This window comes from Rhodopseudomonas palustris (assembly GCF_007005445.1).
In the GTDB taxonomy this organism is placed as follows: domain Bacteria; phylum Pseudomonadota; class Alphaproteobacteria; order Rhizobiales; family Xanthobacteraceae; genus Rhodopseudomonas; species Rhodopseudomonas palustris_G.
The window spans coordinates 2,621,334-2,733,574 of record NZ_CP041387.1 but is presented as its reverse complement, the minus strand read 5'-3'; the positions used below and the strand labels follow the sequence as shown (position 1 = coordinate 2,733,574).

Sequence of the window (112,241 nt, the reverse complement as noted above, 5' to 3'; positions counted from 1 at the left end):
GTGCCCGGGATGTAGTAGAAGCCGGCGCCGTACAGCGAGCAGACCTTCACGTATTCGACCGCCTTGGCCTTCAGCGGAAGATCGGCCGCCTGTGCGCCAGCGGTGGCGACGAGGAGCGCCGCACCACCGAGCATAAGGCTCTTCGCAAAATTCATCGTAAACCTCCAAGTTTGCCTTCGAAGGGCATGCCGGACCGGCGCCTTGCGCCGGGAAACGGCCCGCCCGTGAACCCGACTGCCCTTTGCCGCAGGCGCTGGACAGCTTGAGCCGGGACGACTTCGAGGTTGCCCCCCTCCGTCAGGGAACTAGATACATAACAAAAATAGCTAACGAAAGGATCGAACACCGCCAGTGCGCGTCATCGGACAGACCTGTGGTATTGAAGCAACAGGCCGTCATGATTCTGTCATGACGGAATTCCGTCATCCGGACTTTGTCGGCAGCGATCCGGCTCTCGGTCGGCGGCGGCGATGGGCTTGAATTGGCTGAATTTTCAGGCCAACGGCCGATGCCGGCGAGACGGATGCGACGAACAGGAGTACGGCTGAGACGGCAATTGTCGGCTTTGGTCTCGGCTCGAGTGTGCATACATAGCTGAGGTTGGGCTGCGCCGCGATTTCGGGTTCGTCCGAGTCGACAAACAACAAAAGACGTTTCGGGGATGATTCGGAGGCGCGGAATGCGGCATCGGAGGAGTGAGCAGCACCACAGCGAGCCGGCTGCACAGACGTCGTCGTCGGCGCCGTCGCCCCAGCCGGTGCCGGTGGAGGAGCCGTTCGGTCCTCCGCAAACCTGCGCGCACCGGGATTTCGGGTTGTCCTACCAGGTGATCTGGGATTTCGTGTCGATCAGCAACAATCTTGAGGACATGCGGCGGGCGTGGGCCAAGCTGTTCGGGATCAGCGGCTCGCAATGGCTGATCCTGATGGCGATCGCCGATCTCGATCAGGGTAAGGGCGTGTCGGTCGGCGACGTCTCGCAGAAGATCCACGCGGTCTCGACCTTCGTCACAACCCAGACCAAGATTCTCGAGCGAATGGGATTGCTCAATCGGGTACCCTCGACGGAGGACGCGCGGGTGGTGCTGATGTCGCTGTCGGACGAGGCCAGGGGCAAGATCGAGCGCCTGTCGCCGCGGTGGGAAGCTCTGCACGAATACATCTTCCGCGACTTTGATGCCGAAGCGCTGAACGATGTCAAAGCCAAGCTCGAGATGTTGAAGCACCGGACCAAGCTGGCGATGCAGAGGGTGACCGACCAGACCTGAAGGTCGGGGCCGCCGTATCGCCGCATCCACGTCGCCCAGGTGTGGCAGAACGTATGGAAGCCGACCCACGACAGGCGATGCGGTGGAATTCGCCGATCGGCCACCTCACCCCGGCAGCCTATGCCGCCACCTTCACCGCAACGGACGATCGGCTCCGCAACCCCGACCAGCTTCGCCGATCGCCCGTTGCTCGACATACGCCGACCGGCGTACAAACCGCCGAGGCTCTAACTGTAGCTGGATGAAAGTTCGGCGGCAGGTCAACAGACCTGCGGAGATTTGCCGGCTTTGATTTGTGTTTATTCATGACCGCTCCGTTCGACCTCACGGCAAGAGTTACATGCGATTGGCATAGCCTCGGCGCGGCAGGGGGCGACGCTCCATCAACCTACCCAACAATAATGGCGCCGCCCTGTTCCTGGCAGTGCGAGACCCGGGTTTGATGGTGTCGCGTTCGGTTCTTTTGTCGCTAGGACATCGGTGCGCTTGCGCGTATGATGGTCTTTGTCACCGCCCTCACGTTTGGCATTTACCGGTGATGAGAACGCCGGTCGCGCTCCCGCCCTAGATGGGAGTGCTCATGTGCAGCCGCTGCATCAAACTGGACGATTTAGTGGCCAGGCTGAAGAGCTTGGGAAACCCTTCGATGGATATGCACATCGATGCGTTGGTGCGCGTGACCATTCGGGACATCGAGCTGCAGAAGCAGAAGTTGCACTGCGAGCAGAGCGATGCCGTCTTGAAGCCGAACTGACAACGCCATGAGTCGTCCGGGAGCCCACGATGTCCGGCGATAATGATGACGACCTGACCAACAGATTGCTGGAGTCGGAAGATTTGAGGGATACTCGCGACTATCTGTCGCGAGGCCGCCTGCTGGCAAACCTGAACGACGCCGAACTCGGGGACAGATGGGTGGGGACCTTCAGAGCCTGGCTTACAGGCGAGGCCGGGTTGGCGCTACGCAACATGAACGATGCCGCAGCCGAGCTAAGACTACGCTCCCTCGCCCTCCCTTACGATCGCGTTGCACGCGAGATGGATTCGATCCAGCGAGCCTTCATTCAAATCGCGCCGGATGCGAGCCCAGTCACCGTGAACTTGGAGATCGAGGAATTCCTCCGGGTCCGCGGAAAGCTGATGGGGTAATCTTACTTGCTGTGCTTGGCTTCGCCGCTCGCCTGCGCGGCTATCGTCCTGGCAGCAGCTCGCCGCAGCAGGTAATCGATTGACACGGCTTCGAGATAGTGGTCACGTCCAGACCAGCAAAGACACCTCTGCGCAGCAAAGGTGTGCTCGTGCGACGCTGCGGATGCTGGCGTCGCAGCTCTCCCGAAATGTGCAGAATAGCTCCCGGGCCTCTGTAGTGGCATGCCGGAGTGTTTGCAGTTCGCGGCTATTCAGGAGGAATGATTGCAGGTACTCGTCCGCGACAACAATGTCGATCAAGCGCTGCGTGTCCTCAAAAAGAAGATGCAACGCGAAGGCGTCTTCCGAGAGATGAAGCAGCGACGGTCATACGAGAAGCCGTCCGAGCGTAAGACCCGTGAAAGATCCGAAGCGGTTCGCCGCGCCCGCAAATTGGCGCGAAAGAAGGCGATCCGCGAGGGATTGCTGCCCGCTCCGCCGAAGAAGAAGATTGTGGAACGAAAGCCGCCGCTGCCGGAGATCAAAGAGCGCGTCGACTAGACGGCTAGCATCAAGTCGCATGACGTCTTCGGCAGGGTGAAGTCGCCAGAGCGGGCCCGAAGTGTGAGACGTCTCCCCTGGAGGCGGCCTCACGCCTTTGGCGGGATTTCTTTTGCTTCTTCTTCCGCCAACAGCATCAGGATCACCCGCCGCTTGTCGAGATTCGTTTCGGCCCGCAGAAGTTCCCGATAACGTCGGATGTTCTCATTCTTTATGAATTTTTCCATCTCTCCGCCGCGCCAAGCATTCCTCTCGACGCTATCCGAAACGCCCAGTTCGATGTCGATCAGATGATCTTCTCTCCAGGAATTTCAGGCGTGTCGGAAGAGCGGCAAACCGGCGCGGTTATTTAGACGGGATGGTCTTCACCGCAGCGCACTGTTCGCATTTGTAAACAAAGGACCCTGGGTTCCTGGCCGTCTTGGGGGTGGCGCCGATGTATTGCATCGGCTTCCCACAAAAGGGGCACGTGAGCGGGTCGTAGGGGAAATCCGACATACGACCAGCTTTCTCTAAGGTTCTTTAGCCCTAGCACTGGTCAAGGCCGCCACCTAACGAATTGGGCAACGGGCAGCTTCAACTTTGGACGCGCGAGAATTGGCGCTACGTGGCGATCTCGAAATCGCTCGTAACCGAGAGAGAGCTAACAGAGATCAAATTCCACGGATTTTCCGCGCCATGACCAGCGGAGTTCGTTGAAAGTTCTGTACGATAGCGCCGGATTCCTGATCTAAAGCTCAACAAAATCAGCGCTTCTTGACCCCCAAACGGGGTGCGGCCAGCCTTGGGGGAGGCTGGCCGCGCACGATCCGGTCTGGGACGGGGAGGGGTGGGGATTCGACCGGGTCGCGTTTCTCCTGTTGTCTTGGTGGCGCTCAGCGCTGCTTGGCGCTGGCGGTGGCGACGGCACGACCGTCGCCGAGTGCGACCCAGGCATTGGGATCGCTCTGCGACTGCCGCTTGACGAAGCGGTAGCCGGTGTCGGTCCAGGCGACGACTTCCTCGTTCTGGTTGTCGAGGATGAACTCGCCCTTGTCGGTCTTCACCGTCAGCACCGCGTGGCCTTCGTTCTTCTTGTCGCGCACCACGGTGATCAGCAGCGCTTCGCGCGGCCAGCCGGCGTCGATCAGCATCTTGCGCTTCAAGAGTACGTAGTCTTCGCAATCGCCGTAACCGTCGGCCGGAAGCGACCACTTTTCGATCACGCCCCAATGATCCATGTCGGTCAGCGGCTTGATATTGTCGTTGACCCAGCGGTTGACCTTCAAAAGATCCTGCCAGGCGGTCTGCGTCAGCACGATGTCGCGTGCCTGGCTGCGGCCCCCGCGGCAATCCTGCGGATTGTCCGAGCAGAACTCGATCCATCCGATCGGTGCGCGCGTCTCGTCGCCGATGCTCGCGTAACGAACTCTGTTGTCGGCTTGCGCCGTCGCGGTCAGTGCGACGACGGCGGCGATCACCGCCAGCCCCCGAAATCCCCTGTTGCCCGACATTGTGGCCCCCGTTTCTTGTTGGGACCATCATTTGCACAAGCAATTTGCAGGGCCGCTAAATCGACCAAGTAAAGTCGATGCGAATACTCGGAAAACTAGCCGCGAATTCGATCTATACTTGAATCGAATTTGCATAAAATGCGAGATATCGGCAATTGATTCAAATTTGAGCTGTTAACCCGCGCAGCGCTGCGGCACGCGCGGTTGCTAACCGCTTCGCAGCGCGCGTTAACTGCGTTCCGCGCAGTGCGTCGGGTCGACGTTGCAGGATGGCAGGTGGGAAGTGGTGCGAAAATGCGGCGCTAGGCGGCTTTGCAGCGGGCGTCGTCGTTCACCGCGCGGTAACGCTGTCTTCGAGCGTTTCTTCGAGCTGCTCGTGGATGAACTCCAGCGCGAAGCCGTCGTCGAGGTGACGGACGACGCGCGACGCGACCCGTCCGAGCAGGACTTGCGCGTGCAGCGGCGGGCGATGCTCCGCGGCGATCGCGGCGCCGGAGCGCGACATGTCGATGATACGGCAGCTCATCCGGCTGCCGTCGTCGAGCGTCAGGATGGCGATCGGGTTGCGCGGCACGATGCGATCGTGGCGGCGATCTTCCGGCAGGTTGAGGATGTCGCGATTGGCCAGCCAGGTCAGTTGCGCGGCGAGCTTGTCGCGCTTGCGCGGGGTGGCCGCGAGGGTCATCGCAAAGCCGTTGTCGATGATCCGTGTGATCTTGCCTTCGACGCGGCCGACATGATCGAGATAGGCGATCACGCGGTCGCCGACGTTGCCGATTCCGGGCGCCAGCATCGCCAGTCCGCCGGGCGACATGTTGATCACCTGGCAGGGAAATTCGCGGCGATCGGGCAGCATGTAGCGTCCGAGCAGGTGGACCTTCACCCGCTGGAAGCGACGACGCTCGAGCGTCGCCGGCTGGCTGTTGGGGCTCTGCAACAACAAGATTGGGTTCCGATGGCCGGTCGCGCTGGCGTAGCTTTCAACCTAAGGCGCGTACAGTTAACGGGCCGTTAGCACTCCGCTGCCGACGGTCGATCGTCAGTGGCCGCCGCGGAACCGGCGCGGCTCTCCGAGTTCCCGGGCCGACCGGCGGGCTGCCTGCGCAACTAACAACTCGTCCGCGCGGCGGCGGGGTGGATCGTCGTGCGCCGCCATATCGTATGTTCGCCGCGTAGTTGTACGCAGTGGACTTTGCATCGGGCTCGAACGATTAAAGTTCCGGGGAGCCGCAATTGCAGCGGCGATTTTTCAAGAGCCGATTGACAGCCCGTGGCGCTGTTTCGGCGGATTCCCGGGGCGGGAACCATGGCGATCAGCCAATCGGCCAATGAATTGCTCGCTGCGTTGCCGGCAGCCGACTTCGATCTGCTGCGTCCGCATCTCTATACGATCGATCTGAAGTTCGGTCAGGTTCTGGTCGAGGCGGGTGCGCCGCTCGCGCAACTGGTATTTCCTCACGGCGGCATCGTCTCCAGCGTGGTCGGCCTGACCAAGGCAGACGTGATCGAGGTCGCATCGATCGGCCGGAACGGCGTCATCGGCAGCGAGGCGGTGCACCAGAACGTGGCGGCGACCGGCGCGGTGGTGCGCTATCCCACGTCGGCATCGGCGATCGACGTGATGCATTTCCGCTACGCGGTCGATCACAGCGCGGTGCTGCGGGGCCTGATGCTGCGTTATCAATGGAGCCGTTCGGTCGAGGCCGAGCAGATCGCAGCCTGCAACGCCGCGCATTCGGCCGAAGCCAGGCTGTGCCGTCGCTTGCTGCAATCGCGCGATATGGCTGGTAGCGACTGCATGCAACTCGGTCAGGACCTGATGGCGCGGATGCTCGGGGTCAAGCGCAACACCATCTCGCTGATCGCTCACGCGCTGCAGCAGCAGGGGTTGATCCGCTACAGCCGTGGCCGGCTCGCCATCACCGATCCCGACGGCCTGATGCAGAGGGCCTGCGGGTGCTACAGGGCGACCCGCGGCGGGTTTGCGGCCGTCGCGGTCGACCGTCAGCCCAGCATGGTGGTCCCGCGGCTCGGCTCCGACTACGCCGCGTCTCAGTCGTTGCCTTCGTAGACCGTCAATCCGCGCACCACCTGAAACTTGTGCAGCTTGCGTGGCGGCAACCGCCGCGGCTGCTGGCCGACGGTCCGCCACGAGTTCAGCCGCAGGTTCGACAGCGGGCCGATCAGCCGGCCGCCCAGCGGCGCCAGCAGCCCGGTCATGCTCAGCGGGCTGTGCGCGCGTTGCGCGAACGGCAGCAGCAGCAGTTCCAGTGCGACCGGGGTCGCGTTCGGCGCGGTGGCGGTGATGCCTGCGACCACGGCGATGGTGTCTCCCGACACGATGTCCAGCACCTGTTGCACCGCGCGGCGCTGCTCCAGCACGAACAGCGTCGTCAGCTTCTGGCCCTTCAGATCCTGGCCGAGCAGGGCGTTGAGCCGGGTGCCGGCGAACCGAAACGGATAGCCGGGCAAATCGCACGACACCACGAACATCTCGCCGAGCTGACTGCGCAGGGCATCTGGTTCAATTGCACTGCGGTCCGGGGCGGGGGCGCCGTCGCGTTGCTTGTCCCAATAGGCGAACAGCGCCTGGCTCGACGGATGCTTCATGGACGACCTTGGTTCGCGGTCGTCGCGTGCGGACGCGATTGGGACATGACTGTCCCGAATTCGCCCGGCGCGACGCTCCAGAGTGTTGTGCAGGAGCCCTGGTGCAGCGTCCATGCCGGTCCGCGCGAACAGCGGCGTCATACCCGGCTTTGCGTCGTTAAGGTTAAATTAACTATGGCGTTGCGCGCGGGGGAACCGCCGCTAGGCTGGCGGCATTGCAGTGCTGGCGACTCCAGACCGTCAGCGCTGGTGGGATACAGGGTGGCTGAAAAACAGGTCGGCCGACGCATCGGACAGATGGTCTGCGATGCGAACGGCACCGGCACGGACCGGGGGAGGGCTTTCTCAGGGCCCTCCCTTTTCCGTTTCGCAGCTCTCGCGACACGATCAGGCGGAGCGCGCCGGTGGCCTGGCACTGATCGGCCTCGGGCTGTCGATTCTGGTCAACCACTTGTCGGTGGCGTGAGGGGCGGGCGCCTTGCGAGCCAGTTTTCCGCTGTTGCGAAAAGTGCTCTAAGGGATCCGGCTCGCCGGTCCCGTCTCGTATCAGGTCGTCTGCTTTGCAAGCTCCGTTCGAATCCAACACCGCTCCGCCGCAGCCGCCGCGCGAGCCGATCCTGACGCTGCCTGCCGCCGTGACCGGTTACGTCGCGCTGCTCGCGGTGATCCATCTGCGCACGCTGGTGTCGCCGGACTTCGAGTATTGGACGATCGAGGTGTTCGGCTTCATCCCGATGCGCTACGACCAAACCCTGCTGGATTCACCTTTTCCGGGCGGAACCGGCGCCAAGCTCTGGACCTTCGTCAGCTATTCGCTGCTTCACGCCAATCTCAGCCACCTGCTGTTCAACGTGCTGTGGCTGCTGCCGTTCGGCAGCGCGCTGGCGCGCCGATTCGGGGCCGCCCGGTTCTTCGTGTTCATGGCCGTGACCGGGGCAGCCGGTGCATTCGCGCATCTTCTCACCCACCCCCACGAAATCGCACCGATGATCGGAGCTTCCGCTTCAGTATCGGGCGCGATGGCGGCGGCGATCCGATTTGCCTTCGTTCGCGGTAGCTTCCTGTCGCTGCGGCGAGGCGATGCCGATGCCGCGGCGCGGGTGCCGGCGCAGCCGTTGATGCGGGCGCTGCGCGATCCGCGGGTGCTGGCGTTCCTCGGCATCTGGTTCGGCATCAACATCATCTTCGGGATCGGCTCGATCGCGATCGGCAATGAGGGCGCCAGCGTCGCCTGGCAGGCGCATATCGGCGGCTTCTTCGCCGGGCTGCTGCTGTTCTCGTTGTTCGACCCGGTGCCGCGCACGCCGGAATCCGTGCCGCTCTGACGCGCTGCGATCAGTTGTTCGCAGTTGCGAGTGGCTTGCATCTAGCTTTGAATTGCCGCAATCTTCCGGTGTGATTGCACCCGGCGCCGCGTGCGCCGGCTTGGAACGGGTGTTCGCGCTGTTTCAGCGTCGGTCTTGTCCGAACATCCGACTGTCTCGCTGCTGCTGATTCCGTTGCTGATGTCACAACCAGAGCCGCCGGGCTCGGCAAGGCGGCGTTACGGGAGGCCACCCATGACCGTGCGTGCGATTCTCGAATCCAAAGGCCGCTACATTCATAGCGTCGAGGCCGATGCCCGGCTCGCGTCTGCGATCAAGACCCTGGCGGAGCGCCGGATCGGCGCGGTGCTGGTGATGCACGGTACGCGGCTCGAAGGCATCTTGTCGGAGCGCGACATCGTTCGTGTGCTCGCCGACCGCGGCCCGGCTGCGCTGGATCAGCCGGTCGGCGCGGTGATGACCCGCGACGTCTTCACCTGCCGTCAGGACGACAACGTCGGCGAGATCATGGAGCGGATGACAGCCGGCAAATTCCGGCATCTGCCGGTGATGGAGCACGACCGCGTGGTCGGCCTGATCTCGATCGGCGACATCGTCAAATCGCGGCTGTCCGAATACGAGCACGAGCAGCAGGCGCTGCACGACTACATCAAGTCGGCCTGAGGCTGGTAACAGCAACCAGGATCAGGCGCCGGCACCGTCGAGAAACAGCGCCCAGGCCTTGTCGAAATAAGCATTCTGGGCGCGGGGCGACGCATAAGTCGTCCCGCCCAGCATCGCATCGATCATCGGCCCCACGGCGATGCTGTTGAGGAGCTGGCTGGCGAGAAAGCGCGTATCGCCGCGGGCGAGGGTGCCGGCCTTCTGGGCCTCGCCAATCAGCGACAGCAATCGGTCCATGATCGGATCGTCGGTCCGGCTCGCCACGGCCTGACCGACCACGATCGCCTCGCTGAAAGCGATGCGCTTGAACGCGATCAGCGTGGGATCGACGTTGGTGGCGAGCAGCCAGCGTGCCGCCGCGCGAAGTTGTGTCAGCGCATCCCCGGTCTGGCTCGCCATCGTGGTCTGGAAGTGCGCCAGCGTCTGCACGCGGGCGTGCTCGACCACCCCTTCGAACAACGCCAGCTTCGACGGGAAGCGCCGATACACGGTGTCCTTGCCGACGCCGCACGCGGCCACGACCTGTTCGACCGAGGTCGCGGCGAAGCCCTGCTGCGCGAACAGCCGCGACGCCGTCTCGATGATGTGAAGCGACTTGGCTTCTACATCGCTCTTGCGCGGGCGGCCGCCTTTGGAAGTGGTCGTCGAAGTCGGCATTGAGATCCTTGATCGTCGATACGACGAGGCGAGTCTTTCGAGCAATTCCAATCCCAGATTTGCGATCACTTGGCAATCGATCTGGACAGGACGGTCCCGTCCCGTTTATTTCCCGACCGCCTCGAAGCGAGGTATCTGGGGGAGAGCGGATGGGAAACGAGAACAAGATTGTCGCCGGCGTCGCGATTGCGCTGTCGCTGAGTGGCGGCTCCGAAGCGCTGGCGCAGACGGCGCGCGAAGCCGCGGTGGCACTGCCGCCGGTCACCGTGCAGCCCGCCGAGCGTCGCGCCGCGCGACGCGCGCAGCCAGCTCCCGCGGCTCAGCGCGCCGTGCCGGCACGCACTCCGGCGCGCGAACAGGCGACCCCGGCGGCGCGCGCGGTCGACGCCAGCAACACCTCGGATCGCTACGTCGCCCGCACCTCCGCAACAGCGACCAAGACCGACACGCCGGTGCTGGAGACGCCGCAGTCGATCTCGACCGTCACGCGCCGGCAGATGGACGATCAGAACGTTCAGACCGTTGCCAATGCGCTGCGCTACAGCGCCGGCGTGCTGTCGGATGCCGACACCAATTCGCGCTTCGACAGCGTGTTCATCCGCGGCTTCGGCGCGTTCGGCACCGCGACCAACTACGTCAGTTTCCTCGATGGCTTGAAGCTGCCGCGCGGCCAGGCGTTCGCCAACACCGCGATCGATCCGTTCCTGCTCGACCGCGTCGAGGTGCTGAAGGGACCGTCGGCGGTGCTGTACGGGCAGACCAGCCCGGGTGGTCTGGTCAATCAGATCAGCCGGATGCCGAGCGCAGTGCCGTACAACGAGGTCCGCGTCGAGGGCGGCACTTACGGCCGCATCCAGTCCGGCGTCACCAGCCAGGGCGCGCTCGATAAGGACGGCCATTGGCTGTACAGACTGAGTGCGATCGGCCGGACGTCCGGCACGCGCTACGACAATGTCGACGAGCAGCGCTTTGCGGTCGCGCCGGCCCTGACCTGGGCGCCCGACATGGACACGCGGTTCACCGTTCAGAGCTATTATCAGAAGGATCCGAAGGGCGGCTACTTCAACTCGCTGTATCCGACCTCGCTGGCGCCGCTGCAATACCGGCCGTACCTGAACTCCAAGCTCAATGTCGGCGACCCCGGCTTCGACTCGTTCGAGCGCGAGCAGTACGGCATCGGCTATCAGTTCGACAGGCGTCTCAACGAGGTCGTCAGCGTCAAGTCGAGCCTGCGCTATTCGCACGTCGACATCGACTTCAAGTCGTTGCAGATGAACGCGCCGCTCACCGCCATCGGCACGATCCCGCGCTGGGCGATCCGCTCGATCGAGGACGTCGGCGGCCTGTCGACCGACAACCGCGTGCAGTTCGACTTTGCCACCGGCGCGCTGCAGCACAAGATCATCACCGGCGTCGACTATCAGAATACGCTCAGCAACTGGACCTACCAGCTCGGCGGTGCGACCGCGCTCAATGTCGTCAATCCATTGTATAATCAGCCGGTCGGCTCGCTCGCCTCGCTGATCGACAGCGGTCAGAAGCTGTCGCAGACCGGGCTGTACGCGCAGGATCAGATCAGCCTGGGCGGATGGCGCGCCACGCTCGGTGTCCGTCATGATTGGGCCGAGCAGAGCACCGAAAGCCGGCTCGCCGGATCGCGCTCCAATCAGTCGGACGACAAGACTACCTATCGGGCGGGGCTGCTGTATCTGTTCGACAGCGGTGTTGCGCCTTACGTCAGCTACTCGACCTCGTTCGAACCGGTGACCGGCGTCGGCGCGGACGGGCAACCGTTCATCCCGACCACGGCCGAGCAATACGAGGGGGGCATCAAGTATCAGCCGACCTTTCTGCCGATGCTGTTCACGGCGTCCGTGTTCGACATCCGCCAGCAGAACGTCCTGACGCCGTCGACCGTGCCGGGCTTCAACGTGCAGCAGGGCGAGGTCCGTTCCAAGGGAGTCGAATTGGAAGCGCGCGGCAACGTCACCGATAGTCTCGAGCTGATCGGCGCCGTGACGTTCCTCGACACAAGGGTGGCGCGATCGTCGAACGCGCTGATCGTCGGCAATCGACCGCAGGCGGTTCCGGACTTCTTCGGCTCGATGTGGGCGAACTACACGTTCCAGTCCGGCCCGGTCACCGGCCTGACTTTCGGCGGCGGCATCCGCCATGTCGGCGCCAGCTATGGCGACGATGCCAACACGCTGCGGGCGCCGGCCTACACGGTGGTGGATGCGGCATTGAAATACGATCTTGTGAACCTGGCGCCGAGCCTGAAGGGCACGACTCTGACGCTCAACGTCAACAACCTGTTCGACAGGGAGTACTATTCGAGCTGCTCGTCGGGGTTCTACTGCCAGTTCGGCAATCGCCGCACGGTGCTGGCGGGGATCAGGTACCGGTGGTGAGGATCGACGCCAAGAAGGCGCGCCGCCGATGACGCGGCGCGCCGTTCGAGCTTGGGTCTGGGTGCATCGCTGGAGCAGCCTTGTCTGCACGCTGTTCGCGCTGCTGCTGTGCCTGACCGGCCTGCCGCTGATCTTCAAGGACGAGCTTGGTCCTGATCTGAAGCTCGCGGCGACGACCGCGCCACCGGGCAGTGCATCGGTGGACTCGATGGTTGCGCGCGCTCTCGCGGCGCGGCCTGGCGAGGTGGTGCCGTATCTTTTCTACGATCGGGAGCATCCGATCCTGAAGGTGCCGACCGCAGCCTCGATGACGGACGATCCGGCCTCGTTTCACTATCAGGTGTTCGACACCCGCACCGGGCAGCAGATCGAGATCCCGCAGCCCAATGAGGGCTTTTTGTATGTGATGACGCGGCTGCATCTCGACCTGTTCAGCGGAGTGCCGGGCACGCTGTTTCTTGGATTCATGGGCCTGTTGCTGGTCGTTGCGATCGTATCCGGCGTGGTGCTGTACGGTCCGTTCACGCGCCGCCTTGCGTTCGGCGTGGTGCGGACCGACGGCAGCCGCTGGCGCACCTGGCTCGACTTGCACAATCTGCTCGGCATCGTGACGCTGGCCTGGTTCGGTGTCGTCAGCTTCACCGGCGTCATCAACACGCTGGCAGCCCCGATCGAACTCGCCTGGCAGGCCAACCAGCTCGTCGAGATGGCGGCACAGGCCAAGCCGGCCGAGATCGAGGGACAGCGTGCGTCGACCGACGCGGTGCTGCGCGACGTCCGCGCCGCGGTGCCCGGCATGAACGTGATGACGGTGGCGTTTCCCGGCACGCCGTTCGCTACCCCGTCGCACGTCGCGATCTTTCTCACCGGCAACACGCCGATCACCAGCCGTATCCTCAAACCGGCGCTCGCCGACGCGTCGACCGGGCAGGTGGTCTCGGTCCGCGACATGCCGTGGTATGCGACCGCGCTGTTCATGTCGCAGCCGCTGCATTTCGGCGACTATGGCGGGCTGCCGCTGAAAATCATCTGGGCGCTGCTCGACGCCGCGACCATCGTCGTGCTGATCAGCGGTCTGTATCTGTGGTGGGCGAAGCGTCCGCGCCGCGGCGGTGCTGTGGAAGCCGAAAGCTCCGCATCATGAGTGCGCTGCGACGACAATGGCTGTGGCCGATCGCGTTGGCGGCTTCGACCCTGATCGGACTGCTGGCGGCGCTGATCGGAGAGGGCGGCGTTTGGCGCAGCTTGTGTTGGGTGGCGCTTGGTTTGCCGTTGGCGACCATCGCAGTCTGTCTGTTGCGCCTCCGCAACCTCCCGCCGTCGGCGCGGCAGGATCCGATCGACCGCCTCTGATGATCGCGCCGGGCGGCGGTGGTCAGGTCTCCACCGGCACCGTCGCCTTGGGCTGCGGCGTGACTTCTTCGATGGTCTCGCGGATCGAATCGATCGCGCGTTCGGCGGCGCGGGCGCCGTGGGCGATGATCTCGTCGGCGCGGTGGAAGTCGAACCAGCCGATCCGGCCGACCCTCGGGGAGATCAACAGGTCGGGCGGGTCGCCGGCGAGCCGCGCCCGAGTGATGCGGTCCTGCATGATGTTGAAGGCGTCGGTCATCACCTTGGAGATGCCGGGGCGTTCCGGATTGCCGAACAGTTCCTGTTTGACGAACCGCTCCGGAGAGAAGAACCGGGTGAAGCCGCGCTTCTGCACCGGCGGCTCCTCGGGTTCCGGTGCGACGACAGCGGCTGCCGCCGCGCCGTGCGAGAAGATCGTGGTGCCGTGGCCGAACACGTCGCTGGAGACGTTGGCGGCGATCACGATCTCGGCGCCGAGCGCGCGTGCCGCCGACACCGGCACCGGATTGACCAGCGCTCCATCGACCAGCCAGCGGTCGCCGATCAGCACCGGCGAGAAGATGCCGGGCAGGGCGTAGGACGCCCGCACCGCGTCGACGATCCGGCCGTGGGTCAGCCAGATCTCGTGGCCTGTCGCGACCTCGGTGGCGACGCTGGCGAATTTCTGCGTCAGATCCTGGATCAGGATCGGCCCGAGCGTGGCGTCGAGCTGCGCCGCGAGCTTGCTGCCGCCGATCAGGCCGGAGCCGTTGAGCCGGATATCGAGATAGCCGAAAATGTTGCGCGGTTGCAGCCGGCGCGCCCATTCCTCCAGCGTGTCGAGATGACCTGCGACATAGGCGCCGCCGACCACTGCGCCGATCGAGGTGCCGACCACCACGTCGGGCGTGATGCCGTTCGCCAGCAGCGTGCGCAGGATGCCGATATGTGCGAAGCCGCGCGCCGCGCCGCCGCCGAGCGCCAGCCCGATCACCGGCCGGCGGATGCTGTCGAGGCCGACCTTGTCCGGTGCCGGCGCGTTGCCTTGCCCACGTCCGATCAGGTTTTCCAGCATGGTTGCCTCCTCGACTCGTCGCCCGGTGTGGACCAGGCCGCCCCGGCTCGCGACTCGCGTTGCCGGATCGTGTCATATCGCTTCAAATGCATGAATAATGCTTGAGGCAGCCGGGACTAGGGGAAAATCGTGACGCAATCACGAACAGCACGCATGTACCGCTGGGGTGGCGGCCGCTGCGACAGGGCGCGGGACCGGCTTGAATTTGCCGCGTTTTCGGTGAAAACCATCGCCATGATCTTCAGGGGTAATATCGTCGGGGGGCGGCGCCGGATTGTCGCACAGTGGGCGTTGGTCGCAGTGTGCGCGCTGGCGCTGACGCAACCGGCTGCGGCGCAGTTTTTCAGCGATCGGCCGCCGCCCGTTCCGCCGGCCTCTGTGCCGGAGCCGCCGGCCGGCGCAGCGATCAGTTTGGCGCCGCAATCCGGCGCGGCTGCGGCCCCGAGCCTGCCGGCGCCGCTGACCCAGCCCCCCGTCGGTGCAGTGGCGCCACCGTCGATGTCGCCGTTGCCGCCGCTCGCCGCGCCGGCGCCGCCCCAAGGTGTCCTCGCCTTGACGGCGCGCTACGGCAAGGACCAGCCGGTGATCAACAGCGGTCTGATATGGCGGGTGTACTCGGATCGCCCCGACGACAGCGGTGCCATCAAGCTCATCCGGGAGGATCACGGCGCTACTCCGAGCATTCCGCTGCCGCCCGGCAACTACGTCGTGCATGTCGCGCTCGGTCTGGTCAGCGCGGTGCGGCCGGTGACGGTCAAGGCCGATACCGAGCGCGAGAATTTCGTGCTCCCTGCCGGCGGCCTGCGGATCGAAGGCAAGGTCGGCAGTTCGCGAATTCCCGCCAACCAGATTTCCTTCTCGATCTACAAGGGCAGCCAGTTCGACAACGCGCAGCGGGCGCCGCTGTTGCCGGGGGTCGCCGCCGGTGACGTCGCTCTGGTGCCGGAAGGCACTTACTACATCGTCTCCAATTACGGCGACGCCAATTCGGTGGTGCGATCCGACATTCGCGTCCAGACCGGCAAACTCACCGACGTCACGATCACGCACCGCGCCGCGGTGATCACCCTCAAGCTGGTCAGCGAGAAGGGCGGCGAAGCGCTCGCCAACACCTCGTGGTCGGTGCTGACGCCGGGCGGCGACGTCATCAAGGAATCGATCGGCGCATTCCCGCGTGTCGTGCTGTCCGAGGGCGAGTATCGCGCCATCGCCAAGAATGAAGGCAAGGTGTTCGAGCGCGGGTTCAATGTGGTCAATGGCGTCGACGGCGAAGTCGAAGTGCTGGCGCGCTGAATCACGTATCGGCGCGGCTTCGCATTGATCGCTTCGCGCGATTTCCGCGCCGTCACAATGGTGAACGCGAAGTAACCATCGCGCGACTTAAAACCTTCATATTCAGTGGTTTGTCGCCCCGCTGGGCGATACGTTTACATCGTCTTAATCGGGAATAGTTCGACTGCGCGCCGCACTTCTCATGCGCGGGGCGCTTCTCGTGTCGGCTACCGTCACTCAACTTTCCGAAAATTCGACCAGTCAGCTTGCTGCAGACTTAACCGTGCTGCAGCGCAAGTGGCACGCGGCGATTCAGCCCGGACAGTCGCTGCCGAGCTACGAAGAGGTAATGCTGGGGAGTTTGGGGCGGCTGGCTGATCATCTGGTGCTGCTGGAGATCGACGGCGAGACGCCGGAGGTGTCGCGCACCGGCCGCTACGCCCAGCAATGGCTCGGCGACGAGCGCTGGGATATTCCGCTGGATGCGCTGTCGCCGGATTGCGGCACCGCGCTGGCGCAGGCCGCCTCGGGCGCGCTGCAGAACAAAGGGCCGCATCTCGGTACCGCGCATTGCGTCCGCGACGGCATCGTGCAGCGCTACACCCTGCTGGCGCTGCCGACCGCCTCGCGCTGGGGCGGTACCCTGGTCGGCGTCTACGTCAATGAAGAGCGCCATCGCTACAACCTGCTCGACGCGATCTTCTCCTCGACCGACGACGGCATTGTCGCCCTGACGGCGATCCGCGGCCCCGACCGCCGGCCGTTCGACTTTCAGATCGTCCATGTCAACCAGGGCGCCTCGCAATTGCTGCGGCATTCGGTGGCCGAGCTGCACTGGAGCCGGCTGTCGGTCGGACATCATCTGCTGTGCACACCAGACGTCGCCGGGCGGCTGATCGAGCTGGTCGATTCCGATGCGAGCATCACCTTCGCGGTCGACAGCGGCGACCGCAATCTCAGCCTCAGCGCCACCGCGTTCGGCGACGTGATCTCGGTGACGATCTCCGACGTCACCTCGCTGAAAAAGCGCGAGGAGTCGTTCCGGCTGCTGTTCGACGGCAACCCGATGCCGATGTGGGTGTTCGACGCCCAGACCTTCGAATTCCTCAGCGTCAACGACGCCGCGGTGGCGCATTACGGCTATCCGCGCGACCAGTTCCTGCGGATGTCGCTGCGCGAGATCTGGCCGCGCGAGGAGTGGATCGCGCACGGCCAGACCCTGCTGGAGATGCGCGACAGCTATCAGTCCGAGGGCAATTGGCGTCACATCAAGGCCGACGGCTCCGAGATTCACGTGCTGACCTTCGGCCGCCGCGTGGTGTTCGACGGCCGCGACGGCTTCCTGGTGGCGGTGGTCGACGTCACCGAGCGCCGCAAGGCGGAGGCCAAGATCGCCCACATGGCGCATCACGACGGGCTTACCAATCTGCCGAACCGCGCGCTGTATCAGCAGCGGCTGGAGCAGGCGCTGGCGCAGGCCCGCGGCAGCGGCACGATGGTCGCGGTGATGTGCGTCGACCTCGATCTGTTCAAGAACGTCAACGACTCGTTCGGCCATCCGATGGGCGACCGCCTGCTGCAATGCGTCGCCGAACGGCTGCGGCAGCAGATCGGGGACGGCGATCTGGTGGCGCGGCTCGGCGGCGACGAATTCGCCATCGTGCTGACCTCGCTGGCGACGCCGAACGAAGCCAGCAATCTGGCGGCGCGGCTGATCGAGATCCTGAGCGCGCCCTACGACATGGACGGGCTCGAAGTGGTGATCGGCGCCTCGATCGGCATCGCCCTGGCGCCGTCCGACGGCGACGAGTGCGAGGCGCTGTCGCGCAACGCCGACATGGCGCTGTACCGCGCCAAGGCGGCCGGCGGCGGCTGCCACCATTTCTTCGAGAAGGAGATGGACCGCCAGGCCCAGATCCGCCGCGACATGGAGCTCGATCTGCGGCAGGCGTTCGCGCGCGGCGAGTTCGAACTGCACTATCAGCCGCTGATCGATCTGGCAGAGGACCGGATCGGCGGCTTCGAGACGCTGCTGCGTTGGCGTCATCCCGAGCGTGGCATGATCTCGCCGTCCGACTTCATTCCGGTGGCCGAGGACATTGGCCTGATCGTCGGTCTCGGCGAATGGGTGCTGCGGCAGGCGTGTCTGGAAGCCGCATCCTGGCCGTCGGACGTCAAGGTCGCGGTCAATCTGTCGCCGGTGCAATTCCGCAGCCGCAATCTGGTGCAGGTGGTGATCTCGGCGTTGGCGCAGTCGAGCCTGGTGCCGCACCGGCTCGAACTGGAAATCACCGAGTCGCTGTTTCTGGCCGACAGCGATGCCAATCTGGCGACGCTGCATCAGCTCCGCAGCCTCGGGGTGCGGATCTCGATGGACGATTTCGGCACCGGCTACTCCTCGCTCAGTTACTTACGCAGCTTCCCGTTCGACAAGATCAAGATCGACCGTTCGTTCGTGAAGGATCTCACTGAGCGGCCGGATTGCCTCGCGATCGTCCGCGCCATCGCCGGGCTCGGCCGCAGCCTCGACATCACGACGCTGGCGGAAGGCGTGGAGAGCGTCGAACAGCTCGACGCGCTCCGCGCCGAGGGCTGCCACGAGGTGCAGGGATTCCTGTTCAGCCCGGCCCGGCCGGCCTCGGAGATTTGCGGGCTGCTGACGCGGTTCGGGCGGCAGGCGTCGCAGGCGGCGTGACCAAAGCCCGACCAATGTCCGGGGGCTGAGTTTCCGACTCAGTGCTAAGCTGCCGCAGGGCCACTAACAACTTCGGTCCTGGAGCGCGCGCCATGTGCATCGCCTGCAATCCTGCATTCCAGTTCGCATTCCGCTCACTGTCGCTGCCGTCGCGCCGCACGGTGCTGAAGGGGGCGGCCGCGTTGAGCGCGAGCGTCCCGTTCGTGGCCGAAGCGGTGGTATCCAAATCGGCGAAAGCCGATGGTGGTATCAACGCGCGACTGGCGAGCGCGCTCGGTGGCGAGCAGATCGCCGGCGCCGCGGCACCGATGACGATCTTCACCGCCAGGAAGTTCATCACCATGGAGCGCGGCGCGCCGGAGGCGACCGCAGTCGCCGTCGCGGGCAAGCGGATCGTTGCGGTCGGCTCGCTCGATCAGGTCAGGGAGGCGCTCGGTGACCGCCCCTTTACGGTGGACGAGACCTTCGCGGCCAAGATCGTGACGCCGGGGCTGATCGATCAGCATCTGCACCCGGTGCTCGGCGCGCTGACGCTGGCGGTCGAGGTGATCGCGCCGGAGGATTGGGTGCTGCCCGGCGGCACCCACAAGGCTGCCGCCAGCGCCGACGCTTACCAGGCGCGGCTGAGGGCGGCCGACACCAGGCTGACCAAGCCAGACGCCTGGCTGCTGACCTGGGGTTATCACGCGTTGTGGCACGGCAAGCTCGACCGCGCCGCGCTCGACGCCATCAACCCGACCCGGCCGATCGCGGTGTGGCATCGTTCCTGCCACGAATTCTATCTGAACACCCCGGCGCTGGCGGCGCTCGGCATCACCGAAGCCATGACGCTGAACCAGGGGCAGGCGAGCGAGCAGTCGAACTGGCGCGAGGGGCATTTCTGGGAGGGCGGCCTCAATCTGGTGATGACGCCGATGATGAAGGTGCTGGCGACGCCGGAGCGGCTGGCCTTCGGGCTGAAGCAGATGGTGAGCTATCTGCACGCCAACGGCGTCACCGCCTATATGGAGCCGGGCGCGCTCTACACCCCGGACATGTGGAAGCTGTACGAGCAGATCCTCGGTGCCCCCGACACCCCGATGTACTCCACCTTCATCGCCGACGGCCGCGGCATCGTCGACCGCGTCGGGCTCGACGGCGCGCTCGATGCGGTCGAAGCGCAGATCGCGGTGGCGCCCGAAGCGCCGGGCCGCAAGCTGATGTTCTTCCCCGGCCAGATCAAGCTGTTCGCCGACGGCGCCATCATCTCGCAGTTGATGCAGATGAAGGACGGCTATCTCGACGGTCATCAGGGCGAGTGGATCATTCCGCCGGACGAACTCGAGCGCCGCGCCCGGCTGTTCTGGAATGCGGGCTATCAGATCCATACCCACGTCAACGGCGATCTCGGCCTGGAGAAGCTGCTCGACATCCTGGAGAAGCTGAACACCGAGCATCCGCGCGCCGATCATCGCAGCGTGATCGTGCACTTCGCTAACTCGACCGAAGATCAGGTCGCACGGATCAAACGGCTCGGAGCACTGGTCAGCGCCAATCCGTACTATACCACCGGCTTTGCGGACAAATACAGCGCGGTGGGGTTGGGGCCGGAGCGGGCGGACGCGATGGTGCGGGCCAAATCGGTGCTCGATCAGGGCGTGCCGCTGTCCTATCACTCCGATCTGCCGATGGCACCGAGCGCGCCGCTGTATCTGGCGTGGTGCGGCGTCAACCGGATCACCTCGTCCGGCCGCGTAGCAGGTCCGGAGCAGCGCGTCTCGGTCGATGCGGCGCTGCGCGCGATCACCATCGAGGCGGCGTATTCCTGGCGCCACGAGGACCAGCTCGGCAGCATCGCGCCGGGCAAGATCGCCAACTTCACGGTGCTCGAGCAGGATCCTTATGCGGTGCCGCCGGAGCGGCTCAAGGATGTGCCGATCTGGGGGACGGTGTTCGAAGGGCAGGTGTTCCCGGTCGGCCGCGCTTAGCGCGCGGGACGGCTGCGGTGCGCCGTGCGCGGACCGCAGCCGGAAGCTCGAACGCGCCTAGAACCGCGTGACGATCGCGCTCAGTTCCGGCCGCGGCCGGTCTTCGATATCTTTCGGCCGGGTGCCGATGTGGATGAAGCCGGCGAGCTTCTCGTCGCCGCGCAGGCCGAGACCGCTCAGCACGTCTGGATCGAACGCGATCCAGCCGGTCAGCCAGTTGGCGCCGTAGCCGAGCGCGGTCGCGGCCGAGACGATGTTCATGCAGCTCGCGCCGGCCGACAATTCCTGTTCCCACACCGGCACCTTGGGATGCGGCTTGGGCGACGACACCACCGCGATCACCAGCGGCGCTTCGCACAGCCGTGCCTTTTCGGCGGCGATCTCGGCGGCGGTCGCTTCGGGATGCTTGCGCGCGAACACGTCGGCGATCACTTCGCCGGCTCGGACGCGGGCGTCGCCTTCGAACACGATGAACCGCCACGGCGCGATCTTGCCGTGGTCCGGCACGCGGGCGCCAATCGTCAGAATGGTCTCCAGCTCGTCGGGCGAGGGGCCGGGGCCGGTCATCTCGCGCGGCTTCACCGAGCGGCGGGTCTTGAAGAATTCGATCGGGTCGGAAATGGCTGCTCTCCATCTGCTCCAGCGCCGCCCGCGGCAGCGATCCGCGGGCGCATGCTTCGCCGGCAATCTATCGCATGTCGGCGCAAGGTTCGATCAGAACCGTACCAAACGCGGCGGGTGCGCGATCGACCTTCGGCATAGGAAAACCTTGCCGGCATCGGCAATTGTCGCCGACTCACGGCCGGCGTGGGGCTCCGATCGCATTGATCAGCAACGCTTCTTCGTGGCGCGAAGTTTGCAAACCCACCACCGCTCGGACCAATTTGGAGTGGGGGCGCATCATGAATATCACCGACCGACACGGCCACGTGCTGACGCCGTACATGCACGTGACCAAGGCGGATTCGGAGAAGTCCACCAACAAGAACGGGCTCGCTTTCGAAGGCGACGTCTACAGCTTCGCGGACCTGATGAAGGCGCATCCGGAAGCGGTGCGTAAAGTCACCTCCGCCGAGGTCGACGAGATCGCGCGCGTCTGGCTGCAGCAGCAGGAGACGGCGCCGCGCGGCGGCTCCGACAACGAGCCGGACGACGTCTACGCCACCGTCAAGGTCGGCAATCAGGTGGTGGCGAAGCTGTACAATGGCGGCATCGCCGAGATGAGCAACGCCACCGCGTCCGCGGTCAGCGGTCTCGACGAGCCGTCCCTGGTTGGCCCGGCGCTGGCGCAATGGCGGGCGGAGACCTACGCTAGGCTGCTCGGCGGCAAGGTCGAGATCGCCGATACCGCCAAGGCGCAAAGCGAATGGACGCCGCGCTCCGGCACCGCGCCGCAATACAGCCGCGCCGAACTCGATGCGGCGATCGCCGCGATGCAGAAGGGCGTCGCTCAATCCCCCGGCGTCGACCGTAGCGTGTGAACTGGTCCCGACTTGCGCGAGGACGTCGGGACGCATCGCGATTACGATGCGATCGACGCACAAACCGTTTGAGGTCGCCATGGACATAGCTCCGATCAAGTCACAGCGCGATTATCGCCGTGCCCTCAAGCAGATCGAGGAGCTGATGAATGCGCGGCGGAATACGCCGGAGGGCGATCGGCTGGACGTGCTGGTGACCTTGGTGGAAGCTTGGGAGCGCAAGCACTACCTGCTCGATCTGCCCGATCCGGTCGAAGCGATCCGCTATCACATGGAGCAGAACGATCTGCAGCCCCGCGACCTGATCCCGTTCATCGGCAGTCGCAATCGGGTGCACGAGGTGCTCAATCGCAAGCGCGATCTGACCTTGCCGATGATCCGGAAATTGCATCAGGGGCTCGGCATCCCAGCCGAGTCCCTGATCAAGAGCGTAGGCGAGCCGGCCTGACGCCGCCGCGCGCCGGTTACTCGGCCGCGACCGCGGGTGTCATCCCGCGCATCCGCCGCACGTCCGGCGGGGTCGCCTCGTCCACCAGCGCGGCGATTGCCTCGTCGGTGGGCATCACCTTCTGGCCGTCGCTGCCGAGGCGGCGGACCGAGACCGAGTGGGTCTCGGCTTCCTTCTTGCCGACCACCAGCAGGGCAGGCACCTTGGCGAGCGAATGCTCGCGCACCTTGAAGTTGATCTTCTCGTTGCGCAGATCGATGTCGGCGCGCAGGCCGGCCTTGCGCAGCGCCGCCAGTACCTTCTTGGCGTATTCATCGCCTTCGGACGTAATCGTGGTCACCACGACCTGCACCGGCGCCAGCCACAGCGGGAAGTTGCCGGCGTAGTGCTCGATCAGGATGCCGGTGAAGCGCTCCATCGAGCCGCAGATCGCGCGGTGCACCATCACCGGCGCCTTCTTGGCGCCGTCGGCGTCGATGTAGAACGCGCCGAACCGTTCCGGCAGGTTGAAGTCGACCTGGGTGGTGCCGCATTGCCAGTCGCGGCCGATCGCGTCGCGCAGCACGTACTCGAACTTCGGCCCGTAGAACGCGCCTTCGCCCGGATTGATCTCGGTCTTGATGCGGTTGCCGCCCTTGGCCTTGATCTCGCTCAGCACCGTGGCCATCACCCGCTCGGCGTGATCCCACATCTCGTCGGTGCCGACACGCTTGTCGGGGCGGGTCGAGAGCTTGACCGTCAGTTCGCCTTCGAAGCCGAAGTCCGAATAGGTCGACAGGATCAGATCGTTGATCTTGATGCACTCCTCGGCGAGCTGCGCCTCGGTGCAGAACACGTGCGCGTCGTCCTGGGTGAAGCCGCGCACCCGCATCAGCCCGTGCATGGCGCCTGATGGCTCGTAGCGATGCACAACGCCGAACTCGGCCATCCGCAACGGCAGGTCGCGGTAGCTTTTCAGGCCGTGCTTGAAGATCTGGACGTGGCCCGGGCAGTTCATCGGCTTCAGCGCGAACCAGCGCTTATCCTCGGCGTCCTCGCCGGCCGACTGCGCCGCGAACATATTCTCGCGGTACCATTCCCAGTGCCCCGAGGTCTCCCACAGCACCTTGTCGAGGATCTGCGGCGCGTTGACCTCGTCGTAGTCGCCGGCGAGACGGCGGCGCATATAGCCGACCAGCGACTGGAACAGGCTCCAGCCCTTGGCGTGCCAGAACACCACGCCCGGACCTTCTTCCTGGAAGTGGAACAGGTCGAGTTCACGGCCGAGCTTGCGATGGTCGCGCTTCTCGGCTTCCTCGATCTGATGCAGGTAGGCGTCGAGATCTTCCTGCTTGGCCCAGGCGGTGCCGTAGATCCGGGTCAGCATCGGGTTGTTGCTGTCGCCCCGCCAATACGCACCGGCCACCTTCATCAGCTTGAAGGCGGTGCCGATCTTGCCGGTCGAGGTCATGTGCGGACCGCGGCACAGATCGAACCACTCGCCCTGCTTGTAGATCTTGATGGTCTGGTCTTCAGGGATGGCGTCGACCAGCTCGACCTTGAACGCCTCGCCGTTGTCGGCGAACACCTTCTTGGCTTCGTCGCGGGTCCAGACTTCCTTGGTGAACGGTTTGTCGCGCGCGATGATCTCGCGCATCTTCTTCTCGATCGCCGCGAAGTCTTCCGGCGTGAACGGCTCGTTGCGGAAGAAGTCGTAGTAGAAGCCGTTCTCGATCACCGGGCCGATCGTGACCTGGGTGCCCGGCCACAGACTCTGCACCGCTTCGGCGAGCACGTGGGCGCAATCATGCCGGATCAGTTCCAGCGCGCGGCCGTCGTCGCGGGCGACGAAGTCGATGGCGGTGTTGTCTTCGATCGGATCGGCGAGGTCGGTCAGCGTGCCGTTCAGCGCCATCGCGACGGTGCGCTTGGCGAGCGAGGGCGAAATGCCCTTGGCGATGTCGAGCCCGGTGGTGCCGCGCGGATATTCGCGGGTCTTGCCGTCGGGGAAGGTGATGGTGATCTGGTCCATGGGGGCTACCGGCTTGAGGTTGGAGAGGGTGTACTGGAAGCCGGAGGTGGACGCGGAAGGCTTGTCGCCCGAAGTCTTGTCGGTCATCGGAAGGCTCCTCTGGCTCACTCCTGCGTACGAGCGCAGGTAAGCGGAAAGGGGCTGTATAGCAGGGGAATCGGACGATTCAAGGAAGCCGAACCCTGCGGCGGCGCGCATTTCGCCCTGCTGGTGTCGCAGCGCATGCCCGGTCCTGCAGAATTTTAATGCATCTGCATGGAAACGCTGCTAGCCTTCCGAGGTGTCCCGCTCGTTCGCCCCCACCGCGCTGATGCTCGGCAATTTCGTCACCGGAACCTCGGTTCTGGCACCGGCCGGGATGTTGCCGGATCTGGCGGCCGGGCTCGGGGTGACGATCCGCGACGCCGGGCTGCTGATCACCTTCGGGGCGATCGTGCTGTGCATCGGGTCGCCGCTCACAGCGTGGTTGACCAGCCGGATCGACCGCCGGCTGCTGCTGACGACGACGCTGGCGGTGTTGGTGCTCGGGAATCTCGCCTCCGCCTTTGCGCCGAACTATGCGGTGCTGCTGGTGCTGCGGCTGGCGATGCTGTCGGTCGGCGCGCTGTACACGCCGCAGGCCGCCGGCGCGGTGGCGCTGATTGTGCCGCCGGAAAGGCGCGGCGGCACCATGGCCTATGTGTTTCTCGGCTGGTCGCTGGCGGTGGCGCTCGGCGTGCCGCTGGTCACTTTCGCGGCCGATCATGCCGGCTGGCGCGGCGCCTATCTCACCGTCGGCGGCATCGGGCTGATCAGCTTCATCCTGTTGTGGCTGCGGCTGCCGGGCGGGCTGAGCGCGGCACCGGTGGGTCTGCGCACCTGGGCGGCCGTGGGACGCAACCGCCGCATCCTGACGCTGCTCGGGGTATCGTCGCTGCAAACCTCCGGGCAGTTCGTGGTGTTCACCTTCTTCGGCCCGCTGCTCACCGGGCTGACCGGCGCCGGGCCGCGCGAGATCGCGCTGGTGTTTGCGATCTACGGCGTCTGCGGCTTCGCCGGCAACGTCATTGCCAGCCGCATCGTCGACGGCTGGGGCGCGTATCGCACCTCCGCGCTGTTCACCTCGCTGATGCTGGCCGGTATTCTCGGCTGGACGTTCGGGGCCGGGCATTTCGCGGTGATGGCCGCTGCGGTGGCGGTGTGGGGTCTCGGCTTTGCGGCGTCGAACTCGATGCAGCAGGTTCGGCTGGTCACGGCCGATCCGACGCTCGCCGGCGCGACGGTGTCGCTGAATACGTCGGTGCTGTATGTCGGCCAGGCGATCGGCTCGGCGATCGGCGGCGCGCTGTTCGCGGCCGGGCTGCTGCACGTCAACGGCTACGTCTCGACCGCGGTGCTGGGTCTGGCGCTGTGCATGGTGGTGGCCGCGACCCGCGACCGCAGCGCTTGAACGCGCCGCAGCCGCATCGCGTCGCGCTCCAACGCCTCACAGAGTTGATCGTGCCCAGCAGCAGGCGTGCGCCGATCAGCATCGGCGCGTGGGTCGGCGAGATGTGCGGCGGGATCAGCACCGCGATCGCGGTGAAGACGAGGCAGGTGTGCAGCGCCAGCCGGCGGCGCAGCGACAAGGCGGGGGTAGGCGAGGCATCGATCGAACGGACGGCCATGGGAGTCTCCAGGCTGATCCGCGATCGGCGGCGTCATCAGCGCACGCCGACCGCGATGGATCGGGACGTGCGTTGATTGACGTTGAACGCTTACGGCCGGCGCTGCCGGCGGCAGACCACGGGGCGTGCGCCCCGTCGGAAGTATCAGCCGAGCCGCATCGACAGCTCGACATCGGCGGCGAACGGCACCGACAGATAACCGTTCGCCGAATCGCGCACCCGAGCCAGATAGTCCGGGCAGTGATCGGCGTTGTCGGCGACGATCAGCGCGCCGGGCGACAGCCGGCTTTCGAGCAGGTCGAGAATATCCGCATACAGCGCTTTGGCACCGTCGAGCAGCACGAGATCGATGCGGTCGGGTAGATCCTTGCTGAGCGTCTGCAGCGCATCGCCTTCGCGGAATTCGACCAGATCGGCGAGATCGCCGGCTTCGAGATTGGCCTCGGCGCGGACCAGCTTGGCGTGCTCGAACTCGGTGGTGATCAGCCGGCCGCCGCCATTGTCGCGCAGCGCCGCGGCCAGATGCAGCGTCGAAATGCCGAACGAGGTGCCGAACTCGACGATGCTCCGGGCGCGGCAGCCTCGCGCCAGCATGTAGAGCAGCACGCCGGTCTCAGGCGACACCGCGAGGGCGTAGTCTTTCAGCCGGCCGTACAGCGTCGCGTAGTCGGTCTTGCTGCGTATCAACTGCATCGTGTCGGGTGCAAGCTGGTCGGGCTGCGGCTGCGCGGCGTCGGCTTCGTCGAACAAACGCGTCAGCAGCGGGGCCAGCGGTGAGGTGGTGAGGGTGGTCATTGCGAACTCCAAAGGGAGTGATCAGCGCGATGTTGCGCGTCCACAGAAATACGAATAAATATTCGCATTCGCTAATCGCATTCCCAGAGGCCCACATGGCCGAACGCCGAAGTGGCTCAATTTCCTCGCGAAAACAGCCGCAGCAGGCGCGCTCGACCGAGCTGGTCGCGGCCATTCTGGAAGCGGCTGTTCAGGTTTTGGCGAAGGAGGGCGCGCAGCGCTTCACCACCGCGCGGGTCGCCGACAAAGCCGGGGTCAGTGTCGGCTCGCTGTATCAGTACTTCCCCAACAAGGCCGCGATCCTGTTTCGGCTGCAGAGCGACGAGTGGCGGCAGACCACGGAGATGCTGCGCGACATCCTCGAGGATCGCCGCGATCCGCCACCGCAGCGGCTGCGCCGGCTGGTGCATGCCTTCATCCAATCCGAATGCGACGAAGCCGAAGTGCGCGGCGCGCTCGACGATGCCGCGCCGCTGTATCGCGACGCGCCCGAAGCCCGCGCCGCGCGCAAGGCGATGGACGGCACCATGGCGGCGTTTCTGCGCGAGGCGGCGCCGCGGAGTTCGGACGCGGCGCGGGCGCGGGCGGCGGAGCTGATCAGCCGCACCATCGCTGCGCTCGGCAAGGACTTCTCCAGCCGCCCGCGCACGGCGGCCGAGATCACCGCCTATGCGGACGCGGTAGGCGATATGCTGTGCGCCTATCTGAAAACCCTGCGGCGAGGTTGAGATGAGGTCGAGGCAGATGATGGTGCGCATATTGGTCGCCGGCGCAGTCGCGGCGTCGCTCGGCGGCTGTGCGGCGCTTCCGGCGCCGGCGTGTCTGCCGCCGTCGCAGCCGATGCTGAGCGCGGAGCTGGCGTTCGGCCGCAACATCGGCGACCGGCTCGGCGTCAGCGACGTGGAGTTCGCGCGGTTCGTGGCCGAGGAGATCACGCCGCGGTTTCCGGACGGGCTCACCGTGGTCGACAGCGTCGGGCAGTGGCACGACATCGCGCGCGGCCGGCTGGTGCGCGAGAGGGGCAAGCTGGTGAGTATCGTGTTCGCCAAGAATCCCGCGCAGCGCGCGGCGCTGGGCGAGATCGTCGAACTCTACAAGCGTCGCTTCAGGCAGCACGTGGTGATGGTGGCGGTGCGGCCGAGTTGCGTCAGCTTCTGATCGCCGCGGAGGTGCCGCGCTCGGTGATCTGATAATGCGTCGACTTGGAATCGCTCGACGCTCGCTTCAGCCAGCCGAGTTCGACGAGATCGTCGTAAGGCTTCCGCTCACGGGCGCCGAACACCTGGCGGCGGCCGCCCGCACTGCGGATCTCACGGATCAGTTTGAAGTCGTCGGCGGTGGCCATCGTCGTCTCCCGACCGGGCGGCGCGACGCCCGCGATGCCGCTCGCTCAGAGTGTGTTGTGGCTCAGGGGCTGTTGCCGTTCGGATTCTCTTGCCGCTCGGATCAGAGCGTCTTTCGGGTCCGCTTCTTCGGCGCGGCCGGAGCCTCGCCGGTCGCGGCCTGTTCGGCCTCGTGAGCGAGCCGCAGCGCGCGCAGCCGTTCCATGTTCTTGCGGAGTGCGATGCCCTCGCGTTCGACCTCGGCCATCCGCTGCGCGCCTTCCTGCTGTTCCATCAGCTTGCGGCGCGCGCGTTCGACGCTGGTCGGGGAGGGGGTATTGGTCTTCTTGTCAGTCATATCCGCCTCGTTTCGGTACGCGCGGCAAAACCCGCTCGACCTCGAGGATCGAACGGGCCCATCTGCCGTTTCAGTACATCCGTGAAACGGAGACGCTGGATCAAGCCAGCGCGAGATTTTCGGCGCTGCTCTTGCCGCGCATCTTGTCGACCTTGACCTCGAACGACACCTGCTGGCCCTCGGCGAGGCCGGACAGGCCGGCGCGTTCAACAGCGCTGATGTGCACGAACACGTCGTTGCCGCCGTCGCTCGGCGCGATGAAGCCAAAACCCTTTTGGCCATTGAACCACTTTACGGTACCTGTCGTCATCTTCATTCTCCAAAGAACATCGTCCGCGCCAACACGGCGCGTGACGTTTCAACTAATCGATGAACTTTGGGAAGGAGCCCGCGGGCGCATTCAGAAAGGCACAGCGGCTAATCGAATGACCACACCGTATAGCATCCGCTTCGATCATACAAGGACTATATTGTCGCGCGCCGCGCGCAGGGGCTGCAACCGTACCGATAGAGACAACCGCAGCGTCTTCGCTTATCGGTTAGTTCCATCCCGCACTCCGCACGCCACCTCGCCATGCCAAGCTCGATGCTGTCCCACGATCTGATATTGACCTGGAGTATCGTCGCCCTCGCCACGGCCGGCGTGATCATTCGTCCGCTGCGCTGGCCCGAGGCGGTGTGGGCGGTGGCCGGTGCAGGCGCGCTGGTCGTTCTCGGCCTGCTGTCGTGGCAGGATGCGCTCGCCGGGGTGCGCAACGGCATCGACGTGTATCTGTTCTTGATCGGCATGATGCTGATCGCCGAGCTGGCGCACCGCGAGGGGCTGTTCGATTACCTCGCCGCCTACGCAGTCGAACATGCCCGCGGCTCGCCGCAGCGCTTGTTTCTCCTGGTCTATGTGGTCGGCGTGCTGGTCACCGTGCTGTTGTCCAACGATGCCACCGCGATCGTGCTGACGCCGGCGGTGTACGTCGCCACCCGCGCCGCCGGCACCGCCCCGCTGCCGTATCTGTTTGTTTGCGCCTTCATCGCCAATGCGGCGAGCTTCGTGCTGCCGATCTCCAATCCGGCCAATCTCGTGGTGTTCGGCGAACACATGCCGCATCTCGGCGGCTGGCTGCAGCAATTTGCGCTGCCGTCTTTGGCGGCGATCGTCGTCACCTATCTGATGCTGCGGCTGGCGCTCGGCCGGGCCCTCGCCGAGCAGACGCTGCAGACCCGCGTGGCGACACCGCATCTGTCGTGGGGCGGCAAGCTCGCCGCGGTCGGGATCGGGGCGATCGCGATCGTGCTGCTGACTGCTTCGGCGCTGAACGTGCCGCTCGGCCTGCCGACCTTCGTGTGCGGTCTCGTCACCACCGCGGTGGTGCTGGTGCTGGCGCGGCAGTCGCCGGTTCCGGTGTTGAAAGGCGTGTCGTGGAGCGTGGTGCCGCTGGTCGCCGGGCTGTTCGTGATGGTCGAGGCGCTGAGCCGCACCGGCGTGATCGGTGCACTCGGCGCGCTGCTGCGTGGCGCCGTGGCCGACGCACCGCGACTGGCGTCGTGGACCGCCGGCCTTGTCACCGCGATCGCCTGCAACATCGGCAACAATCTGCCGGTCGGGCTGGTGGCCGGCTCGGTCGCAGCCGACAATCACCTGCCGCGCGAAACCATCGCGGCGCTGCTGATCGGCGTCGATCTGGGACCGAATTTCTCGGTCACCGGCTCGCTCGCCACCATCCTGTGGCTGGTGGTGCTGCGGCGGAACCAGATCGAAGTCACCGCCTGGCGGTTCCTCAAGCTCGGCCTGGTGGTGACGCCGCTGCCGCTGATCGCTGCGCTCGCCGCGGCGGTGTGGTGAGGTACGTCTCGCCATCGTACGTCACCGGAGGTCGCGACAATGTCGCGCGCGCCTGTTCCAGCACGACGGCGTGATCGCGACTGGCGAGCGCGGTGGTGCCGTCTATATTCCCGGCAACCTTCCTCCACAGATTCCCATCCACGTGAGACGTTTGGTGCTGATACTGCTGCTACTCCTCGTCGTGCCGGTCGCCGTGTCGGCCGGCCGCTATTGGATGGGCGATCGTAGCGTCGACTGGCAGAGCGCGGATCGTTCCAGCGCTGGGCTGTTGCCGCCAGCGGCGCAGCATCCGGACGCGCTGGTGCGGGTTTTCGCTGCGCGCACCGTGCGCTGGCGCGGCATCTTCGCGGTGCATAGTTGGATCGTCGTCAAGCCGGAGGGCGCCTCGCGCTACACCCGTTACGACTACACCGCCTGGGGTGCGCCGATCCGCGTCAACGGCTTCGTCGCCGACGGCCGTTGGTTCGGCGACGAGCCGCAACTGATCGCTGCGGCCGACGGCGCGGCGGCGGCGGCGATGATCCCGTAGATCGAGGCTGCGGTGAAAGGCTATAGGCTCGCCGCCTATGGCGACTATCGCGCCTGGCCCGGACCGAACTCCAACACCTTCGTGGCTGCGGTGATGGCCGCGGTCCCTGAGCTGCGCACCACGCTGCCGCCGACCGCGATTGGCAAAGACTATCCATGGGACGGCGGCTGGATCGCCTGGACCCCGTCCGGCACCGGCGTGCGCGCCACGCTCGGCGGTTACCTCGGGCTGACGCTGGGCTGGATCGAAGGCGTCGAAATCAATCTGCTCGGCGCAGTGCTCGGCCTCGATCTGCGCCGGCCGGCGATCAAGCTGCCGGGGCTGGGGCGGATCGGGTTCAGTCCTTTGTGACGTCGGAATGCGCGCCGCATCCGCAGGTCTCGGCGGCGGTGGCTGCGACATCCGGTGGCGGGGCGTTGACGCCGCGCCAGCGAGCGTAGCGCCATGGTAGATACCAGCGGGCGCGGGGCGGCGGGACTTGCGGAACCAGGTCGATCCCCGAGGTGCCGAACGGCTGGCAGCGCAGCAGCCGCGCCAGCGTCATCCATCCGCCGGCCCACAGCCCAAACCGGCCGATCGCCTCGTCCCCATACATCGAACAGCTTGGGTAGTGCCGGCAATTGTAGCCGACCAGCGGCGACAGCGTGTGGCGATACAGCCAGATCAGCCCGCGGCCGGCATTGCGCGGCAACCGCAGCACGGGATCGATCCAGTTAGTTAGGTCGGTTGGTAATTGCATCAGCAGGTGCCGTTTCGATGAGCGGCGCTCTGCCCGGTTCCTTTGCGGGGAACTGCAGCTCGCCGACATTTGCGCAACACTTCACCAAAACTCGCAGCGTGTTGAGCGCGACGCAGCAAAACGCGGTGGTGTTTGCGGTTGATCAAAGTTAGCTTTTTCACAACGATTAGGTAACAGAGACGTGACAGATTCGGATTGGAACTTGTCACGCTGTTGCTGCCCGAGACGAAGGACGTAAGGTTGGAACGCGCGGTTCTCTCCTGTTTGACCGGTTCGGCGCTGTGGCGGGTCGCGGCGCTCGGCATCGTTCTACTCGGGTTCGCGGCCGACAGCAGCATTCCCCTCACCGCCGGGGCCGGTAGCCTTGAGGCGCGGCGGCAGCCGATGAAGTTCGGCTGGGTCGCCTGCGATCCGGATTGCGGCGGCTGGATCAGCGCGGTCGGTATCGTCACCGTCGACACGCCGAAGGCGTTCGACGACTTCGCCCGGGACCGCCAGCTTCGTGGCGCCACCGTGGTGCTGGATTCCAGCGGCGGTTCGGTCAACGACGCGATCGCGCTCGGCCGGCGCTGGCGCTCGCTCGGTCTGGCCACCACGGTCGGGATCAGCGTGTCGGCAGCCTCGCAGCTTGGCAACCGGCCGCGGATCGAGCCCGCTGCGTATTGCGAATCGATGTGCGCGTTTCTGCTGTTGTCCGGCCAGACCCGCTACGTGCCGGAAGGCGCCCGCGTCCGGGTGCATCAGATCTGGATGGGCGACCGCGCCGAGGATGCTCGCGCCGCCAGCTATACGGCCCAGGATATGTCGATCGTCGAGCGCGACATCGGCCGGCTGGCGAAGTTCACCTTCGACATGGGCGGCACCGGCGATCTGTTGTCGATCGCGCTCAGCGTGCCGCCGTGGGAGGATCTGCACGAGCTGACGCGGCAGGAACTGCGCGACAGCAACCTGATCACCACCCAGTTGCTCGCCGATCTGTTGCCCGGGCTCGGGAGCGCACCGGCGAAGGCGGTCGCCTCGGCCGCGCCGAAGCCGGCGCAGGACCGCTTTACCCCGCAGCCGGCGGCCGCCACCAAGACCGCCGAGGCACTCCCGACCGGCGGCACCGCCGCGGCGCAGCCGGGGCACTGAGTCAGGAAACGTCATTCCGGGGCGCTCGCGAGAGCGAGCGAACCCGGAATCGCCAGATTGTTGTGCGCTGTTTTTCACAACGGCGAGATTCCGGGTTCGCGAGCTTCGCCCGCGCCCCGGAATGACTCGGTGAGTGGGAGGGCTTACGCCGTTGCCTTCGCGGTTTCGCGCTGCGCTTCGATCTGCCCGATCGCGTCGACCACCGCGTCGAAGGTCAGCAGCGTCGATGCGTGGCGGGCCTTGTAGTCGCGCACCGGCTCGAGCATCGCGATGTCGGCCCATTTGCCGTCGGGCGGGGCGCCGTTCTCTTTCAGCATCTTGCGCACGGTCTCGCGCAACGCTTTGAGTTCGCTGGCGGTCGAGCCGACCACGTGGGTCGCCATGATCGACGACGAGGCTTGGCCGAGCGCGCAGGCTTTGACGATGTGGGCGAAGTCGGTGACGGTGTCGCCGTCCATCTTGAGGTCGATCGTCACGGTCGAGCCGCACAGTTTGGAATGCGCGGTGGCGCTGGCGTCGGGATGCTCCAGCCGCCCGATCCGCGGAATATTGCCGGCCAGTTCGATGATGCGGTTGTTGTAGATGTCGTTGAGCATGCGGCGAATTCCGTGCGGGCGCTGTGGTCACTGGTCGCCCGGGGCGGCGACCTTGGCGGTTCCGGCTTGTCGTCTTATATAGGAAGGGTGGGTTTCGAAATGAAGCCTCGCGGTGCGGCCGGTTGGGCCGCGCCGAGGTCGCGAGCCGAAGCCGGTCAAGCACTTGGCCGGCCGGGCTCGCCGAAGGGATCAAGACGACCGGCTGTAGTCCGCCCGTCTGCCCGGTGACACATCCGGCCCGATAAGGCCGGTCGAACGGAGTGAAGATGGACGCCAAAATCAAGCCGATCCGCGGCACCAAGCCGGCCGACGCCCGCAGCGAATTCCAGCCCGCCGAACTCGACCCGTCGGATTTCCTGGAAGTGGCGGTGCAGCCCGATCAACCGCGCCCGTCGCGCGCCGAGGCCGAGGCCGCGGTCAAGACGCTGCTGTCCTATATCGGCGAGAACACCGAGCGCGAGGGTCTGCTCGACACCCCGCGCCGGGTGGTCGAAGCCTATGACGAATTGTTCCAGGGCTATCACCAGTGCCCGAAGGAAGTGCTGGAACGCACCTTCGGCGAGACCGCCGGCTACGACGACTTCGTGCTGGTCCGCAACATCAGCTTCACCTCGCATTGCGAGCACCACGTGATGCCGTTCTACGGCAAGGCGCACATCGCCTATACGCCGGTCGAGCGCGTGGTCGGGCTGTCGAAGCTGGCGCGGCTGGTCGACATCTTCGCCCGGCGGCTGCAGACCCAGGAGCATCTCACCGCGCAGATCGCCGCCGCGATCGACGAGGTGATGAAGCCGCGCGGCGTCGCGGTGCTGATCGAGGCCGAGCACACCTGCATGTCGGTGCGCGGCATCGCCAAGAAGGGCGCCACCACCTTCACCAGCCGCTACACCGGCGTGTTCCGCGACAATCCGGCGGAGCAGGCGCGGTTCATGTCGATGGTCAGGGATCGCGGCTAACTCCCGCGTCCCGTAAGGCATTTCAATCGTGTCCAGCGAATCGCGTTCAGCTTCTTCACCCGTTGCGCCCGACGACATCGAGGAAGGCGTTGTGCTGCGTCCGAAATTCGACGCGCACGGGCTCGTCACGGTCGTCGCCACCGACGCGCGGACCGGCGACGTGCTGATGGTCGCGTTCATGAACGACGAAGCGCTCGACCGCACCATCCAGACCGGCGAGGCCTGGTACTACAGCCGCTCGCGCAAGCGGCTGTGGAAGAAGGGCGAGACCTCCGGCCATGTCCAGAAGGTGCTGGAGATGCGGGTCGACTGCGATCAGGACGCGGTGTGGATCAAGGTCGACCAGGCCGGCGGCGCCGCCTGCCACACCGGCCGGCACTCCTGCTTCTATCGCCGCATCGACCGCGGCGGCGACGGCGCGCCGGTGCTGATCGAAATCGACGCCGACCGCAAGTTCGACCCGGACAAGGTCTACGGCAAGTAGCCGAGCGGATCAGGCGAGCCGGTTGGCGATCTCGCGCTGCTGCTGCACCAGGTCCGGACCGGCCTTTGCGCCGGTCGGATCGGCGATGCTGTCGATGTAGTCCAGCGCGGCGGAGCGCAATTCGCCGTCCTTCAGGCTGATCACGCCCGACAGCGTCTGAATATTCATCGAGCGGATGTTGTAGCTGGTCCAGGCGCTCTGCTGCTGCTTGCTGCCCGGGCCGCCGGAGCCCTTTTCCTTGTTGTAGAGCTCGAGCGCGGCGTTGGCCGCCTTCAGCGAATTGAGCCCTGCGATCGCTTTCAGTTCCTTGGCCAGATCGGGATTGTCCTCGAAGAACTTCTCGATCTTCTCCTTCCACGGCCCTTCGGCGGTGACCTTGCCGAATTTGTCGACCTGCAGCCGGACGGCGTCGTCGAGGTTGACGTTCATTTTCTTGAACGCGTCGGTGAGCTTGGCGGTCAAGGCATCGGTGCGCTGCTGCAGCATCTCGTCGAACGACAGGGTGAGGTTGGCGGTGGCCGCCTTGTCGGCATTGGCCTTGTCGAGGATCGCCTTGGCGCGCTCGGACAATTGCACCGTATCGGCGGTCGCGGCTGAAGCCTGGGGCGTCGGCGCTGCGGAGCGATCGGCGTTCGAACCGGCCGGCCCGATCTGAGGCAGACTCGTCGGCTGAGCCCGGTTCGATGCCGCGGCGGATGAGTTGGCGATCGCGGTCATGGCAGCCTCGCTCGTCTTCACCGGGAAGATTCTCCAGATGACCACCGCAGATGGAACCAACTGCCCGTTAAGACAACGTTAAGAGCAGCGGTTTGCGCGAACAGCCCGCCTCCGGCCGGGCGCTTAACCACTCGTTAACCATACTCGCCCAGGGTGACCTACGGTGGAAAGGGCGCTTCCGCGCGCAAGCGCGCCGGGGGCGGAGCAGGGGCGATGGCGGCTGAGGTGTCAAATCCGGCGGTGATGATCGTCGATCCGGCGCGGACCAAGGTCGCCGGCGCGATCAAGCAGGCTGCCGGCCAGACCGGCACCAGCTTCCAGTATCTGCTCGCCACCGCCAAGATGGAGTCGGACTTCAACCCGAGCGCCCAGGCCACCACCTCGTCGGCGCAGGGCCTGTTCCAGTTCATCGAGCAGACCTGGCTCGGCACCGTGAAGGAGGCCGGCGCGCAGTTCGGCTACGGCCAGTATGCCGATGCCATCACCCGCTCGGCGTCGGGCAGCTATTCGGTCAGCGATCCGTCGGCGCGCACCGCGATCATGAATCTGCGCAACGATCCGGTGGTGTCGTCGGCAATGGCTGGCGTGCTGACCCAGTCGAACAGCTTCAAGCTGACCGGCGAGATCGGCCGCCGCCCATCGGATGCCGAACTCTACATGGCGCATTTCATGGGCGTGGCCGGCGCCGCCAAGCTGATCAACACGGCGAGCGACACGCCGAATGTCGCCGGCGCCGCGTTGTTCCCGTCGGCCGCCGCCGCCAACCAGTCGATCTTCTACGACCGCTCCGGCAATGCCCGCAGCGTCTCCGAGGTGTATTCCAATCTCGCCTCGCGCTACGAGGCGGCCGCCAGCTCGCCCGCGACGCAGAGCGCGATCGCTTCGGTCGCCGGTCTGCCGGTGACGCTGGCCTCGGCCGCACCGCCGCCCGCACCGGTCGACAACGCTGCGTATCTGGCGAGCTTCCCGGACGTCCGCAACGTCGCCCCCGCCCAGGCCGGCGACGCCGCGCGCACCGCCACCGCGCAGCGCGGCAGCGAGCCGATGTTCCGCTCGCTGTTCCTCGGCGGCGATCGGGCCGAGCCGGTGTCGCCGGCGGTGCAGTCGCTGTGGAGCTCGCCGTCGCCAACCACGTTGCCGTCGCAAGCCGCGATGCCGTCGCAGCCCGCGATGCCGGAGCTGTCGCGCACCCCCGAAGTCCGCCCCCCGAGCCCGCTCGACCTGTTCAGCGACCGTAGCGGCGCGTTCGCGAGCTGAGCGCGGTTTCAGCCGCTCCGCTTGCGGCGGCTGCGCTGGTTCTTGACCGAGTTGAGAAACGCCTTGTCGGCCTCGATGCGCTTTTCGAGGAAACTGATGACGGCTTTGATCCGGGCGACGTGCAGCAGGTCTTCGTGCACCGACAGCCAGATATCGCGCGTGGTGAACAGCTCGGGCATCACCGGCAGGAGCTCGGGATGGCCGGACGCCACGTAGGACGGCAGCATCGCGATGCCTTGCCCGGCCGAGACGGCGATCGACTGCGCCACCAGGCTGGTGCTGCGGAAGATCGTGTGCGGCGGCCGCAGCACGTCGGACAGCCAGCGGTTTTCCTGGCTGTAGATGTGATCCTCGATGAAATCGATGAAGGCGTGGGTCTCCAGCTCCTTCACCGTCGCCGGCGGGCTCCGCCCGGCGAAATACGCGTCTGTCGCGTACAGCGAGATCCTGAACTCGCCGACCTTCTTGATCGACAGCCGCTTGCCGTGCGGCCGGAAGAAGCTGACGAAGATGTCGGCCTCGCGCCGGCTGAGATCGAGCAGGCGGGTATCGGTGATCAGTTCGACCTGAATCGACGGATAGATCTTGTTGAAGTCGACGATGCAGCGGGTGAGATAGAAGCTGCCGATCCCTTCCATCGCCGCGATCCGCACCGCGCCGCCGGCATCGGCGGTGTCGGTGCCGATCGCCTCGACGATCGAGTTCGCCTGGCTCTCCATGCCCTCGGCATATTGCAGCAGCCGCATTCCGATCTCGGTCAGCGTGAAGCCGGACTTGCTGCGCTTGAACAGCGTCGAATTCAGGCTGCGTTCCAGCTCGCGGACGCGGCGACTGACGGTGGTGTGGTCGACCTTCAGCTTGGCGGCGGCGCGGACCAGGCTGCGCTGCCGCGCCACCTCGAGAAAATAGACGACATCGTTCCAGTCGTACCTGATGGTGCGCTGTGTCTTCGCCACGCCCGCTGCCGTCCCCGCGGCGCGGCCGGCGCCGATGCGCCGGCCTTCCGTTTGTGTCCGGACAGCCACCGAACGGGACTACGCCGCGACGATCGGAGCGTACGTCTCCACCAGCCGGTTTGCAAACATGTCCACCTTCGGGATCATCAGCTTCTGCCGGCACACCGCGAGGTCGATGTGCTTGGGCATCACCGCGCCGAGCTTCATCACGCGCGGCGCCGCGATGTTGATGTCCCATTGCGGGAAGCCGGTCGGCGGGATCACCACGCTGCCGCCGGGGTAGGGGCTGTCGACCCGGTTGGCGAGCACGACCGCCACGCGGTTGTCCTCGGCGCGCGGCACGGCGAGCAGTTCGCGCTCGAACGGCTCGCGCAGCGCCGCCGGCCACAGGATGATGTCGGCCGCGCCGATGCCGAGGCAGCGCGAGGTTTCGGGAAACACCGCGTCATAGCCCGACATCACACCGATGCGGCCGAACGGGGTGTCGAACACCGGATAGTCGAAGCCGGCGACGGCCCATTTGCGCTCCTCGGCGGTGAGATGCGTCTTGCGATAGCGGCCGATCTCCTTGCCGTCCGGTCCGATCAGGACCGTCGTGACATAAAGCCCCGCCGCGGCGCGCTCGACGATCGGCGCCGCGATCAGGCAGCCGTAGCGGGCGCTGATCTTGGCCACCGCCGCGAGGTTCGCCGCGGCCTGATCGGCGGCCGCAGCCGCTTCGTCGGGCATCAGGATGTAGTGCGCGCTGAAGGCGTATTCGGGCAGGGTGATCACCTTGGCGCCGAGCTTGGCGGTGTGGTCGACCATGTCGAGCACCTCGGCGACGCTGCACTCCGGCGTGACGTGCATCTGCACCGCCGCCACCTTGGTGACCGACTGCGACGGAATCAGCGGACGATCGGCGACCCCATAGACCGGGGTTTTCTCGTAGGGCAGCGCCATGATGCCGTATGTCTCGGGGCGGCGGTCGGCGATCTTGTCGTTGGCGGTGTAGATCGACTTGTCGGCGGCTTCGTCGAGATCGATGGTGGCGATCGACAGGCCGTGGGTGTCGTACGGCACCTTCGACAGCACGCGGCCCTTCGGATCGACGATCATGCTGCCGCCCGGATAGTAGATCGAGCGCTCGTAGCCGGCCTTGGTCGCCGCCACCAGCCAGACGCCGTTTTCGTAGGAGCGCGCCGGCCCCCACATGTCGGCCTGGTCCATGGCGAAGAAGTTCGCCATGTCGACGATCACTTCGGCGCCCTGCATCGCCATCGACCGGAAGATTTCCGGAATGCGCCCGTCGAAGCAGATCAACAGGCCGATTTTGCCGAGATCGGTGTCGACCACCGGGCAGCCGCGCTCGCCGAATGCGAACCAGTTCTGGTCGTGGGTGGCGAGGAACTGTTTGTGATAGTGGCACGCGACCTCGCCGTTGCGGTCGAACATGATGCCGGTGTTGAAGATCTTCTGTTTGGCCGGATCCCATTCGGTGATGCCGCTGGCGATATAGACGCCGTGCTTGCGGCTGAGCGCCGCCAGCGCCTTGACGAACGGGCCGTCGGTCAGCGTCTCGGCCAGTTCGCGGCAGTGCTCGGCGGAGTCGAACAGATAGCCGGTATCCATGCATTCCGGGAACACGATCAGCTCGGCGCCCTGCCGAACCGCGTCCTCGACGTACGCCGTCGCGAGCGCGATGTTGAAATCGAAATCGCCCAACTTGGCGAGTGTCTGCACCGCAGCGGCGCGAAACCGGCGCTTCGTCATGTCAGTCTCCAGATTCTGATGGTGGTTCGGATCGGTCGGGCCCGGCTCAGCCGGCGCCCGTCATTTCTTGACTTCCTGCCAGAAGCGATCGAGGCAGTGGCGCTTGATCGCCATGAAGTCGTCGCCGGTGGTGACGGCGCGGTCGCGCGGCCAGGGCAGGCCGATCTCGACGATCTCGGCGACCTGGGTGGGCCGTCGCGTCAGCAGCACCAGCTTGTCGGCCTGCTCGATCGCCTCGTCGAGATCGTGCGACACCAGCAGCATCGTGGTCTTCGTCTTCATGAAGATCTTCTGCAACTGCTCGCGCATCGACATCGTCATCTCGTAGTCGAGCGCCGAGAACGGCTCGTCGAGAAACAGCACCTCCGGCTCGGTCACCAGCGCGCGCAGGATCGACACCGTCTGCTGCTGCCCGCCCGACAGCGTGTAGGGATAGGCGTTGAGATCGATCCGGATCTCGAATTCCGCCAGCAGCTTCTCGATCCGCCGTGCGCGCTCGGCGCGCGGCACGCCCATCACCTTGAGCGGGTAGTGGATGTTGTCGATCGCCTTGAGCCAGGGAAACAGCGCCTCGCGGTAGTTCTGGAACACGTAGGAAATCCGCGTCTCGCTGATGCGCTGGCCGTCGTACAGCACCTCGCCGGCGTCCATCGGCATCAGCCCGGAGATCATGTTGATCAGCGTGCTCTTGCCGCAGCCGTTCGGGCCGAACACCGAGATGAACTGGCCGAGCGGCAGGTCGAGGTCGAAGCCGTCGTAGACGACGGCGTCGTTGAAGGTCTTGCGCAGGCCGCGGATCGTCATCTTCGCCTGCCGGCCCGGCTTCGGTGCGGCCGGGATCGGTGCGGTGTCGGTCATGGGCTCCGGCCGCAATTGGAGGACGCTGCGCGCGTTCATTCGCCGAGATCCGCCTTGGTCAGCAGCTTGTCGCGGACGTTGATCGGCCCCTGCACCACGCCCTGGGCGATGAACACGTCGACCAGCGCCTGATAGGATTTGACGTCGGTGTCGTCGAGATCCTTGAAGCCGCGCAAATAGGGCTGCGCGACGAGATCGAGCTGATCGGCCTTGATCGGCGTGTAGGCCGGCAGCACCGTCTTGTACTTGGCGAAGTCGGCGTTGACGAGGTCGGTGGCCTGGTCGATCACCGCGACGACGCGGCGCGCCACGTCCGGGCGCTCGGTCATGAACTTGGTCGTCATCACCGAGGCGCCGGAATAGAACGGATCGGCGATCACGCCGGCGACCGGGTTGGTCATCGCACGCTTGGCCTTGCCGGACGCGACCGCGATCGAGCCGACCGGCTCCAGCGACAGCGTGGCGTCGACCGTGCCGCCGACCACCGCCGGCACCTGCATGGCGACGGCGAGATCGACCAGCTTGACGTCCTTGTCCGGATCGAGCCCGGCGGCCTTCACCATCTGGCGCGAGATCGTGCGCCACTGGATGCCGGGGACGTGGCCGAGGGTCTTGCCCTTGAGGTCGGCGAAGCTCTTGATCTCGCTGTCCGGCTTGACGATCAGCCCGTCGTTGATGCGGTCGACCTTGATGCCGCCGCCCTGCAGCCCGAACACCTTCAGCTTGCCGGGGAATTTCGATTCCGCGATCATCGCGATGCCGGCCGCGGCGCCGGGCGGGCCGAAATCGGCGCGGCCGGCGATCAGCGCGTCGATGATCTGGTTCGGCGATTCCATCTTGGCGGAGTCGATCTCGATGCAGGCCTTCTCGAACAGCTTCTGATCGAGCGCCACGTAGTACGCGGTGGTCTGCATGATCGGCAGCCAGGCCGCGGTGACCTTGTCCATCTTGTCGCAGGCCGCCTGAGCGCCGCTGGTGGTGGAGAGCGCAGCCGTCACCGCGGCGGCCAGCAGAAGGGATTTGGACATCGTCGTCTCCTTGTGAACGAGGGCAGCGGGGAGGGTCATTTGCCCGACCAGTGGACGATCGAGCGCTCGAGAAACAGCAGGATCAGGTTGAGGCCGTAGCCGAGCGCGCCGGCGATCAGGATCGAGCCGTACATGTCGGTGAGCGAGTAGGAGATCTGCGCGTCGATGATGCGGTGGCCCATGCCGTCGGTGGCGCCGATGAACATCTCGGCGACGATGATCACCACCAGCGCCAGCGACACCGCGGTGCGCAGCCCGATGAAGGTCTGCGGCAGGGTCTCGAAGAAGATCACGTCGCGGAAGATCCGCAGCGACGAGGCGCCCATCGAGCGGGCGGCGAGGATCCGGGTCTGCCGCGCATTCATCACGCCGTAGGCGACGTTGAACACGATCACCAGCCAGGCGGCGAACGCCGCCACCGCGATCTTGGCGAGATCGCCGAGCCCGAACAGCAAGAGGAACAGCGGAAACATCGCGGTCGCCGGCGTCGAGCGGAAGAAGTCGACGATGAACTCGACCGAGCGGTACACCGCCGCCTTGGCGCCGAGCACGATCCCGACCGGCACGCCGGCGACGATCGCGATCGCGATCGAGTAGCCGACGCGAACCATGGTGTGCCAGATGTCCTTGGTCATGCTGCCGGACCAGATCGCGACCGTGGTGTCGCGCAGCGTGTCGACCGGAGAGGGCAGCAGATCCTTGTTGACCCAGCCGCCGCGTGCGGCGAGCCACCACACGCCGAACAGCAGCACCGGCCCGATCGCCAGTTCGGTGGCGCGCCGCAGTCTGGCTGTCGTGGCTTTCGAGATGGCTGTCTGCACGGCGCTCTCCCGGATGATCAGGCGGATGTCAGCGGTTAGTAAGCCCATCATCGCCGGCCGCAGCCGTATGAAAATAACGAATTGTGCAAGGCAATGTGCGAATTTGCATATTCAAATGCCGCACGTGAGCGATCAATCTGTAATCATACATTGTCGCGTTTGTAGGCAGGCGGCCGCCGCTGGCTCCGGCGAGGCCGCCGCCGGCCCGGCCGCAAGCCGGCGCCGCCATCGGCGCCCTGGCGGGCGCCTTATCCTTAACGAAACGTCAACGAACTCAGCCGGTTATGGTGAACCCTTTGTTAAGGGGCATGGTTTATCGATGGTTGACGTAAGGCGCCTTGCGATGGTGCGGGGTGAAGTTGCGTCGGCCGGAAGTGTCATGATTGTTCGGCAGTTCATCAGTTGGATCCGTCACGCACCGGCCGGCGAACGCGCCGAAGCCACCCGCGCTCTGGCCCGCGCCTGGCTGATTTCCGATCTGTCGATCGACGACCGCATCGCCGCCGAAGGCGCGCTGCTGCTGATGCTCGACGATCCGGCCGCGCAAGTGCGTCAGGCGATCGCCGAGGTGTTCGCTTCGACGCCCGATGCGCCGCCGACGATCGTGCGCGCGCTCGCCTCCGATCAGGCCTCGGTAGCGCTGCCGGTGCTGGAATTCTCGCCGCTGTTACTTGACGCCGATCTGGTCGACATCGTCGCCACCGGCGACAACGCGGTGCAATGCGCGGTGGCGCGGCGCTTCCAGCTACCCGCCGCGGTGTGTGCGGCGATCGCCGAGGTCGGCTCGCCGGCTGCGGCGCTGGAACTGATCGAAAATCCGCACGCCGAGCTGGCTCCGTTCTCGTGGGACCGCATCGTCGAGCGTCACGGCCATCTCGCCGCGATCCGCGAGTCGATGCTGGCGCTGCCGGATCTGCCGGCGGCGACGCGGCTGGCGCTGGTGGCGAAGCTGTCCGACACCTTGCAGCAATTCGTGGTGGCGCGCGGCTGGCTCAGCGCCGATCGCGCCGCGCGCGCGACCGGTGAGGCGATGGACCGCTCGACGATCGCGATCGCCGCGCGCGCCCGAGGCGCCGACATCGCGGCCTTGATGCGGCATCTGCGCCAGTCCGGCACGCTGACCGCCGGGCTGATCCTGCGCGCGCTGCTGTCCGGCAATCTGCCGCTGGTCGAACACGCGCTCGCCGAACTGTCCGGCACCGCTCCGGCGCGGGTCGCGGCGCTGCTCGCCGACGGCGGCCGCGCCTCGCTCAACGCGCTGCTCGGCCGCGCCGGGCTGCCCGAAACCGTATTCCCGGCGTTCCGCGCCGCGCTCGCCGCGGAGCGTGAGATCGGCTTCGTCGCCAACGAATCCGGCGCCGCACGCCTGCGCCGCCGCATGGTCGAGCGGGTGCTGACCCAGTGCGAGACCGATCCGGATGCGGCCGGTCCGCTGTTGATCCTGCTGCGCCGCTTCGCCACCGAATTCGCCCGCGAAGAAGCCGCCGCGCTGCGCGACGAAGTGATCGCCGAAGAAGCCAGCTGGCGCTACGCGCCGGTTGCGGCGTAGCTTAGCCCCTGCAAGCCAACGATGAGTCATTCCGGGGCGCTTGCGTAGCAAGCGAACCCGGAATCTCGCGCTGTTGAGAGCTCGGCGTCGTCACAACCTCTGGATTCCGGGTTCGCCGCTGCGCGGCGCCCCGGAATGACAAACCATTACTCGTCCGGTGCGATGCTCGGGGCCAGAATGGCTTCGAGATGTTCGGGGCGGTCGCGGTTGACAGCGGCGAGGTAATCGTCGGCGACGCCGCGCAGCTTGCGGTTCAGCGCCCGCTGCACTTCGGATTTCTGGCCGCCGGCGCCTTCGCGGACGATCGCCTGGATCGCGGCGACGTGGTTGGCGATCAGTTCGCCCGGCACTTTGGACAGATCGGGTGCGTGCTCGATGATACGGCACAGGCTGGCGGCGGTCGCAGCCGCGGCCGGAAAGCCGAAAGTGGCGGCGTCGCCCTTGATGTCGTGGGCGGCGCGGAACAGCGCGGCGCGATTGTCCTTGGTGACGCCGTCGCGCTGCAGGTCGGCGTGGGCGGCGGAGAGCCGCTGGCATTCCTCCGCCATCCAGTCGCCGAACTCGCCGGACAGCGACGCCAGCGCGGCTTCGGCGCGCGCCACCGGATCGTCGGCGGGCTCGGCGGGAGCGTCCTCGGCCAGCCGCCGCATCGCGCGGCGCAGCGGGTTGGCCTGGGTGATGACCTGATGGGTCGGGAAGGTCGCGACCTGAAGGTCGCCGGGGCGGGGCTTGCTCATGGCTCTCGAAACGCCTGCTAGGTGTTGACCCGGGCCTTATCGAGCAGCGACGGCTGCTGGATGATGTCCGCTTCGCCGCCGTGGCGCCGCTCCGGGCCGATATAGCCGGCGGTGGTGTTGCGGCGGCGGTCGGGGCCGAAGTAGTTGCGGGTGCGGATGAACGGGCGCGGACTCGCCACCACGTTGAGGATGCGCTGATACAGCCCCTTCGACGAGATCGGCTTGGCGAGGAACTCGGTGACGCCGGCATCGCGCGCCAGGGTGACGCGGCGCTTTTCGGAATGCGCGGTCAGCATGATGATCGGCGCATAGGGATTGCCCTTGGCCTCCGGCTGCCGGATCATCTGCGCCAGCTCCAGCCCGTCGAAGATCGGCATTTCCCAATCGGTGATCAGGATGTCGGGCGAGTAGTGGCTGTACATTTCGAGCGCGGTGGCGCCGTCCTCGGCCTCATAGACTTCGCGGGTGCCGAACGAGTGCAGCAGCGTGCGCAAGATGCGCCGCATGTGCGGATTGTCGTCGACGATCAGGAAGCGCAGCTTGTTGAAGTCGATCCGGTACATGGCACGGCCCGGGCGCGCTTTGCGCCGATAAACGTTGCGTTAACGATAGCGGCGCGTCGTTAAGGAAGAGTTGAGGGGGCCGCGGCGCGCGGGGCGCCGCCGAAGAGTCGGCTTTGGGGCAGACTTTCGGCTGCGATCGCATGGCGCAGGCCGGCCGAATCCGCCGGCCGAAAAGGCAGTGGCGATGGAACCCGGAATCGTGCGGACTAGAGGCCGTCTTGATTCGGATGGCGCGCATGACCAACACCCCCCCGCATTGCCCCGCCTGCAACGTCGCCTTGGAGCTGATCGGCAACAGGCCGCTGGTGCAGGGCTATCAGGTGCGCGAATACAAATGTGCGTCCTGCGGCACCGAGACCCACCGCGCCACGCCGTGGGACCACTCGCTGACCGAGCCGCACGGTCCGTTCTATCACGAGTAGTTCGTGTTGCGTTGCACACAGGCGCGCTTAATCAAGGATTAGCCATCGCGCACGACTTGGGCGGCGCGGCAGCGATCGGTTGTCGCCGGTCATTCAAGATTATCACTCGGGCGCCTAGCATCGTGTATCGTTCGCGCAGCGACGCGACCGGCTCGCCTTCCCGGCGCCGGCTGCGCGCCAATCGAGGAGAGGAACGACCATGGGTGACGACGTCGTCGCGTTCGCAGTGTTCACGCTGATCTGCAGCGCCTTCCTCGCCGGGCTGATGCTCACCTACACCCGCCGCATCGCCCGCCTGCGCAGCCTCGTCACCCGGATGAGCGCCGTCAACGATCTGGTGCCGCAACCGGTGCCGGTGCGCAGCAAGAAGGCCTGAGCGCTCCGGCCTCTCCCCAACTCATGCCTGGCATGACGGGGTGAATGCTGAGGCGGCTGGTATCAAGGTCAAATCGCAGGTCGATGGCGAGGCGAGGGGAGGCGGGCAGCCGCTCTCCACAAAATCCCTCAATACCCGCCAAACTGCTCGCTGAGAATCCGCTCCTCGAGCGAGTGCCCCGGATCGAACAGCATCCGCATCGCGATGGTCTTGTCGGAGATCACTTCGACGCGGCGGACGTCGCGGGCTTCGTCGTGGTCGGCGACGGCGGCGACCGGGCGCTTGTCGACTTCGAGCACGTCGATCACCACGAAGGCGCTGTCGGGCAACAGCGCGCCGCGCCAGCGCCGCGGGCGGAACGGCGAGATCGGGGTCAGCGCCAGGAGCTGGGCGTTGATCGGCAGGATCGGGCCCTGCGCCGACAGATTGTAGGCGGTCGAGCCCGCCGGGGTCGCCACCATGATGCCGTCGGCGACCAGTTCGCTCATCCGCTCGCGCTCGTCGATCGAGATCCGCAGCCGCGCCGCCTGGTGGCTCTGGCGAAACAGCGACACCTCGTTGATGGCGTGATGGATGTGGACCTCGCCGTAGATGTCGGTGGCGCGCATCAACAGCGGATGGATCACGGTCTCGCGCGCGGCGGCGAGGCGGGTGCGCAGATCGACCGTGGAATATTCGTTCATCAGGAATCCGACGGTGCCGCGGTGCATGCCGTAGATCGGCTTGCCGCTGCGCATCTGCTGATGCAGCGTCTGCAGCATCAGGCCGTCGCCACCGAGCGCGACCACGACATCGGCCTCCTGCGGCTCGGCGTTGCCGTAGAGCTGCACGAGCTGCGCCAGCGCGGCCTGCGCCTCGGCGCTGGTCGAGGCGACGAAGGCGATGTGGTCGGTCGCGATGCGCGGCGATGCGGGGCGGGACGAAGGGGTGCGGTCTTGCCGCGCGGACGTGCTCATCGAAGGCGGCCTCTGACGGCGGCGGACATGACTGCCGGCGCGGTGCCGGCCGCCTGTCACCGCCGCCGGTCTATACGAGGTGTCCGGGCGTTGTCGAGCCGGGCCGGGCGCCGTGCGCTGCGCCGCGGCGGCGCGCGGCCGTCCGGTCTTTGATTTCGCAGCCCGCCGCGCTATGGCAATGGGCCATGCTTCGCCGTTTCGCCGCGTCCCCACAGTCCCGGCTGCCGCTGCGCGCCGCTTTGGCGCTGCCGCTCGCGGCGCTGCTCGGCGCCTGCGCGATCGGCGGCTCGGCGTCGTTCGACAGCGATCCGCCGCAGCCGTTTCCGGCGAATTATCGCAGCGAGATCCCGGCGTTCCTGCGCACCTATCTGAACGACCCTTCGGGCCTGCGCGAGGCCGCGATGGCCGAGCCGGTGCAGCGCCCGGTCGACGGCCGGACCCGCTGGGTGTCGTGCCTGCGCTTCACCCCGCGCGGCGGTACGCTGCAGGACATGGCGATCGTCCATGTCGACGGCCGGCTCGACCGGGTCGCACAGCAGGCCGGCGAGCTGTGCGCCGGGGTGGTGTATGCGCCGTTTCCCGCACTGGAAAAATTGTCGCGCTGATCCCGACCGGATCGCAATCCGCCGCGACTAATCTGATGCCGGCCTGACAGGGAGGGGTTCCAGAGTGTTGCGGCGTCGTCACAGTCCTGCTGAATGAATGCTGCGCCGTCGCCACCGGGCAACCAAACCATTGCCATGCTGTTTTGAGCACATCGGAACGCATCGAAGGAGGGACGACGATGACCACGATGAAGAACACTCTGCTCGGCGCAGCGGCGGTGATCGCGCTCTCCGCTCCCGCCTTCGCGGCCGATCTGCCGCCGCGGCCCTACACCAAGGCGGCGCCCGCCTATACGGCGCCCGAAGTGGTGTACAACTGGACCGGCTTCTATGTCGGCGGCCATGTCGGCGGCGCCTGGGCCGGCGACAACAGCATCCCGGGCAATTCCGGCCGGTTCTTCGGCGGCGTCCAGGGCGGTGCGGACTATCAGTTCGCCACCAATTGGGTGATCGGTATCGAGGCGCAATATAGCTGGCTGTCGTCGAGCAACACCGGCGTGCTGTTCTCCGGCGGCAGCACCGCGGCGGAAGACACCCGCGGCCTCGGCTCGGTCACCGGCCGGCTCGGCTACACCTGGGGACCGACGCTGCTCTACGCCAAGGGCGGCTACGCCTGGCGCGACAGCGATCTCGGCGTCGCCACCGCGGCCGGCTTCCCGGCGGCCTACACCACCAGCGGCAGCCGCAACGACGGCTACACCGTCGGCGCCGGCCTGGAATATCTGTTCGCGCCGAGCTGGTCGGCCAAGGTCGAGTACCAGTACTACAAGTTCGGCGACACCACCTTCACCGGCGGTCCGGCCGACGTGGTCGGCACCTCGTTCCGTAACGACGAGCACACCGTCAAGGCGGGCATCAATTACCGCTTCGGCTGGGGCGGGCCGTCGGTCGCCAAGTACTGACCGGGCCGCGATCCCGCCTCGCCGAAACGCAGCGTCAGGGCCGGCCGTCGCGCCGGCCTTTTTTGTGTGCGCAACGAAGGGCTTAGCGAGCCGGGAATCGAAGGTTAACGAGGGTTAAATCCGGCGAAAAATATCGCCTGGGACTCCACGGCTAGAATCACCCGATGGTCCGGTCATGACCACGGGTTCCGACATGACGAAGATCCTGAAAACCCGCATCGACAGTGCTCCGGCCGGCCTCACCCTGGCGCTGCTGGGGGCCTGCGCGATCAATCTGACCGTGCTGGTGCGGTGGCTGTGACGCCCGCCCGGCAGGCCGTGACCGCAGCGGCTGCGCCGCCGTTGACCGGCGTCAACGCCGCCGGTCGCGGCCGTGCGAATAATCGTCTCCGGCAGACGTCGCGGCTGTGACGCTGCCGCGGCGGCGCCCGGACGATGCGCCGCCCGTTGTGGCGGAGGACCGATCCGATGAGCGAGAGCGACGTTCTGGTGGTGGCCGCAGCCGGCCTGTCGACGCTGGTGATCTGGCTCGGCGTGGTGATTCAGGGCCGGATCGCCGCCGCGCTGGCATCCCGGCACTGATCGATCAGGATCCACGGCGCGCCGACATCCGGACCGACGTCATAGACGTCGACCCGGCCGCATCGGCGGCACTCGTAGGTGCGACGCTCGCCGCCGGCGGCGGCGGGCGTGCTGCGCGTCAGATGCGCAGCCGCCCCACACGCACCACAGCGATGAAACAAATAATCTCGCTCCTGCATCAACCACATGGGAGATTCCTCCGAAGAGTATCTGCTGCATTCTTGCAACCTATACTGGCAGTGAAATTGATCCAGCTCAAATGGCGCCGAGTTCCTTTGGTGAAACTGATAGTTATGAGAGTTAGTTGCGTCGCCTTTGAGTTGATTGTGAGTCGTCGACAGCCGGAGCCGACCGGCATGCACGTCGGCGGTCGAGTCCGATCCCGCCTTCGCGAGGAGTTCGGTCTGAACTCGTAGCGCCCCCAGGCTGCGGCGAGCCGGGAGCCGTGCCAAGATGCGCATACCTTCGGCAGCCACATGCAGTCTGTCGCCAAGCGTTGACCGGCTATGAGCGGTCGGATAGCTGCTGTGCGCCGTGCTGCAGTGACGGCGGCGCTGCCCGATCACCCGGTGGCGGGTGGCGGCTGCCAGATGAGGAATTCCCCGATCATGTTCGCCAATCCAAGCAGTGTTGAGGTCGTCAGACACGTGCCTCATCGCTGGCTGATCAGCCAATGGGCGCGAGGCGGCAGGATCCCCGATCCGGCGATGGTGCCGTTTGCGTTCGAGCCCGCGAGCCTCGATATGTCGCGATCGATCGTCACGCGGGTGGTGGGCCTGGCGGAGCCACGGCGTTACCAGATCCTGCATTATGGATCGTTGCTGTCGGCCGCCACCGGCCTGGAGCCTCGCGGGTTGCATCTCGACGAGTTTCTGTCGCCGGCGGCGCGCGACCACATGCTCGCGCAATACGAGCTGTGTCGGCGCAGCCGCAAGCCGGTGTACTCGATCTCCTCGGTTTCCGATGCGCACGACGTGCCGGTGGACTACGAGAAACTGCTGCTGCCGTTCACCAACGCCGGCGGCGAGGTTCATTGCATCTTCACCACGTCTTTGCTGATCAGTACCGAAGGCCGTTTCGAGCGCGACGGCATTTTCGCCAATGGCGACTTCCCGGCACCGAGATCGGCGGTGGTGTATACGATCAACGTGGCCCGCCAGAACCTCGTTCCGAGCAGCGTCGCCGTCTGATCGGTGCGGCAACAGGCGTGGCGGGGCGAGGCAGGCGCGCGTTGCGGTCGTTGCCGGGCGGTGGTGCTGGATCGCGGACAGCTTCGGCCGGCCCGGTCGCGCGTCGGCCGAGGGCGTTTCGGGGCCGATGCTCACACAGGAGGGAAGCGCCCAAGCGGGTGAGGGATTCGATGCAGGCGCAGCTTTTTCGCGTTCTCTATGTCAGCCGAAACCGGATCGCAGGGGGGCTCGACAGCCTCTCGTCGGAAATCGCCGATATCCTCGCCACCTCCCGCGCCCACAACGAGCGGGAAGGGATCACCGGCGCGCTGATCTTCAACAGCGGCTTCTTCGCTCAGGTGCTCGAAGGCCCCCGCAGCGCCGTCGAAGCCGTGTTCGAGGCGATCCAGCAGGACCGCCGTCACAGCGACATTCAGGTGTTGCTGGCGGGCCCGATCGCCGTCCGAGCGTTCCCCAACTGGGCGATGGCGCATGTCGGCCAGTCGCCCCGCCACCAGCACGCGCTGGCCTGGCTGCAGGCCGAGACCGGATTCCACGCCGGGCATCTGGTCGGCGAACGGCTCTACACCATCGTGATGGAAATGGCCTACGCCCAGGAGACGGACGACGTCGCATAGCGCTGCGAAGCTGCTTTGCGTCGAGCCCAATGGTGCCGGCGGAGAGGATCGAACTCCCGACCTTCGGTTTACAAAACCGCTGCACTACCGCTGTGCTACGCCGGCATCGGGCAGACAGCTAGCAGCGCCGCCGCGGCTCGACAAGGCCGCTGCAGCGGTTTCCGTGGCGCCGAGCGCACCGCCGATCGAAAGCCGGCATTAACGACGTTGCGATCTATCGCGGCGGACGGACCCCGAACCCGGGTTGCGCGTTAGGCTTACCGGCCGCTGCCGGCCGTGCCTTAACCCATCTGCCAGGCTTTTCCCTTAGCGTTTGCCGCATGTCCGATCCCTTCACCCTTCGACGTCTGGCGCCCGCGCTGGCGCTTCTGACCGCGACCTTCACCGCGGCCCCGGCGCTCGCCGAGAGCGGCGGGCGGGCGATCGTCATTCCGGGGCGGCCGGGCGTGCCGATCATCATCAACGGCCGCGACGCGTCCTATGCGATGATCGAGGGCGATTGGGGGCTGGAGCGCGGCACCCATGTGCAGCCGACGATCTACGGCAGCCGGCGGGTGGTGTATCCGGAGGTCGGCCATTATTACCCGGGCTCGAACCGGCTGCCGGGCTACGGCCGGCTGGAGATCGAGCCGCCGCCGGACCGCAAGCTGCCGAAGCCGGCGGAGAGCTTCCATCAATCCTGGGAAGTGGAGTCGCGCCCGCCGCAGCCGGCGCCGCCGTCCCCGATGATCGAACCCCAGGTGCTGATTGCGCCGCCGTTCGACGAGCCGCCGCGGCCCGGCCCGCGGCCGTACCGGTGATGGCCCCCGTGCCGCCGACACCACGATCTCGACCACGACATCGAACAGGAGCGTAGCATGCGTACATTGGTTTCCGGACTGGTCGCGGCCTTGGCCGTGGTGACCGCGAGCGCCGCGCCGGCGCTGGCCTGCGGCGGAGGTGTGTTCGGCGGCGGCTGCGGGCCGTGCGGCCCGGTGGTCAGCCCGTGCGGCAACGGCTACGCCACGTTCGAGACCGGCTACGGCTATGGCTACGGCACCGCGGCGTTCGATCGCCTGCCGGACCCGACCCGCTATTACTACGTCAACCAGGGGCCGGCCTATACCGGCCCGGGCCGGTTCGCGCCGCGTCCCTATTACGACGAGCGTGCCGTCTCGGTGTATCGCACCGGCACCGCCTACACCGGCGGCGCCTATGCGCACGCCATGACCCATCAGGTGATCGGAGAGCCGTCGTGGGGGCCGGCGGTGGTGCGTTATCGCGGCCGCCATCACGTCCGGCCGGGGGCGCACCGCCACCACCATGCCGGCTGGCACCGCGGCCATCGCCCCCACGGGCCGATGCATCACCATCGTTACTGATCGGCATCGCGCCGGCTCAGGCCGCCCGTCCGCAGCCGATGCGGGCGGGCGTTCTGCGTTGAGAACCTTAGCGGCGGCCCATCAGGCCGAGCCGGCTGGCTCCGATATACAGCGCCAGCGCCGCCGCGTTGGAGACGTTCAGGCTCTTGATTTCGCCCGGCATGTCGAGCCGGGCGACGGTGGTGCAGGTCTGCCGCGTGAGCTGCCGCAGGCCCTTGCCCTCGGCGCCGAGCACCAGCGCCAGCGGCTGGCGCAGCGCGACCGCGGCGAGGTCGTCCTCGCCCTCGCTGTCGAGCCCGACGGTGAGAAAGCCGCGCTCGTTCAGCTCGGTCAGCGCCCGGGAGAGATTCTGCACCAGCACCAAGGGCACCAGCTCCAGTGCGCCGGAGGCGGATTTGGCGAGCACGCCGGTGGCTTCCGGGCTGTGCCGGGCGGTGGTGACGATCGCCTGCACGGCGAACGCCGCCGCCGAACGCAGGATCGCGCCGACATTGTGCGGATCGGTGATCTGGTCGAGCACCAGCACGATGCCGTGCTCGGGCAGGGTGTCGATTCGCGGCGTCTCCAGCGCGTCGGCCTCGGCCAGCATCCCCTGATGCACCGCATCCGGCCCGAGCCGGCGGTCGATCTCCGACGGCCGCACGATCTCCGGCGCGATTCGGGTGTCGATGTTCTCGTCGGCGAGCTTGCGGGCGGCGTTTTCGGTCAGCCACAGCTTGCGAAACTTGCGCCGCGGATTGGCCAGCGCCGCCGTCACGGTGTGCCAGCCGTACAGGATCACGGGCCCGTCGCCGTCGCGCTCGCGGGCGTCGCGGCGGAACCCGGCGGGGCGCGGCTTGCCGCGGGGCGGGCCGTCGCGGCGGGAAAAGCGGGAATTCGGCGGTCTGTCGCTCATGGCGGCGCTTGTCTCACGCAACACGACGCAAGGCAATTTCGGCTCGATCGTCCGATATGACGAAGGAGTGTCGAAATCGTCATGGGGTTGGTTGACTTTAGGGGGCCGCATCGCCCATAACCGCGCCGCGTTGCAGGCCCGCCCGCGGGCTCGCTGCGGCTTCCGGTCCCGGTTTTGCCTGCCACAGGCGTTGGGCCGGCGGCACGGGCGGGGGAGTGTCCCGAGTGGCAAAGGGAGCTGACTGTAAATCAGCCGCCTCATGGCTTCGCAGGTTCGAGTCCTGCCTCCCCCACCAACCAACCAGCCGATCGGTTCGTCGCCGTCGATGGCGTGCCCGCAGAGACGGCCTCCGTGGAGCGGATTTCAAGGACGCTACGGTCCCGATCCGGATCTTCGATTCGGGCAGACGCATTCACATTCGGTTCGGTCGGCAGTGCTTCCCAATCTTGCCCGCGTGCGCTCGGTTCTGCCGACGGCTTTGATCGTCATCGCCGCGGCTGACGCGGCGGTCGCCGCCCGCTGATTCGGCGCAGCCGTTCACGGTGTCCTCAACGCCGAGCTGGTTGTTCAGGCGGCGCTGCAAACGCGACAGCGATGTTTCGGCTCGCCGATTTGCAACTGCTTCATTATTAGTTACGCTTCGGCTGTCTTGATCCGGGAGGATTTCATGAGGGCGTTGATCTTGGTTGTTCCCGCCATCCTGTCGATGGTCGCGAGTGCGTCGGCGCAGAGTGTGGCGCCACAACGAGATATGTACGGAAACCTGGTCCGTGATCGCGGGTCGAACAACATCGTCCCGGCGGATCGATCTCAAGCCGGCAGAGGCAATGCAAACGACTTTTCACGTCGTCAAAGTTCGCCGAACAATGTCGGACTGCGGCCGGAAAGGTAGTCGCCTATTCCGAACCGCCATTGCGTCGCAGCCAGACTTCTTTGAGCGACCGTGCGGTCACCACCAAACCATCGGACGTTCCGGGCTACCGCAAACGATGACATATTCACGTCCGTAGCGGCGGCCCTTGCTGACGGTCTTGATGCAGCCCGGATGAATGGCGAGATTGTAGTGGAAGGGCGGATCATCGAACGATCCGTGTAGTTTGCAGAGGTAGGCTTGGTCAGGACCGCAGGTCGTGACGGGATAGAGCCGATTTCGCGCAGAAGCCGGCTCGGACGCCGCGACGGCCGCACTGCTGAAAACCAGCGAAATGATCGCAACCTTCCTCAAGTTCATGGCAAGTCTCCGAAACCAGAATCCAAACGTCCCACCAAATATCGACCCGGAAAAGCGGGCGGCATCAGTCCGCTTGTAGCACAAGGATCGCAATCCAAGAGGCCAATCTTGCGCCGAAGAGGCGAGGCGGCGGCTTCAGGGGCGCGGATCTCACCTGAAGACCCGCTTCGGAAGGCGCGAGCAGGCCTCGGTCGACCGGTGCTGCCCTGGCCATCCGACAACGTCGGTGGGGACAGAGTGGCGCTTTCAGAGAACCATTCGGGTGCGACGGGACTGATACAGCGTCTGTGCCAGCAGGCCGAAGAAATACCCGGCCTGGATGACTGCCTGAGCAGCGATCACGACCACGATCGTCTTTGTAAAACCGTATCCAGACCCAATACAGATGCCGATCGTCAGGAGCAGAACCACGGCGAGGGCTTGAAGCAGTCCCACGAGCCGAAATCTCAGTCCAATCAAGAACCCCGCCAGAGCCAAGGCAATAGCCAAATACGCCATTACGGCCTCCCGCGGCTTCCTCCGTCGGCGTGACCCCAGCTCGGTAGGCTCGATTGATAGATCATTTGCAGTTCTCCCCCCAAGCGCCTTTCGGCGCGAGCCCCGATTCAGCCCCCAGCAATCTAGGATCGCTCACTCCAGATTGCATGAACATATGACTGCCGAGCGATACTGAGTGGAACTTTGTTGAATTTGAGGAGGGGAGGTCGGTCGCCAGGTCGGCGAGCCGATGCCAAGTAGTATTCTGAAAATCATCCAATCACTTAGTTCCTGCTGGACGTCGCGAAACGGCGCGGAGGGGCAGGTGTGATCCGGCGCCTTTGGGGCTGCCTTGAGGGGAGTTCGGCGAGAACTTGGGGGGCAGCCGCCCGTGGGGCGCACTGGGCGCAGCCGCCCGATGTCGAAGCATGGGCCGTCCGGGGAGAGGCACGATGACGCCCGGCGGACAGCCTGCTCGGCTTGGACAGTCGAGTAACCGGACCGGAATAGAGGGCTACCGAGGGCGCAAACGGGACTTTTGGGTCACAGGACTACTGGTTAGCGCCGTTCAGTGTGGCTCAACTGCAACGTGTTCCCGGAGAATGAAGGTCGGGAGGGGGGAGCATCTTCAAAACACTGTGCCCTGTAAGTAGGCTTCTGGGAAGTATTCGAGGCTCGATTCGGAGGGGCGGTCGTTCGCGTCCCGACAAGGCCACAGATTATGTTCGTCGCCTGGACTCGCCCACCGAAGCTGGTTGACCGCGGGCCTTGTGGAGCGATGCAATGAGGTTGCCCGTGGTGCGCAAGACGTTTCAGGTGCTTGCTGGTCTGCTGTTGCTGATTTCGATGTCGGCATGTGCGGTTCTGCCAGGCACCGGGCCTTCGAGTGAGTCAGTCGAGAACTATGCGACCGCCGGGATAAGGTCGACGAACGCATTGCCCTATGCGCTGGTCGATGTCTCCGCAGATACCATTGGCTTCCTGTCGCAGCCCAACGTCGTGTCGTTCAAGGGATCGTTCCGAGACAGGCGTCCGAAGCCGCAGCAGGTGGTCGGCGTCGGAGACGTTCTGAACATCTCGATCTTCGAAGCGGCGCCAGGGGGTCTGTTCACTCCGGGGCAATCCGCGGGTGCTCGCCCCGGTAACTTCGTCGATCTGCCGCCGCAGGCCGTCGACCAGCGCGGCAATATTTCTGTTCCTTATGCCGGCGAAGTGCCCGCGGCCGGACGAACGCTTCCGGAAGTGCAGCAGGCCGTGGTCGCTCGGCTGCGGAATCGGGCGATCGAGCCGCAGGTCGTCGTCAGCCTGAACCAGCAGCATTCGAGCGTCGTGAGTGTTCTGGGTGACGTCAACGCCCCGGGAGTGTTCGCGCTCAACAGCGTCGGCGAGCGGCTTCTCGCTCTGATCGCCCGCGCAGGTGGACCGAAGTACGAGGCGATCGAGAGCTACGTCACGCTTCAGCGCGATGGCAAGAAGGTGAAGGTTCTTCTCAGCCGCATCGTCCATGATCCGTCCGAGAACATTTTTGTACGTCCCAACGACGTGATCTTCCTCACCAGAGAATCGCCGACCTTCACGGCCCTTGGCGCTCTCAATCAGAACGTGTTCGGCTATAATTCCGAGCTGACCTTCGACGTCGAATCCCTGACGCTGGCCCAGGCGATCGGCAAGGCCGGCGGTCTGAACGATCAGCAGTCGGATCCGGCCGAGGTCTTCGTGTTCCGCTACGAAGATCGGTCGCTGCTCGACAAGCTCGGAGTCGACACGAACCGCTTCACCTACGATCGCATTCCGACCATCTATCACGTCAATCTGCGCGATCCGTCCGGTATGCTGCTGGCCTCCGGCTTCCAGATCAGAAGCAAGGACGTCATGTATGTCGCGAATGCGCGGGTGGTCGACTACTACAAGCTGCTGACCCTGATCAACAACACGGCCAACACGACGTCGAACGTGTCGAACGCGGCCATCAACGTGAACGCGGCCACGAAGACCCGTTGGTGACCGATAGGACCGCTCCGATTGCTTCGGCGGTGGATGTGGGCGCAAAGTCCTCCCACGCCGAAGCGCTCGGAAAGGTCCAGCTAGGGCTCACCCTTGCGGCGTTCGCATTGGCGCCTCTGCCATTCGGCTCCGTAGACAATATCTGGGTGCTGGCGTGGGTGGTGGTGCTGTCGATCAGCCTGATCGGGAGACCGCTGCGCTCTGTTTCCGGCGCTCAATTCCGCGTCCTGATCGCGTTTTTGACGGTCTGCGCCGCGTACCTCGTTGTCGCGGCCATCCAGATCATTCCCGGACTATCGGCCGGAGCGAACTCGGACGCCTGGGACCGGGCGAGCGAGCTGATCCATCTTCCGATCTCGTCGAGACTATCGGCTCGCGCGGAGATTCCGGTCGTATCTGCCGGGCATTTCCTGCTTCTCGTCACTTCGGTGCTGGCGGGCTTCTGGATCGGGACCTCGCGAAGCAATGCCGAGACCCTGTTCAAGGTCGCTCGCTATTCGATCCTGCTCTACGCGCTCTACGGTTTGCTGGCTCGGGCTTTCACACCTGGGTTCGTGCTTTGGCAGCCGAAGACGGCATATCAGGCGGATTTGACCGCCACTTTCATCAATCACAATACGGCCGCCGCCTTGCTGGGGGCCGGGGTGATCTTGTGGGCATGTTCGATCCAGCAAGAGCTGAAGTCGTTCGGTTCGCTTTCGCTGCGGCTCGTGATGCTCAGCCCTTCCAATGAGGCAGCAGGGATCCAGGTCGCCGCTCGGGCCGCTGCGGGCCTGCTGTGCTTCCTCGCGCTGCTCTCCACCGGCTCTCGTGCGGGCCTGGCTTGTGCCGTACTCGGGCTGTTCGCCGCGATCCTCCAGATGGTCGCCGGTCAGCTACGGCTTCGCCTTGTCTATGGTCTGTTGATCTCGGCCATCGGCTTGATCGCGATCGCGTGGTGGCTGGCCCAAAGCCAGAGCGTCATGACGCGCGGCATGTTCGATGAAGGCCGCTGGATGGCTTACAAGTACGCTTTCCGAGTGATTTTGGAGAGCCCGATCTTCGGCGTCGGGGCCGGAGCGTTTCCGGATGTCTTTCCTGCTTTCCGAGGAAGTGACATGTCGATGTGGGGCGTTTGGGACTACGCCCACTCGACACTGATCGAAATCGCCGTCGAAATGGGGCTTCCGATCGCCTTGCTCGTCTGCATGTCGGCCGCCGGCTCGCTGGTCATTGTGGCACGGGCTGCCACCCGTTCGGTCGGGGCTAGCCGGACCTTTCTGTGTGCCATCAGCGGCATCATGGTGATGACTTATCTGCATTCGCTGATCGATTTTCCGCTGCAGGTCCCGGGCTACTCGATTCCCTTCGGCATCCTGCTCGGCTGCGGACTCGCCCTCGCCACGCGGGAGCGCGGAACGGAGCGAGACGAGGTTGCCGGCGATCGCCGACCTGATCACGGCAATTCCGGGGTGCGTGTCTGACGCCGCTTTGCGGCCCGATCGGTTGGCTGTCCGTTCGCGGCGGTGCTCGACAATCCCAGCCGGCAGACCGGCCTCGGCTACTCGGCGGTTCTTTGCGCGGCGAGCTGAAGTCCCACCGGGCCTTGGCGGTCCGACGGCTCGGCGACCTTTCTGCCGACGTCGAACCAAAGACGAGCATCAGCGCTCGACTGGATCTTGAGCCATTCGTAATCGGTGCTCTGCCAAGAGCGGATCGATGGCGCCAGATTGTCGAGCACCAGGTCGCCGTCCGTCGTCGAGACCAGGAGCACGAGGTGCCCGACCTGATCGGGCGTCCGCACCACCGACAGGCGCAGCGCCCGTGCAGGCACACCGCTTTCGATCAGGCGATGCCTCTTGGTGACGGCGTAGTCGTTGCAGTCTCCAGCCTTCGGTCCGATCGTCCACCCGATGCGCAAATCCGAGCCGTAGACCTTCCGGACCGGCGCAATCTCCGAATTCACGCGCCGATTGATCGTTTCCAGCAGTTCGAGCGCCGATGGGGAGAGATCGATGCGGTCGGTCTGATCGCGATCCGACGCGCACTCCGAAGGATAACGCATGCAGAATCGAACATGCTGAAAGGGAGCCAGTGCCGGGGCAGCTTCAGCCAGAACCTGGATCGCGCCGGCCCGCGTCACGGGAGGCCGCGCAACCGAAGGGCTGACAACGACGCAAGCCGCCGCCAGCGCAAGGGTCGGACTGAGCAGTCTATCCAGCATCGACAGCTACTGATTGTGGAATGTTCTACGTGAACGACTGCTCCAGAGCATGCATCGGTGGAGTAAACGAACGGCTACCGATTGAGGTTAACGATCAGTGCGGCCCGGACTGGGCTTGTGCTGCTGCCAGAACAGGCCGGTTAGACACCAGCCTGCTGGCAACCGGCCTGGAGGTCAATGGGACGGTTCGCCGATCTCGTTCATGAAACCCGTCGTGGCCAGACAGGCTCCCGTTCTGCGTGAGACGTCTGCTGTGCCGCGTGCGCCGGGGCGTTATCCGGCCGGAGCTGAGATGCCCCCGGAAGTTGGGCGGCGAAGCCGAGCCAGCCCAGGCGCCGCTGCTATCCGCGAACATTCGGGCCGCTACCGGACCCGCTCGATCTCGGCGCGCCGGTCCGGCGATGCGTGCTGCAAGCACCGACGATCGGCATTCAGAGAGCGTCGCCTAGTCGAACATGAAAACCCAAACGGCCGTGGCGATGTTTTGCAGCCAGAACCCCAGGCCGATGACCAGCAGTCCCATCCACGCCAACAAGGTGGCTGCGTTGAGCGCGACCAGAGCCCTGAACACGCTCTTCCGCTTTGCATGGGTGATCAGATCGGTGCTCACGTCGTGGTTCTCGGCGAGTTGACTGTTGGGTTGACCCTTTGTCGTTCAAGTTGCGCACCGGGTTCATGACGCAGGACGCCTCGCCGCCGTCGGTTCAATACGCGCCGTATGCGGTGAGGAGTGTCGGTATGGTCACCAGGATGATCCGCAAGTCGAGGCGGTGGGACCAGTTGTTCGCATAGTACGAGTCGAGCGCCACGCGACGGTCATACGTCGTGGTGTTGCGGCCGCTGACTTGCCAAAGTCCCGTCAGGCCCGGACGACATGCCAGATATTCAGCCGCGCAGTGTCCGTAACGGCTGAGCTCTTCGGCAGTGACGGGACGGGGCCCGACGATGCTCATTTCGCCTTTCAGCACGTTGATGAGCTGAGGGAGTTCATCCAGGCTGGACTTCCGGAGCGCCGCTCCGACCAGTGTCACGCGCGGGTCGCGACGCAGCTTCTGAGTCTGCCTCCATTCCTCGGCGGCCTCCGGGTCGCTCTCCAGCAATCGTTGAAGCCGCTCGTTGGCGTCGACGGCCATCGTCCGAAATTTGAGGCAATCAAATGTCTGTCCGTTGAAACCGACCCGCCTGTGGCGAAACATCGCCGGCCCGGGAGACGCGATCATCGTCGCGAGGTAGCACAGAAGTAACAGCGGAGCCAAAATCACCAAGCCCGAAAGCGCCAACAGAAGGTCGAGGGCTCTCTTCGACGTGCATCCGACGGGAGTCGGTCGACTCCTGTCGGCCAGATCGATCTCGGTATCGGTTCTCAGCAATCCATCCATCGTCGCACTCTCAGGCTGCCCGTAGATGTCCAGATGAACTGTCGCTCAAAGCGTTATTGAATTGAATGTCTATCAAATTGCGGTTGGTGAATAAACTGTTGATCGCACCATTGCGCGTGCAAGTTCGCGTTAAGATAAATCGCGCCGTTGACATATAGAGCAACAAATCGCGCCGGTGATTTCTTGGGTTGCTCCCGCAAAGACGTTTCGGGCGTCGTCGGATTTTCTGCTCGTCACAGAAGTGGCTCTGGCGCAGGCATTACGCGGATGTCGCGTGAATTCGTGACGTGGTCGTGCGACACGAAAGAGGTGCGCGACGCAAGTCAGTGTTCTGACGGATTTCCGAGTCGTCGCGGGCTTTGCGGCCGCGCTCCGAACGATTGTCGATTCGAGCCTCGCGGCGCGGCGTCGGGGAGGGAGCTAAGTAACAGCCGCGCGCCGTCCTTGTGTAGCTCGCTGCGGGGAATCGGCCGTCGTTTCGTGAACGCGATCGCAGTCGTGCTGTCCTGGGAGAGGCGACGAGCAGCCGTCCGGTGTACGCGCCATGCGACGCTGGAAAGCCGTCGCCCCGATCGGGGACGATCTCGCGTCGCCTGCACGAGGTCTGCTCTCGATGCTTCTGCTGCCGCGTCGTAGCGGTGCTCAACGCAGGAGCTTGGCGACCGCGGCCTTGAAGCGCGATTGAGTGCGGACGTCGAGCTGCTGGATCTCGGCGTCCAGAAGCTCTCTCACGCCCTGGTGAGATCTCGCATAGGATTGCGCCGGCAACTCAACGTATCCGTCCAGCAGAAGTCGGCGGAATTCGGAAGCGATCTTGCTGCGTGTTGCTTCCGGTGCGAGTGAGGCGACGGGGGCTGCAATCGCGATCCTTCGAACGGCGAGCCAGGCTTCTCGCGGAGACGTGTCGTACGAGCGATCGAGCAAGTCGAAAGCGCCGGGGTCGAGCCGCCCATCCTGTACCGCAAGCCCAAACAGAACCAGCCAGGCAAAAGACTCGGTCGGAGCGCAGGAGAGTATCTGGTAGGCGCGGGTTCTGAGGTCTGCGCTCCTCGTGTCGAATTCGCGCGTCGCCCCGGTCCTGAGCGCCGCGTCGGCGAGTGGGATCTCGAGCATGATCAGCGCTCGCTGCGCGCGGGTGTCGCAGGCATCGAGTGCATGGGCCGATCGGCTCTTCAGAGCCGTCGAGCTGACGGTGCCGTCGAACGTCTCGAAGCGCAGAAGATGGTCGGTGAATTCCTCGAAGCGATCGATCGCCATCGCGCGGTGAAACGTCGCCATCGCCCAGACGAGACCGATCACGCCAATCGCAGAGGATACGAACTTGATCGTCGTCAGCCGACGAGCGTCCAGAGGCATCAGCTTGCTGTCTGATCGTTTTCGTGCTTGGGGGCACCGTAGTAGTAATAATTGTGACTGCGATACGAGTAGCCCTCGAGGCGGCGCATGACGTCTTCGTCGGTCTTGTTGAGGACCGCTCCCAGCAGTCGCTCCGACAGGGAACGGGAGACGCCGACCGCGCTGCGGACTTCGTCGCTCATGGTCGCCCCCCATTCGACAACCAGGATGAACGCGTCGAACAGGTGTGCGGCGGCCTTCACGTCCACCACCGGAAGAATGGGGGGGAGATCGACAATGATGTATTCGTAATTGCCTGCTGCCGACTTCAACATCCGCTTCACGGAGGGGGAGGTGAGCACGTCCGCGCTGTTGATCGGCTTCATTTCGGTGGCCGACGGTAGAAAGTCGAATTTGTAAACCGGGTCGGTAACGACCAGATCGCTCAATTGAAGCTGATCTGCGACGAGCTCGAGAAGTCCGCGCTTGTTCTTGTACCCGAGCGTCCTGCTCAGCGACGGATTCCGTAGATCTCCGTCGATCAGCAGGGTTCGCGCGCCGCTCTTGGACAAAAATGCCGCGAAGCTCGCGCAGATGGTCGTCTTGCCCTCGCCGGGGCGGGCGGACACGATGCCGATCACGCGTCCGCCGCCGGGGCTCAGGTCGATCGCAACCTTGATATGGCGGAGGGCTTCGGCGGTGGCCGAGAACGGCGCGACGTCGTTGATTTTCTCGAAGGCGGCGGAGTTTGCCGAGCTTTTCGCACGAGGCTGACCGGATGCGGGATCTCGCTTGCGCACGAGATGTCTCGCCATACGGGAGAGCCGGGACGAGCCGGTGGCGGTCTGGGAAGCGAGCGCCGGATCTTCGAAGGACGGGATGATCGCAAGGCAACTGGTGCCCAGGATCGTCTCGAGTTGAGCGCGGGTGTGGATCCGGCGGCTCATCCGATCTCGCGCGAAGGCGGCGAGGATGCCCAACGCCAAGCCCGACACGGTGGCGAGGGCGAGGGTCAAGTTGGTCTTCGGCGAACTGCGGACGAGCGGCGGCGAAGCCAGCGTGACGACGCGTGCCTCGGTCGACGGGAACGATTGCTGCTGAACCGATTGGGTGAAGCGGGTCAGGAAGGTCTCGTAGATGCCGCGGTAGGTGGTGGCCGCGGTTTCGAGCTCCTTGAGATGCACCTGTGCCTGGCGTGTCCCGGTCGACGATTGAAAGACCTCGATCATCCGCTTGTCGATCGACTCTTCCTGCGTCTTCGCGATCTGGACTTCGCTTTGGTAACTCTCGGCGATTCGGCTGACTTCGTCCCAGATCGCCTGCCGAACGTTGGCCATCTCCGATCGGAGATTGCGTGCGGCCTGATGATCAGGCCCGTAGCGCGAGCTCCATTCGGCTTCCTTGCTCTGGTTGTCGAGATATTGCTGACGCAGCCGCGTGATGACCGGGTTGCTGAGCGCGTCGGTGACGACCGGATCGGGAATCTCGGTGCTTCCCTTCTGTTGGCGCAGTTCGAGAACCCGGGTGATCCGTTCGAGCTTGGCTCTGGCTTGGCTGGTTTCGGCGCGGGCCTTTGCCAGCGAGATTCCGAGCTGATCGAGCTCCAGGTCGCTTGCGAGCTTGCCGTCGCCGTTCACGATGATGGAGTTGGTCGACTTGAAGTCCTGCACCGCCCGATAGGCGTCGCTGGCCTGCTGGCGCAGTTCTCCGATCCTCTGCTGCAGCCACTCGCTCGCGCGTCGGGTCGCCTCGAATTTCGCCTGGATCTGATCCTCGATGTAGGCGTCCGCAAAGGCGTTGGCGATCGTCGCCGCTTTCTCCGGGACCAGCGACGTGAACGAGATCTGCTCGATGTAGGATCGCCCGAGCCGGATCACCTTGAGGTTGTCCTTCACCCGGCTCAGCGCGCGTGCTTCGAGTTGACTGGGCGTGACCTGGGGCGAAATCGGCGGATCGAGGTTCAGAAGCTCGTAAAGCCGGTTGCGAAGTCCGGTCCCGGATCCGATGAATTCCGGATCCTCGGTCAAGCGGAGCTTCCGAATGACCTGCAGGGCGACCTTCTCCGATTTCGTCGTTTCGATCTCGCTCTCGACCGACGCGTCCTCGACCATCCGGTTCTCGGTCGCGAACTCCGACTGAGTCCAGGTGACCCGTTTGGTGTCGATGATCATGTCGGTCTGGGCGGTGTATCTGGACGGCGCGACCGCCAAATAGGCGAGCGCAAGCGCGATCACGAACACCGTCACCAGACCGATGAAACGCCAGTGTCGGGCGACGAAATCGCTGACATCCAGCAGGGAGAGCGCGTCCTTGCCGGTGCCGATACGAGGCAGGCTACCGTCTTGCAGAGGCTGACCGGCGAAGTTCATACGGCAGTCCTAAACCGTCATCGGCGTTGACACGGAGAATGCACCTGACAGGCGGGGCTCAGCGCGTGGCGCTGACGGACCCGCCGGCAGTAACTGATTTTGGGTCGCTCGCGGTTTCTTCGACGGCGACGATGGCGCGGCCGCCGGATGTAATCTGCGTGAGGAGAGTAACCCCGCCGCCGCCGCCGGGGTTCAGCGTCGCGCGCCCCGAACGGTTCGGGTTGTTGACGATGACGCTTCCCGTCGAGCTGCTCGCGGAGGTGGCCGCAGCGGCTGTGGCCGCGGTCGAAAGATCACCAGCGATCGCCGCGAACGTCGCCTGGAATTCACCATCCGGGAGCGCGGCGACGGCTTGCTGGATCAGCATCGCGGCTTGAGCGTCGATCGTCGTGCAAGCGGTGGCCGCCTGTGCCAGACCGGCCGCGATCGCCGTCTTGAGCCGCGACGGTGCACCCGCTGCTAACTTCACGATGTCCGCGGCCAGTGTCGCGTTTGTCCCGACCAGATCTCGAACGGCCGTTTCCACCGCGCGACCATCGGTCGTGGGATTGAGTAACGCTTTCGGATTTGCTCTGAACTGTGCGATCGCCAGATCTGAGAGGGGCGGATTGATACAGGCGGCGTTTGCCGACCAGCTATAGAAAGGAATGGACGTAACAGCCGCTAAAAGCGCTATGCGACCCAGCCCGCTCGCCATCTGACGACTCCAAGGTACTGTTTATGAATATAAATTTTGTAGTTTTTAGATACATTAAACGACGCGTAGGTTCAACAACGGTCGGACGTTATAGTTGATTGTGATCAACAAGGCGGTTCGCGATCGAGCCCAGTATGGTTATGAAAGATAAGGAATTTCCTTCGTGTTGACATGTATGTCACACGAGGCGAACAGGAGGACGTGTTGAATCTGAGTATCGGTGCCTGTCGGCGAAAGGCTAAAGCGCCGTGAGCAGATGGAGCGGTAAAACCGAACAGAATATTGGTTCAGCGAACTTTGAGCGCTGGCTGCCCTTTCTGCCCGATGGATTGCGGATCTATGCGATCGGTGACGTGCACGGCCGGGCCGATCTGATGGAGCGGCTGTTCCGGCTGATCGACGACGACTTGGCCAAGCGGCCTGTCGTTCGTTCCGTCTGCGTGTTTCTGGGCGACTACATCGATCGCGGTCCGAAATCCCGGGATGTCGTCGATAGCCTCATCCGCAGGTCGCGCGAACGAGAGCTGGTGTTTCTCCGCGGCAACCATGAGGCCGTCGCGATCAAATGCCTGACCGATCAGGCCGTCTTCGAGAACTGGATGCGGCGCCTGGGCGGTCTCGAGACCTTGGTGTCCTACGGCATAGAGCCGAAGAAGGTTCTGTCCGAGTCGGGTGTCGCGGAGTTGCAGTCGGCCTTTCGGGAAAGTCTTCCAGAGGCGCATCGTCGATTTTTCAACGGACTGCAGAGCACGTTCTCTTGCGGCAACGTCTTCTTCGCCCATGCCGGTGTGAAGCCGGGGGTCGCGTTGTCCGATCAAAACGAACGTGATCTCCTCTGGATACGCGATGAATTCCTGTCCACCGCGGTGAACTTCGAGAAGCTGATCGTTCACGGCCATACGCCCGTCCAGCGGATCGACGTTCGGTCGAACAGAATCAATATCGATACCGGCGCCTTCGTCACGGGTCGCCTGACGTGCCTTGTGGTCGATCGCCAGACCCTCTCGATGTTGGCGACGGGCTAGCCTCCGGTGCGGCTGGCTGCCTCGGCTTTTGCGGCGAACAACTGGTCGATGTGCGAGCGGATTCCGGCAAAGAACGCCTCCCTGCCGAATCCAGAGGCATGATTGGAAATCCTGACCGGGTCGATCTCCATGCCATCGAGCTGAAGGATCGCCGATCGGATCTGGTCGACCTCCTGTGACTGAAAGAACACCCCGGAGAGTCCCGGCACGACAGTCTCGGTTGCTCCCCCTTTTCCGAACGCAATGACCGGGCGCCCGGCGGCCATCGCTTCCACCGGCACCATGCCGAAATCTTCCTCGCCGGGGAAAATCAGCGCGCGGCAGTGCGTGTAGTGATCTCTCAAGACGTCGAAAGGCTGTGATCCCATGATGGTCACGTTCGGTCCGGCGATCCGCTTCAACTCGTTGAGCATCTCTCCGCCGCCGATCACGACCAGTTTGCGGCCGATCTGGTTGAATGCGTGGACCGCCAAGTCCGGTCGCTTATAGGCGACGAGTTCGCCGGCCATCAGGTAATAGTCACCCAGTTGCGACGGCTGGACCGGTGCGAATGCCGCGGTGTCGACGGGCGGGTGAATGACCACGGACTCTCGACGATAATATCGCCGGATCCGCTCTGCGACAGTGGCCGAGTTCGCGATAAAGCTGTCGACGCGAGTTGCGGTCGAAACGTCCCACATCCGGAGATAGTGAGCCAGGGGCGGCATCAGCAACTTGGTGATCCGGCCGGCGCCGTTGCGATAGTCGTGATACATGTTCCAGATGTATCGCATCGGCGTATGGCAATAACACACGTGCAGTGCGTTCGGCGGCGCGACGATCCCCTTGGCGGGACCGGATTCGCTGCTGATGATCAGGTCGTAACCGTTCAAATCGAGATGCTCGAGAGCCAATGGCATCAGCGGCAGGTACGATTTGTACATCGAGCTGGCGCGGGGAAGTGAATTGATGAACGACGTCGTCACGCGATGGCTGCGGATTCTGTCGCTCACCGCGTCGGGGACGAAGACGTGCGTGAAGATATCGGCCTGCGGGTATAGTTCGCAGAGAGCCTCGATCACCTTTTCGCCGCCGCGCATTCCGACGAACCAGTAGTGTACGATTGCGACCTTCAACGGGGTCCACTCCAATTAGGGCGGCTGGATCATCGATCGCGGCAATTCTCCAAATCCGTCCGTCCGATCTGCCGAAACTGCCAATGGCGTTGCCGCAAACTCTCGTCGCTCTTGCGAAGCCTGGCATTCGTCCGAATCTTCCGAGCCTTGTTGATGACCCGAGCGCCTTGCCAGACCAGACGGTCCAATCCCCGGACTTCCACTGTGTCCGCAGGCATCGGGATCGAAGTCGGCGAAAACCGTTCGATGACCGGGTAAGGGAAGATCGAATAGATCGGTAGCCGCGTGATCCAGAACGAATCCATCGCCAGATCAATGGTGGCTCGGATCGATCGGTAACTCTCAAGGAAGCGCCGGGCCGCCATGCGCGACATCAGATACGCTTGGGTGCCGGCGGGGCTGGTGGTGAAGCGGACGATCGACCTCTCGTAGAAGAAACCGAGATGCACGGCCTTGGCGTAATGCTTGCCGAACAGCCGGACGTATTCGAGGCCGTTACTGGCGCAGAAAGCACAGAACCGGTCGAGCGGAAAATCGGTATCGAAGATGACGTCGTCTTCGAGAACCAGGATGTAATCGGCCTGGTTGCTGTCGACAAAGTCGCTGAGGATTGCGGCGTGGCTCGAACAGACGGCAATCTCGGGAGGGGAGAGCTTGCGCCCGAAGTGTCGTGGCAGCTCGGCGTTGTCGCAATGCAGGCCGGGGCACATCAACGATGTGTGGGCATCGAAATATTGCCAGTCCAGCGACGTGTTGCCGAGCATGGCGGTCATCTGGCTTCTGCGTTCGGCGGCAGTCTGTAAGCTCAAGACGACGACTTTGACCGATGGGTTCATTGCCTGTGGCTTTGATTTCAGAGCAATCGGCGTGACCTCGAAGAATGGCGAACTGGGCGGAGCCGCCCGCACGCCTTCCTACGACAGGGTCTTCAGGAGGGATCGGCCCCGCCATTCCATGAACGGTATCGGAAATTGCGGGCCAAGAGAGACGCGGCAGGTCCGAGACAGGATATCGAGCGTGCGGCTGCACATGTCTTCCGAGTATTGGATGTCTCGCTTTGCCCATTTCCATGGATTCATCCGGTCGTCGAAAGTGCGCTGAGTCATGATCGGACGCCAGTTGGTGTAGACGTGCCGGCCGGTGTCGATCAGCCGGTCGACGCCGCGGTTCTGTGCGAATTTCTTTGCGTCATCGGCAGTATCGAGAATGACGGTCAGCCCGGCGGCGTTCTCGGGGTCATTGTGCGGTGAGATCCGGAGTTTGTCGGTCTGAGACAGGTGCTTCACCATGATGGGGTAGCGCGCACGCAGGCGCGAAATCAAAGGGTCGAGCTTGGGCAACTGGGCATAGAGGACCGCGCCGGTAAGCTCCGAGACCTTGAAATTCATGCCAGTGAACGGCGCTTCGTTGGATTCGTAAGAGTACTCGCGCGTATAGCTGCCCGCATCGTGGTACATTCGCGCACGGGTGAAAAGACGGTCGTCATTGGTGAGAACCGCTCCTCCCTCGCCGGAATTGAGGTTCTTGAACTGATTGAAGCTGTATGCGCCGGCGTCGCCGATCGTGCCGACGCGGCGCCCCTTGTATACGAGCCCGACCGCCTGGCACGCATCTTCGATGATCTTCAGTCGATGCTCGCGAGCGATCGCGACGATGGCGTCCATGTCACACACGAGGTTGAGCATGTGAACCGGCATAATCGCCTTGGTGTAGGGGGTGATCTTGCGCTTGATGTCCTCCGGGTCGATCGTCAGGCTCTCGTTGACGTCGACAACGATCGGAACCGCGCCGACCATCAGCGGCGCGATGGCCGTCGCCACCCAGGTGTAGGCGGGCACGAGCACTTCGTCACCGGGGCCGATGCCCGCTGCGGCCAATGCGGAGATCAGAGCGCTCGTTCCGCTGTTCACGGTGAGCGCGTGCTTGACGCCGATTTGCTTCTCGAGGTTCTGCTCGAATTGGGTCGTGTAGCCTTGCTCGCCCCCGCGGTAACGCAAGAGCTGACCGCGAGCGACCACCTTTGTTAACGCGAGCCACTCCGAGAATCCAACGCGCGGCATTCGAGGACCCCAATTCGTTGCATTTAGTCCGAAGTTTATCCGTTGTAAGTACCGAAGCAATGGGCGATCAGCAAGTGATCGAACCAAACATACTGAATCGGTGATCCGGTTCGTCGGCGCGCAGTGCTGTAACGGAAGCGCGTGATCAGCAAGCAAACCGTCTTTACCCAATCTGGTCAACACCCCTCCGCTGCTTGGAGGACGGCGTCTCTGTTCGGGGCGACAAACGATGGAGCTGTCCGGTCGTCAGTGCCGGGGACATTGCCGCGCCGTAGCGGTCGGCCCGCACCACCGATCGCCCTTGTGCGCGTTCGCCTGAAAGGTGCGGGCGTAGCGCGCAACAGGCCGTCATATCTGGCGAAATCTCGCGGTCATTCGCCGAGATGCTTGTTGCGGAAGGGGCTGAACAAGATCAGCATGGAGTCATGGAGAGAAGCCAGCGTCGTCTTGTGAGCAGCCGGAAGGATGCGGTGTGATCATGGGTGTCTGTCCCGAGAGGAGGCGGGGGTGACGGCGTCTGTTGATGTAAATGTCAACAGAGGGCGGATCGACGCGATTCAACTGCTTCGCGCATTCGCGGCGACCGCCGTGGTGTTCACCCACGCGACGACGAGGATCGGCTACATTTTCCCGGAGGGGATAGCTGGCTCGCACCTGTTTGGCGAAAGTTCTGGTCAAGTCAGGGTAGGCGATGCGGGAGTCGATCTGTTCTTCGTGATCTCCGGCTTCGTGATGCTGTACGTGCATCGGAACGATTTCGCCCGGCCGGGGGCGGTGTCCGGGTTCTTCAGAAAGCGTATCGCCAGAATAGTGCCGCTGTATTGGTTGCTGACCACTGTAGCGGTGGCGGTCACGGTCCTCTCGCCGGGAGTGTTCACGACGCATTATGCGGCGGCGGACCCGGCGTGGATCGTCGGCTCGTACCTGTTCCTGCCAATTCCAGCTCCCGGACGGGAGCTGTCTCCTGTCATCGGCGTGGGGTGGACGCTCAATTACGAGATGTTCTTCTATCTCGTCTTCGGTCTGCTGCTGATGTTTCCGCGCGCGCTGGCGCTACGATCGCTGATCACGGCGTTCACTGTTCTGGTCGGTCTCGGTGTGGTCTTGTCTCCGGCGCTGCCTTGGGCGAAGTTCGTCACGAGTTGGCTGCTGCTGGAGTTTCTCCTGGGGATCGGGATCGCCTATTGGAGGCTCAGCGGAGGCCGGCTGTCGGCTCAGGCCGCCTGGATGGTGGCGGCGGTGTCGTTGGCTGTTCTGTTGGCGACTGTCCATTGGACGCCTGACGAGCAGGGCGCTGGCCGGTTCGCTCTTTGGGGAATCCCGGCAGCGGGGATCGTCGTCGCCGCGACCAACCTCGATTTGGGCCAGGGGCGAGCGCGGCGACTGGCTGCGGTGTTGGGCGACGCGTCGTATTCAATCTACCTGTTTCAGGTGTTCGCCCTGCCGATCTGGGGCTTCATGATGTCCCGCCTCGGCTTCGGAACCTTGCCGTTCGACCTCAATGTCGTGATCCTGACCGTCCTGGTCGTCGCGTCCGGCGTTGTCGGCTGGGCGGTTGTCGAGCGACCTCTGAGCCGGGCCGTCAAGCCGTTTGTGGCTGGGCCGGCTCACAGGGAGCGTCCGGTGGGGGAATTGCGGTCGTGACGCCGATGGCCGGGAGAGGGCGCCGTTCCGTCCGGTTTGCCCCTTGGCGAGGCTGTGTGATCGTGACGCGGCGCGTTCGCGGCGCGATGATGGATGCGCCCCCCGTTTGCCGGCGGCGCGTCGCGGGCTTGATGTCTGGTGGGTGATGGGGTCCGAGATTAACTCTGACGCGCCGGTCGGTGCGCGAACCGCTGCGAGTGCCGGTCTGCTGGTGGCCTCGCGTCTGATCACCAAGTGCATCGATCTGATCACCTTAAGTCTTCTGGGGCGACTTCTGACGCCGACCGACTTCGGCATCATCGCGATTGCGATGTCCGTGATCTTCATCGTCGAAGCGGTCATGGAAATCCCGATCAGCGTGGCGCTCGTCAGGGTGATGAACCCGACCAAGCGACACTACGACACCGCCTTCACCGTGGGACTGCTCAGGTCTTGCGTGTTGATGGCGGTCGTGATCGCGCTGTCGTGGCCGATCGCCGAGCTGTATCGGGATGAAAGGCTCGTATGGCTCATCTCTGCGCTCGGCGTGGCGCCGGCGGTCCGGAGTCTGGGAAGCCCCCGGATCACCGAGTTCACCCGTCGCATGGACTATCGGCCGATCGTCGTTCTCGAGGCGACGGGCAAGCTGACGTCGCTCGTTTTGTCGGTGGCGATTGCCTGGTGCACAGGCTCGTATTGGGCGATCGCCGTGGGGACGATCGCGACGCCGCTCACAATGGCTGTCGCCAGCCACATCGCGTTTCCGTACAAGCCGCGGTTGTCGCTGGCGGAATGGAGCGAGTTTTCGGCTTTCGTGCGGTGGTCCACGATCAATCAACTGGTCGGCGCCATGAACTGGCAGATCGATCAGTTGATGCTGGGGCGGATGGTGAGCCGTCAAGATCTCGGCCGGTTCTCCATGGCGTCGAACCTGGCGTCGTTGCCGACCCAGGTGATCATCATTCAGCTTCTCAATCCGCTCACCGTGGCGTTTTCGCTGATCCGCGACAACATGGATCGAGTGAAGGATGCATATCGAGCGAGCGCAGCAATGATCGTCTGCGTCGGCCTTCCGGTTCTGATTGGACTTGCATTGACGGCGGATCCGTTGATCCGCCTGGTGTTGGGCGAGCAGTGGATCGTGATCTCGCCGATCGTCGCGTTCATGGCATTGTCGATTATTCCCTCACTCTTCGTTGCGCCGCTGTCGCCGCTGTTGATGTCGCTGAATCGCACTCAGGAGCTGTTTCCGATCGCGCTGTCGGAATTGCTCTTCAAGATCCCGATACTGCTGGTCGCGATCTGGCTGTTCGGGATGGAAGGGGCCGTTGCGATGAGAATGGTGATCGCGATATTCGTGACGGCGGTTTCCATGCGGGCAGTTCAACAGAAGATCGGCTGGGCCGTGTGGCGGCAGCTCGCGGAGCATTGGCGCTCGATGGTTGCGGGGGGATTGATGGCGGCGGCGGTTTATCCGCTCATTCGTGACCTGGAACACGAGCCGCAAATCGTCCTGATGGCTGCGAAGCTGATGGGAGTCGTCGTGTTGGCCGGGGCCATCTATGCCGGTGCCGTCCTGGCGCTCTGGCTTGTCGCCGGGCGCCCAGCAGGCGCCGAAGCGAAGATCTTGGGTCTCCTTCGATCGTTGGCGAGGCGTGCGATCAAGTAGCACGTTCGAAAGCTGCGACCGATAGGATCGCCTCGGACATCACCGTTGCTGCCTCGGTCGCGCCGGAGGCATAGACCGAACTATGGGTGGTCACTGGCGAATGGACAGGATGTTCTTCGGGTGATCACGTCCGATCACCAAGTCGAGGATCCCGATCCAGTTTCCCTTGCAGCGTCCTCTACGATCGATCCACGGCTCGGGCTTGAAGGCGCGGGCATGGTTCATCAGCAGATTGCGCGCGATCAGCCGGATGCCGGCTCTGATCGACAGCGTTCCCTTCTTCATCAGGTACACGGGGTTGACGATCTGCGAGTACCCCAGGCGAACCCCCGCCAGACGTGCGGCTTTGACACCTTGGTGAACCCCGGCGAATGCCGTCGTCAAGGCGAGGCTCCCTCGGCGGCCGACACGCGCGGCAAAGTCGATATCCTCCTGCCAGGCGTAGAGCGGCAGGTTCTCGTCGAAACGCTCGGCGCCGATTGCAGTGCTGCGATACACCATATTGCAGCCGTACAGCCCATCGAGCGAACAGACCACCTTCGCCTCGGGCATGCCGTTGCGATCGTTGGCGTCGACAAGTGAGATGGCCTCTTCATAAGGAATTCCGGCGCTGTTGATCCCGTCCGCCAGAAGAAGTCCATTCACGGCCACCACCGCAGGATGCTGCCGGAAGAAGTGCTCGATTCCCTCGATGCAGTAGGCCGACGGTACGTAATCGTCGTCGAAGAACGCGATGATGTCCGCCGAACCGAGAAGCAGCTCCAGCGCAGCATTGCGCTGCACGGGCAGTCCTGGACTGCAATAGAGAATCTCGGCGAAGGGAAGAAGCGATTCCGCGGGCGGAAGATCGGACGGCTTCACGACCGCGAAGACGAACCGGCTGGGCTGGAGAGTCTGCCGGAGAATGTGGTCCCTCCAGCGCCCGAGTTCCTCGGGCCGGCCGGTGCTGGCGACGACCACCGCAATTCTGCTTGCCCCCATTCGCCCTCCAACTCGGCTTTCGCTATCTGCCTTCGGCGACGAGTCGAATGACATCGCAGAGATCCGTACCTGCTTTCCGCCATGTGAAATTCGCCGCCTGCGCCACGCCCTCGGCCGAGCGCTCGCGCCAGAATTGCTGTGAAGCCGCGAGCGATCTGATCGCTTCGACCCATTCTCCGGGGCTGTCGGCCGCAGCGTAGATCGCTCCTCGCCCGGCGACCTCGGGAAGCGCACCGCAGGGAGCTACGATTGCCGGACAGCCCAGAGCCATTCCCTCCAGCGGAGGAAGGCCAAATCCTTCCGTGGTGGACGGAAAAGCCACACACAGCGCGGCTTCAAGAAGCGACCGCAGTTCACTGTCGGTCACGGGGCCTGCGAAGACCACATTGGCAGGAACGTTCAGGGATAACCTCTCGAAGTCGCGTCGATCGTGTCCGCCGAACAAGACGAGCTTGATGTCGCCGAGCTCCGGGCCGGAAAAAGCATCGAGCAGGATCTTGATGTTCTTGTGCGCTTGAATGGAGGACAGCGCGACGACGAAGCGTTGCCGTTCGAGGGAAAGCCGATCGACGATCTCCGGCGTCCGCGGATAGTGCAGGACGTGATCGACCCCGTTGTGAACGACGGAGATGCGGTCAGCGGCCGCAACGCCGGCGCGCACCAATTGTTCGGCCGAGAAACGGGACACCGTCAGAATACGGCGATGTCTTCGTCCGATCAAAGGCAGGACGGCCTTGTACCATGTTCGAAAGGCGAACGAATAGGACTGCGGCGTGATGAAGACCTGTGCATCATGGATCATGGTGATCGCGTTGCCGAGCGCGACAGGTCCCAGATTGCACAGGTTGAGCAGCAGATCTGGCTGTGCGGCCCGCGGCAGGTCCATCTGCTCCCATAGCTGCCCGCTCAAGCGGCCACAGCGCTCGACGTGAACGCCTTGTGTCCCGTCTGGTGCGGATTTGGGGGCGAGGATCGTGGGGGGAGACCGAAATACACCGTCCAGGGCGTCCCGGTTCGACACGATCTGGCGAATGAGCTGATCGGCGACCCTGTGGACACCGGTAGGTCGCGCTGTCAGGAATTTCCCGTTGATCGTCAGCCGACGAAAGGACAATGGGCTCACCTAATACGATCTCCAGGCGTCTCGTGTCCTGGCCCCACTAGCGATCTGCCGATGGCGGCAGATAGTGTCAAGACAACTGTAGGGGCAATCAGAATGCCGGGCTTTGCTTGTCTGGCACAATGGTAAATTCACGGGCTTCCCAATGAAGTGGGTACAACGGCGTCTACCAGCCCGGCGATGCGGACGCGGATGAGTAGGCGGTACGTTGGTCCTAATATTCGAAAACGACGGTGGTCTGCGCTACTTGTCGCTTCCGGATAGCCTAGCCGGGACGGCGCCATTCGCGTACGTGGTCAAGTGCCGCGCCGGGACGGCGGTTCGATCAGCGGCGAGGGGGGACGCGGCGCGAGGCCGCGACGGACATCGCTGGTTTGAAGGAGACGTTGACAGATTTGAGCAAAGCGAGAAACTTCGGTTCGGCCTGAGGCGTCGATGAGCTCCGGCCGCGGGCGGCAAGAGAAAGGCTCCGGGGCAGCAGCATGACGATCGAAGTCATCGGAATGATCACGCTGGCGCTCGGCGTGATCAGCCTCTTCAGGCCGGTATCGTTCATCATTCACGCATTCGTATGCTCGATCCTTCTCGGCGCGGCAGCGGCCTTCACGCTTCCGAGCCTGGGAGGCACCAACGTAACGCCGTCGCATCTGCTGTTGGGGTTTCTGACGATCCGGCTTCTGTCTGAGCCGGCTTGCCGGGGGCGGGTGGCCGAGTCCGTGGCGATAGGAACACCCGGATTCTGGCTGGCCCTGATCGTGGTGGACTGTTTGGTCTCGGCCTATTTCATGCCGAGGTTGTTTGCCGGGGAGACGTTCGTCTATCCGGTGCGAACGACCGGCTACATGGTGGTCCTTCAGCCCGCGACGTCGAATTTCACGCAGTCGGTCTATCTCGTCGGAGACCTCGTCTGTTTTGCTCTAATTCTGGCGGTCGCGACCTCCTATCGGGGAAGAATTCAGTTGGGGAGCGCCGCGATGCTGTGCGTCGCCGCCAACCTTGTCTTCGCAGTCCTCGACCTCGCCACGTATTATTCCAACACGACTGAAATCCTGTCGTTCATCCGGAACGCCTCCTACGGGCTTTTGACCGAAGTGGAGCTTGCGGGGTCGAAGCGTCTGGTCGGCTCCTTCACCGAGGCGTCCTCGTTTGGATCGATGACGGTCGCGTTCTTTGCCTTCACGTTCCAGCTATGGCTTTGCGGTGTCTACCGACGGCTGTCGCTCGTGCTGGCTGTGCTGTCGCTCGGCGCGGTGCTGATGTCGAAATCGTCGACGGCCTATATCGGGCTAGCCGCGGTGTTGGGCATCTTCTATTTCCAGATCGTCTCCGCATCGGTCTCCGGCGCCTTGCGAACTGAATCGATGGTCTTGTTGGCCGGAGCGCCGTTCGTGGTGGCCTTCATCATTCTGGGAATTCTCGCCGACGAACGTGCGTCGAGCTATGTGGCGAACATTCTCAACGAACTGGTGTTCAACAAGCTCTCGAGTTCGTCGGGCGTGGAGAGATCGCTGTGGAATAGACAAGGGCTCGAGAACTTCGTCGACACGTTCGGATTTGGCGTCGGCAACGGGAGCATGCGAGCGTCGAGCTTCCCGATTGCGGTGCTTGCCAGTCTTGGGGTAGTCGGAAGCGTCCTGTTTATCGGGTTTTTCCTGTCGGTCTTCTTGGCGCGAGACGACAACGGCGTGGACACGCGAGATGACGGATACAGAAAGGCGGCCAAGGTTACGTGTGCGGCAATGCTGGTGACGCAGGTTCTGGCGGGTGCGCTGACGGACCTCGGGCTGCCGTTCTTCATCTTTGCTGCCCTGGCCTGTGCAAAGCGCGATGCGCTATCGCGAGTGAGGGCGAACACCGGTTTGGCGCTTGAACCCGGCTTCGGCGTTGTCGCGGCGGCGAGACGATCCGCGGGACGCACATCATACTAGGGTTTGTCGGATCCGATCGGCGAGACGAACCGCAAAGGCGACGATCATAAGAGTCGGATTGGCATGACCACTCGTCGGAAAGATCGAACTGCCGGCAACGTAAAGGTCGCGGACGCCGTGCACCTGGCAGTGTTCGTCGACCACGCCCGATCGCGCCGACGCCGACATTCGGGTCGTGCCCATGCTGTGAGCCATGTCGATGATAACGGCATCGTTGAACGCGCCTTCCGCGACCCATGGTTCGAGAATGGGCTTCGGGAACTGCACTTGCGCGAAGGCCGACTCGACGATGTGGCCGAGCCGCATGATCGTGCGGCGCTCGTCGGCGTTGATTCTCCAGTCGACCCTCGGAAGCGGGACGCCCAACCTATCCGTCGTCTCTGACAGGGTGATACGACTGTCCGGATCAGGCCGCTGCTCGGATATGGCGTCGATCCATACGTCCGTCACCTTGTGGGGCACGCCACGACTGAGGAAATCGTCTGCCGCCACGTTTGGCATGTAGCGAATGGCGGTCTGGACGATGCAGTCCTTGGCGGCGACCGGCAGCCGGTCGCTCGACAGCAGCTTCATGGCGGCGCCCTTGCCGAGCAGGCCGGCACCGGCGATGGCCCTGATCGCATCCGTGACCCGTCTCTTGCTCCTGCCGGTGAGCAGGCGCTTGACCGCATCCCAAGGGTCGTCCGCGGCATGTTCCGGCATGAAATAGATAGCGGAGTTCAGAAGCTGCTCGCGCTCCTGAATCTCGGGGGTGATCGCGAGGCCATGCATGTACATGGAGGTCCGGCCGCGATTGCGGAGGCCGTAAAATCCAAAACGCCGCATCACCTGGGTCGCGTTCGATTCCCCGAACCTGGCTATCCGCGCCCCGGCATGATCCATCAAGAAGCGTCCGACCAGATCGTGCCGATTTCCAACCCCGTTGGGATGGATCGTATTGGATGCGAGCAGAAGGCGCGCATTTTCGATACCACCGCCGGCCACCACGGCTGCTCTTGCGTGCACCGTATGACGCTGCCCATCGGTCGTGGCGATCTCCAGTCCGCGAAACGCGTCTCCCTCCTGGCTCAGATCCAGGCGCGTCACGGTCGCGTTGAGGAGAACGCGAATGTTGTCTGCGTCGAGCTTTAGAAAGTCGGCGCCGAACCGCATGATATCGAGCGGGTCGATCCGGGATCGCGAGAACTGCCAAAAGAACGACCGAAGTCCGTGGGCGACGAACTGGGGCTCGGGAGGAGAAATGCCGAGAAGAGTCCAAAGAGTATCGTCGTAGCGGTTCGGTCCGAGGTTCAGAATGTCGGCTGCGCGTTCGAGAAACGGATCGAGGCTCGCTCTATCGATCGGCCAGCCGGAATGCGGGACCCACGCCCGCTCCCGAAAATCGATGCCATCGAAAGCAGCCGATTTCCCGGCCCATGCATGTGTCGAGCCACCGAGCGCGCGACAGCGGACGCCATAGGGTTGCTGCTCCTGGCTCCAGGATCGGCAATTGGCGCCGTGAAACGCAATCCTCTTTCGGATCTGGTGTGGGCCGCTCGGCTCGCCGACGCTTTCCAGCGTCGAAAGTTCGCTCGCCTCGGGGGCCTCCTCGAGCAGGCCGCTCTCGACGATCAGGATGCGTAGCGGTGCGCCCCGCAATTCGCGCGCGACCGTGAGACCCGCCGGTCCGCCTCCGATAATGACCAGGTCGGCCTCAAAACGAGTTTCGGAGCCGAAATGCGCAAGGTTCTCGACGTGCATACAATCAGCCTATCGGTCCGGGCCGATGCCGGGCATCTGTTGCGGGTCTGCGGACTCCGAGGCATGTCCGTTCGGCGGGGCGACGATGTCCACAATAGCAAGGTCGTCGCCATAGAGCCCCAGCGTGTCACATCCAACCCGCCAATAGTAGATTTCGCGGATGAGAGCCTCGGAGCCGGCAACGGGTTCGCCGCAGATGGAGAAAATACCGATAGGACTGCCGAGTGGTCGCATGAAGCTGCAATCGACGAGCTCCGCGTGACCAAACATGCGCAGCTCAGTTCAGTCCTGGGCCGATCGGTGCGCGACAATAGTCCGATCGGAGGCTCATGTCATGGCCGTCTGGCAACGCGAATGTCCTTGATCAAGAATTCGCTGGGAGAGGCAATTGCGTTCAGTCGAAAGTGCCACCCCCACTGACCGACAAAGTTCGCGTCGTCGATGGTCCATGTCATTTCCTGCCAATCCGCCTGGTTGGGTATCTCGCGATACGGGGCGTTGACGTAGCCGCCCTGGGATTCGTAGTCCAAACTGAATCCAGCCTTCGGGCTTCCCGGCAGCCGTTTGACGGTTGCGGTGATTTGCAGCCGTCGGGTACCCCACGGAACAAATTGCGGAGAAACCGAGAAATAGGCGTAGCGACCTTCGTTGTTCGCGACTGTAAAATCCAGCCGCCGCGACGTCGAACTCTCGTCCTGAAAGACCTTGGTGGTTTGCGGATTGATCTGCTGGATTCCGTCACCGCGATTGGTTTCCCGAAGAGAGATCGTGACGGCGTCGGCAATCGAATAGTCGCGATCTTGCAGGATCGGCAGATCGCGGCTTCGCTTTGCCTGCTGTACGATGGCGTCGGGAAACTTCGAAACCAGCACGGGGGTGGGCGACAAGCGAAGGGGCTGACCGGCATCCAGGGAGGCCTCCGAGCCGTCGGTACGCGTGACCAGAACCGGCGACTGGAAGGTCATTTCGGCAGTCTTCTCCGAGGTATTCCAGGCTGCCATCACGAAACCTGATCGGCCTTCGAAGACGAAGCCGAGACCTTGTTGCCCCGCTCGCACCCATCCGACGTAGGTGGGGTGGTCACCCAACAGACCGATCAGTGTCGCAAGGGCGTCCAATGCCGGGCGGGGAGAATAGTCCGACCTGAGCAATCCATGATCCGCCTGATCGCGATAGGCCGGGCCGCGTGCCTCGAACCAGAATATCTTCTCGAAACCCGATGCGAGTCCCAGAATGTAGGCTTTGGTCAGCAGCCGCGCTTGGCTCGCTTCGGACTTGGCCTCGGTGTTCGCGACTGCGCCGATCTCCGATATCCACAGCGGGAGTGAGCTGTCGAGACTGTGAGAGGCGAGCATCCGACGCAGCGTCGACGCCATCGCCATGAACTCGACTTCGCTTCCGCTCTCGAGCAGATCGAGCTTCTCATAGGGATGGATACAGATGAAGTCGAAATGACCGGCTGCACCAGCTTCGATGGTACGTTCCAGGAAGCTGACGTCGAAATTCGCGACGCTGAGGCCGACCCGTGCCGAGGGATCGATCCGCTTTGCTGCAATCGATGCCTCCCTGACCAAATCCGCGTATGAGGACGGATTTCCGTTAATGGCAAAACTGCCATTGAACTCGTTCCAGACCTCCCAATGTTTCACCGATCGATGATAGCGCTCGACCACAGCGCCGACGTAGTCTCGCCAGTACTGGATATCCTTGATCGGAAAAGCGCGCGTGCCTCCATCGGCCGAAGCCCAGGGCGCCAGGTAGGCCAGCGGATACAGAAGGCCGAGGCCGTTGGCGGTGGCATCGTTGACCAGCCGATCCGACGGAGCCCAGTTCCATGTACCTCGGTTCGGCTGAATCGACTGCCATTCGTGAAAAGCGCGGAGCCATGTCACGCCGGCCTTTGCAAGGATCGGATTGAAACGCGGGTGGTCATCAAGCCATTCGGCGCCGGTGGCGACGCCCCAAGGACTGGTCGGTCGCGTCGTGCGATCACCGAGGGCATCCGCGGCGACGGCTCTTGGATGATGGAGGGCAGCGCTCCCGGCGAGCACGACTGCCGTCAGCACGATGGGAGCCGACCGGCGGGCCTGGAGGCGGACCCGGTGAAAGAATGATAAGGTCAGACCAGGACGGGGGTCGTCGGACGCCATTCTGTCTTGTCTCACCCCATCAGCTCGATGACGCGCCGGTTCATGGACGCGCCGGCAGTGGACGCCAAGGGCCCGCCGGGCCGATTTGTCAGGCATCCGCGCGTACGGAAACACTGCCGGAAGCCACCGCCGGGCGGCGCATGATCCTGAGATACTGTGCCTCGAGAGAACTGACCAAGGATTTCAAGTTTTGAGCAGGGCGTTCGACAAAGTGCCATGACATTGCAGCGAGGATCGCCGCGGCCGGAACGCACACCAGGATATTGACCCACCAGATACGGCCGGCCGGAATCGTGGCCGCAAAGGTCTGTTGGATCACAAATCCATAGAGGTACATCCCGTACGAGTAATCGCGATCGCGAACGATCGCGAGGCGCCGCGGCGTCGTAAGGCCGAGGAAGATCGCGACGTAGGGAACGACCAGCGCGCCGAAATACTCACCGCCGTAACGGGAATACATCCCGAGGAGAGCGACGACCGTCGCGCACCAAAACACGGACCATCGCCACGGGATCTCGTAGCGGTAGTAGTAGAGCGATAGCCCGACGATCCCAGAGATCATCAAGGTGAAGCCGGGCAGGTTGCCGTTGAACGGCAGGTATTGCCAGTCGTGCCACCACAGCCGGGCCACGAAGTGAAACAGGATGAGGCCAACGACCGCGACCGGCGCCAAGATGCGATATCGCTGAACGCCGGCCAGCGCCAAGAGCCCGATCGCCCCGTAGGTGTACAATTCGTAAGGGACAGTCCAAAGCTGAGCATTCACGATATCCGGCTTGGGGTTGTCGTGAAAGACGCCCGGAAGGAGGTAGTGGATCTCGCCAATTGCGTTGAGGAGGTAGAGAAAGAACAATTTGTCCGTGAAATAGTCGCTCAATGCCAGCGTCGTCAGCATCGGTCCGATGAGGAAGGCGGACAGCAGGACTTCGACGGCGAGGGCCGGAAATATCCGGATTGCCCGAAGGCCGAAGAATTTGATGAGGGTCTTGCAGCGGTCGAGGCTGGCGGCGACCAGGAACCCGCTGACTCCGAAGAACATCGGAAGTACCGAGCGGAGAAATGGACGCGCTGGCGTATCCCACATCGCCGCGTCCGCGGCCTGTCCATAGCTCGTCAGAACGCTGTGCGTCGCGATCACCATCACGGCGAGCGAGACCTTCATATAGTCGAAGCCGGAAGGGCGTCCGGCACTTGCATCAAGGCGGTCTCCGAGCGATTGCAATGACATTGCTCGATACCCAGTGATCGTTGACGATGATGCGTTCGAGGTTGAAAGTTTCGGCGTTCAACGTGTTTCTTAAAGTGTCGTGATCGCGGCGCAGTGAAGTCCATCGAAATCCGCGACGGCGAGCCGTCGCACTGCGGATCATCATTGTAGGTTTTTCAGAACCTTTCAAGTAAGAGTTACTCGCTTTCAAAAGTTCGGGTCGGGCGATCTCGTCGATGGTTGAATGGCGGCGCGTGTGAAGCTCAGATCCCGCAATGACTTCTATCCACAATGGCAGTGTTTCAAGAAGTGATGTTTGGGGTGACGGCTGCGGCCTCATCATGGTGCGGCATGACGAAAGGCGTCGGCGCGTTGACATATAGGTCAACGCCGCGGCCCGTCAGCGGAGGATGATGCCGATAACGAGCGGACTTGCGCAATCCGTGTACGTTAGTGCTTTCACTTACTCACGGGTTAAGAGTAAGCTTAACCTGCAACGTAGATTGCGGTTAGTCGCTGGCAAGGGTAGGGGTAGTCATGGCGAGGACCGTAGTTATCAAAGAGGGGTCTGGCAGCGGCGCGGCGCCGCACGGCACCGTTCCCGAGATCCTTCAGCGAATTGCCAGGCGTTTTCCGGAGGCCGTTGCGGCAAATTCCGAGCGTGGACAAATCACGTTCGCCGAACTCGATTTCCGGTCGAACCAATTGGCACGATTGCTTGTCAAAAGAGGCGTGGAGGTCGGCGCTATCGTGGTGCTGCTGACCGGCCGTTCGATCGATACGCTGATTGGCATGACTGCGATCTTGAAGGCGGGCGGAGTCTATATGCCCCTCGACCTCGGGCAGGGACTGGAAGCGATCAACAGCGCCATTCTGGACGCTCGGCCGGCGCTGATATTGACGGAGCAGCAAGCGCTTCCGATCGACGGGATCGAACAGCGCCGCCTTGGTGACGAATTGAATGCCGCCCGACAGGAGTCCGTCGAGCCGTTGTCCCTTGGACTGATGCCGTCGTTGCCGGCCTATGTGATGTTCACCTCGGGGTCCACCGGACGGCCTAAAGGCGTTGTGGTGCCACATCGCGCCATTGTCAGGCTGGTCGTCGATGCGGATTTCATGACGCTGTCTCCGGCGACCGTGATGCTGCATGCGGCGCCATTGGCATTCGATGCATCGACGTTGGAGATCTGGGGGCCGCTCCTGAACGGCGGACAGGTCGTCATTGTCGAAGATGCGGTGCTGTCGGTCGATCGGATTGCTGAGACGCTGAAGCGCTTCTCGGTGAATGCGGCCTGGTTCACGGCCGGTCTGTTTCATGTGATGGTCGACGAGCGGCCCGATGCGTTGTCTGGCCTGACGACCCTGCTGGCTGGTGGCGACGTTCTTTCGCCGGCGCATGTTCGTCGTGCGATGGCATTGCTGCCGGATTGCGCGATCGTCAACGGCTATGGCCCCACCGAGAACACCACGTTTACGTGCTGCTATTCGGTCCCGCGTGCCGGTTGGGGTGACGGACCGGTCCCGATCGGCTTCCCAATTTCCGGGACGGATGTGCGCATCCTGTCCGACACGTTGGAGCCCGTTCCGGACGGTGAGGATGGCCAGCTTTGCGCCGGTGGCAGCGGGCTGGCGCTGGGCTACCTCAATCGCCCGGAGCTGACGGCGGAGAAGTTTGTCGTCGATCCGTGGTCGGACGATCCCGCGGCGCGGCTCTATCTGACCGGTGACTACGTGCGTCGTCGGAGCGACGGTGCCATCGAATTCCGCGGGCGGCGGGATCGGCAGGTGAAGGTCAACGGCGTTCGCATCGAACTCGACGGCGTGGAGCAGGCGTTACGGCAGGATCCGGTGCTGGCTGACGCGGCTGTCGTGCTCTCCTCCGATCGAGGCGACGTGAAGCGAATTGTCGCTTTCCTGAAGCCGCGGTCGGGCGACGCCGGCGGTGATCTGGAGGCCGGCGTCATCCGCAGGCTCAAGGACCAGTTGCCCGTCCAGGCGATTCCGTCGACGATCAGGATCGTGGATGAGTTGCCGCTGAACAAGAACGGAAAGATCGACAGAACGAAGCTGCTGAAAGACCTGATCGAGGCCGAGCAACTGCACGGAGATGCCGGCTACGAGGAATTCTCGGACGTCGGTGTCGGATCGATTGTCGGGGAAATCTGGGCCGCGTTGCTCGGCCGGGCGGTCGACGCCAGGTCGAACCTCTTTGATCTAGGCGCCACCTCGCTTCAGATGATTGCAGCGCACGAGCGGATTCAGGCTGCGACCGGCCTGCGATTTCCGGTAACGGATCTGTTTGCACATCCCAGCATTGCCGAGTTCCAGGCTTGTCTGGACGGAGCCTCGCATCGGTCGCTCGCTATTGCCGGAGCGGCGCGTGGCCGACGGCAGAGACGCGCGATGAACGCCGCCTATGGAGCGATCGACGTTCGGAGCCATCACGCATAGAGCTAGATGGAGCTGAGGCTAGATGTCGGACAACAATGAGATCGGCTTCGCGATCGTGGGGCTGTCCGGTCGCTTTCCTGGCGCACCGGATGTCCAGAAGCTCTGGCAGAACATCGTCGCGGCGCGTACGAGCGTCTCGCGTTTCTCTCCTGACGAACTGGAAGATTCTTTCGGCGATCAGGAGCGTGCCGAGTCCGACTTTGTTGCAGCGAAGCCGATTCTGGACGACGTCGATCTGTTCGACTGCGACTACTTCGGAATGTCGCCGCGCGAAGCGGATTTGACCGATCCGCAGCAGCGGATATTCCTCGAGATCTGCGCCGAAGCGTTGGATGATGCGGGATACGACCCGGAGCGCTATCAGGGGGCGGTTGGCGTATTCGCCGGCAGCTCGCTGAATACCTATTTTCTTCGACACGTCTGCCCCGATCGTGAGGCCGTCGAGCGGTTCACGTCGAACTTTCAGGTGGGGTGCTATTCCGAGCTGTTGGGCACACTCAATGATTTCACTGCGACGCGGGTCGCCTACAAGCTGAATCTCAAGGGGCCGGCGGTTTCGGTCCAGAGTGCCTGTTCGACGTCGCTTCTGGCCGTCGCGCAGGCATGCGAAAGCCTCGCCGCTCTGCAATGCGACATGGCATTGGCCGGAGGGGTCTCGATTACGTTTCCCCAGAAGCGCGGCTACATCTATCAGGAGGGCGGAATAGCCTCGCCCGACGGCACGTGCCGGCCGTTCGATGTCGATGCGGCGGGGACCGTGTTCGGTTCCGGTGCGGGCGTGGTTGCGATCAAACGGCTCGCGGACGCGATCGCGGATCGCGACGAGATCTACGCGGTGATCAGGGGCTACGGCATCAACAACGATGGCGCCGGCAAGGTGGGATTCGCAGCCCCCAGCGTCGGCGGGCAGGCGGAGTGTATCGCGGCGGCGCTGGCGATGGCCGGATTTGAGGCCGAGACCATCGGCTACGTCGAGTGCCACGGCACCGGCACGCCGCTCGGCGATCCGATCGAGATCGAGGGACTGTCGCAAGCGTTCGCTGAAGCCTCCACCGGTTCGATCAGCGATCGCAACTGTGCTTTGGGATCGGTAAAGGCGAATGTCGGTCACCTGGATGCCGCGGCGGGCGTCACAGGGCTGATCAAAACCGCCTTGATGCTTCACCACGGCATTCTGCCGCCTCAGGCGAATTTTGCGGAGCCCAACCCACGCCTCGACCTTGCGAAGCGGGGATTCCGGGTGGCGACGGAGTTGCAGGAATGGCCGCGCGGAGATCGCCCGCGTCGCGCCGGCGTCAGCGCCTTCGGGGTCGGAGGCACCAATGTTCATTTGTGCCTGGAGGAGTCGCCGCCGACTGCTGCGGAGAGTTCGACTCGGGTCGAGAACGTGGTGGTTCTCCGGCTGTCCGCCAAGTCGTCCGCTGCGCTGGAGACGATGCGGCTGCGGCTCGCCGATCACCTTGACGACGCCGTTCGGCGTGGCGAGCGCGTCGGCTTGAACGAACTGGCCCACACCCTTGCCGCGGGACGGCGGACGTTCGATCGGCGTTGGGCTGTTGCCGTCAACTCTGTGGAAGGAGCGGTCCGGTCGTTGCGCGAGGTTCGTTCCGACGCCCGCCCGGTATCACTCCGCCCCGGTGCGGTGTTCATGTTCCCCGGCCAGGGAGCTCAGTACCCGGGAATGGGGCGCTGGCTCTTCGAGTCCGATCGGGAATGCCGCGCCGAGATCGAGCGCGGTGCAGCGATCGTCAAGGATCATCTCGGCGTCGACATCCTCGCCGTGCTGTTCGACGATCGCGACGTCGACGATCATGCGATCCGATCGACGACCTTGGCGCAGCCGGCGCTCTTTCTCGTCGAACATGCGCTGGCGCAGCGGCTGCTCCTGTCCGGGATCGAGCCGAGGGCGATGATCGGCCATAGCCTCGGCGAGTTGGTGGCGGCGACGCTGGCGGGCGTGATGTCGTATCAGGATGCGCTCGAGCTGGTGGTGCATCGCGGACGCATCATGCAGGCCCAGGCTCCGGGTGCCATGCTCAGCGTCCGGTTGTCGGCCGCCGAGCTTTCGGCGCATCTGCCGGTCGGCGTCGAGATAGCGTCCGACAATTCGCCTCGCCTCAGCGTCGCCAGCGGTCCGTTCGAAGCCGTGGAAGAACTCGAGCGGCGGCTGCAAAGGGAGGAGATCCCTCATCGGCGTCTCCACACCTCGCACGCCTTTCATTCAGCCATGATGGATCCGGTGGCTGTCGAGCTCGAGAAAATCGCCGCTGGGATTCAGCTCCGACCGCCGAAGCGCCGGTTGATCTCGACCGTGACGGGAACATGGATGACCGCGGCAGAAGCGACGTCGCCCGCCTATTGGGCACGTCAATGCCGCGAGCCTGTCAGCTTCCGCGCCGCGCTCACCGCGCTGATCGATACGATATCCGAACGGGCTGATTGTCTTCTGGTCGAGGTCGGGCCGGGCAGAACGCTGTCGACATTCGCGGGGGCCTCATCGTCCGCTTCCAAGGTCCGGGCGATTATCACGACCGCTCCGGACTACGCGGAACGAAACGACGAAGAGCTGACTTTCGCGCAAGCGCTCGGCGATCTGTGGGTACGCGGCGCGAGGCTGAAATCCGATGGTCGCCCGGCGGCCGGGGCCCCACGGCTGAGATTACCAAGCTATCCGTTCGAGCGCACGCGCCACTGGATCGCGCCCCCAGCTCCGGCCCGTCCTGTTGTCACCATGCCTGTCCCAGCGGACCGAGGAGACGCGTTCGCTCGGCCGGCTCCCCTGCAAGAGCTTCGTCGCGATCGGGATGGTCTGTGTAGCGTCTCGATGGAGAGTAAGATGCCTGGTGACGAAGTCTCGAAGGCGTTGATCAAGACGCTTGCGGCTATCCTGTCAGATGTCTCGGGGCGACCTCTTTCGGATCAGGATGCGGCGACGTCCTTCATCTCGCTCGGATTCGACTCTTTGCTGCTCGGTCAGGTGGCGCAGCGTGTCAACAAGTCGTTCGGTGTGAAGATCACGTTCAGGCAGTTGATGCGAGATCTCAACTCGCTCGATGCCCTGGCTGCGATGGTGAAGACGTCGGCACCGGCCGACAGATTGCCCCAGGTCGAGCGTGTGCCCGAGAGGCCTCAGGTGACGATGGTCGAGCGGTCGATCGTCGAGCGACCGGCAGAGACCTCGCTGTCGAAACATCCCCCGGCTCCGACGACGACGCCAACCGGAGGCGTCGAGGCGTTGCTACGCGAGCAACTGCAATCGATGGAACGGATCTTTGCCGCTCAGCTCGCGGCGGTCGGCAAGGACGAGCGCATCGCGGCCGAGTTGCCCGTTGCGGCGGTGCCGGCCAATAGCCGCGCAGGGAGCCCCCCTGAGAGTGACCTTGTGATGCCGGAAACGGGCGAGGAGGGCGGCGGTCGGTTCAAAATGTATCGCCCCGGCGCCGGCGCTGACGAGCTCGAACTCGCGCCAGAGCAGCGAACCTACATCGCGAACCTCGTCCGACGCTACAACGACCGCACTCCTGGATCGAAGTCCCGCGCCCAGGCATCCCGCAGAGTTCTCGCCGATCCCCGGACCGCGAGCGGCTTCAATGCCCAGTGGAAGGAGATGGTCTACCCGATCGTGTGCAAGCGGTCGAAGGGAGCTTCGATCTGGGACGTCGATGGCAACGAGTACATCGATCTGGTGAACGGCTACGGCCAGACGATGTTCGGTCATGTGCCGCCATTCGTCGTCGCTGCATTGCAGGCGCAATTGGAAGACGGATTCGCGATCGGACCGCAGACCGAACTGGCCGGCGAGGTCGCTGCGCGCATCAGCGCCATGACCGGCAATGAGCGGGTCGCTTTCTGCAATACCGGCTCGGAAGCTGTCATGGCCGCCATTCGGATCGCGCGGGCAGTGACCGGACGACAGAAGGTCGTGGTGTTCAGCGGCGCCTATCATGGTCAGTTCGACGAGGTTCTGATCAAGTCGTGCCGTGCGGGCAGCGTGCCCGGTGCACTTCCGATCGCGTCGGGCATCCCGGTCGAAAACGTCGGACAGATGATCGTCCTGCCGTACGGCCATCCAGCCAGCCTCGAGATCGTCAGCCGAATGGCCGACGATCTTGCGGCCGTGATCGTCGAGCCGATTCAAAGCCGGCATCCTGCTCTGCAGCCGCGAGACTTCGTCGCCTCCCTGCGTGAGCTGACAGCGAACAGCGGGACCGCGCTGGTGTTCGACGAGGTGGTGACCGGCTTCAGGGTCGATCCCGGTGGAATGCAGAAAGTCTTCGGCATCAAGGCCGATCTGGCGACCTACGGCAAGGTTCTCGGCGGAGGAATGCCGATCGGCGTGGTCGCAGGCCGCGCTGATTTCATGGACGCGCTGGATGGCGGCTTCTGGCAGTATGGCGACGATAGTGAGCCCGAAGTCGCACCGACATTCTTTGCCGGAACGTTCGTCCGGCATCCGATGGTGCTCGCCGCCGCACGCGCAGTGCTCGAGCACATCGAGCAGAACCAGACGGAAATCTACGCGCCATTGGCGCAGCGCACGCGGCAGCTCGTCGATCGGATCAATTCGCACCTCGACGGCCACGGATTGCCGACGCGGGCCGAGACCTGTGCGAGCTGGTTCTTTGTCGATGGTTCAGCCTTGGGGCGGTTTGCCGGCCTGCTGTTCGCCGAGCTTCGCTTGCAAGGGATTCATGTTCACGAGGGCTTCCCGTGTTTCCTCACCACCGCTCATGAGGCCGCCCAGTGCCAGGCGATCGACACCGCGTTCGAACGGGCGATCGGCGCCTTTGCAGACGCCGGGCTGGTCGCGGGCGAGGCGAAGGGCATCGCCAAGCCGCTAGCCCGTGACGGTGACGACCAGGCCGGGCCGCAGCCGCAAACACGCAAGACCGTGCCGCTGACCGAGCCTCAGATGGAGGTGCTGCTTGCGGCGCAGATGGGTGAAGCAGCCTCGATGGCGTTCAACGAGTCGGTCAGCGTTGGTTTCAACGGCCCGCTCGTCGAGAGTGCTTTGATCAAGGCGGTCGAAGACGTCATCCGGCGTCACGAGGCGCTTCGCGGCCGTGTCGTCGATTTCACCGGGATGCTCGAGATCATCCCCGATTTCGTGCCGAAGATCCCGATCATCGTTCTGGACGGGGAGGACCGCGATACGGAACTGACGCGGTGGCTGGCCAAGGATGCAAGAACGCCGTTCGACCTCTTCAATGGACCGTTGGTTCGCGCGAGCCTTCTGCGTCTGGACTCTGACGTCCATGTGCTGGTCTTCACCGCGCATCACATCATCTGCGACGGCTGGTCGATGAACGTCCTGCTCGGCGACTTGGCCGAGATTTACAACGCTTATCGCGACGGAAGAGTGCCGTCGCTGGTGCCGGCCGCGAGCTTTGCCGAACACGCCGCGCAGCGATCTCCGCCGTCTGCTTCCACGGTCGAATTCTGGCGGAAACAGTTCGCACAGGTGCCGGCGTCCTCGGAGCTTCCGCTCGACCGTCCGCGCCCGGAGATCAAGAGCTTCCTGGGTGCATCCTTGCGCGAGCGGCTGGGACAGGAACTCTGCGGCAAGGCCAGGGAGCTGGCGAAACGCCGTGGCGTGACCCTGTTCACGGTGCTGTTTGCCTCGGTGCAGACTCTGTTCGCCCGGCTTTGCGACAACGAGCGCGTTGTCTTGACGGTGCCGATGGGGGGGCAGGCGTTGCTGGATCGGCAGGATCTGGTCGGGCATTGCGTCAACTTCCTGCCGGTTCCGATGTCTGCCCGGCCGGATGTCTCGTTTTACGAACATCTGAAGCACGTGGACGAGAAGCTGAACGACATCTTCGATCACCAGGACTACACGTTGGGGTCTCTGGTTCGTGACCTGGACATTCCCCGCGGCATCAACCGGACTCCGCTGTCGGACGTCCAGTTCAATCTCGAGCGGGTCGGTTCTCGGCTGACGTTCCGTGACGTCGAAACGCGTGTCGACACGAATCCAAAAGCGTTCGTCAATTTCGACATCTTCATCAACATGATCGAAACGGACGACGACATCACGATCGAGGTCGACTACGCGACGGATCTGCTCGATCGGGCGACGGTGTCGCGATGGCTCGAGCAATTGCGCTGGATCCTGGCGCAAGCGCTCGAGCAGCCTCAGATCAATCTGCACGAACTGAAGCTGCAGGAGCTGATCGTGAGCGGCCGTGAAAGCGGTCAAACCGCCACTGTTCAGCCGTCGCGTTTCGACATCCCCCTGGTGGAGATGATCGAGCGGAACTGCGACCGCACGCCCGATGCGATTGCGGTGGAGTACGAGACGGACGTTCTGCGCTACCGCGAGCTGGAATCGAGAAGCAACCGGATTGCGGATCGGTTGCGAGCGTTGGCTCCCGCCAACGGAGCCCGGGTCGCGGTGGTGGTTCCGCGCGGCCTTGATCTGCCGGTCGCATTGGTCGCTGTTGCGAAGGCGGGGCTCGCCTACGTCCCGGTCGATCCCTCGCTTCCGGTGGCTCGGATACGGCAGATGGCTCGAGCTGCCGAGGTTGCGATCTTCATCACTGCCGGAGCGGACTGCCCGGTTGCGGCCGAAATGGGGACGCCGATCATCGATCTCGTGCGGGATGCTGCGCAGATCGATGCCGCATCGGCCGCTCGTCCTGAACCCGCGCCGTCACAGGAGGTGCTCGACTCGACCGCCTATGTGATCTTCACATCGGGGTCGACCGGAACGCCGAAGGGCGTGGAGATCGGTCACCGCGCGCTCGCCAATTTCCTCGGCTCGATGGCGATCCAGCCGGGCTTCAGCGCCGATGATCGGATCGTCGCGGTCACCACGGTGTCGTTCGACATCGCGGTTCTCGAACTGCTGCTGCCGCTGTATTGCGGCGGTCGGACGGTGATCTGCGGCAAGGACAGGCTGCTCGAGCCCGAGAGCGTCGTGCGGCTGATCGAAACCAGCGCTGCAACGATCGTTCAGGCCACTCCGACGCTCTGGCGCGTGCTTCTCGAAGCCGGCTTGCAGCCGTCGCGGCCGCTTCGTGCGCTGAGCGGCGGCGAGGCGCTGCCGCGCGACGTTGCCGACAAGCTGATCGCCGCAGGCTTCGAGCTGTGGAACATGTACGGGCCGACCGAGACTACGATCTGGTCGGCCTGCGGACGGATCGTCGATGCATCTCGGCCGATCGTCATCGGCGAACCGGTCGCCAATTCGGATCTCCACATTCTGACCGACGACGGGACGCTGGCGCCAGTGGGCACGCCGGGAGAGCTGTGCATCGGCGGAACGGGGCTCGCCAAAGGCTACGTCAATCGGCCCGATCTGACGGCTGCCGCGTTTCCGGTGATGACGCTGCAGGATGGCGAAACGGTTCGGCTGTATCGAACCGGCGATCTGGCGATGCGCCTCGCCGACGGCAGTATTCAACTGCTGGGCAGGCGCGACCAGCAGGTGAAGATTCGCGGCTTCCGCATCGAGTTGGAAGAGATCGAAGCCGTCCTGCGAACCTGTCCAGAGATCGTGGACGCCGCCCTCATGGTCGAGAATGCCGACACTGCCGACGCCGCGCTGGTGGCTGCCTTCGTGGCGAAGCCCGGGATGACGGTGAGTGTCGACAGTCTGCAGCAGACGGCGCAGCTCAGCCTGCCTCACTACATGGTCCCCAATCGGTTCGTTGAAGTCGCCGAATTGCCGAAGACCGCGAATGGCAAACTGGACCGGAAAGCTCTGTCCGCGGCGATCGTCACTCCGTCGACTGTCGTCAGTTTCAGCGAGAAGCTGGAAGAGCGCGACGAGCCGGCGCGAGACGTGCTGGCCAAGGTCATTGCGATCGTCGAAGCGGCGCTAAATCGCACCGGGATCAAGCCGGATGACCGGGTGTTCGCTCTCGGCGCGACCAGCCTGCATGTCTTCCGGATGGCCGCGCGGTTTTCGGAAGCCAAACTGCCGATCAGGGCACAGGATCTGATGACCAATCCGAGCATGAGCGATCTGGCGCGACGTGGCTCCGTCGCGGCAAGAACGCAGACGTCGGACAGGAAGACACCATCGCTCGCCGAGTTCCGGCGTCCCTTGAGCCGCGTGAGGACGACATGAAGACGCAGCTCCCCTCCATCGTCGAGCAAGAGCCGGGGATCGAACCGGTCCGCTGCACCAGCATTCAAGAGCGCTATCTCGACCTTCAGAGTCACAGCCCAGGCTCGTCGCTGGCCAATGTCGCGATGCGCTGGCTGATGAAGGGAGCGGTGCGCGACCAGACGATCCAGAAGGCGCTGGACTTTCTCGCCGGCCGGCACGAGGCGCTCCGGACGAGATTTGAACGCTCGGCCGACGGCTACTCACAGATTGTCGTCGAAGCCTCGCCGAGGCTGTCCCTGATCGATCTGTCGCAGCTATCGAGCGACCGCTACCAGGCGGAGGCGGAGCGGCTGGCGTCGCTCGAGGCGAGGGCGGCGTTCGATCCGGTGGTCGCACCGCCCTGGCGAACGACCGTGCTTCGGCGCTCGCCGAACGAGGCGATCCTGCTGCTCACGTTCCATCACGCCATCGCGGATGGCTGGTCGGTCGGACTGATCGCGCGCGAATTCGCCGCCGCGGTCGAAGCGCTGGAGCGCGGTCAACGGCCGGATTTGCGCGAACTGGACCTGCAATATGTGGACTATGCGCAGTGGCAGTCGGCGTTGCTGGCGAGCGACGGCCTGACCGAGGAGCGACAGTACTGGCGAGGCAAATTGTCGGGGCTGTGTCCCCTCGACATCAAACCCACCAGGCAGCGCGTGCTCGATGCCGGCCGCGACGGCGAGATCAGGAGCCGTGTTCTTCCGAGGCCGCTGACGGATGCGCTGCAGGCGCTGGCGCGGCGTGAAGGCTTCACGATGTACGGGCTGGCGTGTGCGGCCTTGACGCGTGCCCTGGGCCGCAAGCTGGAGACGGACGAGATCATCATCGGAACGCAGGTCGCCAACCGCGACGATCCGTTGCTGTTCGATCTGGTCGGCCCCGTGGTCAACACCGTGGTCCTGAGGCTCGGGATCGAGGCGGGCAGCGATCCGCTCACGCACGCGCGCCGCATCAGGGACGAGGTCTCGCAGGCGCTGGCCAACAAGGCGCTGCCATTCGCCGAGATCGTCGCCGGCATCGAACTGTCGGATCGGAAAGACCTGCCGCTCGGCTACGCCATCAATTTTGCGGCGCAGGCCGCCAATGTCGAGACCAGCCAGGTCGGCGTGATCCGGCGCGGCGCTCTCGAACTGGTGTCGCTGCCGTCGGTGACGACGGGTTGCCTCTACGAATTCAGTTTCTTCCTGGTGGAGCGACAGGAGGGGTGGCGGATCTCCTGCGAGTACAACACCGATCATCACGTCGCCGCCGCCGCCGATACGCTGCTGAAGGCGTGGTCCGAGGAGATGGAGGCCCAGGCCGATCTGGTCGAGAGCGACCGGGAGGGCTGGGCTCCGGCCTCGAAGGGCGATCAGCCGAGCGGCGACATCGCTACCCCTGTTGCGCTCTCGCTCGAGCGCAGACTGCCGAGCCGACGTCCCACGCGGCCCTATTTCCAGCCTTGCGTGCTGCAATCCGAGGGCAAGCTGCCGCCGATCTTCGCGTTGAGCAACAGATCCCTGTACTATCCGCTGGTTCAGCGGGTGGCGGCGGGACGTCCGTTCATCGACTTGCAGTGGGCCGACGCCGCCGAGTTGCCGCCGCTCGATCAGGACAGCATTCGCAGGATCGCGGCCGATGCGGTTCGGCAGATCCGGGCGCACGATCCGATCGGCCCGTACTATCTGATCAGCCTCTGCCTGATGGGCAACGTCGCGCTCGAGGTCGCTCAACAATTGAAGAGTCTCGACGGCGAAGTGTCGGTGATCTTTCTGCTCGATACGGTCGCGCCCGGCTACGTGGAGTCGATGAGCCGGTTCGATCGTTTCCTGAGGCGAATCCAACTGACGGACAGGATCATCCCCGATCTGATCGCGCGCGTTCGAAAGGTCAGGTCCGGGGACATGAGCATGGCGGCTGCGATGTCGCAGTACTCGATCGTCAGGAACAATCCCCTGGCGCGATTGATCGGCCGGGGCGGTGATGCACCGCGTCCGAGAGCAACCAACGAGGATTTCCTCAATCACGGCCTGATGGACTATCTGCTGGACGCCAGGGCGTTGTATCCCTGGCAGCCGTATGACGGCGAAGTCGTTCTGTTCCGGAGTTCGAAATCGCGCGTCGGACGGTTGTTCGAACGCGGCCTGGGATGGGACAAGGTCGTCAACGGACAGCTCCGGATCTTCGACGTGCCCGGTGTGCACGACGACATGACCCGCGAACCCGCCGTCGCCACCATCGCCGAATACATGAGCTGGATGATCGATCGGCGGGAGGGCCGCTGGTCGGCGGAGCGCTCCGCCGGCTGAGGACAGGCGCGATGTTGTCGTCGAGCAGGGATTTCGACGTGCCCGCTGGAAGTCTCCGGCAGGGGCTCGGCTGACCGATGCGCCGAGGTGCCGTCTTGCTTCTCCTCGTCGTCGCAGGGCTTGCGGTGGCTGCTGTGGTAGGAGGCTCGATCTGGGCCGAACGCCGCGCCTCGAAGCTCGTCGGTCCGACCGATCAGGCGCGTGTCGGGGAGGTCGTCTTGGCGGACTCCGGACGGCAGACCGGAATCGAGGTTCGGATCTGGAGGCCGAGCCTGCCGGTGCAGCACCCCGCGATGAAGGCAGACCGTCCCGATCGGGCGCTCCCTCTGGTGATCTACATTCCCTCGTGGGGAGGTCGCCGCTCCGAAAATGATGTGTTGCTGTCCGCCATCGCCGGCGCGGGTTTCATCGTCGTCGCCATGGACGACATCAGCCATGACCGGCCGGATCCTGCGACGGACGCTGCCGACGAGGCGGTCCGGTTGGCGCCGTTCAGCATGCAGACCGCGCAGGACTACGCGAGCTTCCCGTCCACGAGTGAGCGCCGAACCCGGCTGGGATTCGACAAGCTCGAGCGGGTTCTGGATCGGCTCAGCGCCCGACCAGCGTCGGCGATGCTTGAAGGCGCCGACGTCTCCCGGATTGCGGTGGTCGGCTATTCGTTCGGCGGCGCGGTCGCGGCGAGAGCCATCGCGCTCGACGCGCGCTTGGCGGCCGGCGTCAATCTCGATGGCTGGGTGATCCACACGCCCGCTGCGGCAGGGCTTCGGCGGCCGCTCCTGGCGGTGTACGCGTCGCTGCAGCCATCCGAACGTCAATGGTCGCATCGTCCGAACTACGAGACCAAGATCGGATGGGAAGATTTCGGCTGCCTGCTGGCGCTTGCCCGCTCGTCCGGCTCGAGAGTGTTCATGGTCGACGGTGCGAGGCACTCGGACTTCTCCGATCAGCTCTACACCGAAGATCGATGGCGCCATTGGCGGCCGCTGGCTCCCAAGCGCATCGCGCCGGAGCGCATGCACCTGATCGTTGATACGCTTGTGCTCCAGTTCCTCATCGAGCATCTGATCCAGCCCGGGACAGAGCCCAGCGCGGATTTCGCCGAGGTCAGATCGGTGACGGAAATCGAGAGCCTGATTCCGACCGGCCCGCGGTTGGGCGTCGGTTCGGCCAATTAGACCAGGCATTGCTCAATGAGCGAACCGGTTGAGATCTGGGAGATCTGCTTCGAAGAGGCCGGGGCGGTGGATTGGCAAATTCTGGATCCGCGCGAGATCGCTGCGGCAGACGCATTCATCCATGCTGACGATCGCTATCGCTACGGCGTGATGCACACGGCCTTGCGGCTGCGTCTGTCCGAACTACTGGACACGGCTGCCGAGGCGGTCACCATCCTGGTCGGAGCCCACGGGCGGCCGTTCGTCGCGGGGCGTGCGGCAGAAATCGATTTCAACATCTCGCATAGCCGGCGGACCGGACTGATCGCCATCTCGAGGGCCGGGACCGTCGGAGTCGACGTCGAGGATCGCGACGCCGCGGCGGACTACTCCGAAATGGTCGACACCATCTTCGAGCAGCACGAGGCCGCCTGCCTGCATCGCCTGGAAAAATCGGTCCGCAATGATCTGTTCCTGCGCGGATGGACCCGGAAGGAGGCCGTTGCGAAGGCTGTCGGAACCGGCTTTCTGCTCGATCCAAAGCTGTTCCGTGTCCCGCTCGATGACCGCGGCAGTTGGAGCGTGTCGGTGCACAGCCCGGTGACCCGCCAGCTCGCTTTGATCGACCTGAGTTCTGATGCAAGGGCGGCCGCTGTCGCGGGCGCCGGACTGCAGAACCGCCCCCGGGTTCGCAAATTCCGCTTCGAGCGGACCTCCGCGCGCGCAGGCTCCCTGCGCTGAATCTCGGGTGGCTTCACCGGGGGCAGACAGGTCGGGGCCGCTCGTAACCGCCGGATGCCTATGCGACGTCTGTCAGCACCGAATGCCGCTGATCGCAGCTTACCTTTCCGTTTCTGCCGCCGAGCGGCTGGTATTCGTGATCAGTTCGCAAGCTCGCTTTAACCTTTGATGCTCAATGTCACGTTGTTGGGCGGAGGGGGTCATGAAGAGCTCTGGAATTTCATTCTCCGAAGTTCCCGAATCGGCCTTCGGAAAAGCGGAAGACGAGGCGGGCCGACCGTTGGGCCAGCCAGCAGGGCTCCGGTACTCGTCTCCTTGGCCGTGGGCGGCCGCGGTCTTCATCAGCTCCGGACTGTGGGCCGGTATCGGCTGGTTGATTTTCGCCCTTTAGATTGCCGACGCCATCGAGTTTTGCGAGCCTTGAGGTGCGCGTAGCTGCGTGCCGTCATTCGACATTGGAACGATGAGTCGCCCCTGCCAGTTCAGGGGGAACGGTCAGTGCTCTTACGATTTCGAAAGGAACCGCATCCGATACTGAGCGGATTCGAGGGGGAGCACCGATGCGGACCATCCGGATACTGTCAGTTGCCACTGTCCTGTTTGCAGCACATCACCCGGTGTGGGCCAGCGAAGCCTATGTGAGTCAGTCCGCCGGCGGCAAAGCGCAGCAGGCGCCCACTGGATCGGCTCGAACCACCGCGGTCCCGGTGACGATCGAGAGTGCGGCGCGGTTGATGCGGGCTGCCGCGGCGATGCCTGATCCCGGTAAGGCGAACGTATCGATGGTCGCTCAGTCCGGTAGTCTGAACTCGGCTGTCTTGGCGCAGATTGGCGGCGCGAATTCGTCCTACATCATCCAGCAAGGATCTCAGAACAGCGCCATCGTCAGTCAGCGCCGGTAGCAGCCCGGAGGCCGAGCGGTTTCCGGCGAGGCGTGCGCTCTGCGGCCGAAGGCTTCGCCATTTGCGATCAACGGTGCTAAGGACGATGACCGAGAGAGTCGTCCGGAGGCGGACGATCTGCCATCGCGAGGGAGAAGCAGATGTCGTATCCGGCAATGCTGTTGGCGGTGATGAGCGTCGGTGGTCTCGTTTCGGATAGCGACGTCGTAAGGTCGCCCTCGGCCGATCAGACCAGCACCTTCAGGCTCGCCAACGAGGTCTATGTTCAGCAGCCGCACGGCATGCTTCCGCCGCTTGCGACCCGTGCGGGTGAAATCCCCAAGCTGTCACCGGAGAGCGGGTTGGTTGCTCCGAAGACAACGCCCGGCGGCCTGAAGCCGGCCACGGCGAAGAAGGGCTCGCCCGAATTGGGCGGATCCCCGGCTCCGGCCGGAAGCAGCGGGCAGGTGTCTTGCGATCCGAGCAACTCGTCGTCGCAAGCCTGCTACAGCGCCACCCAGCAAGCCAGGCCGCCGACACGCTGAGATCGTTGCGACGGTAGTCTCGGCTGACGTCGGGGGCGCTGTCGCAACGGCAGAAGCAACCGTTGACGTGAGGGGCGCGCGCCCGACCAATTTGCGCGACGGGACCAAGCGCGCGTCGCATCCGACCGGTCGACATTTTCGCCCTGCGGATAGCTGCCTTCGTCGCGCTCCGGCGGTTCGTTCGAGCTTCGACCTGCGCCGGAATCTGCGAAAGGTCAGTCCCGGATCACATACCAGCCGGGGCGGTGGGAAGAGCGGCCTTCCTTTGCAGCTCGAGTTCACGCATGAAGGCTGAGCCGGCGGCCGGATCCTTGAAGTTCCAGAGATCCTTCTTCACGCCCTCGAAGATCAGCGAGTACACGGCGAGCTGGATGCCTTCACGCACCGCAAGGGTGGTCGGCGAGTTCTTGGTGAAGCCCGCATCGGCCTGCAGCAGGCTGTCGATCGCCACATATTTGAAGCCGGTGCCGCTGATGTTCACGGAGTAGATGATCTTTGTCGTCGTCACGGCGGCGAGCACGCGGCCGGTTTGAACGCTCACCGCCCGCAACGACACGGTGACGATGTCCTGCCGATATTGCGCGCTGCCGCCCAGGCCGAGGTAGTTCGCCCCGATTCCGCCCGTGGTTTCGTTGGTGTCGTATCCGATGATGCCGCCTTCGAGCAGCACGCCGGCGAATCGCAGCGGTGGCAGGCTCTGTGCCTTGTCGCCCTGCAGGGCCGATCGCGTATTCTGAATGATCTGGCGTTCCTGAAGAAGCGGCTGCAGGTCGGCGCGTTCTGCGACGTCGAACCAGTGGCCGCCGCCGGCGGTCAGCAGCACGTCGGTGAGAATCGAGCTGCCGCCCTGAGTGACGGCGCGCGAAAACTCCGCGAAGTTGTCGTTCGACTTGTTCTGACCGGTGAGGTCGGGAAAGTTGTAGACGGCGACATCGAGCTTCTTGGTCGGAGGCGGAAGCTGTTCGAGCACGACGCCGGTCTTGGTCGACGCAACCATGGTTGCGGGCGGCGTCACCGGATCCTTGTCAGTTCCGGTGATAGCGCATCCACCCAAGGAAACAGCCAGCAAGACACACGCCAATGATCCGGCTCTGCTATCCATCGCCGCCGCCCCCCGTTCAACTAACTTAATACTGACCGAGCAATGTTGACGCTCGGTTACGGGCTGGTCGAAGCAGTGGTCGGCGTGCCGCCGATCACGATCACGGACGAACCGCTTCCGATATTGCTCAGCGCCGAGCTCAATCCGGACAGGTCGGGCGTGTTGTTGCTGCCGGATTTGGCCCCCATCCCCTGGGCCTGGGCGGTGCTCAGAAGGAAGTTGCCGTTGAGTGGATTACCATTGAAGGTCGGGCTGACCGGGCGATAAATCTGTTCGGTCGCAAGGCTGGGCGCCGTGAGAATCACCAACGCAGCAGCGGCTAGCAGAAATTTCGACTTCATCCCATCCTCCTAAAAGCTACAAACAATTCGTCTTCAGCGCCTGATCGGCAAGCCTCCGATCAGCAGTGCGCCGTTCGGTAATCGTCCGACAAGTAGGTTCAGCGGCGCTGCACCATTTCCCTGTAGGACGCCGACCGACGTTCCAGACGTACCAAGTAGCACAAGATTGGAGCGAAGGTTGTTGCCGCTCTGCAACACGCCCACCGCATTGTGATGACCGCCGATAATGCCCACGTTGGAGACGTTTCCGAAGCCGTGCTGAGCCTGGAAAACGGAGTTGTAGGAGCCGATTTGCAGCGTGCTTGCGTAATTTCCGCCGCTTACTCTGGGCGCAGCCATCTCCGGAAGAGACTGCTTCTGCTTATTACCGCCGGCAAAGTTCGCCGCGGTACTGTTACCGAGTAACGAGGGCGCTAATCCGATCACAGGGCTGCCGCCATTGCCGGTGGCCTGCGAAATATAGGCGGTTTCTCCGCGTGCGATCGTCGCGTGTCCAAGGCCCGCGGCTGCGACGGCCAGCACGGCGGCCATCGAGTAGAATCGCGATGTCATGGCGAAACACATGATGCGCTCCCTTGATTGGATCTTATCGTTAGTTCGGCCCGAAGCTGTGCGTCTGGCGACCGATCGACGATGACGCTTGTCACCACCTCGTCCGCCGGGCCGGCGAATTCGAAAGTCCCGCTCTGGGCGTTCTGGCTCACGCCGCCTGGCGATTGTTTGAAGACGGTCAGTCGATATTCGCCGGCCGCAGCGTTTCGCGCGTGGACGATCGCGTCGAGTCGCAGCAGATCGCCGTCCGGCGTATTCCTGATCTCGCAGTCGAGGCCCATCGTGTTGCTCGCTCCGGCGTCGGACGACCAGGTCAGAATCAGCAGCAGGCCCGTACTACATCGGGCGAGGCGGCTGATATGTCGTGACGCGGCAAACATCGAAACAGCGGCTCTGGAAACGCGTGAACTGGTATGAACTAATCGACTTGCGTAGTTCGGAATTCGAAAGTGACGTCGTCTTCGTTGGCCAAGGCGGACAAAACTGTCTGATCGGCTTCGCTCGCCTCCCAAGGCGCGGGTAGTTAAACGCGGTTTAACAACCTCTACAAGAGTGGACTGCGAGTTGAATTAATTTGTCATCGGCCGGCTCGCTGTGTCGGCCAAAGAATCGCAAAAGTCACGATTTTTCGCCTTGAAGTGCACTGCTTTTCGCTGAGTTCCGGCGGTGTTGACATATGAGTCAACACCGGCGAGCTGCGGGGCCGCGGCGCGTTGACTTGCATGTCAACGCGCCGGACGGCGGCCGGTCGTCAGCGCCCCGATTCCTCAAAAACCGACCTGTTAGCTGACTGTTAGTTGGGCCGCGCTGCCCGGTTAGGTTGACGGTTAAAGTAAATAACCGGTTTACGGTTGTCCGAATAGTTAAGTTGGAGTTAAATCGATTTCGAGGGCGGCGATGGTCGTCGACCCCGCTTCGGATAACAGGGAATAAGTCATGAGAATGCTGACAACGCTGGCCGTTCTGTTGGCCACGACGTCGCTGGCTTCCGCCGCCAGCAACGAGTCGTTCATCGTGCAGGCCGGGTCGACCAACCAAGCGATCGCCGGCCAGACCGGTGGTAACAACAAGCAGGGCACCGTTCAGCTCGGTCGCGGCAATTCGGCGCTGACCGCGCAGAGCGCCGCTTCGTCGAAGACCAACGAGTCGGGCGTCCTGCAGATGGGCGTGCAGAACGGCGCCGTCGCGCTGCAAACCGGTGGCAACAACAAGCAGGGCACCGTGCAGGGCGGTGTGCGCAACTTCGCCGTCACTTCGCAGAAGGGCCGGCAGAGCGCCGCCACGCCGAACGACTCGACGACCGCCCAGTTCGGCGCGTTCAACGGCTCGATCGTGAATCAGAAGGACGGCAACAACAAGCAGACCACGCTGCAGGTCGGCGGTAACAACTTCGCGGCGACCTCGCAGGACAACGCCGGCGCCAACAAGAACACCTCCTCGACCACCCAGCTCGGCGCCTTCAACAGCGCGCTGGTCGGCCAGACCGGCGGCAACAACAACCAGACCACTCTGAGCGTCGGCGTCGGCAACTTCGCCGCCACCAGCCAGATCGGCGCCGCCGGTGGCAACAACGAGTCGGCGACCCTGCAGTTCGGCAGCTTCAACCGGTCGTTCGCCGGTCAGGCCGGCGGCGGCAACGATCAGGGCACGATGCAGTTCGGCTACGGCAACCTGTCGGCGACCGGCCAGTTGGCCAACGCCCAGGGCGCCACCAACTCGGCGCTCACCACCCAGATCGGCGTCGGCAACAAGGCGATGACCCTGCAGAGCACCAAGGGCTCGCCGAGCTTCGCGGCGAACGACGGTTCGGTCTCGGGCTCGCTCACGACCACCAAGGCGTATTGGGATTTCGGCGGTCTGCATCAGCCGGGCACCACCAGCTACGGCCCGTACTCTTGGCCGTACACCGCGCCGGCGGTTTCCGGCGGCACCAACGCAGCGACGACTCTGCAGGTGGGTAAGGGCAACTCTGCTCTGACGGTGCAGAACTCGGAAGGTGCTCGTGCTCCGCTGTCGGTTTCCGTCTCGGATACGGTGCTGGTCGGTGTGGAGAACAAACAGATCGGCTCGTGGAATATTCCGACGACAAAGCTGGCTTACGGGACGGTCTCGGCGACCGCTAACCTTCCCCAGGCGATCGCGCTGAACGGCGTCAACAACAACGCCGCGACCATCCAGGTCGGCAAGAAGAACGCCGCGATCACCATGCAGAACGGCGTCAGCGCTCTGCCGGTGTCGAACGACTCGCTGGTCGCGCAGTTCGGCGAGAAGAACGCCGCGCTGGTCAGCCAGCAGAACGGCCTGAACGGTCAGGCCACCATCCAGCTCGGTGACCGCAACAGCGCCGTCACGCTGCAGAAGAACGCGCCGCTGTCCGGCACGGTCAACGCCGCGGCGACCATCCAGGCCGGCTCGAAGAACCGCGCCTTCACCAACCAGATCGCCAATCCGCTCAATGTCGGCGCCAACGGATCGCTGATCGCCCAGTTCGGCAACAGCAATACCGCGGTCGCCGCCCAGAGCACCGGCCTGCAGCCGATGATCGGCGCGCTGAACACCCAGGCGACCGTCCAGGTCGGCACGGGCAACTACGCCGTGACCGCCCAGAACAGCGCGACCGTCACCAACACCTCCGTGACGGCGCAGTTCGGCTCGCACAACGTCGCCTTCACCTCTCAGCACTAAGGTGCCTTCGGATGGCGGGACGTCAGTCCCGCCATCTCCTTTTGACGGCTGACGCCGCTTCCTTTTAACGGCTGACGCCGCTGCGGCCCTTGCCTTAGGCAAGATTCTGAAGCGTTCGCTCAGGAAGCGTCCTGGGGGACGCGAAAGTCCTCGGAAGAATTGGTCCGATATCCAGTTCGGTTGAACCGTAGCCCGGCAAGAACCTACTAAATCTCAAGACTTGGGGCCGGGCGTCGTCCGGGGATGGATATTCAGCAACACTCCGCGTGTATTCAATCGGCAATCCGACAAAAGGGCTGTCAACCCGGCTGCTTTGGTGCACAATGAACACTACTTGCAACTGATTGGACGGCGCCACTTTGTATTGAGGATCGCGGCTGGGTAGGAGGTTCCGCAGTGACGTCTTATCATTTCGATATCGGCGGTCGTGCGCAGAAGGCAGGACGGTTTATTGCCCGCGTACGAGACGAATTGCTCAAGGTGCTTTCAGAAAAGAAGAGGGACGGCCTGACCCAACAGGCACTCGCCAAGCGTCTCGGCGTCAATCGTTCCGTCATCAATCGCCAGCTCTCCGGCGAAAGCAATCTCACCTTACGGAGTCTGGCCGATCTGGCCTGGGCGATGGACATGGAGCTGTCGTTCGAGCTCCGACAGCCAGAACGCCATGCCGGGCAGAATGAGCCGGTGACGACTTCCACGCTGAGTTACGGACAGATCAAGGTCGTGAACATCTGCTCGGTGAAGAATGACCATCTTCCCGACCAGCGCGCTCGCAATTCCAATTTTCAGAGCTTCTCGGGAGCCGCGGAGTAGGGCTCTCGTCCCGCGGGCGCGCGGCGTCGGCTGCCCGGATCTGTGGCCCCGCGCGACTGCTCAGCCGATCGGTTTCAGTGCTGCAGTCGCTCCATCAGTACAAAGCCCGTCACGGAAATGACATATCGCCGGCAGCCGGCGCCGTGCGGGCTCGTTCACATCGGACAGCTCAGACAATCTGAAGGTCGGGCAAGTTTGGTAGCCCGGGTTGACGTCCGGGCCCGACGCTTGCGGTCCTCGTCCGGATCTCGATGACCGAAGGTCGGTCACTGCCCCGCACAGGATGGCGGGCGGGATAGCCGGCTGCGATCAAGGGCGGGGCCGGCGTGTTCGATGCCGGCGCGCCGGCGACGAGTAATGTCGTGGAAGGGCGTCCGGCGATCGGCGGCCCTCAGTTGATGGCGGCTTGTCCTTGCTCCAGGGCGACCGGAGTCGTTGCCTGCGACGAGACCGCGAGTGATCCGAGATGCAGTTCGGTCGGGCTGTCGTTGATGACGGCGCGCACGTGGATCATGCCGGGTGATTTGATTTCGCAAGGCGAAAAGATCAGGCTCGCCGCAACCACGATGAATGGCATCATCGGCTGATCTTTCGGCAGGCTGGTGAGAAGATTGATCTGGTCCTTCAGCGCAGGGACTTCGATCGTCTCCTCGGCGATCGGTTTGTCTTCGCCCGGCAGATAGCATCGGACCCGCAGCGATCTGTAAGGCTGGTCGGCGGGCGAGAAGACGTTGAAGTGCACACACAGTTTGGGCAGCGACAGAGGAAACTCGTTCTTCACGAACATCGCCGAGTTGTAGCAGCCGATAAAGCTGAGTTTTCCGCCGGCTTCGGTGCGAATGTCGTCGCAGAAGATACAATATCCATACCGTTCCATTTTAACTCGCTTGAATAATAGGGTGTCGGAAAAGCATTCGGGCCAAAAGGCCGACTGAGCCGGATGTCTCAGTGAGCGCGCAGGGCCTGACCGGGCATTTCAACGCGTGTCGTCTGAACGTTCCGATCGACAGATCGCATGGGTGCAGCGCCGGAAAGCGCCCGGCGACAATCCTGCACCTCGGCTCGGGACGGAGCCGACCTAATCAAATTCAGTATCCGTGCGGCGCAGCTTTCGTCATCGGCAAGCGAGCGGCCCGAGTCGCCGAGCCGGCCAGCTAATTGACCGGCCGGCATCGCCACCGTCTGTTCGCGTGCCGCTGAAGCGCCGGAGCCGGCAGCTTGAAACGAGGTCGAAGTACGCGTCGTAGTTGTTGAATGGCCGCCAAGTTCACATCGAAATGACGTCATCGGGCGAACTCCCTGTGACACACAGGGTAGAATCTATACCCAATTCTCGTCGAATTCGGCGGACTGATGTGCGGTAACCTTTATATAAATTGTGATCTTTCACGTGGTCGGTCCAATCGCCGAAAACCGCCACGAAACAATCCTTGCGCAAGAACCAGCCGAAGATGCGCACGTCGGGGGTCTTCAGCTCCCATACGGCACTTTGCTCGACGCGTATCATTCTGAATTGTCGGACATAAACCAATGGTCGTCCGGCCATATAGGCGTAGAACAGCGCGTCGACCTGTTCGGCAGGTGTCGCCTCGCCGAGCCGTTGCTCGGGCTCCGCGCCCCCCAGCAGGTTCTCCAGCCATCCGATGAAACTGGGGGTGCCGTACAGCAGCCGGGCGGGCTGCTCGCCCGCTCCGAGATCCACCTCGATCCGTCGTATCACCCCTTGCCGCAGCAGATCCTCGATCGTCACGTGTCCCCGCGCGCTCCCCTTACGATCAGACTTAGCTCTGCAGGGCCCGCTCGATTGCCGCAGGCTTCTACAAAGCTGCCGGAATCCCCACCGGCAGCCCGACCAGATTCCCGTGCAAATTCGGTCGCGTCGTGGCCGAATGTTGCATTTCCCGCTTTCGTTCAGCGCCCCGTCGCTCGACGCGTATCGTCCACCAGCACCCGCGTTCGTTCAAGATAGAATGCAGCCGGTGGTTGTGTGAACGCTTTCTGCGCGTCATTCACAACGGACGTTCGCCGGTCGTTGCCCTTCCATTTCCAACGCCGGGAACGCTCGCTGTGCGTCGGGATCATTGTGCGAGGTTAACTCGGGCGAGGGCAGGGCACGCCCGCTGCGATCCACATTGGAAGGGGCATTGGGTTAACAAACACCTTCAGGATTGACTAAGAGTCTCGGGATCTCGTTTCCGTTTGGCGCAGCAGTTTTCGCTGGTCGGGCGGCCTGCAAACGGTTCTGCCCGACAGGGCGGCAAGCGTCCGAAATGGAGGTCTGCGTATCAACGCCAATTGTGGTTGCCGATGTCGAGCGGGGGAGGGCGATCGGCCGCGGCACCTCGGCATGGTGAGCAACAGTAGAGGTCGCGATGACGCCGGAAATCGCGCATCATTCAAATGACCGATGCGGACGGCGGCAGATTGGAAGGGCAGGGTGGTGATGGGATTTCAGAAATTGCGCGTCATGATCGGCTCCACCACCGCAATCGGTCTCCGGGCGCTCGCGCGATTGCCCCATGGCGCGCGGCTGATCGGTCTGGCGGCGAGCTACCCGGTGATCGAGCGTTGGTTGAGGGCGCTTCTGTGTGTCTATCAGCCCTTCCCGGACATCGAGACGGCGACCAAGTATATCCGCAGGTTCATACCGGCCGGTCACGAGCACTCCGACGTCGTGAGCCAGCTCAAGCAGTTTGCCGATGTGACGCGCGAGAGCGACTACCCGGTGCTGTTCTATTTGTCTGGTTGCGCGCCGGGCCTGTCGCGCGTCTTCGATCTCGGCGGCGGGATCGGCAACTTGTTCTACCCCTACGACCGCGAACTGCGACTGCCTGCGACGCTGCGCTGGATGGTGCATGATCTGCCGGACAAGGAAGAGATCGTGCTGCAGTTCGCACAATCGCGACACGAAAACCGGATCGGGTTTTCCCGGCGGATGGAAGACGCCTCCGGTGTCGATCTGTTCATCGTCTCCGGGGCGCTGCACTATTTTGAAGACGAACTGGCGGTGATCCTCGCCAGGCTCGCCGAACTGCCGCGCCTGGTGGTCGTCAACCGAACGCCGTTCTCGCGGGCGGATCCGATCGTGACGACGCAGGTCGGCGACGGCTATGTGCACGCCTGCAAACTCCACAGTCAGGCGGCGACGATTGCGGGCATGGAAGCCGTTGGGTACCGGCTGGTTGCGCGATGGCCTGTCCACGAGCGGGCAAGCCGGGTGCCGCTCCGTCCGGACCTGAACGACACATACTGGGGACTTTTCTTCGTGCTCGAGGCCGATCGCCGACGGCGGGACGCTTCGCTGTGAACGACGACCTTTGCATCCGCGGCCGGGCCGTCCGGAGCGTCGGTGATTTCAAACTGGTCGATCGCTATTGGTATAAAGGCTCGACAGGCCTCGAACGAGTCCGGTCGGCGGTGTGACCTGCTCCGATTAGTTGATCGGCAAGCAGACGCGTTGACATATATGTCAACCGGCCGCGTCGAGATAACTGGTTGTGCCGCGCAGTCGGAGAGCGAAGCGCCTTTTTACCGGCTTTTTCCCAGTTGAGTTAACCTTTGACTAATCAGTTCATTGCCCGGCGCCTCCAAAAGGTGTTCGATCTTCATTCCGGGCGTCGGCCGGGAACGGCCTGAATCTGGTTCATAGAGGGGTGAAACATGCTCCAACGAATGCTTTATTTCATTGCCGGGGTCGACCGGGAGCTGATCGCCCGCTGCCCGCCGACCGACCGAATTTGGGCCATGCAGATCGGTTTTTCGCTCTGCCTTTCGTTCCTGGTGGTGTTCGGGGTCTCGTACTACGCCCTCGGCTATATCGTCGATTCGACGCCGCTGCGATCATCCATTGCGGTGGTGATCGCGCTTACCGTGATGATGTTCGATCGTGCGTTGTTTCAGTCCGACTGGTTCGTGCAGGGCGCGTTCTGGTTGGACGACGACCAATCCGGGACGGCCGGGGAGGGGCTGAGGCGCTCGGTTTGGCAGTTCGTGAGGATCGCTGCGCGTCTGGCGATCTCGCTGGGGCTCGCCTGGGTAATTGCTCTGTTTCTCGAGCTCGCGCTGTTTTCCGATGCGATCTCGCAGAAGATCGATCGTGATCGGGTCGCCGGCAATCGCCCGATCTTCGAGCAGATCGACAAATACGCATCGGGGCTCGACCGGGAGATCGCGGAAAGCCGCTCCCAACTGACCGCGATCGAACAGCACCAGCGCGAACTGCTGGCGCAGGCGCCGCTCCCCTCCGAGAATCCTGCCGCGGCGGATCCGGATGTCGAGCGCGAGTTGAAGGCGCTCGCCGAGCGCGAAGTCGGCGTTCGTGGCGAGGTCAGAGAGCTCGAGGAGACGATCAGGGAGCAGTCCCTCGATATGAGCGCGGAGCAGTTCGGTGAAAAGCTGCGGCCGACCAATAGCGGGCGAGCCGGGGCCGGGCGACGCTACGAACTCGCCAAGAAGCAGAAGGAGGCGGCTGAAATCCTTCTGCAGTCGCGCCAGGCGGAATTGTCGGACATCGTCGCGAGGCGCGAACGCATCAAGAATGACGCGGCTGCGCGCGTGGCGGCGGACCTGGCGCAACGGGAAGAACAGAGGCAGGAGTTCGCGGCCAAGCGGGCGGCCATCCAGAACCAGGTGGACACGGCACGCGCGAACTTCCAGATGCTGGAAAGCCAGCGCGAGGCCAAGGTGCAGCGCTATCGCGAACGCACGCTGGAAGGCTCCTTCGTCCAGCAAAGGAAGGACAGCAATGATCCCTTGGTGAGACTGACGGCCTATCAGGCTTTGAAGAGTGATCCGCAGGAAGGGCCGGCGATCACGTTGTTCTCGTGGATGATACGGCTTTTCGTCGTGTTCCTCGAAATCGTTCCGGTCGTCACCAAGATCTTCTTTTCTCCGCCGAGCATGTACGCGATCAACGTCCAGTCCCAGCTCAAATCCGCGCGGGTCGCTGCGAGATCGATGACGTGGAAGCTGGCGGATGCGGAGCCGGAACGCGACCGGCACAGCCCGGAGCCTGTGGCGCCTGCGATCGAGCCCAGTCAGGCGGACCATCGGGTGACCCCGATATTCCCGAGGTCAGAAACGCCCGAGAGGTCAGCGCCGCCTGAAACGGCCCGAGCTCCGTCGAATCCCGTGGCAAGACGACGATGGGGACTGCCGCTGCGGAGGGCGAAGGAGGAGTATCCGGCGCCCACCAATGACCAGACGATGATCGCGGCGATTCCGGTGCCTGCCGAGATCGGTGACAAGGCCGAGGCTCGACTCGTCGATGAAGTTGCGATTGCGCCTGCGGCGCCGGCGGACGAGGAGCCGCAGGTCGAGCATGCCGTCCCCGTCAGCCAGCCCGAGGACGGGGAACGTCTGGTGGTCGTCTACAACGGAGGAGGCGTGCGGGACGTCGGTCCCAGCTCGCTTGCCGCCACAGAGAACGAGATCGCGACGCCGCGCCGTGCCTGACAGAGATATTCATCGTTACGCCACGGACCTCATCTTGATGGTCGAGAGGCCGCATCTCAGAGTCGAGCGTCGTGCGACCTGTCGGACGGGTGCGGGATGAGGTCTGTGGCGTTCCTGAATGCTGTGGCGGTGAGACGATATGTCGGGCGAGCGACGACGGCGGATGGATGACCGCAGTGGGCTTTTCGACCAGATCGTGGACGTCAACCACGAGCAGATCGTTATCACAGTTGGGTGTTTTCGATGAACGGTGTCTGGAAGTCTGCGAACGATCGTAGGTGCGTGCCCCTGATCATGTGCGGCGGCGCGGGGACGCGGCTTTGGCCTGCGTCGCGGGAGGTGCGTCCGAAGCAGTTCCTGCCGCTGTTCGGCAAGCGCTCGACGTTTCAGGAGACGCTGTTGCGGGTATCCGATCCTGCGCTGTTCGGTCGGCCGATCGTGATGACCAATACGGGCTATCGCTTCATCGTCCTGGAGCAGCTCAGCGAGCTGGGCATCGAGGCCGATATCCTGCTGGAGCCGGCGCGCCGGGATTCCGGCCCGGCGATCGCCGCCGGTGCGGTCCTGGCCGATCAGCGCGATGCGAATGCCGTGGTTCTGGCGCTGGCGGCGGATCATGTGGTCCGCGATACGCGCAGCTTTGTCGAGGCCTGCCGCGCCGGCAAGGTCGCCGCCGACGAGGGCTTCATCGTGACCTTCGGGGTGAAGCCGGAACGGCCCGCGAGCGACTACGGCTATATTCGCCCGGGTGACCGGATCACCGACGGCGTGTTCAAGGTCGGGACATTCGTCGAGAAGCCCGACGCGGCGACGGCCGCGACCTATGTCGAGCAAGGCTATCTGTGGAACAGCGGCAACTTCATGTTCCGCGCGGCCTCGCTGCTGGAGGAGTACCGGCAGCATGATCCCGACAGCATCGCCAGCATTACCGAGGCGGTGACGGGCGCCGGCCGCGATCTCGGCTTTGTGACGCTCGCGCCGGAGGCGTTCGGCCGGGCCAGGGCGATCTCGGTCGACTACGCGGTGATGGAAAAGACCGCACGCGCCGCCGTGGTGCCGGTCGATTGCGGCTGGTCCGATGTCGGCTCGTGGCACGCGGTGTGGGAGCTGTCCGACAAGGACGACCACGGCAATGCCGCGCAGGGCATGGCGGTGTTCGAGGACAGCCGCAATTGCAACGTGACCTCGGACAAGGCGCTGGTGGCGCTGGAGGGCGTCGACGATCTGGTGGTGGTGGCGACCACGGACGCGATCCTGGTGTCGCGCCAGAAGGATGCCAACGGCCTGAAGCGCCTGGTCGCCAAACTCAAGACGGTGGCGCCGGAAGTGACCCAGCAGCATCTGCGGGTGCATCGTCCCTGGGGCAGCTACCAGTCGCTCGACACCGGCGACCGGCATCAGGTCAAGCGCATCGTGGTGAAGGCCGGCGGCCGGCTGTCGCTGCAGAAGCATCACCACCGTTCCGAGCACTGGATCGTGGTGCGCGGCACGGCGCTGGTCACGGTCAACGATCTGGTCAAGAACGTTCACGAGAACGAGTCGATCTACATCCCGATCGGGGCGACCCATCGGCTCGAGAACCCGGGCAAGATCCCGCTGGAGCTGATCGAGGTCCAGACCGGCAGCTATCTCGGAGAAGACGACATCATTCGCATCGAGGACGACTACCGGAGGGCCTGACGGCCGGCGTCGCGCGGGCTTTCCGCAAACCCGCATCCCTGTTCTATCGTTGTGTGAGTTGTCCGCCGATGTTTCCGACGCCGCAGCCGCTTCTGACGGCCAATACCTACGCCTACGAATCCGAGCCGATGGTCAAGCCCACCGGCTTCCGCGAATACGACGCGCGCTGGCTGTTCGGCCAGGAGATCAACCTGATGGGCGTTCAGGCGCTCGGCATGGGGCTCGGCACGCTGATCGCCGAGCTCGGCCGGCCGCAGGAGATCGTCACCGGGCACGACTTCCGCGGCTATTCGGCGTCGATCAAATACGCGCTGATCGCCGGGCTGATGGCGTCGGGCTGCAAGGTGCACGACATCGGGCTGGCGGTGACGCCGATGGCGTATTACGCGCAGTTCGATCTCGACGTGCCGTGCGTCGCGATGGTCACCGCCTCGCACAACGACAACGGCTGGACCGGCGTCAAGATGGGCGCCAACCGGCCGCTGACCTTCGGCCCCGACGAGATGAACCGGCTGAAGCAGATCGTACTCGGCGCCGAGTTCAAGGCCGGCAGCGGCTCCTACGTCTTTCATGAGAACTATCCGGCGCGCTACATCGCCGACCTGACCAAACACGCCAGGCTGAAGCGCAAGCTCAAGGTGGTGGTCGCCTGCGGCAACGGCACCGCCGGCGCGTTCGCGCCGCAGGTGATGGAAGCGATCGGCTGCGAGGTGATCCCGCTCGACACCGAACTCGACCACACCTTCCCGAAATACAATCCGAACCCCGAAGACATGGAGATGCTGCACGCGATCCGCGACGCGGTGCTGCAGCACAACGCCGATCTCGGCCTCGGCTTCGACGGCGACGGCGACCGCTGCGGCGTGGTCGACGACACCGGCGAGGAGATTTTCGCCGACAAGGTCGGGGTGATGCTGGCGCGCGACATGTCGGCGATCCACCCCAACGCGCGCTTCGTGGTCGACGTCAAATCCACCGGGCTGTTCGCCACCGATCCGGTGCTGCAACGGCAGGGCGCCAGGACCGAATATTGGAAGACCGGCCACTCCTACATGAAGCGCCGCACCAACGAGAGCAACGCGCTCGCCGGCTTCGAAAAATCCGGCCACTTCTTCTTCAACGCGCCGCTCGGCCGCGGCTATGACGACGGCCTCGTCTCGGCGATCGCGATCTGCGAGATGCTGGACCGCGCGCCGGGCAAATCGATGTCGCAGCTCAAGGACGCACTGCCCAAGACCTGGTCGTCGCCGACGATGTCGCCGCATTGCGCCGACGAGGTGAAGTATCGGGTGATCGACGAGGTCGTGAAGCATTTCGAAGCCGCACAGGCGAACGGCGATCTCGTCGCCGGGCAGAAGATCCGCGATCTGGTCACCGTCAACGGCGTCCGGGTCACCTGCGCCGATGGAAGCTGGGGGCTGGTGCGGGCATCCTCGAACAAGCCCGAGCTGGTGGTGGTAGTCGAAAGCCCGGTGTCCGAGCAGCGGATGCACGACATGTTCGAAGCCGTGAACCTCGTGCTGCGCCAGCATCCCGAAGTCGGCGCGTACAACCAGACGATCTGACTCCCATCGAATCCGACGAGAGATCATCGACAAGCTCGAGGTCGACGTCCGGAAGATGCCTGCATGGGTCGGACGCCAATGTGCGGCGTGCCGGGCGCCAAAGTCACGAGCGGCTGTTGTGCTATGGCGAGGCGGGTGTCGACGCCATGGCCATTGACGGGCCGAGCCCTCGGACATATCCGGCCCGGTCGGCCGGTACCGGCTGCCACCAATCGGAGATGAGCTGTTCACGTCCTCTGTAGTGGGTCGCGAGATCGACGAACGGGCGCTCTTTCGGCGGGATGGCGGACTCCAGCTTGTAGATCGACCTGGTGCCTTCCTGCGCATCCAGCTCGTCGCTGAAGCGCTGAATTTCCAACCCGCGATAGTTGGGCATCATGTGAAGGAAGCCGAGATGTGCCAGCCGGCTGAGCTGCAGGAGTTCGATCACCGACAGGTCGACGCGGACGTGGCCTTCGGCCGGTGCCATCATCTCGACGCCTTCCGCCTGGCCTTTCGAACAGCAGGCTTCACCGATCGCGTCGGCCAAAATCGAGAGCTGGAGATGGTATCGTTCGACGTCCTTTGGTTTCAGATGCGGACGTCGATTGAACATCGCTTTGATTTCGGCGATTGCTTTCGACACGCCTTCAGGACTGG

General features: G+C 64.1%; 102 protein-coding genes, 2 tRNA genes and 2 pseudogenes (2 of these 106 cut by a window edge). 56 read left to right on the top strand and 50 right to left on the bottom strand.

Annotation, left to right across the window (positions count from 1 at the left end; all coding sequences use genetic code 11):
* A protein-coding gene (locus FLL57_RS12505; RefSeq protein ID WP_142883039.1) for a porin crosses the window boundary here: on the bottom strand, positions 1-155 show its 5' end (the start). 1,339 nt of this gene lie to the left of the window's left edge; 155 of the gene's 1,494 nt are visible here — the first part of the coding sequence; the start codon lies at positions 153-155; its stop codon lies beyond the left edge, outside the window.
* Between the two features lie 524 nt (positions 156-679).
* Between FLL57_RS12505 and FLL57_RS12500 the strand changes: the two genes are divergently transcribed.
* The 4 genes and pseudogenes from FLL57_RS12500 (at position 680) to rpsU (ending at position 2,956) form a co-directional block, all read left to right on the top strand.
* Positions 680-1,267 (top strand): MarR family winged helix-turn-helix transcriptional regulator, encoded by a 588-nt coding sequence (locus tag FLL57_RS12500; RefSeq protein ID WP_013501711.1) that lies wholly within the window; start codon positions 680-682, stop codon positions 1,265-1,267.
* An 80-nt stretch (positions 1,268-1,347) separates the two neighbouring features.
* Positions 1,348-1,512, top strand: a pseudogene (locus FLL57_RS12495) (IS3 family transposase); the annotation flags it as partial.
* A 538-nt stretch (positions 1,513-2,050) separates the two neighbouring features.
* Complete coding sequence (locus tag FLL57_RS12490) at positions 2,051-2,416, top strand: hypothetical protein (protein WP_013501713.1); 366 nt, start codon at positions 2,051-2,053, stop codon at positions 2,414-2,416.
* Positions 2,417-2,680: 264 nt separating this feature from the next.
* Positions 2,681-2,956, top strand: a complete 276-nt coding sequence (rpsU, locus tag FLL57_RS12485) for a 30S ribosomal protein S21 (RefSeq protein WP_013501714.1) — start codon at positions 2,681-2,683, stop codon at positions 2,954-2,956.
* An 89-nt stretch (positions 2,957-3,045) separates the two neighbouring features.
* Here rpsU and FLL57_RS23335 read toward each other — a convergent pair whose 3' ends face one another.
* From FLL57_RS23335 to FLL57_RS12475, 3 genes are all read right to left on the bottom strand, one after another.
* Positions 3,046-3,183 carry a hypothetical protein gene (locus tag FLL57_RS23335; RefSeq protein WP_013501715.1) on the bottom strand — a complete coding sequence of 46 codons (138 nt, stop codon included), beginning with the start codon at positions 3,181-3,183 and terminating at the stop codon, positions 3,046-3,048.
* Between the two features lie 648 nt (positions 3,184-3,831).
* The gene (locus FLL57_RS12480) at positions 3,832-4,449 is read right to left on the bottom strand and encodes a transglutaminase-like cysteine peptidase (RefSeq protein WP_013501716.1); all 618 of its coding nucleotides are present in this window, start codon (positions 4,447-4,449) and stop codon (positions 3,832-3,834) included.
* 331 nt (positions 4,450-4,780) lie between these two features.
* Complete coding sequence (locus FLL57_RS12475; RefSeq protein ID WP_013501717.1) at positions 4,781-5,392, bottom strand: PilZ domain-containing protein; 612 nt, start codon at positions 5,390-5,392, stop codon at positions 4,781-4,783.
* A 363-nt stretch (positions 5,393-5,755) separates the two neighbouring features.
* Here FLL57_RS12475 and FLL57_RS12470 point away from each other — a divergent pair, with 363 nt between their 5' ends.
* The gene (locus FLL57_RS12470) at positions 5,756-6,520 is read left to right on the top strand and encodes a Crp/Fnr family transcriptional regulator (RefSeq protein ID WP_013501718.1); all 765 of its coding nucleotides are present in this window, start codon (positions 5,756-5,758) and stop codon (positions 6,518-6,520) included.
* Here the strand turns inward: FLL57_RS12470 and FLL57_RS12465 are convergent.
* A complete protein-coding gene (locus FLL57_RS12465) occupies positions 6,502-7,059 on the bottom strand; it encodes a PAS domain-containing protein (RefSeq protein WP_013501719.1) in 558 nt (185 codons plus the stop codon). The two genes, FLL57_RS12470 and FLL57_RS12465, sit on opposite strands and share 19 nt — an antisense overlap.
* Before the next feature lie 560 nt (positions 7,060-7,619).
* Between FLL57_RS12465 and FLL57_RS12460 the strand changes: the two genes are divergently transcribed.
* Both FLL57_RS12460 and FLL57_RS12455 read left to right on the top strand, forming a co-directional pair.
* On the top strand, positions 7,620-8,384 hold the full coding sequence (locus FLL57_RS12460) for a rhomboid family intramembrane serine protease (protein ID WP_142883038.1): 765 nt from the start codon (positions 7,620-7,622) through the stop codon (positions 8,382-8,384).
* Positions 8,385-8,618: 234 nt separating this feature from the next.
* Positions 8,619-9,047, top strand: a complete 429-nt coding sequence (locus FLL57_RS12455; protein WP_013501721.1) for a CBS domain-containing protein — start codon at positions 8,619-8,621, stop codon at positions 9,045-9,047.
* A gap of 21 nt (positions 9,048-9,068) precedes the next feature.
* Here FLL57_RS12455 and FLL57_RS12450 read toward each other — a convergent pair whose 3' ends face one another.
* Positions 9,069-9,704, bottom strand: coding sequence for a TetR/AcrR family transcriptional regulator (locus FLL57_RS12450; protein ID WP_013501722.1), 636 nt, complete (start codon positions 9,702-9,704; stop codon positions 9,069-9,071).
* A 149-nt stretch (positions 9,705-9,853) separates the two neighbouring features.
* Here FLL57_RS12450 and FLL57_RS12445 point away from each other — a divergent pair, with 149 nt between their 5' ends.
* Genes FLL57_RS12445 through FLL57_RS12435 form a run of 3 tightly spaced genes read left to right on the top strand, consistent with a single transcriptional unit; the run spans position 9,854 to position 13,468 of the window.
* Positions 9,854-12,115, top strand: a complete 2,262-nt coding sequence (locus FLL57_RS12445; RefSeq protein WP_142883037.1) for a TonB-dependent siderophore receptor — start codon at positions 9,854-9,856, stop codon at positions 12,113-12,115.
* 28 nt (positions 12,116-12,143) lie between these two features.
* Positions 12,144-13,259, top strand: a complete 1,116-nt coding sequence (locus FLL57_RS12440) for a PepSY-associated TM helix domain-containing protein (RefSeq protein WP_013501723.1) — start codon at positions 12,144-12,146, stop codon at positions 13,257-13,259.
* Positions 13,256-13,468, top strand: a complete 213-nt coding sequence (locus FLL57_RS12435) for a hypothetical protein (protein WP_013501724.1) — start codon at positions 13,256-13,258, stop codon at positions 13,466-13,468. The genes FLL57_RS12440 and FLL57_RS12435 overlap by 4 nt, the downstream gene beginning before the upstream one ends.
* 22 nt (positions 13,469-13,490) lie before the next feature.
* Here FLL57_RS12435 and FLL57_RS12430 read toward each other — a convergent pair whose 3' ends face one another.
* Positions 13,491-14,522, bottom strand: a complete 1,032-nt coding sequence (locus FLL57_RS12430; protein WP_013501725.1) for a patatin-like phospholipase family protein — start codon at positions 14,520-14,522, stop codon at positions 13,491-13,493.
* A 234-nt stretch (positions 14,523-14,756) separates the two neighbouring features.
* On the opposite strand from FLL57_RS12430, the gene FLL57_RS12425 reads away from it, so the two are divergent.
* From FLL57_RS12425 to FLL57_RS12415, 3 genes are all read left to right on the top strand, one after another.
* Positions 14,757-15,815 (top strand): hypothetical protein, encoded by a 1,059-nt coding sequence (locus tag FLL57_RS12425; RefSeq protein ID WP_041807764.1) that lies wholly within the window; start codon positions 14,757-14,759, stop codon positions 15,813-15,815.
* 181 nt (positions 15,816-15,996) lie between these two features.
* Positions 15,997-18,489, top strand: coding sequence for a putative bifunctional diguanylate cyclase/phosphodiesterase (locus tag FLL57_RS12420; RefSeq protein WP_185966140.1), 2,493 nt, complete (start codon positions 15,997-15,999; stop codon positions 18,487-18,489).
* Positions 18,490-18,581: 92 nt separating this feature from the next.
* Positions 18,582-20,456, top strand: coding sequence for an amidohydrolase (locus tag FLL57_RS12415; RefSeq protein ID WP_142883035.1), 1,875 nt, complete (start codon positions 18,582-18,584; stop codon positions 20,454-20,456).
* Positions 20,457-20,513: 57 nt separating this feature from the next.
* On the opposite strand, the gene FLL57_RS12410 is transcribed toward FLL57_RS12415, so the two are convergent.
* Complete coding sequence (locus tag FLL57_RS12410; RefSeq protein ID WP_047308603.1) at positions 20,514-21,077, bottom strand: nitroreductase family protein; 564 nt, start codon at positions 21,075-21,077, stop codon at positions 20,514-20,516.
* A gap of 281 nt (positions 21,078-21,358) precedes the next feature.
* Between FLL57_RS12410 and FLL57_RS12405 the strand changes: the two genes are divergently transcribed.
* Both FLL57_RS12405 and FLL57_RS12400 read left to right on the top strand, forming a co-directional pair.
* Complete coding sequence (locus tag FLL57_RS12405) at positions 21,359-21,937, top strand: hypothetical protein (RefSeq protein ID WP_013501729.1); 579 nt, start codon at positions 21,359-21,361, stop codon at positions 21,935-21,937.
* A gap of 79 nt (positions 21,938-22,016) precedes the next feature.
* Positions 22,017-22,385 (top strand): helix-turn-helix domain-containing protein, encoded by a 369-nt coding sequence (locus tag FLL57_RS12400; protein WP_013501730.1) that lies wholly within the window; start codon positions 22,017-22,019, stop codon positions 22,383-22,385.
* A gap of 16 nt (positions 22,386-22,401) precedes the next feature.
* On the opposite strand, the gene thrS is transcribed toward FLL57_RS12400, so the two are convergent.
* Entirely contained in the window at positions 22,402-24,483 is a 2,082-nt protein-coding gene (gene thrS, locus FLL57_RS12395) for a threonine--tRNA ligase (protein WP_047308593.1), read from the bottom strand.
* 223 nt (positions 24,484-24,706) lie between these two features.
* Here thrS and FLL57_RS12390 point away from each other — a divergent pair, with 223 nt between their 5' ends.
* Both FLL57_RS12390 and FLL57_RS23330 read left to right on the top strand, forming a co-directional pair.
* Positions 24,707-25,825, top strand: a complete 1,119-nt coding sequence (locus FLL57_RS12390) for an MFS transporter (RefSeq protein WP_142884209.1) — start codon at positions 24,707-24,709, stop codon at positions 25,823-25,825.
* Positions 25,822-26,118: a hypothetical protein gene (locus tag FLL57_RS23330; RefSeq protein ID WP_185966139.1), complete on the top strand. Its 297-nt coding sequence runs from the start codon at positions 25,822-25,824 to the stop codon at positions 26,116-26,118. Before FLL57_RS12390 ends, FLL57_RS23330 begins: the two co-directional genes overlap by 4 nt.
* Before the next feature lie 68 nt (positions 26,119-26,186).
* Here the strand turns inward: FLL57_RS23330 and FLL57_RS12380 are convergent, their stop codons facing one another.
* A complete protein-coding gene (locus FLL57_RS12380) occupies positions 26,187-26,837 on the bottom strand; it encodes an O-methyltransferase (protein ID WP_142883032.1) in 651 nt (216 codons plus the stop codon).
* Between the two features lie 95 nt (positions 26,838-26,932).
* Here FLL57_RS12380 and FLL57_RS12375 point away from each other — a divergent pair, with 95 nt between their 5' ends.
* Together FLL57_RS12375 and FLL57_RS12370 are read left to right on the top strand one after the other, a co-directional pair.
* The gene (locus FLL57_RS12375) at positions 26,933-27,565 is read left to right on the top strand and encodes a TetR family transcriptional regulator (protein WP_142883031.1); all 633 of its coding nucleotides are present in this window, start codon (positions 26,933-26,935) and stop codon (positions 27,563-27,565) included.
* A 19-nt stretch (positions 27,566-27,584) separates the two neighbouring features.
* Entirely contained in the window at positions 27,585-27,995 is a 411-nt protein-coding gene (locus FLL57_RS12370) for a DUF3574 domain-containing protein (protein WP_235677135.1), read from the top strand.
* Here the strand turns inward: FLL57_RS12370 and FLL57_RS12365 are convergent.
* From FLL57_RS12365 to FLL57_RS12355, 3 genes are all read right to left on the bottom strand, one after another.
* Positions 27,985-28,182, bottom strand: coding sequence for a hypothetical protein (locus tag FLL57_RS12365; protein WP_013501737.1), 198 nt, complete (start codon positions 28,180-28,182; stop codon positions 27,985-27,987). The two genes, FLL57_RS12370 and FLL57_RS12365, sit on opposite strands and share 11 nt — an antisense overlap.
* Before the next feature lie 101 nt (positions 28,183-28,283).
* Positions 28,284-28,517, bottom strand: coding sequence for a hypothetical protein (locus tag FLL57_RS12360; protein ID WP_013501738.1), 234 nt, complete (start codon positions 28,515-28,517; stop codon positions 28,284-28,286).
* A 100-nt stretch (positions 28,518-28,617) separates the two neighbouring features.
* The gene (locus FLL57_RS12355; protein ID WP_013501739.1) at positions 28,618-28,827 is read right to left on the bottom strand and encodes a cold-shock protein; all 210 of its coding nucleotides are present in this window, start codon (positions 28,825-28,827) and stop codon (positions 28,618-28,620) included.
* A 276-nt stretch (positions 28,828-29,103) separates the two neighbouring features.
* On the opposite strand from FLL57_RS12355, the gene FLL57_RS12350 reads away from it, so the two are divergent.
* Together FLL57_RS12350 and FLL57_RS12345 are read left to right on the top strand one after the other, a co-directional pair.
* Positions 29,104-30,357 carry an arsenic transporter gene (locus FLL57_RS12350; protein WP_142883029.1) on the top strand — a complete coding sequence of 418 codons (1,254 nt, stop codon included), beginning with the start codon at positions 29,104-29,106 and terminating at the stop codon, positions 30,355-30,357.
* A 130-nt stretch (positions 30,358-30,487) separates the two neighbouring features.
* Positions 30,488-31,237, top strand: a pseudogene (locus FLL57_RS12345) (DUF3750 domain-containing protein).
* Here the strand turns inward: FLL57_RS12345 and yidD are convergent.
* Complete coding sequence (gene yidD, locus FLL57_RS12340; RefSeq protein ID WP_013501742.1) at positions 31,224-31,625, bottom strand: membrane protein insertion efficiency factor YidD; 402 nt, start codon at positions 31,623-31,625, stop codon at positions 31,224-31,226. The pseudogene FLL57_RS12345 and the gene yidD overlap by 14 nt on opposite strands.
* A 240-nt stretch (positions 31,626-31,865) precedes the next feature.
* Here yidD and FLL57_RS12335 point away from each other — a divergent pair, with 240 nt between their 5' ends.
* Entirely contained in the window at positions 31,866-32,756 is an 891-nt protein-coding gene (locus FLL57_RS12335) for a hypothetical protein (RefSeq protein ID WP_047308606.1), read from the top strand.
* A gap of 143 nt (positions 32,757-32,899) precedes the next feature.
* Here FLL57_RS12335 and FLL57_RS12330 read toward each other — a convergent pair whose 3' ends face one another.
* Positions 32,900-33,352, bottom strand: coding sequence for an iron-sulfur cluster assembly scaffold protein (locus FLL57_RS12330; RefSeq protein WP_013501744.1), 453 nt, complete (start codon positions 33,350-33,352; stop codon positions 32,900-32,902).
* 266 nt (positions 33,353-33,618) lie between these two features.
* On the opposite strand from FLL57_RS12330, the gene folE reads away from it, so the two are divergent.
* On the top strand, positions 33,619-34,308 hold the full coding sequence (gene folE / locus FLL57_RS12325; RefSeq protein ID WP_013501745.1) for a GTP cyclohydrolase I FolE: 690 nt from the start codon (positions 33,619-33,621) through the stop codon (positions 34,306-34,308).
* A gap of 28 nt (positions 34,309-34,336) precedes the next feature.
* Positions 34,337-34,792, top strand: a complete 456-nt coding sequence (gene hisI, locus FLL57_RS12320; RefSeq protein ID WP_013501746.1) for a phosphoribosyl-AMP cyclohydrolase — start codon at positions 34,337-34,339, stop codon at positions 34,790-34,792.
* Positions 34,793-34,801: 9 nt separating this feature from the next.
* Here the strand turns inward: hisI and FLL57_RS12315 are convergent, their stop codons facing one another.
* Positions 34,802-35,509: a hypothetical protein gene (locus FLL57_RS12315; protein ID WP_013501747.1), complete on the bottom strand. Its 708-nt coding sequence runs from the start codon at positions 35,507-35,509 to the stop codon at positions 34,802-34,804.
* A gap of 213 nt (positions 35,510-35,722) precedes the next feature.
* Between FLL57_RS12315 and FLL57_RS12310 the strand changes: the two genes are divergently transcribed.
* Positions 35,723-36,766: a transglycosylase SLT domain-containing protein gene (locus FLL57_RS12310; protein WP_142883028.1), complete on the top strand. Its 1,044-nt coding sequence runs from the start codon at positions 35,723-35,725 to the stop codon at positions 36,764-36,766.
* A gap of 8 nt (positions 36,767-36,774) precedes the next feature.
* Here the strand turns inward: FLL57_RS12310 and FLL57_RS12305 are convergent, their stop codons facing one another.
* From FLL57_RS12305 to FLL57_RS12285, 5 genes are all read right to left on the bottom strand, one after another.
* On the bottom strand, positions 36,775-37,722 hold the full coding sequence (locus tag FLL57_RS12305) for a LysR family transcriptional regulator (protein WP_142883027.1): 948 nt from the start codon (positions 37,720-37,722) through the stop codon (positions 36,775-36,777).
* A 78-nt stretch (positions 37,723-37,800) separates the two neighbouring features.
* A complete protein-coding gene (locus tag FLL57_RS12300) occupies positions 37,801-39,474 on the bottom strand; it encodes a carbon-nitrogen hydrolase family protein (RefSeq protein ID WP_142883026.1) in 1,674 nt (557 codons plus the stop codon).
* Positions 39,475-39,534: 60 nt separating this feature from the next.
* On the bottom strand, positions 39,535-40,332 hold the full coding sequence (locus FLL57_RS12295) for an ABC transporter ATP-binding protein (protein ID WP_047308601.1): 798 nt from the start codon (positions 40,330-40,332) through the stop codon (positions 39,535-39,537).
* A gap of 35 nt (positions 40,333-40,367) precedes the next feature.
* Positions 40,368-41,360 carry an ABC transporter substrate-binding protein gene (locus FLL57_RS12290; RefSeq protein WP_142883025.1) on the bottom strand — a complete coding sequence of 331 codons (993 nt, stop codon included), beginning with the start codon at positions 41,358-41,360 and terminating at the stop codon, positions 40,368-40,370.
* Between the two features lie 35 nt (positions 41,361-41,395).
* Positions 41,396-42,181, bottom strand: coding sequence for an ABC transporter permease (locus FLL57_RS12285; RefSeq protein WP_041807767.1), 786 nt, complete (start codon positions 42,179-42,181; stop codon positions 41,396-41,398).
* A 379-nt stretch (positions 42,182-42,560) separates the two neighbouring features.
* On the opposite strand from FLL57_RS12285, the gene FLL57_RS12280 reads away from it, so the two are divergent.
* Entirely contained in the window at positions 42,561-43,730 is a 1,170-nt protein-coding gene (locus FLL57_RS12280) for a DUF2336 domain-containing protein (protein ID WP_142883024.1), read from the top strand.
* 146 nt (positions 43,731-43,876) lie between these two features.
* On the opposite strand, the gene FLL57_RS12275 is transcribed toward FLL57_RS12280, so the two are convergent.
* A complete protein-coding gene (locus FLL57_RS12275) occupies positions 43,877-44,467 on the bottom strand; it encodes an Hpt domain-containing protein (RefSeq protein ID WP_142883023.1) in 591 nt (196 codons plus the stop codon).
* Positions 44,468-44,484: 17 nt separating this feature from the next.
* Positions 44,485-45,030: a response regulator gene (locus FLL57_RS12270; RefSeq protein ID WP_013501756.1), complete on the bottom strand. Its 546-nt coding sequence runs from the start codon at positions 45,028-45,030 to the stop codon at positions 44,485-44,487.
* Positions 45,031-45,266: 236 nt separating this feature from the next.
* Between FLL57_RS12270 and FLL57_RS12265 the strand changes: the two genes are divergently transcribed.
* Both FLL57_RS12265 and FLL57_RS23325 read left to right on the top strand, forming a co-directional pair.
* Positions 45,267-45,452, top strand: a complete 186-nt coding sequence (locus FLL57_RS12265; protein WP_142883022.1) for a hypothetical protein — start codon at positions 45,267-45,269, stop codon at positions 45,450-45,452.
* Positions 45,453-45,651: 199 nt separating this feature from the next.
* Entirely contained in the window at positions 45,652-45,828 is a 177-nt protein-coding gene (locus FLL57_RS23325) for a hypothetical protein (RefSeq protein ID WP_013501758.1), read from the top strand.
* A gap of 128 nt (positions 45,829-45,956) precedes the next feature.
* Here the strand turns inward: FLL57_RS23325 and FLL57_RS12260 are convergent, their stop codons facing one another.
* A complete protein-coding gene (locus FLL57_RS12260; protein WP_235677134.1) occupies positions 45,957-46,784 on the bottom strand; it encodes an NAD kinase in 828 nt (275 codons plus the stop codon).
* A 185-nt stretch (positions 46,785-46,969) separates the two neighbouring features.
* Here FLL57_RS12260 and FLL57_RS12255 point away from each other — a divergent pair, with 185 nt between their 5' ends.
* The 6 genes from FLL57_RS12255 to FLL57_RS12230 all read left to right on the top strand — a co-directional run bounded on the left by FLL57_RS12255 (position 46,970) and on the right by FLL57_RS12230 (position 50,680).
* Complete coding sequence (locus FLL57_RS12255; protein WP_142883021.1) at positions 46,970-47,389, top strand: hypothetical protein; 420 nt, start codon at positions 46,970-46,972, stop codon at positions 47,387-47,389.
* A gap of 188 nt (positions 47,390-47,577) precedes the next feature.
* Entirely contained in the window at positions 47,578-48,291 is a 714-nt protein-coding gene (locus tag FLL57_RS12250; RefSeq protein ID WP_047307625.1) for an outer membrane protein, read from the top strand.
* Positions 48,292-48,466: 175 nt separating this feature from the next.
* Positions 48,467-48,592 (top strand): hypothetical protein, encoded by a 126-nt coding sequence (locus tag FLL57_RS23615; RefSeq protein ID WP_013501762.1) that lies wholly within the window; start codon positions 48,467-48,469, stop codon positions 48,590-48,592.
* Positions 48,593-48,759: 167 nt separating this feature from the next.
* Positions 48,760-48,873, top strand: a complete 114-nt coding sequence (locus FLL57_RS12245) for a hypothetical protein (RefSeq protein WP_013501763.1) — start codon at positions 48,760-48,762, stop codon at positions 48,871-48,873.
* Positions 48,874-49,415: 542 nt separating this feature from the next.
* The gene (locus FLL57_RS12235; RefSeq protein ID WP_235677133.1) at positions 49,416-50,063 is read left to right on the top strand and encodes a hypothetical protein; all 648 of its coding nucleotides are present in this window, start codon (positions 49,416-49,418) and stop codon (positions 50,061-50,063) included.
* 170 nt (positions 50,064-50,233) lie between these two features.
* Positions 50,234-50,680 (top strand): BLUF domain-containing protein, encoded by a 447-nt coding sequence (locus FLL57_RS12230; RefSeq protein WP_142883019.1) that lies wholly within the window; start codon positions 50,234-50,236, stop codon positions 50,678-50,680.
* A gap of 30 nt (positions 50,681-50,710) precedes the next feature.
* Here FLL57_RS12230 and FLL57_RS12225 read toward each other — a convergent pair.
* Positions 50,711-50,785 (bottom strand) — tRNA-Thr (locus FLL57_RS12225).
* A 215-nt stretch (positions 50,786-51,000) separates the two neighbouring features.
* Here FLL57_RS12225 and FLL57_RS12220 point away from each other — a divergent pair.
* Positions 51,001-51,480, top strand: coding sequence for a hypothetical protein (locus FLL57_RS12220; protein ID WP_142883018.1), 480 nt, complete (start codon positions 51,001-51,003; stop codon positions 51,478-51,480).
* 57 nt (positions 51,481-51,537) lie between these two features.
* Positions 51,538-52,041 (top strand): hypothetical protein, encoded by a 504-nt coding sequence (locus FLL57_RS12215; protein ID WP_142883017.1) that lies wholly within the window; start codon positions 51,538-51,540, stop codon positions 52,039-52,041.
* A gap of 67 nt (positions 52,042-52,108) precedes the next feature.
* Here FLL57_RS12215 and rlmB read toward each other — a convergent pair whose 3' ends face one another.
* Entirely contained in the window at positions 52,109-52,936 is an 828-nt protein-coding gene (gene rlmB, locus FLL57_RS12210; RefSeq protein ID WP_013501773.1) for a 23S rRNA (guanosine(2251)-2'-O)-methyltransferase RlmB, read from the bottom strand.
* Between the two features lie 209 nt (positions 52,937-53,145).
* Here rlmB and FLL57_RS12205 point away from each other — a divergent pair.
* Positions 53,146-53,231 (top strand) — tRNA-Tyr (locus FLL57_RS12205).
* Between the two features lie 654 nt (positions 53,232-53,885).
* Here the strand turns inward: FLL57_RS12205 and FLL57_RS12200 are convergent.
* Together FLL57_RS12200 and FLL57_RS12195 are read right to left on the bottom strand one after the other, a co-directional pair.
* A complete protein-coding gene (locus tag FLL57_RS12200; RefSeq protein WP_013501774.1) occupies positions 53,886-54,167 on the bottom strand; it encodes a hypothetical protein in 282 nt (93 codons plus the stop codon).
* A gap of 246 nt (positions 54,168-54,413) precedes the next feature.
* A complete protein-coding gene (locus FLL57_RS12195) occupies positions 54,414-54,665 on the bottom strand; it encodes a hypothetical protein (protein ID WP_013501775.1) in 252 nt (83 codons plus the stop codon).
* 774 nt (positions 54,666-55,439) lie between these two features.
* Here FLL57_RS12195 and FLL57_RS12190 point away from each other — a divergent pair.
* Both FLL57_RS12190 and FLL57_RS12185 read left to right on the top strand, forming a co-directional pair.
* On the top strand, positions 55,440-56,648 hold the full coding sequence (locus tag FLL57_RS12190; protein ID WP_235677132.1) for a polysaccharide biosynthesis/export family protein: 1,209 nt from the start codon (positions 55,440-55,442) through the stop codon (positions 56,646-56,648).
* The gene (locus tag FLL57_RS12185) at positions 56,645-58,111 is read left to right on the top strand and encodes an O-antigen ligase family protein (protein WP_142883015.1); all 1,467 of its coding nucleotides are present in this window, start codon (positions 56,645-56,647) and stop codon (positions 58,109-58,111) included. The genes FLL57_RS12190 and FLL57_RS12185 overlap by 4 nt, the downstream gene beginning before the upstream one ends.
* A gap of 77 nt (positions 58,112-58,188) precedes the next feature.
* Here the strand turns inward: FLL57_RS12185 and FLL57_RS12180 are convergent, their stop codons facing one another.
* The 6 genes from FLL57_RS12180 to FLL57_RS12160 form a co-directional block, all read right to left on the bottom strand.
* Positions 58,189-58,851 (bottom strand): transglutaminase-like cysteine peptidase, encoded by a 663-nt coding sequence (locus FLL57_RS12180; RefSeq protein WP_142883014.1) that lies wholly within the window; start codon positions 58,849-58,851, stop codon positions 58,189-58,191.
* Between the two features lie 445 nt (positions 58,852-59,296).
* Positions 59,297-59,461, bottom strand: a complete 165-nt coding sequence (locus tag FLL57_RS23320) for a hypothetical protein (RefSeq protein WP_155413266.1) — start codon at positions 59,459-59,461, stop codon at positions 59,297-59,299.
* 94 nt (positions 59,462-59,555) lie between these two features.
* The gene (locus tag FLL57_RS12175) at positions 59,556-60,230 is read right to left on the bottom strand and encodes a sugar transferase (protein WP_013501780.1); all 675 of its coding nucleotides are present in this window, start codon (positions 60,228-60,230) and stop codon (positions 59,556-59,558) included.
* A 642-nt stretch (positions 60,231-60,872) separates the two neighbouring features.
* Positions 60,873-61,586, bottom strand: coding sequence for a hypothetical protein (locus tag FLL57_RS12170; RefSeq protein ID WP_234713262.1), 714 nt, complete (start codon positions 61,584-61,586; stop codon positions 60,873-60,875).
* Complete coding sequence (locus tag FLL57_RS12165; protein ID WP_013501782.1) at positions 61,586-63,934, bottom strand: polysaccharide biosynthesis tyrosine autokinase; 2,349 nt, start codon at positions 63,932-63,934, stop codon at positions 61,586-61,588. Before FLL57_RS12165 ends, FLL57_RS12170 begins: the two co-directional genes overlap by 1 nt.
* A gap of 58 nt (positions 63,935-63,992) precedes the next feature.
* Positions 63,993-64,631 (bottom strand): hypothetical protein, encoded by a 639-nt coding sequence (locus FLL57_RS12160; protein WP_142883013.1) that lies wholly within the window; start codon positions 64,629-64,631, stop codon positions 63,993-63,995.
* A gap of 248 nt (positions 64,632-64,879) precedes the next feature.
* Here FLL57_RS12160 and FLL57_RS12155 point away from each other — a divergent pair, with 248 nt between their 5' ends.
* Complete coding sequence (locus FLL57_RS12155; protein WP_142883012.1) at positions 64,880-65,656, top strand: metallophosphoesterase family protein; 777 nt, start codon at positions 64,880-64,882, stop codon at positions 65,654-65,656.
* On the opposite strand, the gene FLL57_RS12150 is transcribed toward FLL57_RS12155, so the two are convergent.
* The 3 genes from FLL57_RS12150 to FLL57_RS12140 form a co-directional block, all read right to left on the bottom strand.
* Positions 65,653-66,771, bottom strand: a complete 1,119-nt coding sequence (locus tag FLL57_RS12150; RefSeq protein WP_142883011.1) for a glycosyltransferase — start codon at positions 66,769-66,771, stop codon at positions 65,653-65,655. The genes FLL57_RS12155 and FLL57_RS12150 overlap by 4 nt on opposite strands.
* Before the next feature lie 29 nt (positions 66,772-66,800).
* A complete protein-coding gene (locus FLL57_RS12145) occupies positions 66,801-67,607 on the bottom strand; it encodes a glycosyltransferase family 25 protein (protein ID WP_142883010.1) in 807 nt (268 codons plus the stop codon).
* Positions 67,608-67,685: 78 nt separating this feature from the next.
* Positions 67,686-68,831, bottom strand: coding sequence for a DegT/DnrJ/EryC1/StrS family aminotransferase (locus FLL57_RS12140; RefSeq protein ID WP_047307606.1), 1,146 nt, complete (start codon positions 68,829-68,831; stop codon positions 67,686-67,688).
* A 507-nt stretch (positions 68,832-69,338) separates the two neighbouring features.
* Here FLL57_RS12140 and FLL57_RS12135 point away from each other — a divergent pair.
* Together FLL57_RS12135 and FLL57_RS12130 are read left to right on the top strand one after the other, a co-directional pair.
* Positions 69,339-70,475, top strand: coding sequence for an acyltransferase family protein (locus FLL57_RS12135; RefSeq protein WP_142883009.1), 1,137 nt, complete (start codon positions 69,339-69,341; stop codon positions 70,473-70,475).
* Between the two features lie 106 nt (positions 70,476-70,581).
* Complete coding sequence (locus tag FLL57_RS12130) at positions 70,582-72,123, top strand: lipopolysaccharide biosynthesis protein (RefSeq protein ID WP_235677130.1); 1,542 nt, start codon at positions 70,582-70,584, stop codon at positions 72,121-72,123.
* A gap of 90 nt (positions 72,124-72,213) precedes the next feature.
* On the opposite strand, the gene FLL57_RS12125 is transcribed toward FLL57_RS12130, so the two are convergent.
* Complete coding sequence (locus tag FLL57_RS12125) at positions 72,214-73,083, bottom strand: glycosyltransferase family 2 protein (protein WP_235677129.1); 870 nt, start codon at positions 73,081-73,083, stop codon at positions 72,214-72,216.
* A 43-nt stretch (positions 73,084-73,126) separates the two neighbouring features.
* Positions 73,127-74,227 carry a glycosyltransferase family 4 protein gene (locus FLL57_RS12120; protein ID WP_142883008.1) on the bottom strand — a complete coding sequence of 367 codons (1,101 nt, stop codon included), beginning with the start codon at positions 74,225-74,227 and terminating at the stop codon, positions 73,127-73,129.
* Between the two features lie 479 nt (positions 74,228-74,706).
* On the opposite strand from FLL57_RS12120, the gene FLL57_RS12115 reads away from it, so the two are divergent.
* Entirely contained in the window at positions 74,707-76,152 is a 1,446-nt protein-coding gene (locus tag FLL57_RS12115; protein WP_047307600.1) for a hypothetical protein, read from the top strand.
* Here FLL57_RS12115 and FLL57_RS12110 read toward each other — a convergent pair.
* From FLL57_RS12110 to FLL57_RS12095, 4 genes are all read right to left on the bottom strand, one after another.
* Positions 76,144-77,892: a GMC oxidoreductase gene (locus FLL57_RS12110; protein ID WP_142883007.1), complete on the bottom strand. Its 1,749-nt coding sequence runs from the start codon at positions 77,890-77,892 to the stop codon at positions 76,144-76,146. The two genes, FLL57_RS12115 and FLL57_RS12110, sit on opposite strands and share 9 nt — an antisense overlap.
* A 9-nt stretch (positions 77,893-77,901) precedes the next feature.
* A complete protein-coding gene (locus tag FLL57_RS12105; RefSeq protein WP_142883006.1) occupies positions 77,902-78,162 on the bottom strand; it encodes a hypothetical protein in 261 nt (86 codons plus the stop codon).
* 62 nt (positions 78,163-78,224) lie between these two features.
* Positions 78,225-80,042: a glycosyl hydrolase gene (locus tag FLL57_RS12100; protein ID WP_142883005.1), complete on the bottom strand. Its 1,818-nt coding sequence runs from the start codon at positions 80,040-80,042 to the stop codon at positions 78,225-78,227.
* An 88-nt stretch (positions 80,043-80,130) separates the two neighbouring features.
* Positions 80,131-81,270 (bottom strand): acyltransferase family protein, encoded by a 1,140-nt coding sequence (locus FLL57_RS12095; protein WP_013501796.1) that lies wholly within the window; start codon positions 81,268-81,270, stop codon positions 80,131-80,133.
* A gap of 516 nt (positions 81,271-81,786) precedes the next feature.
* On the opposite strand from FLL57_RS12095, the gene FLL57_RS12090 reads away from it, so the two are divergent.
* From FLL57_RS12090 to FLL57_RS12055, 7 genes are all read left to right on the top strand, one after another.
* Positions 81,787-83,700: a non-ribosomal peptide synthetase gene (locus FLL57_RS12090; protein WP_142883004.1), complete on the top strand. Its 1,914-nt coding sequence runs from the start codon at positions 81,787-81,789 to the stop codon at positions 83,698-83,700.
* Between the two features lie 22 nt (positions 83,701-83,722).
* The gene (locus tag FLL57_RS12085; RefSeq protein WP_142883003.1) at positions 83,723-91,774 is read left to right on the top strand and encodes a non-ribosomal peptide synthetase/type I polyketide synthase; all 8,052 of its coding nucleotides are present in this window, start codon (positions 83,723-83,725) and stop codon (positions 91,772-91,774) included.
* Positions 91,771-94,086 carry a condensation domain-containing protein gene (locus FLL57_RS12080; protein WP_142883002.1) on the top strand — a complete coding sequence of 772 codons (2,316 nt, stop codon included), beginning with the start codon at positions 91,771-91,773 and terminating at the stop codon, positions 94,084-94,086. Before FLL57_RS12085 ends, FLL57_RS12080 begins: the two co-directional genes overlap by 4 nt.
* 278 nt (positions 94,087-94,364) lie before the next feature.
* Positions 94,365-95,264 (top strand): dienelactone hydrolase family protein, encoded by a 900-nt coding sequence (locus tag FLL57_RS12075; RefSeq protein WP_235677128.1) that lies wholly within the window; start codon positions 94,365-94,367, stop codon positions 95,262-95,264.
* Positions 95,265-95,279: 15 nt separating this feature from the next.
* A complete protein-coding gene (locus tag FLL57_RS12070) occupies positions 95,280-95,984 on the top strand; it encodes a 4'-phosphopantetheinyl transferase family protein (protein WP_142883000.1) in 705 nt (234 codons plus the stop codon).
* A 560-nt stretch (positions 95,985-96,544) separates the two neighbouring features.
* On the top strand, positions 96,545-96,886 hold the full coding sequence (locus FLL57_RS12060; protein WP_142882999.1) for a curlin repeat-containing protein: 342 nt from the start codon (positions 96,545-96,547) through the stop codon (positions 96,884-96,886).
* Between the two features lie 140 nt (positions 96,887-97,026).
* Positions 97,027-97,410 (top strand): hypothetical protein, encoded by a 384-nt coding sequence (locus FLL57_RS12055; RefSeq protein ID WP_142882998.1) that lies wholly within the window; start codon positions 97,027-97,029, stop codon positions 97,408-97,410.
* A gap of 226 nt (positions 97,411-97,636) precedes the next feature.
* Here the strand turns inward: FLL57_RS12055 and FLL57_RS12050 are convergent, their stop codons facing one another.
* Genes FLL57_RS12050 through csgH form a run of 4 tightly spaced genes read right to left on the bottom strand, consistent with a single transcriptional unit; the run spans position 97,637 to position 99,785 of the window.
* On the bottom strand, positions 97,637-98,512 hold the full coding sequence (locus FLL57_RS12050) for a CsgG/HfaB family protein (protein ID WP_013501805.1): 876 nt from the start codon (positions 98,510-98,512) through the stop codon (positions 97,637-97,639).
* Positions 98,513-98,568: 56 nt separating this feature from the next.
* The gene (locus FLL57_RS12045; protein ID WP_013501806.1) at positions 98,569-98,853 is read right to left on the bottom strand and encodes a curli assembly protein CsgF; all 285 of its coding nucleotides are present in this window, start codon (positions 98,851-98,853) and stop codon (positions 98,569-98,571) included.
* Positions 98,854-98,886: 33 nt separating this feature from the next.
* Positions 98,887-99,384, bottom strand: a complete 498-nt coding sequence (locus FLL57_RS12040; protein ID WP_235677127.1) for a hypothetical protein — start codon at positions 99,382-99,384, stop codon at positions 98,887-98,889.
* Between the two features lie 17 nt (positions 99,385-99,401).
* Positions 99,402-99,785, bottom strand: a complete 384-nt coding sequence (csgH, locus tag FLL57_RS12035; RefSeq protein WP_142882997.1) for a curli-like amyloid fiber formation chaperone CsgH — start codon at positions 99,783-99,785, stop codon at positions 99,402-99,404.
* Between the two features lie 556 nt (positions 99,786-100,341).
* Here csgH and FLL57_RS12030 point away from each other — a divergent pair.
* Positions 100,342-102,090, top strand: coding sequence for a beta strand repeat-containing protein (locus FLL57_RS12030; protein WP_142882996.1), 1,749 nt, complete (start codon positions 100,342-100,344; stop codon positions 102,088-102,090).
* 396 nt (positions 102,091-102,486) lie between these two features.
* Entirely contained in the window at positions 102,487-102,903 is a 417-nt protein-coding gene (locus tag FLL57_RS12025; protein ID WP_013501810.1) for a helix-turn-helix domain-containing protein, read from the top strand.
* A 391-nt stretch (positions 102,904-103,294) separates the two neighbouring features.
* Here FLL57_RS12025 and FLL57_RS12020 read toward each other — a convergent pair whose 3' ends face one another.
* Positions 103,295-103,780, bottom strand: coding sequence for a hypothetical protein (locus FLL57_RS12020; RefSeq protein WP_142882995.1), 486 nt, complete (start codon positions 103,778-103,780; stop codon positions 103,295-103,297).
* A 390-nt stretch (positions 103,781-104,170) separates the two neighbouring features.
* Entirely contained in the window at positions 104,171-104,653 is a 483-nt protein-coding gene (locus tag FLL57_RS12015; RefSeq protein ID WP_013501812.1) for a hypothetical protein, read from the bottom strand.
* A gap of 693 nt (positions 104,654-105,346) precedes the next feature.
* On the opposite strand from FLL57_RS12015, the gene FLL57_RS12010 reads away from it, so the two are divergent.
* The 4 genes from FLL57_RS12010 (at position 105,347) to FLL57_RS11995 (ending at position 111,602) form a co-directional block, all read left to right on the top strand.
* On the top strand, positions 105,347-106,210 hold the full coding sequence (locus tag FLL57_RS12010) for a TIGR04325 family methyltransferase (protein WP_235677126.1): 864 nt from the start codon (positions 105,347-105,349) through the stop codon (positions 106,208-106,210).
* A gap of 365 nt (positions 106,211-106,575) precedes the next feature.
* Positions 106,576-108,357, top strand: a complete 1,782-nt coding sequence (locus FLL57_RS12005) for a DUF4407 domain-containing protein (RefSeq protein WP_235677125.1) — start codon at positions 106,576-106,578, stop codon at positions 108,355-108,357.
* A 243-nt stretch (positions 108,358-108,600) separates the two neighbouring features.
* Positions 108,601-110,037, top strand: coding sequence for a mannose-1-phosphate guanylyltransferase/mannose-6-phosphate isomerase (locus tag FLL57_RS12000; RefSeq protein ID WP_142882992.1), 1,437 nt, complete (start codon positions 108,601-108,603; stop codon positions 110,035-110,037).
* Between the two features lie 68 nt (positions 110,038-110,105).
* Positions 110,106-111,602, top strand: coding sequence for a phosphomannomutase/phosphoglucomutase (locus tag FLL57_RS11995; protein WP_142882991.1), 1,497 nt, complete (start codon positions 110,106-110,108; stop codon positions 111,600-111,602).
* Between the two features lie 121 nt (positions 111,603-111,723).
* On the opposite strand, the gene FLL57_RS11990 is transcribed toward FLL57_RS11995, so the two are convergent.
* Positions 111,724-112,241, bottom strand: the 3' portion of a protein-coding gene (locus FLL57_RS11990; protein ID WP_142882990.1) for a hypothetical protein. 163 nt of this gene lie beyond the right edge of the window; 518 of the gene's 681 nt are visible here — the last part of the coding sequence; its start codon lies off the right edge, out of view; it ends in the stop codon at positions 111,724-111,726.

What these genes read in the sequence shown, in the direction of transcription:
- FLL57_RS12500 (WP_013501711.1), top strand. Translation starts at nt 680, where the DNA reads ATGCGGCATCGGAGGAGTGAGCAGCACCACAGCGAGCCGGCTGCACAG.
- FLL57_RS12490 (WP_013501713.1), top strand. Translation starts at nt 2,051, where the DNA reads ATGTCCGGCGATAATGATGACGACCTGACCAACAGATTGCTGGAGTCG.
- FLL57_RS23335 (WP_013501715.1), bottom strand. Translation starts at nt 3,183, where the DNA reads ATGGAAAAATTCATAAAGAATGAGAACATCCGACGTTATCGGGAACTT.
- FLL57_RS12480 (WP_013501716.1), bottom strand. Translation starts at nt 4,449, where the DNA reads ATGTCGGGCAACAGGGGATTTCGGGGGCTGGCGGTGATCGCCGCCGTC.
- FLL57_RS12470 (WP_013501718.1), top strand. Translation starts at nt 5,756, where the DNA reads ATGGCGATCAGCCAATCGGCCAATGAATTGCTCGCTGCGTTGCCGGCA.
- FLL57_RS12465 (WP_013501719.1), bottom strand. Translation starts at nt 7,059, where the DNA reads ATGAAGCATCCGTCGAGCCAGGCGCTGTTCGCCTATTGGGACAAGCAA.
- FLL57_RS12455 (WP_013501721.1), top strand. Translation starts at nt 8,619, where the DNA reads ATGACCGTGCGTGCGATTCTCGAATCCAAAGGCCGCTACATTCATAGC.
- FLL57_RS12450 (WP_013501722.1), bottom strand. Translation starts at nt 9,704, where the DNA reads ATGCCGACTTCGACGACCACTTCCAAAGGCGGCCGCCCGCGCAAGAGC.
- FLL57_RS12445 (WP_142883037.1), top strand. Translation starts at nt 9,854, where the DNA reads ATGGGAAACGAGAACAAGATTGTCGCCGGCGTCGCGATTGCGCTGTCG.
- FLL57_RS12440 (WP_013501723.1), top strand. Translation starts at nt 12,144, where the DNA reads ATGACGCGGCGCGCCGTTCGAGCTTGGGTCTGGGTGCATCGCTGGAGC.
- FLL57_RS12435 (WP_013501724.1), top strand. Translation starts at nt 13,256, where the DNA reads ATGAGTGCGCTGCGACGACAATGGCTGTGGCCGATCGCGTTGGCGGCT.
- FLL57_RS12430 (WP_013501725.1), bottom strand. Translation starts at nt 14,522, where the DNA reads ATGCTGGAAAACCTGATCGGACGTGGGCAAGGCAACGCGCCGGCACCG.
- FLL57_RS12425 (WP_041807764.1), top strand. Translation starts at nt 14,757, where the DNA reads ATGATCTTCAGGGGTAATATCGTCGGGGGGCGGCGCCGGATTGTCGCA.
- FLL57_RS12420 (WP_185966140.1), top strand. Translation starts at nt 15,997, where the DNA reads ATGCGCGGGGCGCTTCTCGTGTCGGCTACCGTCACTCAACTTTCCGAA.
- FLL57_RS12415 (WP_142883035.1), top strand. Translation starts at nt 18,582, where the DNA reads ATGTGCATCGCCTGCAATCCTGCATTCCAGTTCGCATTCCGCTCACTG.
- FLL57_RS12405 (WP_013501729.1), top strand. Translation starts at nt 21,359, where the DNA reads ATGAATATCACCGACCGACACGGCCACGTGCTGACGCCGTACATGCAC.
- FLL57_RS12400 (WP_013501730.1), top strand. Translation starts at nt 22,017, where the DNA reads ATGGACATAGCTCCGATCAAGTCACAGCGCGATTATCGCCGTGCCCTC.
- thrS (WP_047308593.1), bottom strand. Translation starts at nt 24,483, where the DNA reads ATGACCGACAAGACTTCGGGCGACAAGCCTTCCGCGTCCACCTCCGGC.
- FLL57_RS12390 (WP_142884209.1), top strand. Translation starts at nt 24,707, where the DNA reads ATGCTCGGCAATTTCGTCACCGGAACCTCGGTTCTGGCACCGGCCGGG.
- FLL57_RS12380 (WP_142883032.1), bottom strand. Translation starts at nt 26,837, where the DNA reads ATGACCACCCTCACCACCTCACCGCTGGCCCCGCTGCTGACGCGTTTG.
- FLL57_RS12375 (WP_142883031.1), top strand. Translation starts at nt 26,933, where the DNA reads ATGGCCGAACGCCGAAGTGGCTCAATTTCCTCGCGAAAACAGCCGCAG.
- FLL57_RS12370 (WP_235677135.1), top strand. Translation starts at nt 27,585, where the DNA reads ATGGTGCGCATATTGGTCGCCGGCGCAGTCGCGGCGTCGCTCGGCGGC.
- FLL57_RS12365 (WP_013501737.1), bottom strand. Translation starts at nt 28,182, where the DNA reads ATGGCCACCGCCGACGACTTCAAACTGATCCGTGAGATCCGCAGTGCG.
- FLL57_RS12360 (WP_013501738.1), bottom strand. Translation starts at nt 28,517, where the DNA reads ATGACTGACAAGAAGACCAATACCCCCTCCCCGACCAGCGTCGAACGC.
- FLL57_RS12355 (WP_013501739.1), bottom strand. Translation starts at nt 28,827, where the DNA reads ATGACGACAGGTACCGTAAAGTGGTTCAATGGCCAAAAGGGTTTTGGC.
- FLL57_RS12350 (WP_142883029.1), top strand. Translation starts at nt 29,104, where the DNA reads ATGCTGTCCCACGATCTGATATTGACCTGGAGTATCGTCGCCCTCGCC.
- yidD (WP_013501742.1), bottom strand. Translation starts at nt 31,625, where the DNA reads ATGCAATTACCAACCGACCTAACTAACTGGATCGATCCCGTGCTGCGG.
- FLL57_RS12330 (WP_013501744.1), bottom strand. Translation starts at nt 33,352, where the DNA reads ATGCTCAACGACATCTACAACAACCGCATCATCGAACTGGCCGGCAAT.
- folE (WP_013501745.1), top strand. Translation starts at nt 33,619, where the DNA reads ATGGACGCCAAAATCAAGCCGATCCGCGGCACCAAGCCGGCCGACGCC.
- FLL57_RS12315 (WP_013501747.1), bottom strand. Translation starts at nt 35,509, where the DNA reads ATGACCGCGATCGCCAACTCATCCGCCGCGGCATCGAACCGGGCTCAG.
- FLL57_RS12310 (WP_142883028.1), top strand. Translation starts at nt 35,723, where the DNA reads ATGGCGGCTGAGGTGTCAAATCCGGCGGTGATGATCGTCGATCCGGCG.
- FLL57_RS12300 (WP_142883026.1), bottom strand. Translation starts at nt 39,474, where the DNA reads ATGACGAAGCGCCGGTTTCGCGCCGCTGCGGTGCAGACACTCGCCAAG.
- FLL57_RS12295 (WP_047308601.1), bottom strand. Translation starts at nt 40,332, where the DNA reads ATGACCGACACCGCACCGATCCCGGCCGCACCGAAGCCGGGCCGGCAG.
- FLL57_RS12290 (WP_142883025.1), bottom strand. Translation starts at nt 41,360, where the DNA reads ATGTCCAAATCCCTTCTGCTGGCCGCCGCGGTGACGGCTGCGCTCTCC.
- FLL57_RS12280 (WP_142883024.1), top strand. Translation starts at nt 42,561, where the DNA reads ATGATTGTTCGGCAGTTCATCAGTTGGATCCGTCACGCACCGGCCGGC.
- FLL57_RS12275 (WP_142883023.1), bottom strand. Translation starts at nt 44,467, where the DNA reads ATGAGCAAGCCCCGCCCCGGCGACCTTCAGGTCGCGACCTTCCCGACC.
- FLL57_RS12270 (WP_013501756.1), bottom strand. Translation starts at nt 45,030, where the DNA reads ATGTACCGGATCGACTTCAACAAGCTGCGCTTCCTGATCGTCGACGAC.
- FLL57_RS12265 (WP_142883022.1), top strand. Translation starts at nt 45,267, where the DNA reads ATGACCAACACCCCCCCGCATTGCCCCGCCTGCAACGTCGCCTTGGAG.
- FLL57_RS23325 (WP_013501758.1), top strand. Translation starts at nt 45,652, where the DNA reads ATGGGTGACGACGTCGTCGCGTTCGCAGTGTTCACGCTGATCTGCAGC.
- FLL57_RS12260 (WP_235677134.1), bottom strand. Translation starts at nt 46,784, where the DNA reads ATGAGCACGTCCGCGCGGCAAGACCGCACCCCTTCGTCCCGCCCCGCA.
- FLL57_RS12255 (WP_142883021.1), top strand. Translation starts at nt 46,970, where the DNA reads ATGCTTCGCCGTTTCGCCGCGTCCCCACAGTCCCGGCTGCCGCTGCGC.
- FLL57_RS12250 (WP_047307625.1), top strand. Translation starts at nt 47,578, where the DNA reads ATGAAGAACACTCTGCTCGGCGCAGCGGCGGTGATCGCGCTCTCCGCT.
- FLL57_RS23615 (WP_013501762.1), top strand. Translation starts at nt 48,467, where the DNA reads ATGACCACGGGTTCCGACATGACGAAGATCCTGAAAACCCGCATCGAC.
- FLL57_RS12245 (WP_013501763.1), top strand. Translation starts at nt 48,760, where the DNA reads ATGAGCGAGAGCGACGTTCTGGTGGTGGCCGCAGCCGGCCTGTCGACG.
- FLL57_RS12230 (WP_142883019.1), top strand. Translation starts at nt 50,234, where the DNA reads ATGCAGGCGCAGCTTTTTCGCGTTCTCTATGTCAGCCGAAACCGGATC.
- FLL57_RS12220 (WP_142883018.1), top strand. Translation starts at nt 51,001, where the DNA reads ATGTCCGATCCCTTCACCCTTCGACGTCTGGCGCCCGCGCTGGCGCTT.
- FLL57_RS12215 (WP_142883017.1), top strand. Translation starts at nt 51,538, where the DNA reads ATGCGTACATTGGTTTCCGGACTGGTCGCGGCCTTGGCCGTGGTGACC.
- rlmB (WP_013501773.1), bottom strand. Translation starts at nt 52,936, where the DNA reads ATGAGCGACAGACCGCCGAATTCCCGCTTTTCCCGCCGCGACGGCCCG.
- FLL57_RS12200 (WP_013501774.1), bottom strand. Translation starts at nt 54,167, where the DNA reads ATGAACTTGAGGAAGGTTGCGATCATTTCGCTGGTTTTCAGCAGTGCG.
- FLL57_RS12195 (WP_013501775.1), bottom strand. Translation starts at nt 54,665, where the DNA reads ATGGCGTATTTGGCTATTGCCTTGGCTCTGGCGGGGTTCTTGATTGGA.
- FLL57_RS12180 (WP_142883014.1), bottom strand. Translation starts at nt 58,851, where the DNA reads ATGCTGGATAGACTGCTCAGTCCGACCCTTGCGCTGGCGGCGGCTTGC.
- FLL57_RS12175 (WP_013501780.1), bottom strand. Translation starts at nt 60,230, where the DNA reads ATGGATGGATTGCTGAGAACCGATACCGAGATCGATCTGGCCGACAGG.
- FLL57_RS12170 (WP_234713262.1), bottom strand. Translation starts at nt 61,586, where the DNA reads ATGCCTCTGGACGCTCGTCGGCTGACGACGATCAAGTTCGTATCCTCT.
- FLL57_RS12165 (WP_013501782.1), bottom strand. Translation starts at nt 63,934, where the DNA reads ATGAACTTCGCCGGTCAGCCTCTGCAAGACGGTAGCCTGCCTCGTATC.
- FLL57_RS12160 (WP_142883013.1), bottom strand. Translation starts at nt 64,631, where the DNA reads ATGGCGAGCGGGCTGGGTCGCATAGCGCTTTTAGCGGCTGTTACGTCC.
- FLL57_RS12145 (WP_142883010.1), bottom strand. Translation starts at nt 67,607, where the DNA reads ATGAACCCATCGGTCAAAGTCGTCGTCTTGAGCTTACAGACTGCCGCC.
- FLL57_RS12140 (WP_047307606.1), bottom strand. Translation starts at nt 68,831, where the DNA reads ATGCCGCGCGTTGGATTCTCGGAGTGGCTCGCGTTAACAAAGGTGGTC.
- FLL57_RS12115 (WP_047307600.1), top strand. Translation starts at nt 74,707, where the DNA reads ATGACGATCGAAGTCATCGGAATGATCACGCTGGCGCTCGGCGTGATC.
- FLL57_RS12110 (WP_142883007.1), bottom strand. Translation starts at nt 77,892, where the DNA reads ATGCACGTCGAGAACCTTGCGCATTTCGGCTCCGAAACTCGTTTTGAG.
- FLL57_RS12105 (WP_142883006.1), bottom strand. Translation starts at nt 78,162, where the DNA reads ATGTTTGGTCACGCGGAGCTCGTCGATTGCAGCTTCATGCGACCACTC.
- FLL57_RS12100 (WP_142883005.1), bottom strand. Translation starts at nt 80,042, where the DNA reads ATGGCGTCCGACGACCCCCGTCCTGGTCTGACCTTATCATTCTTTCAC.
- FLL57_RS12095 (WP_013501796.1), bottom strand. Translation starts at nt 81,270, where the DNA reads ATGTCATTGCAATCGCTCGGAGACCGCCTTGATGCAAGTGCCGGACGC.
- FLL57_RS12090 (WP_142883004.1), top strand. Translation starts at nt 81,787, where the DNA reads ATGGCGAGGACCGTAGTTATCAAAGAGGGGTCTGGCAGCGGCGCGGCG.
- FLL57_RS12085 (WP_142883003.1), top strand. Translation starts at nt 83,723, where the DNA reads ATGTCGGACAACAATGAGATCGGCTTCGCGATCGTGGGGCTGTCCGGT.
- FLL57_RS12080 (WP_142883002.1), top strand. Translation starts at nt 91,771, where the DNA reads ATGAAGACGCAGCTCCCCTCCATCGTCGAGCAAGAGCCGGGGATCGAA.
- FLL57_RS12070 (WP_142883000.1), top strand. Translation starts at nt 95,280, where the DNA reads ATGAGCGAACCGGTTGAGATCTGGGAGATCTGCTTCGAAGAGGCCGGG.
- FLL57_RS12060 (WP_142882999.1), top strand. Translation starts at nt 96,545, where the DNA reads ATGCGGACCATCCGGATACTGTCAGTTGCCACTGTCCTGTTTGCAGCA.
- FLL57_RS12055 (WP_142882998.1), top strand. Translation starts at nt 97,027, where the DNA reads ATGTCGTATCCGGCAATGCTGTTGGCGGTGATGAGCGTCGGTGGTCTC.
- FLL57_RS12050 (WP_013501805.1), bottom strand. Translation starts at nt 98,512, where the DNA reads ATGGATAGCAGAGCCGGATCATTGGCGTGTGTCTTGCTGGCTGTTTCC.
- FLL57_RS12045 (WP_013501806.1), bottom strand. Translation starts at nt 98,853, where the DNA reads ATGAAGTCGAAATTTCTGCTAGCCGCTGCTGCGTTGGTGATTCTCACG.
- FLL57_RS12040 (WP_235677127.1), bottom strand. Translation starts at nt 99,384, where the DNA reads ATGGCCGCCGTGCTGGCCGTCGCAGCCGCGGGCCTTGGACACGCGACG.
- csgH (WP_142882997.1), bottom strand. Translation starts at nt 99,785, where the DNA reads ATGTTTGCCGCGTCACGACATATCAGCCGCCTCGCCCGATGTAGTACG.
- FLL57_RS12030 (WP_142882996.1), top strand. Translation starts at nt 100,342, where the DNA reads ATGAGAATGCTGACAACGCTGGCCGTTCTGTTGGCCACGACGTCGCTG.
- FLL57_RS12020 (WP_142882995.1), bottom strand. Translation starts at nt 103,780, where the DNA reads ATGGAACGGTATGGATATTGTATCTTCTGCGACGACATTCGCACCGAA.
- FLL57_RS12010 (WP_235677126.1), top strand. Translation starts at nt 105,347, where the DNA reads ATGGGATTTCAGAAATTGCGCGTCATGATCGGCTCCACCACCGCAATC.
- FLL57_RS12005 (WP_235677125.1), top strand. Translation starts at nt 106,576, where the DNA reads ATGCTTTATTTCATTGCCGGGGTCGACCGGGAGCTGATCGCCCGCTGC.
- FLL57_RS12000 (WP_142882992.1), top strand. Translation starts at nt 108,601, where the DNA reads ATGAACGGTGTCTGGAAGTCTGCGAACGATCGTAGGTGCGTGCCCCTG.
- FLL57_RS11995 (WP_142882991.1), top strand. Translation starts at nt 110,106, where the DNA reads ATGTTTCCGACGCCGCAGCCGCTTCTGACGGCCAATACCTACGCCTAC.